The following is a 115343-nucleotide window of genomic DNA, read 5'->3' on the forward strand; positions in this document are numbered from 1 at the left end:
GAAGGAATCATACTGCCTGTATTAGTGGGGCTCCAGGCATCCAGCATACGGGTGCTAACGGCACCATCAAAAGCGCTAAAGTCTGTATAATAGCGGGTAGCATCAAAAATCTCATTGCCATAGGAACCATTAAAGAACATCAGTAAATCAAATCTTTTATAAGAAGCATTAAAGCTTAAGGAATACAGGAATTTCGGATGCGGGTTGCCAATAATGGTTCTGTCAAAAGCATCAACAATTCCATCGGGCTTTCCATCGGCGCCTGAAACATCAGCATATTTTAAACCACCAACACGGGCTCCCTCATAATGAGGTGTATTATCTATATCCTGCTGGCTTTGATAAATACCTGTTACTTTATATCCATAAAAGGCACCTAAAGGCTGACCCGGCATCAGAATAGAAGTGCTGATACTTCTAAAGCCGCCATATACCTGGTTTGTTACCGTAGGGGCTAATTCAAGCACTTTATTAATATTTCTTGAAAAATTGACGCCTGCGTCAAATTTAAAGCCATCCTCAACCGAATTAATATAATGATAATTCAAGGCAAACTCAAACCCCTTGTTACTCATTGACCCAACATTTACCCAGGGAGATAATCCTCCACCTGCTGCCTGCGCCGGAAGTGGAACCCGATACAGCATATCTGTGGTTTTCCGGTTATACACATCAAAGGTTCCATCCAGTTTATTATTTAAAACGGTGAAATCAAAACCAGCGTTCCAGGATTTCAGGGCTTCCCATTTAATATCCGGATTATCATAACTATTGGTCCAGATCCCACTTGATAAAGCTGTTCCATTAATCGGATACGAAGAATTATTGATCACCGATTGGAACTGGCGCAAATACTGAAAATCAGGGATAGACTGATTACCAGTTTCCCCGTAGCCGGCCCTTAATTTTAAATCATTGATCCATGAAACACTTTTCATGAATTCTTCGTTAGAAACCCTCCAGGCAGCACTTCCAGCCGGGAAATTACCATACTGATGGCTGGGACCGAATTTAGAAGACCCATCTCTTCTAAAAGTAGCTGAAAGCAGGTATTTATCTTTAAACGCATAATCTGCCCTACCAAACGTTGAAAATAAGGTACTAAAACCCCCACTACTTGTTGCAGAAACGTTGGTACTGGCAGCGCCCACATAATAATAATTCAAATCACCAAATACAAAAAAACCATTTCCCGATCCACTAAGAACCCTGGATTGTTCCTTCACAGCTTCCGTACCCACCATTAATGTCAGGTCGTGTTTGTCGTTAAAGCGGTGTTTATAGGTTAGTGTATTGGTCCAGGTCCAGTTCGATTGATACCCTTGCCCTTCACTCATAGGATTGTTACTATAACTGCCTTCAGAGAATTCAGGATTAGGATAGCTTATATTTTTACCCTGGTAGTTATTATATAATATCCCGTATGTAGTTTTTAAATTAAGCCCTTCAATAATTTTCAGATCGGCAAATGCAGTACCAAAAAACTGATTGTCTGTCCATATATTATCCTTGGCTCTATACAATGAGGCCAGTGGATTTTCCGCATTTCCTAACAGGCTGCCCTTAGAACCTGCAAAATTCCCCATAATATCATACACTGGTATAATAGTTTGCATCCGGTAGGTCCAGCCGATTGGAGAGCCTTCTCCCATATATTGCCCTGCCGTATTTACATTAGTTGCAAAACCCTGCCCCTCATCACGGGAATACTGCATACTTTCTCCGATATTCAGCCGGCCTCCCAAAGTAGTAAAATTGGTATTAGCCCGAATGGTATAGCGTTTAAACCCGGTGTACTTAATAGTACCATCCTGGTTCAGGTAGCCGCCACTAACAGCATAGGAAGAGTTTTCTCCACCACCAAGTACGGTCAACTGATAGTTTTGCATAGGAGCATTATGTGTAATTTCTTTCATCCAGTTAGTACCAGCCTGGTTGGCTTTGGTAATCTGGTAAAAAGTGGAAGCGTCCTGCGTATAACGATATTTGGAGGGATCCGCATCCGCGGCAGTAATATTTTGTCCGGTAGCTGATCCTGCCAATAAATATTCAGGCAGTGTGGGCTTATCCGGATCATTCCCATAGTTGGAACCCGTTGTAGTTGTGGTTCCCGGTGTTAATCCTGCATTTTTAAAAGCGGTATACAAATACTCAGCAAACTGCATAGGATTCAGGTATTTCGGAAAAGTTTCCCTATTGGGACTTTGAACACCATAATAGGCATCCAGTGAAACTTTAGGAGGGCCTTTGCGCCCTTTCTTTGTAGTAATAATTACCACACCATTATTGGCCCTGGCTCCGTAGATTGATGAAGCAGATGCATCTTTTAATACCTGCATGCTTTCAATATCATTGGGGCTTAACCAGGCCAGCTTGCCCTCATAGGGCATTCCATCAATAATAAAGAGCGGGTCATTGTTGTTAATAGTACTAAACCCGCGTATTCTTATTTGCGGAGTTGAGCCGGGCGATCCATCATTGATGATCTGAACACCGGCAGCTTTCCCCTGCAATGCTTCAACAGGGCTGGCCGCTGGCTGCGATTTCAATTCCTTCATATCCACCACGGCTACTGAACCGGTCAGGTCCTTTTTCCGGGCTGTTCCATAACCAATGACCACCACATCAGTTAAATTGGATACGTCTGATACCAAGGTAATAGAAACATCCTGTTCAGCCCCTACTTTAAAAGTAGTGGCTTTAAAACCTACGCTGGTCAATTCCAGCACATCGCCCTGTTTGGCAGCAATCGTAAATTTGCCTTCTTCATTGGTAGAAGTACCGCTGGTACTCCCTTTTACAATAACAGAAACATTTGCAACCGGGTTTCCCTTATCATCAATAACGGTTCCGGTAATCATTTTGCCCTGGCTGAAGCCGTTCATAGCAAAGCCAAAACAGAAAAGCAATAAAAGCAATACTGAAGCCCTCGTTCTTTTCATACAGCAATTTTAAAATTAGAAATTGAGTTAAAAACATTCGTTACAGGATGTAAGATAACATTTCATTAACAAAAAACAAATTTTATTATGTTCAAAGAACACAATAAAATAAATAACCGGTGTTTAATGATTTGCATCATCTTTTTTGCGGCTTTTATGGCCTTTCCGTTAAAAGCAACCCTGTCTATACCATTCTAATTAATTAAACTTGCATAAATTTAAAATATATAAACCAGTTACTATATTCTTTTATATATGAAAACATTGATCATCATCCGCCATGCAAAGGCCGAACAGGGATCGGGTAAAGACATTGAACGCAAGCTTACAGAAAGAGGCCACCGGAATGCAATTCAGATGGCCGAAAAATTAAAAGCCGGCGGATATAAAATTGATAAAATTTTTTCCAGTCCCTCAGAAAGAACCCTGCAAACAACCCGGCATTTTGCAGAAGTTTTCGGGGTAATGGCCAATCATATACGTTATTTTGAAAGCCTCTACCTGGGCGATGTACTGGCCATTTCAGAAACCATTTGCTGGCTGTACCAGCATGAAAACGTTCATACGCTGGCAATTGTAGGGCATAACCCCGGCGTTACCAATTTTGTGAATGATCTCACCCATTCAACTATCAACAGCATTCCTACATCAGGCATCGCTGTGCTGCGGATTGATACAGATCACTGGGATCATTTTGCAACTGCGCCAAAATCCCTGGAGGCAGTTCTCTCCCCAAAAGATGAAAATTAGTTTTTCCCGCAGTCTTCCAGGAACGCAGCAACAGCACCGGTCAGCAGTTGGTTGTTTTCGGGGCTGTTGATCTGATAATTGCCTGTTTTTACCCTGGAAAGCGCCGCTGCAAGATCAAAGTGCTCCTGTGTGCTTATCACCGCTTTTTTTGACCGCTCCAGCAATGCGGCAAGATATTCCTGTTCTGTTTGCCCTGGTGTAGGTATTAGTATGGCTCTTGCACCTACTGCACTGATGTCCATTATGGAACTGTAGCCGCTCCTGCATATAACAACAGCAGCGCTGCACAGGTACCGGTTTAGTTGATCTGTGGGAAGATGATCAAAAACGATCACATGATCAAGTACCGGTAATAAAGGCCCGCCTGCATTGGGCAGGCCCCGTACCACTACAAAATTATGGCCGGCCAGAGGCATCTGGTTAAAAATTATTTTTTCAAACAGGGATCGCTGAGGCTCAGGACCTGATAACAGCACTAATATATGATCCCCCTTTTCGTATTTAGCAGCAGGCTGCATTCTTGACAGCGGGCCAATATAGGAACAGGGAACCGATGGCATTTTTAAAGGATGCGAAAGCGCACCGGCCAGTCCGGGAGCTGCTTCATCATCTGGGATCCAGCAGCGGGAAAACTGATTGATCCATTTATAGTTTATGTTCTGTGCAAGCCCTTCCGCCATTTTCCCCAGAGGATTTTTTATCCGTAACTGATGCGTAATAAAAACAGCAGGAATCCCCGGGCAACTCAGCCCAAAACGGTTATCGCTTATAATGCCATCAATAGGTTGCTTATGAATAAGTTTTTGCAACCATTCCCGCTCATGCTTTATCGCCTTTAAAATAGCCGGGGTCTGTTTTGCCATGGTTCGCAAAAAAGATCCCTTTTTTGCTGAATAATGCACGTTATATCCATCGAGATGAAGATATTCAATATCCGGAAGCTCCTGCTGCAGCAGCCTCAATTGCACCTCATTACCAGCGGCCCAAACACGTGCGCCCTGTTTCAGTAATTCGCAGATCACTGGGATGCAACGGGTTGTATGTCCCAGTCCCCAATCAAGGGGCGCCACCAGTATATTCTTCTTTTTATGCTCCAACATTCAGCCCTCTTTAACTGTTATAATATGGCAAAAGTTAAAAAGATTAATTGCGTTTTTTTATAAAAAATAGTATTTTTAGAATTGTGAAATTCACATTTTTCAGGCAGAACTCAAAATGAACGATTATAGCCGTGATATTATTTTTCTTTTGAAGGAAGAAAGTTTCACCAAAGAATACTTAAAGCAAGAGATGCAGCTTGTTCATAAGATTGTTGCATCTATAGATAATGATGCCAGTTTTTGCAGGGCTCACGAGCTGGTAAAACGAAACCGTATTACCAGCAAAAGAAGGACTATTGTTAACGCGATCAACAGATCCCGCCTGAAGCCTTTTTACTTTCTTATTAATAAAAACTGAGACCTGGTTTTTGAAAGCCGTTACTTACAGTTAAGTTGTTTTATACACCTTCATTTTTCAGAACATTGGAGGAAACCTACATTTTTATTTCCTCGTCTTCTTTATTGAAAAAATGATACTCAATTAACTGGTAGGCGCTATTGGATTCCAGCTTTATTTTTTGCCCGAATTTTTTGTTCCATTTTGCCAGCTTGCTGTTAAACCACCAGCCTCTGGTAAGGTATGCATACATAATGGGGTTTACAACCAATTTTAGTCCCGTATGCTTGTGAGTGATCAGATAATTGAGGTTCTTTTCAATTTCATCTTCAAGGATCAATGAAGAGCTTATTTTTCCGGTACCGTTGCAGGTGGGGCAAATTTCCTGTGTATTGATGTTTACCTCCGGGCGCATACGCTGGCGCGTGATCTGCATCAATCCAAATTTGGAAATGGGTAGCACAGAATGCCGGGCGCGGTCTGTTTTCATGAACTCTTCCATCTTTTCATAAAGAGCTCTTTTGTTTTCAGCCAGTTTCATATCAATGAAATCAACCACTATAATTCCGCCGATATCTCTTAAGCGTAATTGTCTTGAAATTTCTTCAGCCGCTTCCAGGTTGGTGGCTAAAGCGTTCTGTTCCTGGTTATTCCCAACATTTTTATATCCACTGTTCACATCAATTACGTGTAAGGCTTCCGTATGTTCAATGATCAGGTAGGCACCGCTGTTCAGGTTCACCGTTTTACCAAAAGACGATTTTACCTGCTTGGTAACACCAAAGGAATCAAAAATACTGCCCGGACCCTGGTATAAAGAAACAATCGCTTCTTTTTCCGGGGCAATTTTCTGGAGATACTGTCTTGTCTCCGTATAAATATTCTTTGAGTTGGCAATAATCCGGTTAAAATCGGCATTGAGCAGATCCCTTAAAATGCTGTTGGTCTTATTTTGCTCACTCAGGATCTTAGCCGGGGCCACAGCACCTTTCAGGTTCTGTTCTATTGTTTTCCATGAGTTCAGCAAATTGGTAAGATCTTCATAAAGCTCTGCTGTATTTTTTCCTTCAGCAGCAGTACGAACAATAACGCCAAAGTTTTTAGGCTTTACCGCCTCTACAATTTTTTGCAGCCTTTTCCGTTCTTCAGCCGAGTGGATTTTTTTGGATACAGCTACAATATTATTAAACGGAGTAATTACAATATACCTTCCCGGCAGGGAAAGTTCACAGCTCAGGCGCGGTCCTTTAGCCGCAATCGGCTCTTTCAGTATCTGAACCAGCACATGGGGCTTGCCATTGAGCACTTCGGTAATTTTTCCGGTTTTTACGATTTCCGGTTCAATTTCAAATTTTGAAAAATCCATTATCTGGTCACCCTGGGCTTTCATAGCCTGCTGGGTAAACTTTAATAATGATTTTACATAGGGACTGAGATCCGTGTAATGCAGAAATGCATCCTTCTCATATCCCAGGTCAATAAACGCGGCATTCAAAGCCGGCATCAGTTTTTTTACCTTTCCAAGGTATAAATCTCCAACAGCAAACTGAGAATCCGTTTTTTCACTGTGTAATTCTACAAGTTTGTTATTTTCAAGTAATGCTATATCCACACCCACCGGTGTGGCATTGATAATAAGGTCCTTATTCATGAGAAACCACCATGAGTACGCATCCTGATTGTATTAAAAGTAACCGGTTAGCAGAATAATGAGGGGGGCAACAAGAAATAATTTAATGGCAGCAGGAAGAATAGTATGCTCTCATCATTATTAAAAACCGATAAACAGCAAATGAATAACAGGTAATAAAAAGTATACCTGTTATTCGAATGCCTTAAAAGAAAAACGTAAGCTTATTTTCTTTTCTTATGACGATTTTTTCTTAATCTTTTTTTACGTTTATGCGTAGCAATTTTATGACGCTTTCTTTTTTTACCACAAGGCATACTCAATAAATTTTTTAAATGATTTGTAAATTAAATGTGTTTTACTTTTTTAGTTCTTCAATCCGCTTCTCCAGTTCTCCCCTGAGATCCTTTCGTTGAACCAGTTTTGCCGCTTTAGAGTAAAGCTCAATTGCCTGGCTCTTATCTCCATCCTTCTCATATAAGTCTCCAAGCATTAAAATGGCCTGAAGATTTTGTGGTTGAATGCTTAAAACAGTTGCCAGTCTTTCTTTTGCCTTTTCCTTTTGACCACTCATAAGGGAAGCAGTGGCCAGGGTCATTTGCGCATAAACATTGGTACTATCTTTTTCAACAACCTCTCTGATCTTTCCAATACCTTCCATAGGGGAACCAAGTCCGCCATACAGGTAAGTAGCGCCCAAACCGACTTTTGCAGAATCATTTGCCGGGTTTAAAGCCAACACCTTTTCAAAAAGATCTTTAGCCTGTTCAGCCATCCAATGACGCTGCGGTTCATTATCCTGCTGAGGCAGCTGGTTCAGGAATAATTGGCCTGCAAAGTTGAGATTTTTTTCGGAATTTTCCAATCGGGCGGATTGTGCAGTATACCAGGCAAAGGGTATAAAAGCCTTTGCCGTATCTCTCCAGAAGTGCGCCAATTGATGATATACATCTATTTGCTGCTTCTTAACATCGCCTCTTGTAATGCTTTTTTCAAGCAGATCCAGGCGTAATACCTGGTCCGGGTTTAATTCTTTTTTTGACAATGCAAGCACCGTATCAATAGAAAAACCGGCAATCATATCCTGTTGATCGCCAGCAGGTTCTCCCTGGCTCTGACCATTCATTGCCATAGCAGGCCGGGTACCCGGCTTCTGAGCCGTACGCCCAAATGCCAGGAGCACCACCACAGCAATTGCTGCTACAATTATAGTTATAACCTGAGGTTTCTTCACCTGTCCTTAAATTGGATGGCAAAGGTAACTGCAATTGGCTACAAAATGAAGTTTTTTTGTGGAATTCTAATCATCAGCATCCTCTCCGGGACCTGTATCCGGCTTCGGCTCTACCAGTTTTTTCACTTCTGCCGTAAATTCTTTTGCAGGTTTAAATGCAGGAATGTAATGCTCCGGGATATGGACTGCCACATTTTTCTTAATGTTTCTGCCAATTTTAGCAGCTCTTTTTTTGGTAATAAAACTACCAAAACCCCGGATATAGATATTTTCCCCGGAAGCCAGTGTGTCCTTAACTTCTTTAAACATAGTTTCCAGTGTTACCAGAACATCCACCTTGGGAATGCCCGTTTTATCTGAAATCTTATTTACTAAATCCGCTTTTCGCATAGTTCTTGATATTAAGAGTAGTTCAATACCTAATAGTTTTTGTAAAGTTACAGCAATAAGTGTGCAAAACTTTAATAATTAATTTACAATCAATTATTAATCCAAACTTTACAAAATTTGAAAAAATTTAAAGTAATTTACTAAAAATAACTGAGAACACATTGAATTACAGGAATTTTGATCGCATCTTACTACATTGGAACCAAACGCAGAATAACAGGCAAATGCCCTGGAAAGGCGAAAAAAACCCTTATAAGATCTGGCTGAGCGAAGTGATCCTCCAGCAAACCCGGGTAGAACAGGGGCTTAGGTACTATCATAATTTTATCGAAAATTACCCAACCGTTACCGATCTGGCCAATGCTGAAGAGAAAAAGGTCTTTAAACTATGGGAAGGGCTGGGCTATTACTCGCGCTGCAAAAATCTGATCCAGACAGCAAAAACCGTTAGTACGGAGTTTAACGGGAAATTTCCGGATACCTATGAAGTTATTTTAAAACTAAAAGGCATTGGCCCGTATACAGCCGCTGCCATCGCATCCTTTGCCTTTGACCTGCCCCATGCTGTTATTGACGGTAATGTTTTCAGGGTGCTGTCCAGGATTTTTGGTATCCGGGAGCCCATTGATACCACTGCCGGAAAAAAATTATTTACTGCTCTGGCCGAAAAACTGTTAGATAAAGAACAGCCGGGACTTTACAACCAGGCTATTATGGACTTTGGCGCCACGGTTTGCAAGCCATCAAATCCGCTTTGCAATAAGTGCCCTTTCCGGAATAAATGCGTAGCCTTTCAAAAAGGACTTATTGAAACACTTCCCGTTAAAAGCAAGAAAATAGCTGTACGTACCCGTTATTTTTATTATTTTCTGCCCGCTTACAGGAACCAACTGCCTGTAAGGGAGCGGCTGGGCAGGGATATATGGCAGCACCTTTACGAATTTCCAATAATAGAAACAGATGCAGAAACGGATACAGGAAAGATCATTAAAAAAGCGGTTCAAAATGGCTGGATGGATAAGGCAGCCACGCCTTGCATCAGCCCCGTTTTTTCACAAAAGCTCAGCCATCAGTTGATAAAAGCGGTCTTCATCTCTTATAAAACAAAAACCAGGGATACTGCTTTTAAAAACTATCAATGGGTAACACCTGCCGTCTTACAAACCCTGCCCTTTCCCAAAACCATTACGCAATATCTGAACCGGTTTTTAGCAAGTAGGGAATAGTAAGTGCGAACCTCCGGATGTAGTTTATGGTCGATAGTCAATAGAGCCTGGGACTGAAAACTGATCCGGATAACTATCAGAACTTATTTTCTCATATTTCAAATTTTGCATCTTCAGCAAATAGTAATGGTTAATGGAAGTGCCAATGGCAGATATAAAAGCCCGGACACCTGATATCGGGCATCTCAATCCCCGTTTCCGAATACCCGATTCCCTGATAACTGGCGGCTGGCAACTAAAAAGTTTTGTTTATCCACCCAAAAAAATTAATTTTAGTTGGATTTTGTGTGAACCTTCGTAATTAAAAACAGGAATTATATACTATGAGAGGCGTTAACAGAGTTATGCTGATTGGAAATTTAGGAAAGGATCCGGATGTACAGACATTAGAAGGAAACATTGCGGTAGCAAAATTTCCGCTGGCTACAACAGAAACCTTTAAAGACCGAACCGGCAAACTGATCTCCCAAACTGAATGGCACACCGTTGTATTATGGCGAGGGCTGGCAGAACTGGCCCAGAAATTTTTACATAAGTCAAGTTTGGTTTATATTGAAGGAAGATTGAGAACCCGCAGCTGGGAAGATAAGGATGGTGTAAAAAAATATGTTACGGAGGTGGTTGGTGAAAACCTGATCATGCTTGACAAAAAAGCAGAAGGAACTCCCTCGCCGGACGAACAGGCGGGCACAGGCCTGGAAGGTTTTGACCTGCACCCGTTTTAAAGGATATTTGCGGCCCGCATCAACTATATAAAACCCGTTTACGAAAACTCAAATTTTGGAGAACCTGTCTAACGTATTTCTTTTAGCGGATATGGCGCAAGGGCAATTGCCTGTAGGCATACAGAATGCTACCTTTTTAGGAGTGGCATTAGGGCTGCTTGTTATTATTTCATTTTCCATTGCAGGTTCCCAGGCAGCCATTTTTTCACTGGATGAAAAGGATATTGATGTCCTAAAAACCAAGCAACAGACTTCAGCAAAAAGAATTTTGAATTTGCTCGAAGAGCCAAAAGAGGTTTTTACATCCATGCTGATTGCAAAAACACTGGTAAACATCTGCATCATTGTTCTGGCCAATTACCTGATCAACTATTATGTTCCGGCGCAGTACCTGGACACGATATGGGGCATCTTTTTAAAATTTGTGCTCATAGCATTTTCTATCCTCTTTCTTGTGGAAATATTTCCCCGTGTTTGGGCCACACAAAACAATCTGCGCTTTGCATTTGAGTGGCCGGTGCTGATCATGATCGTTGAATTCATTTACCTGTTGCTGAGACGCATCAGCCGGTGGACAGTAGCGCTGGCGGATAGCTTTGGACGTACCGTTGGCGCCAATAAAGCAGAAGAGACCAATATTCAGGAACTGGATGAAGCTATTGATATCCAAACAGACGAAGTAACTCCTGAAGAAAAGAACATTATGAAGGGCATCGTAAAGTTTGGAAAAATATCAGTGAAGAAAGTAATGCGTAGCAGGCTGTATGTAAGCGGCGTGGAATATAATACCCCTTTTGAAGAACTGATCCGGCAGGTTGAGGAACTGCATTATTCAAGGCTGCCCGTTTACAGGGGTGATATGGATCAGATCGCCGGTGTTTTAAATACCAAAGACCTGATTCCTTATTTACTGGATGGTACTCCTATAAAGGACTGGCATGAAAAGATACGGCCACCTTATTTTGTGCCGGAAACCAAGCTGATTGAAGATCTGCTGCTTGATTTTCAAAAAAAGCGGATTCATTTTGCGGTTGTGGTAGATGAGTTTGGTGGTACCAGCGGTATCGTAACCATGGAGGATATTATTGAGGAGGTTATCGGGGAAATAAAAGATGAGTTTGATGATGAAGAGCTGCTGATCAATAAAATTGACGACAATAATTACATTTTCGAAGGCCGCACCATGCTGCACGATATGTGCAAGGCCATGAAGCTGCCTATTGAAACCTTTGATGAAGTGCGGGGCGACAGTGAATCCCTGGGTGGGTTGATCAATGAACTTTCCGGTGAGCTTCCTCACGCGGGAGACGTGGTAAAAACCGGCGACTTTGAATTCACGGTTATGGAAACCGAACGCAACAGGGTAAAAACGGCAAAAATTACGATTACCCACAGCAAGGAAGATTAAGAGCGCACATTCCATATAAAAAATCAAGAGCACCCGGAGGCGGGTGCTTATTTTTGTAAAAAAACAGCCATGATCATTATTGAAAATAAACTGATAAGTGACGATGTTATTGAGAGCGCGTTTGTTTGTGACCTGTCTCACTGCAAAGGCGGCTGCTGTGAAGATGGTGATGCCGGAGCTCCTCTTAATAATGAAGAGCTGAAGATTGTGGAGCAATATTATGAAACAGTTAAGCCTTATCTTACCCGCCCGGCCGTTAAGGAAATTGAAAAGAAGGGAAAATACGTATTTGATGATGAATTCGGCTGGGTAACGCCTACCCTGCCCAGCGATAACGAAATTTGTGTTTATGCCTTCCGGGAAAAAGACGGGCTGATCAAATGCGCTTTTGAACAGGCCTATAATGAAGGGCTTATTCCCTGGAAAAAACCCATCAGTTGCCATCTTTACCCGATCATTGCCTATAAAGGAAAGCATGGCGATTATGAACGCCTGAATTATGAGCCCAGGAAGAAATTATGCAGCCCGGCCTGCACACTGGGCGCCACCTTACAGGTTCCTGTTTATAAATTCCTGAAAGAGCCTATTATCCGTAAATATGGTGAGGAATTTTATGATGTGCTGGACCAGATGGCAAACAGGCATGAAGCAGCAACAAACGAACAGGTATAAATATGAGCAGGCAGCAGGCATTGGTAATAGAAAAACTCAGCTACAGCTATAAAAAGACTTCCAGGCCAATTATACAGGAGCTCAGCCTGAAGGTAAAAAAAGGCAGCCGCTTTGGTTTGTTTGGGCCCAACGGGGCTGGTAAAACCACTTTAATGAGCCTGATGACGGGCTTGCTCCCTTATTATTCCGGGTCTGTAAAATTGCTGGACGCAGAAGTAAAGAACAATAAGGAATTCATAAAGCATACTATTGGTTTTGTACCACAGGACTTTTCTTTTTATGAAGAACTGACCCCTGCGGAAAATATGGAGTTCTTTGGTGCCTGGTACGGTCTCAAAAAAACAGCTATAAAAAGCACTACACAACACCTGTTAAAGGTAATGGGGTTGAGCGCCATGGCTAACAGGCCGCTGAAAGAATTTTCCGGCGGCATGAAACGCCGTGTAAACCTTGCCATCGGCGTAATGAACCAGCCGGCCATCCTGTTTCTGGATGAGCCTACTGTAGGCGTTGATGTACAGTCCCGCAACGCCATCATTTCTTTTCTGAAAGAGATCAATGCGGCAGGTACCACACTTGTCTACACATCGCACCAGCTGAATGAAGCAGAAGATCTTTGTACAGAAATTGCCCTGATCGATGGAGGCGGCATCATTACCCAGGGAACACTAAACAACCTGCTGGAGCAGCACCAGCAGGACGGATTGGAAGGACTTTTTTTACAGCTGACAGGAAGGGCATACAGAGACTGATTTACCAACGGAAGGATGCCAGACAGCTACAGATCCTGTTTGCATAAAAGAATCTGTTCATTTTCGTTAAACTTTGACCATCCCGGTCATTTAATACGGTAATTCCTTTTTTTGGCATAGTTATTTGTGTATCTTTATTCTAACAACTATAATTGTAAACCTTAAAGATACAATATTATGAATAAGCTAATTACAGGCTTCGCCCTTGGTCTTTTAGTAGGCATTCTGTATGCCCCGGAAAAGGGAACCACTACCCGCCAGCGCATAGCGGATAAAGGAAATGACCTTAAAGATCAGTTTGCTGACTTTATTGATAACCTGGCTGGCCGCTTTGAGGACCGGGCTGATGAGCTTGAAGATTATGTACATGAAGAAGCAGAAAACATAAAGGCAGAAAGCGTTTAATTTTGCTTAAACGAATGGTGAAAACCCTGCGCAATGAAGCCGCAGGGTTTTTGTTTTTCCTTGTTGCAACCAGCCGGTATCCATTTATTTGTGCTGCAAAAAACAGATCCCGGAACAAGTCCTGGATGACATCTTCAGGGTGACCATAAGCGGGTTTGTCATCACCTCATTGATTAGCTCTCCTATCAAAAACTCGCCATGACATTCATTTTTGATAACGTCCAGCTTACTTGTCATTTCATAAATCATAAAAGCGTTGCTTTTATGATTGCCTCAGCCTGGCATATCTTCACCTTCTCCAGGCGAAATTTAAAAGTATCTAAATGGCATGGGCAGCTCTTTATTAAATAAAATCCATGGTATCGTAATGCGCTTTTAAGATCTTACCGGAATCTGCTGCCAGCCATTTTTCCAGCACAGTAGCGTATACATTCTTAAAATCCACATTGTATTTCAGATCGCCCTGGTTCAGATCTTCCAGGTCCGGCATCGGGTTTAAGAGCCCTTTTTTCTTTAAGCCACCGCTTATTAAAAACATGTTATTGGCGGTACCATGGTCTGTTCCGTTACTGGCGTTTTGCGCCACACGCCTGCCGAATTCTGAAAAGGTGAATAACAGCACATCCTCCATACGGCCATTCTTTTTCAGGTCGTCCGTAAAAGATTTCACGGCATCGCTTAGCTGTGTAAACAGCCTTGCCTGTTGTGCCTCCTGGCCTACATGCGTATCAAAGCTTCCTAATGAAATATAATACACTTTCGTGTTGATGTCGGAAAAGATCAACGAGGCAATTGTCTTTAATCCGTTTCCGAGCTCTGTATTAGGATAGCTGCCCGTTGACGGATGCAGCCTGCTTTGCTTAAAAATATAATCAGCGGAGGATAATGTTTCCGCTAATGTTTTATATAAATAGTCTACCGGTTTTTCATCATGATGATCACCAGTGTGAAAACTCTTGTTCATTTCTCTGAAGTATTTTTCATTCGATGTTCCAAAAAGGCGCCTGGGGTCTTTAACGGCTAACGCGTTGTTCTGCTCCCCTTTCAGGGCAAGGCTTAATACATCATCAATTTCGAGGGCCTGAGTGGGTTTATCGCATCCATGACATTGTGCATCCAGGTATCTTCCGATCCAGCCGTTGTTCCAGTATTCATTGGACTGACTTGCAGAATGCCAGATATCCATGCTCCTGAAATGGGAACGGTCGGGGTTGGGATAGCCTACATTATTTAAAATTGCCATATTGCCTTCATCATAAAGCGTTTTGAGGGAAATCAGCGCCGGGTGCAGACTTACCTCATCCGTCAGCGCCAGGGATTTATCTTTTTGCACCCCTATGCCTGGTCTTGACCTGTAGTAAATATCATTGCGAACGGGGATCACCGTGTTCAATCCGTCATTGCCGCCGCTGAGTTGCAGCACCACTACTACTTTATTCCCTGGTGGAACTGCCGCCTGTGTTTCCAGTGCCTTTAAGAATTTTGGCATCATCAATGAAGCCGTTGCAAAAGAGCTTGCATATAAAAAATCCCTGCGCTTAATGAGCAGGCCGGAACCAGTATGACTTTTATTTAAGAAAGAGGCGCTTTTTTTGTTCATGGTATTGAGTTTAACACATTTGATATTCCGGGGTGCTCATCAACTGGACGGTGGCGGACCGGATGTATGCCCCACGATCTGAAGAATCAACATATTTTGCAGCCACCTGATCTGCATTTGCCGCATTCACCTGGAACAGACACCCGGAAATGGCAGAAAAAAGATCCTCCCGTTTTACTTTATCAAATCCGGACACATACTGTGCCCAATCAATTTTTGCATTGATCAGACCGGCACCAGGTTTAGCCGGTTGCTTTTTAATTTCCTGCTTTGCAGCAGGAATATTAGCAAGCCCATCTGCTTTACGCCCCATCATCACATCATCATCCTGCTTGGGTTTTACATTCAGCAGATCTTTGTCATTAAACAGCTGTGGAATCCGCAGCCGCATCATTAAAGTGCTGCTGTCGATCCATGATCTTCCGCCCGGCCATCCCGCCACATTAGGCGGATATAACAGTTGCTGGCCAAGGATCCGCTGAAGGTTCATCAATGCATTATCATTATCCAGCCGCATAGGCACCATACGCTGAATACCCACCAGCAGCTCTATGGGCGATTTGATTCGGATGCCGATGTTTTTTTCATCATAGAACCAGTCTGCAGTAAATATCCTGCCCATCAGCTTACCAATATCATAGTCTTTATAAAAGGAATCAGACAGATCCTGCACAATTGCTTTATCTACATTTTCATTTACAAAAAACTTATAGATCTTTTCCGTTATAAACCGGGCTGTTTGCGGATTGTCTGCAATAATGTCCAGCACCTGATCCCCGTCAAAATTGCCTTTTTTGTCAAGAAATGTTTTTATACCCTCATCGTGCTGCTTCTTTATAAAATTAAATTCGCCCCTTGCGTTGGCCGTCCACCCCGTAAAAGCCCGTGCGCCTTCTTTAATATCCGTTTCCGTATAATGCCCGCGGCCTAAAGTAAACAGCTCCATTACCTCACGGGCAAAATTTTCATTGGGATGCCCTTTCTTATTTTGCTGGTTATTGAGAAAATACAGCATGGCAGCTGATTTGGAAACTTCTTTCAGCAGGGCTCTGAAATTGCCCAGCGCATTTTCACGCAATGTGTGCAGGAAAAGCTGGTTGTAAAAAAGATTGCCGTTCCGACAGGCAAAATGCCCGTGCCAGAAAAAGGCCATCTTTTCACGCAGCTGCGCGGCGCTGCCCACCATTTCCTTCAGCCAGTACAGATTGAGGTCCTTTACGCCCTGTTGTTGCTTGCGGTTCAGTATTTTTTTATCGTCCGTCGTCAGTTTGGACCGTTGTGCAGGATCCAGGTAGTTTTCATACAATGCCAGCAGCTCATCGCTTGCTATATTGATGTATTCCGGCTTTTTGGCTGATGCTTTTACCAGTGCCTGATAATACTCCTGCGGCGTATATTTTGCCAGCTCCTGTAACTGTTCTACCGCAGGCCCAAAACCTGCGCGCCACAGGAGATGCTGATTTTTTAGCTGATTATTCACCACCATAAAGCTGCTTTTTAATGGTAGACACCTTAAAAAGGGAAAAGTTTAAACGGGCTTTAAAGCTTAACAAATACTGTTTGACGTGTTTTTTGGCTTTTAAAGCATACCATAACAGTTCCTCAGCCTTATTGCACCGTGTTCAGGCAAACTATGATGTAAAATATTTTTTGCAGCTAAAATCATGCGGGCTTTTATAACCTGCGAATACCGTGCATTTTTATGCATGGGCAAATGTTGTCCAAACAGCCCGGCAACCAACTAATTATGAGCAAGAGCTGCTATTGGTAATGAAGCGCATTAACAATAAAACCACTTATGTATACGGGTTCTCAACGGAAGTGCAACAACTGCAGCCGTTAATTAAAATTGGCGAAGTGGGTAATTTGTTGTACCTTTTATAGATTAAAATGTGTTGCTATGAAAAGTTATCACATCGTTTCACGCCTTGCCATTTACCTTCTTGCCGCCGTTCTGTTTGCTTTTGGTATTTTTCATTTCTTGCATCCCCGTGAACTGCTGGTAGCCGTGCCCACTTTTTTACCTGGCGGGATCATATGGGTAAAACTGGTTGGTGCAGCCTTTATATTAGTGTCTATTTCCTTTGTTACCAACCGGATGGTGAAACTGGCGGCCTATTTACTGGCGTTGTTGCTGCTCATTTTTATCCTTACAGTACATCTGCCTAACTGGATCAACTCCGGCAATGAAGAGTCTACCATGATGGCCATGACGAACCTGTTAAAGGATACGGCCATATTTGGCTTTGCCCTGCACATTGCCGCATCGGCGCATCACCAGCGGCTGGATCTGACGGATGATGATTAACCGGCTGGCCGGCAATAACGATCCCGTTCAAGAGTAACCAAACATACCGGCTGCCTGTAATTTATGCACTGCAGCTTTATAAAAAGGAGTCTTTTGCCTGAGCCTGCTTTTTATACAATATCCGTATTTTTCATTTTTTAAGCAGCCTGTTTATCCCGCGTTCCATTTAAAAAAAATAGATTTGCACAAAACCCATATTTCATGAATTATGAAACATTGTTGACCAGTGTTGAGGATGCAATCCTGACTATAAAAATCAACCGGCCGGATAAATTAAACGCGCTGAATAAGATAATGCTGAGAGAACTGGAAACAGCATTGAGCGAGCTCAACCGCAACACAGAAATAAAGGCTGCAATGATTACAGGCAGCGGAGATAAAGCATTTATTGCAGGTGCCGATATCTCTGAATTTTCTTCTTTAGATGCAGCCGGGGGAGAGCTGCTCTCAAAAAATGGCCAGCGCCTGTTCTCAAAAATTGAAACTTCTGTAAAACCAATTATAGCTGCCGTAAACGGCTTTGCTTTGGGAGGTGGTTGTGAGCTGGCTATGGCCTGCCATTTCAGAATAGCCAGTGAAAATGCAAAATTCGGGCAGCCGGAGGTGAACCTGGGGTTATTGCCCGGTTATGGCGGCACACAACGGCTGACGCAATTAATCGGCAAAGGCCGCGCATTAGAGCTGTTACTGACCGGCAATATGATTGATGCGGTTACGGCTTTTAATTACGGCCTGGTGAACCATGTGGTGCCACAGCCGGAGTTGCTGATCAAAGCAAAGTCCATCTTATCGCTTATTAATACAAAAGCGCCTTTAGCCGTTGCAGGCTGTATTGAAGCAGCCAATCTTGCTTATGCGCCGGATGGGGAAGGATATAAAAGCGAGGCTGCATTATTTGGCAACCTGATTGCCACTGAAGACGCTAAAGAAGGCATCAGCGCGTTCCTGGAAAAACGCAAAGCCTCTTTTAAAGGAATATAAATTTACAGCCCCTTTAAATATTCGCTAACATTAAACCGGTTCGGCGCATTCCTGTTCTGGCGGAAAAATCGGTCGCAGTTCTGAAGCGAGGCTTTCAACCACCTGTTAAAAGGGATGAGCTTTCCTTCCGGACCCGGATGAAACAGCTGGCCGGCTTCATCTCTCAAAAACAGAAACTGGTCCACTCCCTGCATGTCTCCGTAAGTAAATCCCTGTATCTGGTAATAGGGAGAAGTTTCTGATGGCCTTTCCAGGATCTGAAAATGCAACTGCCCCGATTTTCCGGTAACCGGCTCTTCCAAAAAAGCCGTATAAATTTTTGAGAGAACGTCCATGGCATTCATACTATCAACAATTGCCTGCTCCTGCCGGTTATAATGAAAAGGATAAGGAAGAAAGCCCCCGTCAACAGGCAGGTCTTTATCAGACTGCCGTTTGCTCATTAACGGAACCGTATCTCCCTGCCTGTTGATATATACTTTTTCCCCATTGCTGCTCAAGGCTATGGAGGGATGCTCCGGATCGCTTTCCCTGTCCAGGTAGCAGCCATTGCAGGCAGATGCGTACCCATAATTAAATGGCGAAGCCCAATCCCATTGCGGTTGTATAATGATCTGTCCCTGCAGGTTTACAAAACCCACTTTGCCTTTATCCACACAACGGGACAAGCCTTCTACAAAGTAATCGGGACCATTATCAAAAGCCATCGGGTGAAACAGGAAATTCCCCCTGCGGTCATAGGTACTGCCAAACGCATATGCTGCGGCACTATCCCGGCGATGCCGCACATCCAGCAGGTTGATCAGCGAGTCAGTAATGGGTGCTCTCAAATTAACATCATAATAAACATGCCCTCTTGCGGGAATAATAATTTTACCCGATTGATCTTTTACGCCCAGCAGCATACTCCTGGGATCCTGGAAATAATAAAGCTGGTGCTGCGCAAATAATACTGCCGGTGAAAGCAGTGCCAGGAGAACAATATAAAATTTTATTCGTTTCATAACTTCCGTTTAAAACATTTTACCACACAAACAAAATGAAGATTGAAGGTAATTAAAGTTTATTAATGATACCTTTGTAAACTGATCATCTATTTAAAAAACAAGAATATGGATTACAGAATTGAAAAAGACACGATGGGTGAGGTAAAAGTACCTGCTGATGCATTGTATGGCGCCCAAACCGAACGGTCTGTTGAGAATTTCCGGATTGCTACCGATATTAATAAAATGCCCAAAGAAATCATCAGGGCCTTTGCGTACCTGAAAAAAGCAGCAGCAAATACCAATTATAAGGCCAAGGTGCTGGATAAGAAAAAGGCGGTACTTATCGGCAAGGTCTGTGATGAGATCCTGGAAGGAAAACTGGACGACAGTTTTCCACTGGTGGTATGGCAAACGGGCAGTGGTACGCAAAGCAATATGAATGTAAACGAAGTGATCGCTTACCGCGGGCATGTGCTCAATGGTGGTAAGCTTACTGATAAGGAAAAATTCCTGCATCCCAATGACGATGTCAATAAATCGCAAAGCAGCAACGATACCTTTCCTACGGCCATGCATATTGCGGCTTATAAGATACTGGTGGAAGTAACAATTCCCGGTATTGAAAAACTAAGGGATACACTGCAAAAGAAAAGCAGGCAGTTTCTAAAAGTGGTAAAGATCGGCCGTACCCATTTTATGGATGCCACCCCGCTTACGCTGGGGCAGGAAATAAGCGGCTATGTATCCCAGTTAAACCACGGACTGAAAGCCGTTAAAAATACATTACCCCATTTGGCTGAACTGGCACTGGGCGGCACTGCCGTTGGCACAGGCATCAATACTCCGCCGGATTATGCCAAAAATGTGGCAGAAGAAATTGCAAGGCTTACAAAGCTGCCCTTTAAAACTGCAGAAAATAAGTTTGAAGCGCTGGCAGCACATGATGCCATTGTAGAGGCGCACGGTGCCTTAAAAACAGTTGCCGTAAGCCTGATGAAGATCGCCAATGATATACGCATGCTGTCCTCCGGCCCGCGCAGCGGCATCGGTGAAATTCATATTCCGGATAACGAACCCGGCTCTTCCATTATGCCGGGCAAGGTGAACCCGACACAGTGCGAAGCATTAACAATGATCGCGGCACAGGTGCTGGGCAATGATGTGGCCATTAACGTAGGTGGCGCTACCGGCCATTTTGAACTGAACGTGTTTAAGCCCATGATGATCTATAATTTCCTGCACAGCGCCCGCCTGATCGGGGAAGGATGTGTATCTTTTAATGATAAATGCGCCACGGGTATTGAGCCGATCAAAGAAAATATTAAAAAGCACCTGGACAATTCCCTGATGCTGGTAACTGCGCTGAATACAAAGATCGGTTATTATAAAGCAGCAGAGATTGCGCAGAAAGCCCATAAAGAAAACACCACCTTAAAACAGATGGCCGTAAAGCTGGGCTATCTTACAGAAAAGGAATTTGATGAGTGGGTGGTTCCCTCAAAGATGGTAGGGAAAATATAGCATTTGATTCTGGGCCTGAATTAAGAATTTGCGCTGCAAAAACAATGGAAAAAGAGTATCGTCATCTAGCGCAGCCCAGTCGAAAGGTCTTCTTAATTGGAGAAGCTGCCCCATCCACCGGCCGGCGGGGGCTGGCTGTGCTGTCAACGACAGATTACATGATACGGTGAAAACCAATTATACTTTAGTCATGCTGAATTCCCGCCCGGATGAGCCCGGACGGGTATTTCAGCATCTATGTATAGTATCACTCAACAGACCTGAAGCAAAACAGATCCCAGAACAAACCCGGGATGACATCTTCAGAGTGACCAATCCTATCTTCTTCAAAAGTATCCTATTTTCCTGTGCCGGAATCTTTTTTCAGAATTCCCGATTGTTGCATGAAAAGAAAATAAAGCAGCCCCTATTTTTTCCTTTTTCAGACTGTGTATGCTTCTGCTTTGTATTTAATATTGCTTATGACTCCAATATGCCGCCCCTACAGGGCTTAAAAGCCATAAAAGTTTTTTTTACAAAAATATTTGCCCAATGGGGCTATAGTTCGTAAGAGTTATGACCTTGTCAGGACTCAGGTTCAGTTACAGCCGCATTATCAGGTACAATAGTGGTGTCCTTCACTTTACGATAAAACTTTTTCTGGAACACCAGCAACGCAATCACGCCTGTTGAAATAGCCATATCAGCAATATTAAAGATGGGTGCAAAAAATTCAAACGGTTCACCACCCACCCATGGGAACCAGGAGGGGTAGTGGGTTTTTATCATAGGAAAATACAGCATATCCACCACGCTTCCATGTAAAAAAGAGGCATACCCATGACCGCCGAACTTAGCAATACCTTCATAACCAATATAATCGCCAAAAGCAGGGTCAAAATGCAGGCCTTTGTCAAAGATCATGCCGTAAAACATACTGTCAATAAGATTACCCAGTGCCCCGGCATAGATCAGCGCTACGCAGATCATAAATCCACGGGTGTATTTTTCCCTTGCAAACCGTACCAGCAGGAAAGAGCCAAAGATAACCGCAGCCAGGCGAAACAGTGTCAGGGCTACTTTACCCCCTTCATTCCCGAACTTCCAGCCCCAGGCCATACCGGAGTTTTCAATAAAATGGATACGTGCCCAGTTCATTCCAAAAATGCGGGTCACTTCCCCTATGGGATAATGTGTTTTTATATAGATCTTCACCACCTGGTCTACAACCAGGATCAGTAGAATAACGATAATTGATGTACTTAATTTCCCTGCTTTCATCCGTAGTTTTTTATAGCATTGATGCCAGGCAGCGCTTTATAGTATACCTAATGATATACGCCTTCTGTTATGCCCTGTTTCATGCGGGGGCAAAGATACGGTTAAAAGAAAAAGTAATGATTGGTTTGTACAAACAACAACTGCCTGAAAATTGAGGGTAAGCGCATAAATTGACTTTTAACTATGATTGTCTAACAATGCCACAAATGCACGAATAAACAAGAAAGAACATTTTATTTATTCATGCAATTGCGGCAGCATACAGAAATACCGACCGAATTTTCTTAATTTGGAGTCGTTTTATTATCAACCAGCGTCATATGAAAATAAAAACGTTACCATTTCTATTATTATGTACATTACTCATAATATCCGTTATTGTTTCCGGACAAGCCAATCTGCAATTGTCTTCCTGGGCCATGGGTCCTTTTATACGGCCCAATCCTGCCCGGCCGGTTATTACCCCGGATCATCAAAGAACATTTACAGATCCTATGTCCGGCAAAAAGGTAACCTGGATGTCGAATGCGGCTTTTAATCCGGCCGCAGTTGTTAAAGACGGAAAAATCATTGTGCTCTTTAGGGCCGAAGATATTACCGGGAAAAATAAAATTGGCGGACATACATCGCGCATTGGGTTAGCGGAAAGCACAGACGGCGTTACACTGAAAATCAGCCCGGTGCCTGTTTTATTTCCGGCCAAGGATGACCAGAAGGAATACGACTGGCCGGGAGGCTCTGAAGACCCCAGGGTGGCCCAAACGGAAGACGGCACTTATATAATGTTTTATACTTCCTGGAATATGAAAACACCCCGGCTTTCAGTTGCCACCTCCAAAGACCTGTTACACTGGACCAAGCACGGCCCGGCCTTTAAAGCTGCCTGGAACGGGCGCTTTGTCAATATGGCCAGTAAATCGGCTTCTATTGTAACTGAGTTGAAAAACGGTAAACAGGTGATCGCAAAAGTGAATGGAAAATATTTAATGTACTGGGGAGAGCATTTTGTAAACCCGGCCACTTCTGACGATTTAATTAACTGGACGCCCCTGCTGGATGATAAAAATGAGTTACAGCGATTGATAGCGCCCAGAAGCGGTTATTTTGACAGTGATCTTACCGAATGCGGCCCACCGGCATTGATTACTGATAAAGGCATCCTGTTATTATATAATGGGAAAAACAGTGAAGGCAACAGAAGGGATACCAGCTATGCTGCACACAGCTATTGCGCAGGACAGGTTCTGTTTGATAAAAACGATCCCACAAAAGTGCTGGCCCGGCTGGATAAGCCTTTCTTATATCCAACAGAACCATTTGAACAATCCGGCCAATATGCCGCGGGTACTGTTTTTATTGAAGGTATGGCCTATTATAACAACAAATGGTTCTTATACTACGGCTGTGCCGATTCAAGAGTGGGCGTAGCCATTTTTGATCCTAATGGGATAAAATAATATATTCAGTTTTGGGGAGCAAAGTAGACCTGGAGACCTGTAGGCGCTTATATACCCCTCTACAGAGATGCACTGGTGGAGAAATTTGTGCGGTTTTGAAAATAAAAGCAATTCCCTGCAAGAACCAGGAGCAAGGCAACCAGTGCGGGTAGTCTCTGTGTAAAAAATATTTTTTATCTGCTGTTACAGTGCCGTAAACGCCGGCAATAACCACATAGCTTAAAAAGAAAACAGCAATGTTGCAGTGCCATCCCGGGTTTTGGATAAAGAAGGTCCATATTAGACCTGCTGCAAGAAAACCATTATAAAGCTCCTGGTTGGCTGCAAGGCCTTTTGTTGGTGGAAATAATTCTTTGGGCGGTTTTTTTAATACGCGGCACCAATTGTTGTCCACGCAACATTTCAAACCAAAGTATATAGCAATGAAAAGCAGCAACCAGCCCTATTAATAGTTTTGTTAATAGTTCCCATAGTTTCATTTTTATTCCTGCTACAGCGCGTGGAAGTACACGCCCCGAAAAATGTTATGCTTCAAATTATGCTGTTTACAAACAATACCGGCCTGGCTATCCCCCTGTTGTTTATTTGTTTGCAACCACTTATTTTAAAGCTACTTTTGCATCCTGTTTTAAAACGCCTCTATAAAACTATTAAAAATGACCTTAAAAGAGCAAAATAAAATAAGGCTGGAGCGTATTGCAAACATTGCCACCCAATGGATAGGGTCTACCTCTTCTTTGGTGTTTCATACCTTATTGTTCATTGTAGCATTCCTGCTGCCCGTACTCCACATTATGGAGTTTGATAAAATGCTGCTGGTACTTACCACCATTGTTTCCCTGGAAGCTATTTACCTGGCTATTTTTATACAAATGTCCGTAAATAAAAACAGCCAGGACATTGAAGAAATTCAGGAAGATATTGAAGAGATACAGGAGGATGTGGAGGAAATTCAGGAAAACGTAGAAGAATTGCAGGAAAATGTGGATACAGAAGCAACCCTTCTCACAAAAGAAACACCCCCGGTAATTGCAGCAATGTCTCCAACGGATGAAAAACTGCAACATATACAGTTGCTGTTACAGCAATTGCAGCAGGAAGTAGCCGCGTTAAAAGAAGCACATTAATGCAGGCGATTTCATCCTTTACCAGGTAAGCTACACGGTAGCGGTGCAGTTCAAAGGCCCGGTAATTAAAGGATCAGCCTATCCGTTGTTAAGCGCACGGGCTTTGAGGAGTTTTTTAGGGAAATTAAGAGGCAGGCTTTCGTCAAAGGGTATTAATATTTTTCAATAGATGTTTGATATTCTTACCTATTTTTACAATAGTGTTTTTTGTTTCAGGTGACAGGGAGGCGCGGGGGAGACGGAGGTAAGCTGTAATCTTGCGTGCACCATTCGTTCGCACAAGTCACCTTCTTTAAGAAATGCCTTTTCTAATGATATTATTTGCTGTCCCAGCAAATAAGTGTTACCCTTAAATAGACTTTGCAATACGTTACCGCTAATTTCCGCATCTTCATGCTCTATATCTTTTTAAAAAGTATCATAAATAGCGTGTTGGGAGTTTTGTTAAGCTCATCAAATCGCAGGGGAAAGCGATGATTACGATCCCACTGCGGTAGTTTGTTCGTACGCAAAAAAACCTCATAATCTATCAATAATTCTTCTAACGAAGCCCAGGCAACATTGGCTAACTTTAGCGGAAGCCATACTTGCCTTAGCAATATTTTATTTTCCTGAGCGGGCCGCCTGTATCATCTGCTCTTTGGTGCGGTCATATTTGCTAAAGTAGACGCCGTTGTAAAAATAATGGGTTGACTTACGTTTTTTGGGAACAAAGGCGACCTTGGAAGACGAGCAGGCACCTATTCTATAGCCCCGCAGCCTTGCCTGCCCGAAAGGGTTAGAAACAGGTCGCCCGGCAAATACAAGCTACCTATATATAGCCCCTATCGGGGGTTAATATGAATAGATATGGAAACAGCACATTATAACAAGTCGCATAGCGGCGGCCTGTTAGCACCTGAAAAATGCGTTTAACCTGTGATTGACATGGTATAAATACCCTGCAATTTTGTGGGACAAGGGCGACTTGGGGAACAGGCAAGATTGCTACCACCCCCATAGCCATCTGGATTATTATTGGTACAATAAAAAATCATTTTTACTTTGTGGCAGTTTTTGTTTTAAACCCAATGGGATTGCGTGGCCCGGGATGCAGCTTTTCATCCATAATTTCCTTTATCAATTCAAAAATAGTTTCAATTTCACCATCGTGCATTTTTGCGCTATGACCCATATTAATAAGTTTTTTGTCCAGTTGTTCCAACTTTAACAGTATATCCTGATTAGCAAGCAGCGCTTCCCGCGAATGTTGACTTCAATAGCAGTATCGCTATTTAATACATCAGACAACGTTGGGCAACTTGCGCAACCCCATTTATTCTTTATTGGATGTCACATTCTGTGATTTCCATTGATAAAAGCTGCGCGTGGTCGGTTTTGGGGTACCAGGTGGGGTGTGGTAGCTTTTTGTAGAACAGGGCAACCTGGAAAACAGAAGCAGGCAAGACCCATAAGTTATACACGGAGTAAAGATCTTATAGCTCTTTTATTTTGGCAACCCCGGCTTATGCGCTTAGCCAGGATAAAAAATCGGTGATCTTTGTTTTGTTAAGAACCAGGTCTGGCGCATCGTTCACTTTTAAACGGATGATCAGCTTGCGTGCATACCCCTGTATTACCTCATCTATAGCTTCCCTGTTCACCAATATCTGCCGGTTGACCCTGTAAAACCGGGTGCCGCATATTTTTTCTATGTCTTCAAGCGTTTTGCTTACACTATATTTATCGTTGTTTAACGTAGTCAAACGGAGCGTTTTGTTTTCTGTAACAAAAAAAGCCACATCTGAAATCTTCACGGGTTTTATTTTATCGCGATATTTTACCAGTAGTGAAGTGGGCTCTGCTACCCTGTTTCTGATCACCTGTGTAGCCAGGTACTCATAATCCAGCACATTCTTTACCGCGCTCCTGTGCAGCCCGCGGAATTTATTGATGGCCTCGGCAATATCGTTATCCTTAAAAGGTTTTAAAATATAGTCAATACCGTTTGCTTTAAATGCCTGTAAGGCATACTGGTCATAGGCAGTAATAAATATTACCGGCGCGTTCATTCCTGCATTTTTAAAGATCTCAAAACTTTGCCCGTCTGCCAGGTGTATATCGCAAAATATAAGATCCGGCTGCTCCGTTCTTTTAAAAAAATGAACGGATTCAGATACACTGGAAAGTATTTGCATTACCTGCGCATCCGGTGCAATTTTAGCCAGGGACTCTTTCAGAAACTCCGCAGTGAGCGGTTCGTCTTCAATGATCACTACTTGCATTATCCAAAACTTTTAGTGTAACACGAAACAAGTCTGTTGTTTTTTCAATAACAATTGCCTCTCCCTGAAGCAGTTGATACCGCTCCGAAAGATTCTGAAGTCCTACACCCTCTGTACCTCCCGCGTCCCGCTTTGGCTGAAGATTGTTTTCAATAGTGATGGTTTTGGTTTTTATATCGCCTGTTACTTTTATGAACAAAGGTTGTGCCGCCGTAAAAATATTATGCTTCAACGCATTTTCTACCAGTAATTGTATAGAATAAACGGGCAGGCTGCTATGCAGCAGCTGGGAAGGCATGTCTGTTGAAAATTTAAGCGCATCGCCAAAGCGCAGGTTTTGCATTTCAATATAATTATTTACATGCCCCAACTCTTCAGCTACCGGAACAGTAAACTGGTTAATGGAATAAACAGAATAGCGCAGCAGTTCAGAAAGCCGGTTGATGTAAGCATCTGCCTTTAAAGGATCCTTTTTTATAAGCGCTTTAACTATCGTAAGCGAATTGAACAGGAAATGCGGCTGCAACTGCTGTTTTAAAAGATTGTGCTTGGCCTCCAGGTTTGCCATCCGCAATGAATCATTTTCCTTTTCAGTCCTTGCTTTTTTGCTCCTGAGCACAATGATGTCCAGCAAAATAAGGATAATGACATTTACAGCCTGCGCCTGTAATAAAGGGAAAAAGAAAAAACCTATCCGGTCATGCATAATACCGGGTGCCGGCGGAAAGCCGAGATGCCGTTCTCCATAAACGCCATAAACGGGCCGGAACATGGGCGGAAAATTGTGTTTGGGCAACCTGTGCATCCGGAAGTTGTGCAACAGGAGGAAGCCGATCAGCCCAAAGAACAGCACGCTCAGAACAATACGCAGCCAGCCAAAACGGGGCACTACATATCTTGTAAAAAGATATAGCAGCAGGGTATTGAGGCCCCACAAAACAAGGATTGTTGCAGCAATGGTCAAAAAGCTATGCCATACTTCTCCCCGGGTAAACCTGACGAAAAACGATGCGTGACCGGAAAACAGGGCCGGCATGGGAACCGCCCCGAAAATACCAAATAAAGGCACCGTGATTAACGCAATAACGATGATGGTTTTATACGGGATCTCCTGTTGTTGAATAGTCATCATTTTCTACCATTGCAGTATTGCCGGCAAAATTAGGGGGCCGGTAAAAGCCATAACCAGAATTAGCCATCTTTTAACAGAATGCATATGCCGTTACCGGATATCAGTTTCCGCCAAGCCTTGACCGGAACCAGATGTCCTTAATAGTAAACCCTAATGTAAACCGGGTATAGCGCTCCTGCACCTGGCCCGCGCTGCTGAACCCGCGCAGCCCAAATTCCAGCCCCGTATGCAGGTAAAGATTCCCTGACAGATTATACCCGCCACCCATGGTTACTGCATACTCCCATATTTTAGCCCCATTCAGATAAAAATAGCTGTTCTGCGCGTTTAACCCCATGCCCAGGTAATACTTTTCATACGATGTGTTTGTTAATGTATATTGAGCCTGCTTGGCATATTCCCAACCTGCGGCAAAGCGTACAGAAGGTGCTGTATAAGAGTTTGTATAATTAATTACCTGGTATGGCCAGTGATAATAATCTGCTTCCAGCGAAATACTTAACCCCTGCCGGTTGGTTGCCGTGTACCCAAGCCCTGCGCTTACCGGCATTTTAAACAGCGCTTTTCCATCGCTCTGCGTTAAAAAAATACTGTCCGCCTGTACATAATCGGTCTTTGCATATCCTTTCAGGCTGGTTCCTGCTGACACTGTAAGCCCCACCGTGTGTTGCCATCTTTTGCCGGGGCGGGTGTAATACTGTAGGCCGCCCAATACAGATGCTCCGCTATAAAAACTGTATTCTTCCTTTGTTATATCCAGGTTGAGCAGCGCATCTGTATACGTTGTATTTTTTTGGGTGCTGCCAAATAAATAGGAAGCGGTAATACCGGCAGACCAGTTTTCCCCCAGTACATACCCAAAGGAGCCATACACCTGGTTAATGCCGCCTGAACCTTCTATTGTTTTGGAATAGCCGGCAGTTCCATCGCTGTAAACCGCATTGGGCAGCTCATATTTGTAGTTTACGGAGCTATAAGGCCTGAGGCCAAAGGCAAACGCTGTCTTGGCAGAATTCCGGAACGCCATAGTGATACGCCTAATAACAAAGTCTTTGCTCACAGCCGATAAAGTGTCCTGACCAACAGATTTAAAGGCACTTATCCGCCCGCTGCCCATCAGTTCAAAATTCATTACTTTGGGCGCCAGCGATGTAAGGGATGCCGGGTTGGAAAAATTATAGCTGATTGCGTTGCGGCGGGAGATACCAGTACTGCCGCTTACAGAATACCGGCCCACATCTTTTGTATCTATATCCCCAATACCCAGTATGGAATAAGGCGAAGTAACGTTTTGCGCCTTTGCCTTTTGCATACCCAGCAGTTGCGTAAGCAACAGGATACCCACAATTAAAACCCCCGCTTTATGTGAACTATAGCCCAAGTACATATAATTTCAGTCGTATATCCGGATCATCCGCTTTATTGAAGACCGCCAGTCTTGATGTTTCACTTTTATAATTATTGTTAACCGCACTTAACAGGAGCGCTTTGGTGGAAAAACGCCCTTCATCTATTAGGGTATTAATATAACTGGTAATATCAAACGTGTATTTGGTGCCGTTTTCTACCAGGCTATTGACCACCAGGTTGCCGGTCTGGGGAGTCTGCGCATCTAAAGGATCAGTTACCACAGCGCTCACCTGGTTATTAAGATTACTGATGTAAAGCCACAATTGCCCCGGCAACTGATAAGGGTAGGCGTTACCGGTGCTATTGACCCTTATTTCCAGAACGGCCTTTACTACTTTTACATAAAGATAGGTTTGCTTTACGTTCAGAATGTCCGGAAACGTTATTTTAATATAGGAAGGCAAATAGTTGCTGAGCAATGCGGTATTTTGCATTTCCGTGCTTTCCGTTATAGTTGATTTCAGCGGGGAAAAAGAAGCCATTGGGGTTCCTGTATAATTATAGCTTAAATGATTGAACTGCTTGGAAGCATTATAAGTAAGGTCAAAATATTTGTGCTCATTGTACAGCCCTTTTAATGTATAATAAATTCTTATAAGCCCCGCACCGGAAGCCCCGCGGAACTGGAACAGGGCCTTATTATAGCTGCTGTCCGTTGCAATGCAGATTCCTTTTAAATAAGTTCTGAAACTGTTCTGATTGCTGCTAATGTTTACATTGTTCCTGATCTGGTCAAAAAGATCCTGAGCAAAATCATCTGCCAGTTTTAAGAACAGGGAGTCTTTTCTTAATGGCGCTACCCGTGTATTGATGGTAGCTATTGCATTGCTGTTATCATAAGCAATAGTTGCCGGGTTATAATAGGTGGCACTGGAAGCGGTATCGTCCCCTATCAACCTGGTGAGCTTATATACATTCAGCCGGAAGGGCGCGGTAGTATCTCCATAATAGTTTCCATTGGGCACCAAAACAACAGCGGCAGAGTCCAGTATCACATTCTGGTCTTTAAGCGGATTTTGAGACGGGTGATTGATCTCGGCAAATGCCATTCCACTGGTTTTTCCAAAAAGAGGATCAGCGTGTGTGCCCAGCACAAACAGGCTATCGCCGGTGGTTGCAAAGGTATCCAGCTTGTAGGTACTGAGGGCTACGGCATAGTTATCCCAATACGTAACGTTCGGGTCTTCCGTTATGGAGCTATCCGTAAAAAGGACATCTGCTTTGTTGCATGCCCAAAACATGCCCAGTACCATTAATATACAAATACCCGTTATCCTCATATACCTTTTATAGATATACCACGAAATAGTAGTAACGTGGTTAACGTTTTTTTAATAAAAAGGGCAATTAATAGGAATATTAACTGCCCATTCCCTGAATTATGCTTCTATGCTATTAGTGAAGCACAAAAATTTATATTCCTGCTGAATGTTAATAGTTGTTGTTGGAGTTCTGGTCCGCATCGGGATAAAACTGCCACAGATCATCATACCAGGAACTGCCACTGGTTCCGGTAGTGATGTACCCCGCCCCGTCTACTGAAAAACCGATGGCTCCCTGCCGGGCTGCACCTTCAAAGGACGTTTTCTGGGTCCACAGATCGCTATCGATATTATATTCCCACACGGTACCGATTACCCCGCTTCTTTCCCCGCAGCACAAATAGGCTTTATTGCTCAAAACAAACACGGCAGCATTGCTCCGCATAATATTGGATCCATAATCATCATCATAAGAATTGTCGTCATCAGAAGAATTAATATTTCTTAACCGCGTCCAGGCATCTGCAGACGGATCATAAGAATAAAAATCGGTCAGATAGCTGCCATTATTCACCCCCGTTACCAGGTAGGCTTTATTGTTATAAACAAAGGCTACCGCATCGGTCCTTTTAGAGCCTGCCAGGCTGGCCTTTTGCTGCCATTTGTTGGTTGCAGGGTCATACTCCCATAAATCCTTTAAATAGTTTCCATCGTATCCTGTTGCTATATATCCTTTATTACCGATTGAAAAACCAACGGCCCCATAACGTGCTGTTCCGCCGAAAGCAGCCAGGTCCGCCACTTTTGCCCAGGAATCTGAGGAAGGATTGTAAGACCAGAAATCGCTTAGTTTATCAGTGCCATTAAAACCCGTGCCCACATAGCCTATTCCATTTATTGTAAAGGCAACGGCTGAATTTCTTGCATCGCCCGGAAATGTGGCTACCCGCTTCCAGGTACCGGTGGATTTTTGAAATGCCCAAAAATCATTCAGCCGGTCTGTGCCGTTATAGCCCAATCCTACATAAACCAGATCCCCAATTGTAAAACTTACGGCATCTGTACGGCCTACCCCTTCATACTCAAAAGACACAGCCCAATCGCCGGTAAGCGTTGTGGAAGATGTATCTTTAGAGCAACCGCTTATTAACACTATTGCAACTACCGCAGCTATAAGTAACCTTGTTTTGGGAGATCGTAGTCTTTTAAGAATCATCATATCTGTAGTCCTATTTACCAGCAAAATGGCAGCATTTTTTCGTAAATAAAAAGTTAATAAGACCGGGCAGGACAAAAACATTACCCAGTGGGACAAAAGCAGATCTTAGCAGGACAGGAGTGCCGGCAACACTTCCCGCATCAATAGGTGTTTCCTGCATACAAAAGCCGGGGCACTGTTGGTACCCCGGCTTTTTCCGATCTATTAAAGGGTAGTTATCTTACGCCTATTTTTACAGAAGTCATTGTTAACGATCCTGCCACAGCCTTATCATTAAAAAGCTTTATTTCATCCCTGTTATCTTTTAACGCTAATGCATACAGCAATGGCATATAATGCTCCGGAGAAGGAATGGAAAGCAGGAAGGCCGCGCCCTGCTTATCATAACGGATCAATGATTGGTGATCACCATTAAGAATAAATTGATTCATTTTTTCTTTTGCTTCCCGTGCCCAGTCATATGCATAATCATCCGCATTCAATTTATCCCATGCCACCTGCCGCAGGTTATGCACCATATTCCCGCTGCCAATGATCAGCACCCCTTTTTCCCGTAATTTTTTTAATTCCCCAGCCAGCTTATAGTGCGCTTGTGGTGTTTTATAATAATCCAGGCTCATTTCAATTACAGGTATGTTTGCTTTTGGGTACAGGTGTTTGATCACGCTCCAGGCGCCATGATCCAGCCCCCATTGAGTGGTTAGTTCCAGTTCTGCTCCTTTAACCAGCGCTTTTGTTGCTGCCGCCAGTCCGGGATCCCGGGAGCCGGATACTGTACCTCAAACAGCTCTTTGGGAAAACCGCCAAAATCATGAATGGTAGGTGGCTTTTCCATCGCCGTTAAAAAAGTACTTTTTGTTTCCCAGTGTGCGCTTATGCAAAGAATGGCACCGGGCTTTGGAATTTCTTTTTCAATAGTACGGAAGCCCTGTACAAATTCATTTTCTTCAATAGCATTCATGGGGCTTCCATGTCCTAAGAACAGCCCTGGCATTTTGGGTGTATTGCCTAATGAAACGGCTATTTTATTCAGACCTTTAGTTCCATTATTGTTTCCTTAACATGAATTGTATTTCATAAAAAAGCTCCTGGAGTATTCGCTACATGTATACCTTGCACTCGCTTACAGCTTTTCTTCCAGAGTACTTCCGGAGTATTAAAATTTATCCGCTTTCAGTGTGTTACTTACCCTTCCCCATAATACACCCGTTTTACCCGCTGGGAAATGCCCGTCATAATTTCATAAGGAATAGTACCGATCCATTCTGCCAGTTGCTGTACCGGAACGGCTTCTCCAAATACAATTACATCATCGCCCTCCTTCACCTCAGGGATATGGGTAATATCAATCATAGTCATATCCATACATACAGTACCTATTACCGGTGCCAGCTGCCCGTTTACCCAAACCTTTCCTACCCCGTTTCCCAGGCGGCGGCTATAGCCATCTGCATAGCCAATACGGATCGTAGCAATAACGGAGTCTTCTTTTGCAATGCCCCGCCGGTTGTAGCTTACCGTTTCCCCATTCCTTATTCTTTTGATCTGGGAAATGGTTGTTTTTAATGTGGCAACGGTTTGCAGCGGTATTTTATCATTGCCGGCTATTCCATATAAACCAATCCCCAGCCGCACCATATCCAGCTGTAATTCAGGAAAGCGCATAATAGCCGAAGTATTGGCAATATGTCTGATAAAAGTATAGCTCAGGCCCGCTTCAAGTATATCCGTTGCTTTTTTCAGCAACTCAAACTGGTGCAGCGTAAAGGCATCTTCCACCTTGTCTTCGCTGGCGGCTAAATGCGAAAAGCAGGACTGTACTTTTATAAATTCATTACCGGTTAACCGGTCCGCCAGCACGGAAATATCCGCAACAGCAAAGCCGGAACGGTTCATCCCGGTTTCTACTTCAATATGAACCGGATAGTTCTTTAATCCGGCGCTTTTTATATGTTGCTCAAAAGCGTTCAGCAACTCAAAGCTGAAAATATCCGGCTCCAGGTTATAATCCGTGATCGCATCAAAAGCGCTTTCCTCCACATTCAGCACCATAATGGGAATGGTAATACCTGCTTTCCGCAGCTCCACACCTTCATCCGCATAAGCAACACCCAGGTAATCTGCCTTGTGGAACTGGACCACGCTGGCTATTTCAGCTGCACCACTTCCATAAGCAAATGCTTTTACCATTGCCATCAGCTTTACACCAGGTTTTAATAACTGTTGAAAAGCTTTCAGGTTATGAGCAACCGCATCCAGGTTTATTTCCAGCACTGTTTCATGTACTTTCTGCTCCAGCAGCGTAACAATGCGTTCAAAACCGAACCTGCGTGCGCCTTTTACCAGAATGTATTCGTCCCGGTATTGCGTGCTGTGATACTGCTGCAGGTATTTTTTTGTGCTTAAAAAAAAGGAGGCTTCCATGGTTTCTTCTTCTGTAAGCAATAACGGAAATAACAGCTGCATTTTTTCCCCGATGCCGATCAGCCGGTTAATATCATACCGTTTCAGCAATTGATATATAGATTGGTATAACTGCCGGTCATTGGCATCATTTTCAAAAAAATCAGAAAGAATGACCGTTTTCTTTTTTCCTTTTGACTGCTGCTGCAGAAACTGCAATGCCACTTCCAGCGAGGTCAGATCAGCACTGTAGCTGTCATTAATGATCACGCAGTTATTGATCCCCTGTTTAAACTCCATCCGCATGTTTACCGGCTGCAGGGCCTTCATTCCCGAAGCAATAACAGAAGGCGCAAATTTCAGGTACAATAATACCGTGGCGCAGATAATGGCGTTTTCAACAGAAGCATTGTCTGAGAAAGGAATTTCTATATTAAAATCGCTGCCTTCTTTTTCTTTTAACCGGATCACAGCATACGCGCCTGTGGTGTGTACCGCAAGAACCTGTACATTATTGTGCGCTGCCTTTCCCCAGGAAAAAAGGGGCCTGTTCAGCTGCCGGGCACCCCAGGTAATCAATTCACTGTCGCCATTGGCAATGACCACCTTTGCTGTTTTAAACAGTTGTAGTTTTTCAGAAAGCTTTTGCGCATCGTTTACAAAGCCTTCACTGTGCGCCAGCCCTATATTGGTAAGCACGCCAATGGTAGGGTCAATGATTTCCTGTAATTGTTCCATTTCCCCGGGTTTGCTGATGCCGGCCTCAAAAACGGCCAGATCATTTTCCGGGCTCATTTGCCATATGCTTAAGGGAACTCCTAATTGTGAATTATAGCTTTTAGGACTGCGCACAATATTTTTATACGGCTGTAACAATTGATACAGCCATTCTTTTACCACTGTTTTCCCGTTACTGCCGGTAATACCAATAACATCAACAGCAAACCGGTGCCGGTGGGCAGCGGCTATTTTCTGCAGGGATTGTAACGGATCTGCTACCTTAAAAAAGACGGAACCGGGGTAAAGCGTTTCGTCAATATCCCGGGAAATAACAAAAAAGCGCACTCCTTTTTTATACAACTCGGGTACAAAAACATGCCCGTTACGCTGCGGACCCTGCAAGGCAAAAAACAAAGAAGTGGAAGGGCTGGTTAGTTTACGGCTGTCTGTAAGAAGAGTATTTACAAAACCTTTATTGACATCAGGAATGTTCTGAAGACCTAAAATGGCTGCTATTTGCTGAATAGAATATCCGGGATTAACCACAACACAAATTTAAACCAAATTGATTATTGTATGGAGTACTGGTGGTCACATAAATCAGCCACGAATCCACAAATCAATTGAATCAGTAAAAATCATATCAAAATAATATACGAACAGGTGCCTGAGGCGTATGGTCTGAATAAACTTGTTGAAACTTTCAGAATGAATAACAAACAGGCCGCTCCTATGGAGCCCTGTTTCAAGGGCTGCTGTTTTTTTACCAGTATTTTGGTAAAAGCACTTTTACAATGACCTTAATCTGCTTCCGGCGGAGCGATTTAAAAAAGTTTCAGCAACTCTAATTATCAGAACCGGGACCTTCGTTTTATTTTTATACGAAAGAGATTTTTATTTTCAGGCCTGAATAGCTTATATGCCTGCCAGGCCAATTCCGGCTTACCGGAGGATCTATAATATCGGTTTACAGAGGTGCAATGAGTATTATTCGTGCATTTTTGGCCAATTACTGTTTTACCGCCACCCGGCAGCGGGCTTCAGCCTTCTTAACCATTATCCGGAATTTCTTTCTTTTTCTTATAGATAGAAAAAAGGATACTTCCGGTAATGCATAAAACGATCACTCCCAATGATAAAACTACCTGCTGTTCTTTGGGCAGCCATTGGTTCAACCAATGCTCCCCCAGCATTTTTGCGCCTATAAATACCAGCACAATTGCGATGCCCTGCTGCAGGTAATCGAATTTATTTACGGCGCCCCTTAACAGGAAGAACAGGGAGCGCAGCCCTAAAACGGCAAAAATATTAGAGGTGTAAATGATCATCGGGTGCCTGGAAATACCCATTACTGCCGGTATGGAATCCAATGCAAATACCAGGTCAATGCCCGCCAGCATCAGCACCACCACAAACAGCAGAGTATATCTTTTCTTTCCGTTTTCATGAACGGCAAATTTACCGTTGCCATCATGCGGCACCAGGGGAATCACTTTTTTGATCCATTTATAAATAGCATAATCATGGGGATCTTTTTCTTTTCCATCCTCTTTGGAAGCAAACATCTTAATGCCCGTATAAAGCAGGAAGGCGCCAAAAATATAGAGTACCCAGTTAAAACGCTGTACCAGCGCAACGCCCAGCGTAATAAAAATAATGCGCAAAACAATAGCCATTAAAATACCAATGAGCAAAACACGGCCGTAGTGTTTTTGTTTTACGTCAAAGGCTGAAAATATAAGGATAAAAACAAATATATTATCAATGCTGAGGCTCCATTCCATAAGGTAGGCACTGATATATTCAAAAGCGAAGGTTTTGCCATCTTCCCACCATACAAATACAAAAAAACACAGCGACAGGATGACCCAGAAAACGGTTTGCAGCAGCGCCTGCCGGATCGTTACCACCTTATTTCGTTTGCTCAGTAATCCCAGATCAAAGATCAGCGCAAATACGATCACTACCCCAAAAACAAGGTACGTGATTTGTTCATGTGTCATTTATTGAGTTTTTGTGCGTGGATTTTTGTTTAAACGGCAAAGCTTTCCCCGCAGGCACAGGTTCTGGATGCATTGGGGTTATTAAAATAAAAACCTTTACCGCTTAACCCTTCAGAAAACTCAAGGGTAGTGTCCAGCAGGTAAAGCAGGCTTTTCATATCGGTAACTACTTTAACGCCATTATCTTCAAACACCTGGTCCATAGGTTTTTGCTCTTTGTCAAAATCCAGCCGGTAGCTAAGGCCGGAGCAACCTCCGCTTACAACGCTTACCCGCAAAAAATAACCGGCCTCATCCGCTGCCTCTTTTTCAGCAAGAATCTCTTTAATACGTTTTTTTGCACTTTCACTTACGTAAATATTACCGGGGATTGTATTTTTTGCAATTTCAGTCATTTTTTTCTTTTATCAGAACTAATAAAAACAGCATAGCCACCGGAAAGGTTCAGTTTTTACTGTTTTCTGTCAAGGCAAAGATAGCTCAGAACCGGCAACGATGCAAGAACGGTAATCGTCTTACGCTGTCATACGCCCGGACAAAGCCTCGGAAAAAACTGATACCTATAAAGTTATGTAAACAGGGATCAGCAGGTGCTGCTGCCGGCCAAGGCAAAATAGCTGTTTATTAAAACTTCTATTCCGCAGATGTGTTGTATTTTTACACTTATTTTAAAAATCATGGATTTACAGGATCTTTATAAAAAAGCAGCGGCGTTTGAGTTTTTAAGTGCGGAAGAGGGCGTCTTTTTGTATCATAACGCGCCCCTTGCAGAGCTGATGTTCATTGCAGATGAACTGCGTAAAAAGCAGGTTCCCCATGGTAAAGTAACCTGGCAGATCGACCGTAATGTAAACACGACCAATGTTTGCATTGCCAATTGCAAGTTTTGTAATTTTTTCCGCATACCCGGCCATCCGGAGGCATATATAACAGATATGCCTACCTACCGCCGGAAAATTGAGGAAACCATTAAATATGGCGGAGACCAGTTGCTGTTGCAGGGGGGGCACCATCCAGATCTGGGCCTTCAGTTTTATGTAGATACTTTCCGGCAGATCAAGGCCGAATTTCCTGATATCCGTTTACACGCTTTAGGGCCTCCTGAAGTAGCCCATATTACCAAGCTGGAAAAAAGTACTCACAAGGAGGTGTTGCAGGCATTAAAAGCTGCCGGTATGGACTCTTTGCCGGGCGCAGGCGCGGAAATACTGGTAGACCGTGTGCGCCGCCTTATCAGTAAAGGAAAATGCGGGGCACAGGAATGGCTGGATATTATGCATGAGGCCCATAAGCTGGATATTACCACTTCCGCAACCATGATGTTCGGCCACGTGGAAACCATTGAAGAGCGCTTTGAGCACCTGATTAAAATAAGGGAAGTACAAAGCCGCAAGCCTGAAGGAACAAACGGGTTCCTGGCATTTATTGCCTGGACCTTCCAGGATGTAGACACGCTGCTGACAAGAATACGCGGGGTACATAACCTGACAACAACCGAAGAATATATTAAAATGGTGGCCCTAAGCAGGATTATGCTGCCCAATATTAAAAACATCCAGGCATCATGGCTTACCGTAGGGAAGGCTACGGCGCAGGTATGCTTACAGGCAGGCGCTAATGATTTCGGAAGCATAATGATTGAGGAAAACGTGGTAAGCGCCGCAGGAGCCCCGCACCGGTTCACCTACAAATCCATACAGGAAGCCATTCGTGAAGCCGGCTTTGAGCCACAGCTTCGCACACAGAAATACGAATGGCGAAAGATACCTGAGACCATTGTTGAGCAGGTAGTGGATTATTAAGCAGCGGCTCATAGCAGATAGGTCATCGTTCATGGCAGCCAGACCATAATGTATGGCTCCTGGCATAACTACAAAATGTACGTGAAACCATGATGTATTTTTAAAGATGATTCCTATATTCCGTTCTCCGCTATGAACTATAAGCCATGAACTATGAGCCTCAATTTATCTCATTCATGGAACACAAAACCTGATCTACTATGAACAAAAGCTCAAAAAAGTTAATTATCATCGGCGGCGGATTTGCCGGACTAAACCTGGTAATGGCCTTAAAGAATAAACCCGGCATTGAAGTAACGCTGGTTGATAAAAATAATTATAATTTCTTTCCCCCGCTGTTATACCAGGTGGCCACCGGCTTCCTGGAGCCCTCCAGCATCAGCTATCCGTTCCGCCGTTTCCTCAGGGGAAAGCACAATGTGCATTTCAGGATGGCAGAGCTTTTGAAAATTGTGCCCCAGGAAAACAAGGTCATTCTTTCCAACGGAGAATTGTTTTACGATTACCTGGTGCTGGCAACCGGGGCAGAAAGTAATTTTTTTGGAATGGAGAATGTAGAGCGGGAGGCGCTCCCCATGAAAACCTTAAGCGATGCGCTCTATATGCGCAATACCCTGCTGAACCGCCTGGAAGAAGCTACCCGTATCAGTGATATTGACCGGATAAAAAAACTGGCCACTATAGTGGTTGCGGGAGGCGGCCCTACCGGCGTGGAGCTTTCCGGTATGTTTGCAGAAATGCGCACCAAGATCGTTCAAAAAGACTACCCGGAGCTGGCCGGCCGCCAGGTAGGCAAAATTTACCTGGTAGATGGTGGAAATGCGGTTCTGGGGCCGATGTCGGAAAAATCGCAAAAGTATTCAAAAGAATCCCTTGAAAAACTGGGCGTGATCATAAAACTGGGTGTAACCGTAAAAGACTTTAAAGACGATACTGTTTTTCTTTCTGACGGTACCGTTATACCTACTACTACGCTCATCTGGGCTGCCGGTGTAACCGCCAGAGCTTTTGAGGGTATCCCGGCGGAAGCCTACGGGCGCGGAAAACGAATAACAGTGGATGCATTCAATAAGATCAACGGCTACTCCAATATTTATGCACTGGGAGACACCTGTTTTCAAACAACCGACCCGCCATTTCCCAACGGGCATCCCCAACTGGCGCAGGTAGCCATCCAACAGGCAAAGAATCTGGGCAGGAACCTGGTGCGCCCCGTTGAATCCTGGACGCCCTTCCGGTATAATGATAAAGGAACCATGGCCATTATCGGGCGCAATAAGGCCGTTGCGGATCTTCAGAAACCCAAGCTGCATTTTAACGGGTTTATTGCCTGGATGATCTGGTTATTTATACATGTAATGTCCCTGTTAAATTTCCGCAATCGTTTAAGAACATTATACAACTGGGTAGGTGCTTATTTTACAATGGACCAGTATTTCCGCATGATCATAAAAGCAGAAGACCGCAAGCCGTCAAAAAACGGGTAAGCCATCATCATACCCCATAGATTTGGTATCTTTGGAAAAATCCATTTCCTTGGTTGCTGCTACTATTACAGACGTTGTGTCCCTGCTGGACCAGATCATTGCCAACTGCATCCTAAAAGCTTCCCGCACCGGTTATTTTGCGGCGCTTTACCGTAAAATGACGATAGGCGTGCAGGAAGGCATCGGCAACGGGGTCTTTGATGACGGTTCCCGCATGGAAACACTGGATGTGGTTTTTGCCAATCGTTACCTGGCGGCTTATAACCAATTTACAAACGGGGAAATGCCCTGCAAATGCTGGAAAACCGCATTTGAAGCGGCCGTTTCCGATGATCTCATCGTTTTACAGCACCTGCTGCTGGGAATGAACGCGCATATTAACTTAGACCTGGCTATTGCCGCGGCGCAGATCAGCACGCCTGAAACCATCGGATCGCTTTATAATGATTACCTGAAAATCAATACCATTATTGCCGGTTTTTTTAAATCGGTTCAATCCGATCTTTCAAAGATCGCATTCCCCATGCGTTTTATTGAGCTGGTAGATCCCGAACAGACCAATGCCGTACTAAATTTCAGCATTTCGAAAGCCCGGGAGGCTGCCTGGGCCAATGCTTTGCTGTTTTGCGAAGCTGGAAACGCAAATGAAACACCCCTCATCAACACCTGTGACAACGTGGTAGACAGCGTGGCGCAAAAAATTCTGCAACCAGGCGCAGCAGCGTCTGTACTGACCAACCTGGTGCTTCGCACGGAACAAAAGGACGTGGCCCAAAACATTGCTTTTCTTAACCAGGATTAACATCAGGAGCGGCAATAAGGGATGAGTTCAGTAAAAATAACAGGCATTGTTGCTGCCGGCAACAAGAACTTTCGTATTTTAAACCATGATCGAAAACAGCCTTTTGCTTATCCTGGCAATGTTATTTGTAATTACAATGCTCACAATGCTGAGCAGCAAATTACGCATACCTTATCCCATTTTTCTGGTCATTGCCGGGCTGGCCATCAGCCTTTTGCCGGGAATGCCCCGTATAAGAATCAACCCGGAGCTGATCTTCCTGATCTTTTTGCCCCCGATCCTCTTTTCCGCCGCATGGCAAATACCCTGGGCTGATTTCTGGGGAATGCGATCATCCGTTGCCACATTAGGATTTGGCCTGGTATTTTTTACAGCATTACTCATTGCTTATTTATCCCATGTCCTCATTCCGGGGTTTGATCTTGCCCTTGGATTTGTGTTGGGGGGCATCATTTCCCCGCCGGATGCGGTAGCTGCCACATCTGTACTTAACAAACTAAAAGTGCCTAAAAGCGTTGTACACCTGCTGGAGGGGGAAAGCCTTGTAAATGACGCATCCAGCCTTATTGTTTTCCATTTTGCACTGGCTGCGGTGCTTACACATACTTTCAGTTTCTGGGATGCAACCCGGTCTTTTTTCCTGGTATCCTGCATGGGCATTGTCATCGGGCTGGCTATTGCTTTTATCGTTTCCATTATTCATAAATATTTTCCGACCACGCCGGTCATAGATGCGGCGCTTACGCTGGTAGCCCCTTATGTAATGTACCTGGCAGCGGAAAATCTGCATTTTTCAGGGGTGCTTGCAGTGGTTGTCGGCGGGCTCTTTCTGAGCTACCATGCGCATGACACGTTAACCTATGCATCCCGGCTGAATCTTGCCGGTATCTGGAACACCATCGGATTTCTCCTGAACGGGTTCATTTTCGTTCTTATAGGGTTACAGATGCCCTATATTATCAGCAATTTTACACATAATACGGTAAAAGAAGCCCTGTATTATGGGCTGATCATCAGCGCCGCTGTAATAGTGATCCGTATTGTATGGGTTTATACTATTACTTATTTAAGAGAAAAGCTTACCCCAAAAAATACATCGCACTATTATATACCCACTGCCAAAGAAAAATTTTTGATCGCCTGGTGTGGCATGAGAGGCGTGGTATCATTAGCAGCTGCCTTATCCATCCCTTTTTATTTAACGGGCAAAACAGAATTTCCTTACCGGAACCTGATCCTGTTTATAACATTTGTGGTCATCCTTATTACGCTGGTGGTTCAGGGATTAACCATTACACCTATTATCCGGTTGCTGAAAATTGAGGACAGCAACAGTGCCATAAGAAGAAAGGAAGAGGAGCAGCTAAAGCTGCAGTTGGCACAGGCCTGCTTACAATACATTGATTCCAATTACGCCCATGAGCTCAAAGAGAATGAACCGTTCAGGATCCTGCGCAATCGCTACAGCCGCATGATTGAGGTGGCTCAAAGCAAACTGCACGGTCAAACAGACGGCGCAGGTGCTACAGCTGAGGATAAAAAGCAGGAGCGCTTCCAGTACCTCCTGCTGGAGCTGGTAGATATACGGCGCGGGGAGCTGGTATCCTACAGGATCAATGGCGACTTTGATGAAGAGCTGATCAAGGAAAAGGAGTATGAGCTGGACCTGGAAGAAGCAAGGCTCAGAAGCAATACGCTTTAGCTTTCAAAGGAATTCATCATAATTTTTGTAAAGCCATTCTGATGAAATAGAATAGCTTTGCACCATGGCGATAAGAATTTTTATTACAGGAGGTACATTTGACAAAGAGTATAATATGCTGAACGGTGAACTGTATTTTAAGGATACGCACCTGCATGAACTGCTTGAAAAAGGGCGCAACACCGTACCTGTTGAGATCCGGACACTGATGATGGTTGATAGTCTTGAAATGACAGAGGAAGACAGGGAACTGATCGCTTACCAGTGTGAGCAAAGTGAGGAAGACCAGATCGTGATCACACATGGTACAGATACCATGTCTGTAACTGCACAACTGATTGCACAACGCGTAAAAAATAAAACCATAGTGCTTACAGGTGCCATGATCCCCATTAAATTTGGCAGCTCTGACGGGCTGTTTAACCTGGGCAGCGCCATTGCTTTTGTACAATCCCTGCCCCACGGCGTTTACGTAGCCATGAACGGGCGCTACTTTCCCGCCAATCATGTTCGCAAGAACCGGGAAACCGGGATATTTGAAGCGGTATAAAATCAAAAAAAATGATCAGAGTTTTTTCAACCCTGGCAGGGTTGCTGTTAATGGCCGTAGTATACGCTCAGCCATCCCGGGTAGAATATGTGGTACTGATCGGATGTGGCGGGTTTGGGGCTTATGCTTTACCAAATGCCGGCATGCCCCGTTTAAAAACTCTGATGCAGGAAGGAGCCTGGTCCTTAAAAGCACGTTCAGTGCTGCCTTCTTCCAGTGCTGTTAACTGGGCTTCCCTGTTAATGGGTGCCGGGCCTACAGTACACGGATATACTGGAACAGTGCCATTCCCGAAATACCTTCCGCAGATACCAGCCGGTATGGGTTATTCCCCTCTGTTTTCAGCATTTTAAAAGAGCAAAAGCCGGATGCTTTATCCGCGCTTGTTTATAGCTGGCCGGGTATTGGCCCGCTTGTGGAAAAAGCGGTTACCACTATCCGGGTGGCAGGCAATGATAATGACGATTTTTGTGCGGATACTGCTGCCACTGTTATCCGGTCCAAAAAACCGGTGCTTACCTTCATTCATCTTGATCAGCCCGATGGCGTAGGGCATGCCATTGGTCATCGCACACCGGAATATTATGCAGAGCTGAAACGGGTAGATACGCGCATCGGCAAAATTGCAGACGCTGTAAAAGACGCCGGTATAGCAGCGGAAACAATCATTATTGTAACAGCAGATCATGGGGGCAAAGGCAAGGGGCATGGAGGCAAATCGCTTGATGAAGTGCAGATACCCTGAATCATTTACGGGCCCGGGGTCAAAAAGGGATATCAGTTAACGAATACCATTATCACTTATGATACGGCGGCAACAATAGCGTGGCTGTTAAAACTGAAAGCACCTCAAAGCTGGAGGGGCCGGCCCGTTAAAGAAGCATTCCGCTAATTATGATGCCATGGTACTTTGCTCTTGGGCACGTTCTGGTCCCGGTCCGTACAAGACCAGCAATGAATACATACCAGCATAAAAACGGCCGTCTTTTTAAACGGCCGTTGTCTTTTTAGTAAATAGGATTTTTATTTCTGTTGCGCCCACCATAAAGGAGTTAAAACAGCATCAGCACCACCCAAAGCAGTAACAGCCTGGTTATAACCATTAATGTTACTGTTTTGCAGGCTTGAAGGATATTTCATTCTCTGCGGGAAAAATTTTATACTGCTTGTTGTGTAATTAGATGCAGTTAAATCCGGCAAAGTGGTTATAGGACTTTCAAGCACTACATTTTCAAAAAACGGCAGCCCCAATCTTCTGTGATCACTCCAGGTTTCAAGCGGTAACCAGGGGGTCTGTGCTATAAATTTTTGTGTAATAATTTTTGTAAGCTGGTCGTTTCTGACAGCACCTCCTTTATATAAGCTATTAACGGGATAGTTTATATTAACTGTTCCTGCTGTACCGCTAATACCATCCACATAGTTCATGGTGCGGGATCCGCCGGGCTCGGCAGTATGACTCCAGCTCACCGATGTGCCTGCTCTGTTATAATCTGTTGAGGTAAGGTATGCTGAAAGGTAGCTGGAAACGCCCCAGTATTCGAAACTGCTCGAGATTCCCTTTTCATAAGCGGTTTTCCCATCCACGGGAGTAGACCAGCCACGAACAGCACCTTCAGCCAGCAGAAAATAGGTTTCCCAGGGAGCAAAGAAAACGCGTTTGGCATTTTGGGTCCTGAACTGATTTTTCAGACTGGGAACTTTACCATTAGAGTTGCCTATACTTACAAAAGGATTAATTGCATTTACAACACCTCCCTTTGCGCCCCAGTTTCCATCAGGAATAGGATTCCAGGTAAATTTTGCGTCCATTCCCTTTACTTTTTTCCCACTCAAATCTTTAAGAGTATCAACGGTGCCGGCATCAACGGCACCGCAGGTGCCGCTTGGAAAAGAGGCATCAGAACTGTTCCCGGGCATATAAAAGATCTGGTAGGCACGCGGATCTATTGTATAGGGTAAGCCATCGAGCCAATAGGCTGATGTAGGGTTGTTTGTTTTTGTAGTAAGCTGTACAGGATAATATTGCCCTACATAATTGGCTGGTTTAATATTAGCAATAGCCTGAGCGCGTTTCGTAGCATCAGTTACAATATTCGGAAGCTGATCTTCTGACTTAATACCTCCCAGATTTTTAACCAGGTTGTCAAAGGTTACTCCCTCAGGTAAAAGGTACCAACAGCGGGTATATACACCGGAAAGATCATCCCATCCTGATTTCTCCTGCACCTGAAAGATCTGGGTATTATCTGTAAGCAGGGCACCTTTAGCAGCATCCTCAAATTCTGCCTTTGCTTTTGCAGGATCTACTTCTGATAACCGCATGGATAACCGCAGGCGCAGAGAGTTGGCATAAGCCTGCCATTTTGAAAAATCAAACGCATAAACAGGGTCATTCGCCTTAACATCGCTGGGCACCTCTACTGTAATATCCAGCTTGGAACTTGCATCTTTTAGCTCGTCCAGCATATAATAGTAAACTGATTTCACATCTTTAAAGTCCGGATTCACTCCTTGGAAACCCTCTATAGGCATCGGACCAAAGGAGTCGCTCATTTCACTCAGCAAATAGGCACGCCATATACGGGCAATCTGTAAAAGGTTACTGGTATAAAGTTTTCCTGTATTGTTATCAAGCTGTTGATTGGCTACATCAATAGCACTATTTGCATAATTTAAAGCACTGGACTGGTTATTATAGTAATTGGTCAGCCACCCGTCGTTATATCCTGCCTGCGAAAAAGTAGCACCATCCGCATCACCGATCTGGTGGCCAGCCGCCTGCCAGTATAAGATAAACCCTCTTTCCGAAACATCCGGATTTTGCTGCGCGTGCACAATAGAGTAGTCAATAAAATACTCCACCTGAACCTGGTCAGTATTTGCGGCAACGGGATTTGTATTAATTTCTTCAAACTTTTTACAGGATGCAGCCAGCAGCGTCACTGTTGTAAGTATTGCCGTTTTTTTTATTATTTGCTTCATTTCTTTCAGATTAAATAGTTAAATATTAGAACCCTAAAGTAAAATTGATAAAGAAGGTTCTTGATGTAGGAGCGCTCCCGTTTTCAAACCCTACAGCGGGTGTTCCTGTAGCGTATACTGATTCAGGGTCAATACCATGCATATGACTGGAAATTAACCACACATTATTACAGGACACCGAAACCGCCGCTCTTTGAATAAAGCTACCGGAAAGCATTTTTTTAGGAAAGTTATAGCTCAGCTGAATGTTTCTGATGCGGATGTTGGATGCATCGTACAGATTCGCCTCTGTTATTCCGATATTTCCTTCTCCTGCCATCGCACCCCAATACTGCTGGGCAGAAACTTTTTTCGTATTAGGTTCGTACTCATTAGTCGTTTTGTTCAGAATAACACCATTTACGATCACAGAATCCCTGGAACCATTTACAACCGTCATTCCAGCAGTTCCGCTTCTTTCCATAGCAGCAAGAGTCCCTGAGAATATTTTCCCGCCAAAGCGCGCATCCACCTGGAAGGATAATCCGAAATTTTTATACGCAAAAGAGTTGGTAACGCCCAGTAATCCTGATGCCTGCTGGTTACCCAACCGAACCCTGTCGCCATCATTCGCTACTTGTGGTAAACCTTCCGAGCTTAACAATAACTGTCCATAACTGGAACTGGTGTTATCAGTTACCCTTGCAAACTGGGTTCCGTAAATTTCACCGTACTTTTGCCCTTCTACTGCCAGTATCTGGATATCATCAAAGGAACCTCCCGGAAGCTGGTACTTGGGAACACCCGGATAAATTGATTTCACCACGTTGTTATTGTGGGAATAGTTTACAGATATGTTCCAGTTCAGCGAATTTTGATGTGTGAGAATTTTTGCATCCGCGATCAATTCAACGCCTGCATTCTGAACATTCCCTGCATTTATTTTTCTATAGTTATACCCGCTCAACGGATCCATTGGCAGATCAATCAGCTGGTTGGTCGTATTTGTTTTATAGAAGGACAGATCTATGCCAAAACGGCTCTGAAAAAAACGCATTTCCAGACCAGCTTCAAGCGATTTCATCAACTGCGCCTTAACGCTGTCATTGAACAAGGTAGTATTTCTCCAGGCTATCGTATTGCTGTTTGGATCATTTCCTATAAAATAGGTATTATACAGCTGGTATGGATCCAGGTCGCTACCTGCCTGCGCATAAGTACCTCTCAGCTTGGCAAAGCTCAACCATCCGGGAAGAGCCCCCCCGTTCCTGGTGATCATATCTGTGATAACATAAGACAGGCCTACAGATGGATAGAAGAAAGATCTGTTGAGTTTACTTAAGGTGGAGGACCAATCGTTTCTGAACGTTCCGTTCAAAAACAAGTATCCGTCGTAGTTCAGCTCAACCGATCCATAGGCTGAATTGATCTTTTTTTGTGAATAATCCTGCGTAATGGATGGGTTTCCTTTTGAATTGGTTACTGAAAATAGGTTCGGCACTTTAAGGGAAGCCGCACTGGCACTAAGTGAAGAATTTTCCCAGGCCATCAGGTTTCCTCCCACCATAATGGAGCCGCCTAGTTTACCAAATAAATTGTCTTTTTTGGCAGTAAACATAGTGCTGAAATTGGTTTGGCGATAAGTTTGCTTTCCCAATCCATAGCTTCCTGTAACATTACCCGGGCTGCCCGCGTATAACTTGCTTTCTGTATTAGTGGTATACATATCAGCACCACCGCTTACTTCAGCGCTTAACCAGTCTGTGAACTGGTGCTTTAATGTGCCATTCAACAAAAACCGGTTCCGGGTGTCGCTATTCAGGTTGTATTGTCTGCTCCAGTAAGGATTCATATTATTGCCGGGTTGATACCAGATCATATTGCCTGCAGAATCCACAGAATGCTTAAAGCTGGTAATATCCAAAGACCGGGGCAGATTATAGGCAATTGCAAAAGCATTGTTTACATTTTGCCCCACCAGCGGCCGGTTATCAGCGGTGGCATTAATAAACTGTACTTTAGTATCCAGCGTCCATTTTTCCTGTCTTCCAAATTTGGTAATGGCCCGTGTTGTGATGTTATTTCTCACCAGTTTGGATCCGGGTACAATGTCTTTATTATCCATCCGGTTATAAGAAGTATAAACGGATGTTCCTCCAAGTTGCTGTTGAAATGAAACATTCTGATTAGAAGCAATGCCTGTTTGAAAATAATTCTTAACGTTATTATAGGCCTGCATGGATCTGTTTACCCCTGCCCAATCCGTATATGACTGGCCCTCAATTTTCGGGCCCCAGCTTAAATCAGAGGTTGCATTAAACAATCCGTTGCTTCCCTGGCCATAAGCGCTTTGTATTTCCGGGTTGGTAAAGATACTGGAGAAACCAACAGATGAGGAAACCGTAATGCCCAGGCCCTGCTGTTTTTTACCGCTCTTCGTTGTAATCAGAATAACACCATTACCGCCTAATGATCCGTAAAGACCGGCAGCGGCTGGCCCTTTCAGTACAGAAATACTTTCAATATCATCTGCGTTTATATCACTCAACCCGTTACCCATATCCAGTGTAGGGTTCCAGAAATCATTGTTGCCGTTAACACGGCCTATAGCATTGCTCATCGGAATACCGTCAATAACGATCAAAGGCTGGGATAATCCTGTTAATGAATTATTTCCCCTTAATACGATTTGTGAGGATCCTCCAATCCCGTTTCCGGAGCGTACAACCTGTAAACCGGCTACCTTACCCGTCAGATCATTTACCAGGTTGGGCTCCCGCGCTTCCACCAATGCCTGTCCCTTCACTTCCTGCACGGCATACCCCAAAGATTTCCGTTCTCTTTTAATACCTAACGCCGTAACCACTACCTCTCCTTCTGTTTTTCCACCGGTTGTAGTAAGGGTAATATCTACAGTAGTATTTGTGCCCACTTTCATATCCTGGTTAGCATATCCGATAGAGGATACTTCCAGCACGGCATTATCAGTTGCCTGAATGCTGTAATGGCCGTTTTCATCAGTAGACACGGCCGTTACCGTTCCCTTAATGGTAATCGTAGCTCCGGGAACCGGCTTTCCGTCTGCGTCGGTAACAGTACCGGTGATCGTACGTTTTACCTGGGCAAACAGGCTCCCGCAACAGATCAGCATCGCAAGGAATACGAACAGAATTTGTTTCTTCATCATTTCTCTCTTTTTAAAAAGTTTAAACTATTGATACACTATCTGGTAGAGGTCTTGGTATGCGTGATTTTTCTTTGCCTTTCACAAGGCTCTCCAACACCAACGCCGCAGCTCCTATTAATTCTGCCCTGTACCCGATGTTGGAAACTTTTATAATGCTGCTGTTGGCCAAACGGGGAATACAATGTTCATTCACTGCCTGCAGCACCGGGGCCAGCCAAAGACGTCCCACCTGTGAACCGCGGCCGCTTAAAATAACCATATCAGGGTTAAAAAGGTGAATTAAAATGGAAACACCCCGCCCGATATCATACCCAGCAGCAGTCAGCAGTTTGATCACATATTCATCGCCGGACTGGGCGGCTTTTACAATGGCATGCCAGTCGTTCTCTATAAGCCCCGTTCTGAAATCTTTTTTTAAAAAACTGGATGTGTCCTTTTTTTCAGCCCCTGCTCAGCCTTTTCTATAATTACTTTCAGGGAAGTTTCTGTTTCCAGGCACCCTCTTTTTCCACAGGAACAAAGCTTGTTGTTATCATACATGGGAATATGGCTGAACTCCCCGGCAAACCCGTTTTCCCCCCTGTACAACTGGTCATTTAAAATAAGCCCCAGGCCAATTCCCCAGCCGATGTTGACCACCATGGCATTCCTTACATTCACAGCAGCTCCAAAATGATGCTCGGCCAGCGCAATAATGCTGGAATCATTATCAATATAAACGGGCACCCCCAGCTCCTTATTCAGATAAGCCGAAACACTGCTGTTGCTGTCTGTGGAAAGAAAAGAATAGTTGATCCCTTTCCGGGCATCAATAAAACCCGGCATGCCAATGCCTACTCCCAGTATTTTTTTCCGGGGGACCTTGGACTTTTTAAGAGCTGTTTCAATGGCGCCCTTCAGTTGGACCAGTGCATCAGGATTATCTGCCAGCTCCAGGTCAAAATGCTGGGGCGTTCCTACAGGCTTATTATCAAAACCAATAACCGCTATTCTTGTCACCATCTGATCCATAGCCACGGCTACCACATACATAGCATCCTTTTTTATAGAATACATCAGCGGGCGCCTGCCGCCGTTTGAAGGTGCCAGACCTTCCTCCTCCACAAGGCCTTCTTCCATCAGATCGTTCAGCATTTGGGTGGTCAGCGGAATACTTTTACCAATCCGTGCGCTTAATTCCGCACAGGAAAGTGAATTAGAGTAATAAAACTCCCTGAGGATCAAATATTTATATTGCAAGCGTTTCTGCATTAGCCAATTGTTAACACAAACTTAATAAACTTATTAAAATAATTAAAAACTTTTTTAAAAATATTTTTAATTGTCTTCTCTACTATTCTTTCCCTGATAAGAAAAAATAAACCATCTTTACGCGCTTTTTATGGAATGAAACCCCGGCAAACAGGGGCTTTCAGCATACAAACTAAAACCCTTTTGCATGAAACAAGGATCGCGTGATGCCGCTATAGGCTTTATTTTTATTACGATGACCATTGACATTATCGGCTGGGGACTGATCATTCCGGTAATGCCGCCGCTGATCGCCGACCTGAAGCACATCAGCATTCAGGCCACCAGCAAATGGGGCGGTTATCTTATAGTAGCGTTCTCAAGCATGCAGTTTCTCTTTGCACCGTTATTGGGCAATCTCAGCGACCGGTACGGAAGAAGACCGGTTATTCTGTTGTCTTTGCTGGGTTTTTGTGTGGATTACCTGATACTGGCTTTTGCACATAACTATTCCCTTTTAATGGTGGGCCGTATCCTTTCTGGCATAACGGGTGCCAGCTTTACTGCCGCAACCGCTTATATTGCCGATATCAGCACCCAGGAAACCCGTACCAAAAACTTCGGGCTGATCGGGGCGGCCTTCGGACTTGGGTTTATCATCGGACCTGCCCTGGGCGGGCTGCTGGCCGGCTGGGGGCTAAGAGCTCCTTTCTTTGCCGCCGCCATCCTGTGCTTTATCAATTTCCTTTATGGCTATTTTGTACTGCCGGAATCTTTGAAACCCGAAAACCGCAGAACTTTTGACTGGAAAAAAGCCAACCCGGCAGGTGCGCTGCTGCATATCAGAAATTATCCCTCTATAGCCGGCCTGGTACTTTGCTTTACGCTTATTTACCTTGCCGGACATGCAGTGCAAAGCAACTGGAACTATTTTACTATGTATCGTTTCAGGTGGACAGAACGCCAGGTGGGCATTTCCCTGGCTATAGTGGGCATTCTGGTAGGAATAGTGCAGGGCGCCCTGGTACGGTTTACCACTCCCCGGCTTGGAAATAACCGTTCTGTATACCTGGGACTGCTTTTATATACAGTCGGGCTCCTGCTGTTTGCTTTTGCTTCCCAGGGCTGGATGATGTATGCCTTTCTGGTTCCATATTGCCTTGGAGGTATTGCAAGCCCGGCTTTACAATCCATCATTACCCAGCACGTGCCGCCCAATGAGCAGGGCCAGCTACAGGGCGGCCTGACCAGCTTAATGAGCCTTACCTCCATATTTGGCCCGTTAATAATGACCAACCTTTTCTTTTACAGTACCCAAAAAGGAACCCCGTTTTATTTTCCGGGGGCACCTTTCCTGTTAGGGGCGCTATTAATGCTTGCAAGTACGGTTGTCGCCTATTCCTTTCTCAAAAAGGAAAAACTGGTTTCCGGCAAATAATAAATAACGTATGGCCTGCCGGTTCTGTATTCAGTAACCGGCAGGATCATTCCCCAATCATAGCAGCATCTCCTTTACATAAGGGCACACAGCAGTTATGTGAGCCTCGATGCTTTCTGTATGCCCTATGCGGCGGAAAAAACCTGCAACTTTCTGTTCTTTAAAACCAATAGGCTTAACAATTCTTTTACGGGGCAATATGTAACAAATGATAAAACGCCGCGACTTACAGATACAAACGCATTTCATGATACCGGCCGGAACAAATAATGAAAAGGAACAGGTGATACAGGACTTGCCGTTTTTTTACCCGGGGAAAACCGCCATTCACCCCATTTCTCAGGCAACCCGCCACAAACCCTTTGGCACCAGCTGTAAACCCATACTATTTTTGGATCAACAAAGCAATTAAATAACTAAAATAAAAACTTTAAAAAATGAAACTCTTTATTCTTACCACCGCTCTTTTGTTTGGATTAAACGCTATGGCCGCTACTGCCGATCCATCAGTAAATGAAAAAGTATTGAAAACCTTTAATGAGGTTTTTACCAATGCCCGGAATGTGCAATGGAGCACTACAGCTGAATACAGCGAGGCCAGCTTCAGCACCGGGTCTGTTACTTCCCGTGCTATGTTTGACAACAACGGGAAACTGATCCGTACGATCCGTTATTACAAAGAAAACAACCTTCCATCCAATGTGCGTTACGAAATAAAAAACGAATACAGGGGAAAAGAGATCTATGGTGTAACGGAAGTGGCAACTGCAACTGCAACTATTTATCATCTCATTATCCGCGACAGCAAGAACATCTATAAAGTAGTGGCTGATAATAATGGCAATATTGCCCAGACAGCAAGGTTTAAAAGAGGCGATATTTAAGTTTTGCTTCTCTCAGTCTAAAACATTTCTCATGTATAATACGGAGCGGGACATTCTTGTCTGCTCCTTTTTTATTTTATGACGAACGGAATTTTTGCCAGTTGGTCATCCCAGGCTACTAAAAGATCAGCACCCTGATCGGTTCGCTTAAACACCATTGTAAAATATTCTATCCTTGGGTTTCCCGTGGTTACAGGCACAGCTATTCTTTGCAGGTCTTTTGTGCTGTCCTGCTTCAGCCCCCAATCGTCCAGGCTGCTGTTCAGAACAAAGATCCAGTTTTTTTCATGTGGGATGGCATACAGGGTGTAGCGCCCGGGATTGATCTTTTTATCGTCAAGGAGCACAGGGCGGAACACATCCAGTTCTGTAGCCTCATTAGCGCCCAGCCGCCATGGCTCTCCATATTTTAAAACCCCGTTAAACAAAGCGCGACCCTGTAAATGCGGACGACTGTAAATAACACGCATGACCGGCGGCCCGGTCATTTTACCTGCCAGTTTTCTTAACGGGTAATGAGCAGGAAAATAGCTCATATCCATTGGAGAAATATCTACCGGTTCATAGGGATTCCCGCTATTTGCCGGCAGTTGTGGCTGAATGATGTCGTTTTGCGGCGGCGCTTCTTTGCGGTCCGGTTTCCGGTTACAGGCCATAAGTTGCCATATAGCAAGCAACAGGATTACACCTCCTTTTAAATAGTTCATTAATAAAGATTAAAAATTAACAGGCAAAGATGCTTTCTTTTGATCCCATTCTGCAACCAAGTTAACGTTGGTTCCGCTTTTTTCAAAATTAATTGTCAGCGATTCAACCGGCTCCTTTACATCTTCAGCAGGAACGGTAATACGCACCACATCTTTGGAGGCATCATAATTAAACGCGCCCCATGCATCGGTATCCCTGTTTATAATAAAGGTCCAGTTCTTTTCCGTAGGTATACAATACAGGGTATACCGTCCTTCAGCAATTCTTTTACCATTGATGTTGGCCGGCATAAAGAAATCGATCTCTGTAGCTTCATTAGCCCCCAGCCGCCATACTTTTCCGTATGGAACAATGTCTGACCCAAAGATCTTGCGGTTGTTTTTTGCAGGACGGCTGTAAATGACCCTCATGCGCAGCGGCTCATTCAGCCCTCTTATTTTTTTAGACGGATAATCAATCGGGTAATAGATCTGGTCCATAGGCGATTTGTCAACCGGTATCCAGGACTGGCTTTTTGCAGAAAAATTAAATGCTGTAGCAATAAGGATTACAAACAGGTATTTCCTCATCTTATTCTGTTTTTTTCAAAAGTTCAATAAATTGTTGTTCCGCATATGGTTTCAGTTCTTTCCAGAACAGACGGTATTGTTCCTGTAAAAGTTCCATATGAGCGGTAAATAATTGTTCTGCAGGGCCACTGTCCGTTAAATATTTTGCCCGGCGTACCAACCCGGCAAAACTGTTGAAAAGCCCCCTCTGCTCCCGGTAATTGTACAACCAGTTCTGCTGCTTCATATAGTAAAACATCCGCTGAAAGGACGGAGGCAGCAGATCAGCATACCGGTCCAGTGCCCTGTAAGTGTTCCGGGAAAAGTCAGACAGGCTTTCCCGGGAAAATTCACCGGCATCATTGGCCAGGAAATAATCATACACCACATCCATAAATGCACCGCTGTACAAACGGTATTCCCGGCGAAATATCTGTTTGGCCGCTATTGTGGCCGGGTGTTCATCAGTAAAGGTATCAATTCTGCGATGCAGTTGAATACCAGCCTGGATTTGCGGGGGAAATTCAAACTGTTTGGATCCCTTCACAAAATCACTGACCATATTACCCACCAGAACGGCTTCATTATTAAATGAAAGCCGCGCGTGCGCCAGAAAATTCATGCTGTAAAAGTAAGTAATCAGCAGCAATGTTGCTTTAGCAGGTTAGCTACCTCCTGTTGGGTGCCTGCTCCTTTGTCTGTATTATACGCCTGCTGCAAAAGAGTCTTCATTTCTTCAAAACCCGCCTTTTTTTCTTTTAATGCTTCGTAAACCTTTCTAGTTGCCTCCGGGCGCGGGCCCCAGTGAAACAGATCCTTTCCCTCTTCATTCCGTACAATCAGCATAGGAATGGATCTTGTACCATTGGTCAGATACTGTTCTATTTCCGAACCCGCATCTCTTAATTGCAGCTTAAAATCTATATGATCATTCAGCCGGCTCATTAAATACAGAATGGGCACAATATGTGCCGCATCTCCGCACCAGGGCTCCGTAATCACTATCCATTGCAGCTTTTGCTGTATGCCTGAAACGATCTTTTTTGTTTCATCGCTCAGCGGCGCCTGTTTTAGCCATCGGTTGGACCGGGACCGGTTCATTTTTGTATACTGAAAATAGTCGGCGTTATCATAAGGTGGCTCAGCCTGTGCTGCGCTTAGTATCCCATCAAAATAATCCATATATTCTTGAAACGTCATCATATCAAATACATTTAATTCCTGGCAGCATCCGTGCACATATTTAACACACAACTTAGCAAAAATGTTTCATCTGATAACCATACCGCCTGCTATTACTATCTGTTATGGAAATAACCGTAATAACTACAGGGGGCGTTAGCTTAATAATTATTGTTTCCGTATCGTTCTCCAAACAGTTTACGATCGATTAACACGAATATTAGATACAACTTAAAATATAATGTACCTTTATCAGCTACTTTTTAAAATTTATAATATGGACACACTACAGCAACTGAGCGCTGAGCTGGAACAGGAATACAACATTACCAAAAAGTTCTTTGAGCTTTATCCGGATGGCAAAGGGAGTTACAAGCCGCATCCCAAAAGTTATTCATTAAGCCACCTTGTTACACATATTGTGGAAATTTTCGGCTGGCCGGGGTTTATGTTGCAAACAGAAGAGCTGGATCTTGGCAAAACGGATTATAGGCCCACTCCCCTGGATACCAAAACAGATCTGTTAGCTGCTCTTGAAAAAAACAAGGCATCCAGCCAGGAGGCGCTTCAAAAAGCTACCGGGGCCGATCTTGAAAAGAACTGGCGGTTAGCTCATAACGGGCAAACCCTGGCTGAATGGACAAAATACAGTGCCATGCGCCATGCTTTAAACCAGATCACCCACCACAGGGCACAACTGGGAGTTTATTATCGCTTAAATGACATTCCGCTGCCGGGCAGCTACGGCCCTTCGGCAGATGATCAGCAATTTTAATAGCTGCAACGAAAGAATGGTAAAAAACGTCAGACAAAGAGGGCATTTTGAGGTTATTTAACAGCATCGTCCGAATTATGGCACAGTTTTTTAGGTACATCTTCATTAACTAACTATTTTAAATGTATTCTGACATGAACAAAAACACAAGAAACGGTCTTTTTGCCCTGGGCTTAGCTGCTGTGGCAGCCTGGTATAAAATGAGTCCGGACCAGAAAGCAAACCTTAAAAATAAAGTAGCCGGCCTTGGCAATAAACTTAAAGACAATCTGAACAACCTGAAAGGACAGGTAAAACAGGGAAATTCGACACAGTCCGCTTCTTAGGCTCAACTAAAACAAAAGCCTTTTAATACTGTTGTGGGGTTCTGTTAAACAGAGCCTCTTTTTTTACAGGTTCAGCAGCAAATGCTGGCTTGCCGTAAAAATATCCCTGAAAATACGGTTAATAGTAGTGTCGTTCTGTGTTGCCGCTACACCGCAATAAGGATACAATTGCACCACCTGCGCCCTTGATGCCCGGGCTAGCCCGCGGCTGAACCGGCTTACCTGCTCCAGTTGATGTTCCGGAACAGGCCGTCCGGCAAGTGTATGTTCCCATGCTTCAGCAACAGCAGCAAAAAATGATTGCCGCAGCCGGCTCAGATCATCACAGGCTGTTATCCGGAGCTGCTCTATCCGGCTCATCTGTTCTGTGCTCAGGGTTCCTGAGGCCGTTTTATATTGCAGCAGTTTTTCCAGCTCATCCAAAAAGTGCTGTGCCATGCCCAATGTGTTCACAGCAAGGGTGGCTTCAGCAAACTGTAAGAATGGGAATTGATAAACAGCACCGGGCAGGGTGGTTTGCAGGGGGTCGATCATAAAACTGCGTTCTTTTGCAACAAACAGGTCAGATACACTGAAACTATCACTGGCAGTGGCTTTCAGCCCCATGGTATTCCAGTCTTTATGAAGCGTAACTTCCTCACGCAGGAACAGAAAAGAGCGATACAGGGGCGCTCCTTTATCATTCAGTACAGGCTTTCCATTCCTTTCAATCCTGCAATTGGCTGTAAAATGGGTACAGTAAGGAGCTCCGGTTGCATATTTCCAGTTGCCGCAAACCAGGTACCCTTCTCCTGTTTCCCGGGCAGTGCCGGACAATGCACCGCTTCCTCCAAAGCAAACTTCCGGATCCCTAAAAACAGGCCCGGTTACAGCCGGTGAAAGATAGCCCGTAAACAGGGAAGCCCCTGCACATAAGGTTACTGTCCACCCAAGACTTCCGTCGATACGTGCCAGAGCCTCTTCCATTTCCAGCCCCTCGATCAGTGTCAGTTCCAACCCGTTCTGAGACCGGGGCACAAACAGCTTCAGCCATTTTTCCTTATAAATAATATCAAGCTGTCCGGGTAAAAACACACCCTGTTCATCAGACAGCTTTGCTAAAGTCTCCAACGGCTTTTTTATTTCCTGACGAATCATTTTTTTCAGTTTCAATGCTGCGTTTCCATTCAAAGAAACCCAATATAGCAACAACAAATAAGAATATAGTTAATACTGCGTACAAGGGAAGCTGTTTATAAAACAGCAAGGGGATCGCAACGGCATTGCTGATGTTCAGCAGGATCCAGTTCTCCAGCTTACGCCGGGCAAGCAGCCACATGCCCGCCCAGGCGGTAGCGCTTACAAAAGCATCCATTACAGGCACAACAGAGTTGGTAAAAAATTTCAACACCAGGAACAGGATCAGAAACCCGCCAATAACAATTGCCAGCACCGTTTTCCATTCCTGCCGGGTTGTTCTTGTAACAGGCAGTGGAACCACATCTCGTTTGTATACCCAGAACCACCAGCCATAAATGCTCATAACCAGATAGTAGCCGTTTAAAATACTTTCAGCGTACAACCCGTTTGTTATAAATATATAAATGCTGATGACCACCGAAACGATCCCCGTTGGGTATAGCCACACTTTGTTGATCTTTGCAAACAGTACCTGTGCAATGCCAAAGCCCGCACCCAGCCATTCCAAAAGGGTAGTGTTCTTTATTTCCTGAATAAAAAAATGTATCCACTGTTCCATAATAGATCAAACACAGGATGGTATAAAGCTGGTACATTTCCTTTCCTACGCCGGCATTACCCGGATCAGGTTCCTGAAACCTGGCTGGTTTCAAAGGGTATATTCTCAGCCCTTATTTCATCCCGCCAATGGCGGAAAAGGCACCCCTGTTTGGTGTGAAGATAAGCAAAAGAATCAAGAGCCGGCATACTATATTGCGGATTCCTGAAACACAGATGTTCTAAAGGCCCTTTCAGGAAATCTGGACAGGCACAATATTCAGCCAGGGCCTTTAGTATAAAAGACATAAACCAGCTCCGGCACTTTCAATAACGGAGTTGTCCGGCAAAACCGAAAAAAAATAATTCAACCCCCTTATTCATTGAGTTGGGTTTTGTAATATATTCGCTGCCATTAATTCTATTCCATGCCGTCGTCAAAACGCTTATTCGTAAAGACTTCTACGCTGCCCAATGCCGGTAAAGGGTTGTTTACAAAAGTAAATATTGCCAAAAATGAAATTATTACTGAATACATTGGCAACCTTGTAACCTGGAAAGAGGTAGAGCAGGATGTAGATAACGGCTATATTTTCCATATAAATGACGATGCCGTTATTGACGCCAGCAAAAACAAAAACTCTTTCGGGCGTTATGCCAATGATGCCGCCGGCCTGCAGCGGGTCAAAGGCATTACCAATAATGCGGAATACATGGAAGAAGGAACCCGTGTATTCATAAAAGCAAAAAGAGCGATTCCCGCAGGAAGCGAAATTTTTGTTGCCTATGGACCCCAGTACTGGAAACAGGTCAGGGAGAATATAAAGCTGGATGCAAGGGAACAAAAAAAGAAATCAAAAAAAGCACTATAGTCATCCGCAGTGCGCATTCTTTATTTCTGGAGGAATGCCGTTATCTTTGTTTCAAGATAATGGAGAAAAGCAATTTTGTAGACCAGATACGTATTTTCTGCCGCAGCGGCCATGGCGGCGCGGGCATTAAGCATTTTTTGCGTGATAAGTTCACTTCCAAAGGAGGCCCCGACGGGGGCGACGGCGGCAGAGGCGCCCATATTATCCTGAAAGGAAACCGCAACCTGTGGACACTGCTGCATTTACGTTATTATAAAAATATCCTGGCTGAAAATGGTGAGAACGGCGGCCACAACAACCAAACCGGGCGCAGCGGAAAAGACGTGATCATTGAAGTGCCCTTAGGCACCATTGCACTGGATGAGGAAACTGGCGAAAAGGAAGCGGAAATTTTGGAGGACGGACAGGAGATCATCTGGATGCCCGGCGGCAAGGGGGGCCTGGGCAATGCCAATTTTGCAACTGCCACCAACCAGGCGCCCGAATATGCGCAACCGGGTATGCCCGGTAAGGAAGGCTGGAAGGTGCTGGAGCTGAAAGTGCTGGCAGACGTAGGTCTGGTAGGTTTTCCCAATGCTGGGAAATCAACATTGCTCTCCGTGCTTACCGCCGCCAAACCTAAAATAGGCAACTATGCATTTACCACCATCACCCCCAATTTAGGCATTGTTGAATACCGCGACGGACGGAGTTTCTGCATGGCAGATATGCCGGGCATTATTGAGGGCGCAGCAGAAGGCCGGGGCCTCGGACACCGCTTTTTACGCCATATTGAGCGCAACCCCGTCCTCTTATTTTTAATTCCGGCAGACAGCCCTGATCATCGCAAAGAATTTGACATCCTGATGAACGAACTGAAGCAGTACAACCCGGAACTGCTGCACAAACAATTTCTGATCGCGATCAGTAAAAGCGATATGCTCGACGATGAACTAAAAGCCGCCATCAGCAGGGAAATGCCGGAGCACATCCCGCATCTTTTTATATCTTCTGTTACCCAGCAGGGATTGACCCAACTGAAAGACAGGCTTTGGGAAATATTAAATACATCGCTGGACATGCCCGGAAAATAAGAGCTCTCAGGATTGTACAGGATAGTTGCCCGGATGATCCGCTGTATATTCGGACAACGGTTTATTTGGTAAAAGATACAAACTTGCTTTATGAACAAAATTCTTTTTGTGTTTATAGCCGTGCTATGTTCACTGAGCACAGGCGCACAATCCACTGTAAAGAACCTGCGTACAGAAAACCTTACTGATCCCGTGGGGCTTGATGTGCTTCAGCCACGTTTTAGCTGGCAGCTGGAAAATAATAAAAGAAATACCTTACAGACCGCCTATGAAATAAAAGTGACCGCCAATGGCCGGCCGGTGTGGAACAGTGGAAAAACAAATTCGGATTCTTCCGTGCACGTTGCTTATAAAGGCCCCGCTTTGCAAAGCGGTCAGCCATACAGCTGGCAGGTGCGCGTATGGGATAACAGTGGCAAGCCATCCGCCTGGAGTCCTGCTGCCAGTTTTCAGATGGCATTGCTGCACCCGGCAGACTGGAAGGCAGAATGGATTGAGCCGGGCTATACAGAAGATGACACAATGCGCCCCTGCCCTTTATTCCGTAAAATATTCAGTTCCGTCAAAAAAGTTGCCAGGGCTACCATATATATTACCTCTCACGGAATGTATGAAGCTTTTTTAAACGGCAACAGGATCGGTAATGCCTATCTTACCCCTGGCTGGACCTCTTATAAAAAAAGATTGCAATATCAGGTGTATGATGTTACGGATCAGTTAAGACAGGGCACCAATGCGCTGGGCGTTATACTGGGAAACGGCTGGTACCGTGGTTTTATTGGCTTTGAGAAACAGAATAATTTTTACGGGAAGGATATCGCCTTATTGCTGCAATTAACTATTACCTACAGCGATGGCACTACAGCAACCATTGTCTCCGACGGTTCCTGGAAAACGGCTACCGGCCCCATTACCTATTCTGAAATTTATAACGGAGAAACTATAGACGCGCGTAAAGACAAAACCGGATGGATGCAGCCCGGGTATAAGGATGACGACTGGGCTGCTGCCAAAACAGCCGCCTTTACAAAAGAGAACCTGCTGGCCACCTATAATGAACCCGTAAAAGCGCACGAGGTATTGAAACCCGTTAAACTGATAAAAACACCCAAAGGGGAAACCGTGCTGGATTTTGGTCAGAACCTGGTTGGCTGGGTACGCATGAAAGTGACCGGTAATGCCGGAGACTCTGTAAAACTTTTTCATGCAGAAGTGCTGGATAAAGCGGGCAATTTTTATACAGAGAACCTTCGTTCTGCAAAGCAGAAAAACACCTATGTGCTAAAGGGGGGCGCAACAGAAACCTTCTTTCCCCATTTTACCTGGCAGGGATTCCGTTATGTAAAAATAGAAGGATACCCCGGTACGCCTGATCCAGATAATTTTGAAGCAGTGGTACTGCATTCAGATATGGAACCCACCGGAACTTTCACAACATCCAATCCGCTTATTAACCAGTTGCAGCATAATATTCAATGGGGACAAAAAGGCAATTTTTTAGACGTACCAACGGATTGCCCGCAACGGGATGAACGCCTTGGATGGACGGGCGATGCACAGGCCTTCTTCCGCACCGCTTCTTTTAACAGAGGTGTCAACAATTTTTTTGCCAAATGGCTGAAGGATGTAGCTGCCGACCAGATAGACGGCCGTGTTCCCTTTGTAATTCCCAATATTCTTGGCAACAGCGCCAATAGTGCAGGATGGGCAGACGTAGCCACCATTGTTCCATGGCAGCTATACCTGGCTTATGGTGATAAACGCACACTGGCCGCCCAATATAACAGTATGAAAAATTATGTGGAAAGCATTCGTAAAACCACCAGTAATGATCTGTGGAATACCGGCTTTCATTTTGGTGACTGGCTGTTTTACCGCCCCGGCGATGATAACGATGGCCGGGCAGCAGTTACAGATAAATACCTTATTGCACAATGCTTTTATGCACACTCTGTTCAATTGCTGATCAACGCGGCAAAAGTGCTGGACAAAAAAGAAGATGCTGCAGCCTATTCGGATCTGTTAAATGCCGTTAAAGCCGCCTTCCTAAAAGAGTACATGACGCCTTCCGGCAGACTGGTTTCCGGCACCCAAACAGCCTATGTATTAGCCCTGTATTTTGATATGCTGCCTGAAAACCTGAGGGAACAGGCCGCCCGGCGGCTGGTATACAATATAAAAAGCTATGGTAACCATTTAACCACCGGCTTTTTGGGAACGCCCTACCTGTGCCATGTTTTAACCCGCTTTGGTTACAGCAATGTTGCTTATGACCTGTTATTACAGGAAACCTATCCCTCATGGCTGTACCCCGTAAAAATGGGCGCTACTACCATTTGGGAACGCTGGGATGGCATAAAGCCTGATGGCAGTTTTCAGACACCAGGGATGAACTCTTTTAATCATTATGCTTACGGAGCCATCGGGGATTGGATGTATCGTAAAATGGTGGGACTGGACACTTATGAAGACGGGCCCGGTTATAAACATATAAAAGTGATGCCGCATATCGGCGGGGGATTTAAACAGGCGTCTGCTGCTTTAAAAACCTATTACGGAACGGCATCGGCAGGCTGGACGGTAAATGGCAGTACAATTACAATAGATGTGGAAGTGCCGGCAAATACCACGGCTACCATTTTTCTTCCGGCTACTGATGCTTCCGCAATTACAGAATCGGGCAAACCACTGACGTCTGTAAAAGAAATAAAAAGCCTGGGGAACGAAGAAGGTTATATCAGGGTGCAGACCGGCTCCGGCAAATACCGGTTTTCCATGCAGAGCAGGCCGGCCAAATAGCCGTTGTTGCTGTACCCGGAAAATGTTTTACTTTCTTAAGATATTGATCACATTCATTGTAGCAGTCTGCAGCTCCCCGTTGCGCCTGTAAATGATCTTTACTTTTCCATAGGTAGCCAGTAAAGCCTGTTTCAGATCGTCCAGCGTCATCCCGAACTTATTATTAATGGCAATAATTTCATCTCCCTCCTTAAGGCCCGCCTTGGCGGCCGGGGAGTCTTCGGGTATCTTGCCCGTAACAGCTACCCCATTGATCAGGTAAAGCTCAATACCGGAATAAGCATAATCAAAAGGAGCGTTAAAAAACTGGTTGGGCATTAAATAAAACTGCTGTTTATCATAATTCAGGATCACATTAAACCGCCTGAAGATCTCATTTCCTATAAGGCCTCCCAGGGAAGGATAAGACGTTACATTATAATCATCGCTGAAAATATTTACGGGCACATTTTTGAACCTGTAAGGGCCCAGCCGCAATGACTTCATTACCGTTAAATACATATCTACCCTGCCTCCCAATCCTTCACCCTGCTTTAAATAGCGTTTGCGTCTGGATTTTAAAAAAGTGCTGTCGTTTATAAAATCTTCTGAAAATAAAACGGTAAGCCCTGCCCCGATGTCAAACAGATAATTAAAATTCCGTTTGCGGGCATCATTAATGCCGGTTCTTAAATAAGGAAGCATTCTTATATAAGGCCTTAAAAGATATCCTCCTTTCGGATACTTAAATACTCCGCGTGTATAAAGGCTTAATTCCTGTTTATCATAATCGAGTTTTACAATAAAACGGCTCAATACAGAATAGCCTACAATGCCATCTATTTTTCTTCCGTATAAGGAGGTGAGCACATCATAGTCAATAATATGAAAATTCAGGCTGTCAATTTCATAACCTCCAATGGTCAAACGGCGTTCTTTAAGAAAGCCCACCTTCCTGATACCGCCAATGCCCCGGATCATTTTTTCAGGAGCGCCCGGCTTTAAATTCAGGCTTGCAACAGTAGTAGAATCTAATGAAATGCCGCCGCTGCCGGTATCCAGAATAAAGGAAAGCGAGTCCTTAAAATCATCAAGCAATGCTCTAAAGACAATGACGCCGCCAATAAATTGTTCAAAATGAACCGTAGTTAAAAGCGTGCTTGGCGGATCAACAAATTCTTCCTGGGCCTTTGCAGAAAATACACAGGCAAGCTGCAACGTTAAACCTATCAATAGCAACCGGATCATTCAATATTATTAATAGCAGCTATAACATGCTCTGTTCTGCTGCTGCAGGCATTTACCTAAAAAACGGCAGCAACGTAATCTGGCCTTCTCTTAACGGCCATCAGGGAATAAAAATGTTATCTCTTACTAAAGTTACATAAAAATTTATTCTCTCAGTTGCCAGGCCGGGCTGTCTGATCTTAACCGGGTAATGGTATCTTTTACAAACTGAAGCGTATAACTCACTTCCTCTTCCGTTGTAAAACGGCTTAAACAAAAGCGTATAGCAGCTTTTGCCAGGTGGTCCGGCTGATGCATTGCTTTTAAAACATAGGAGGGGTCCAGCGACCCTGAAGTACACGCAGAGCCGGAAGACACCGCAATGTCCTTGCCAAGTGCCGTTATAATCTGGCTGCTGCTGAGGTAATCAAAGGAAAGATTGCTTACATGGGGCAGCCGGGCGGCGGCATCCCCGTTTAAATAAGTATCAGGAAGAGACAAAAGGCCTTTTTCTAACCGGTTACGCAGTTTTAAAAGGCGGGAATACTCATTCTGCATTTCACCGGCACAAAGCGCACAGGCTTTGCCAAAGCCAACAATACCCGGCACATTCAGTGTACCACTGCGGATATTCTTTTGCTGCCCGCCCCCGGTTATCTGGGGAGTTATTGTAACCCGTGGGTTCCTGCGGCTGATGTATAAGGCGCCCACCCCCTTAGGTCCATATAATTTATGGCTGCTACAGGCCATTAAGGCCAGTTTGGATTCTTTTACATTAACAGGTATTTTTCCCGCGGCCTGGGTGGCATCAGAAAAAAACAAAACATTATGCTCACAGGCAATCTTGCCGATCTCCTTTACCGGCATTACAACACCGGTTTCATTATTTGCCCATTGCAGTGCAATTAAAATAGTAGCCGGACGTATGGCAGCTCTTACAGCATCCGGATCTATTTGCCCGTTATCCGGTACATCCAGATAGGTGATTTCTATTCCTTTCTTTTCAAGCTCCCTGCAGGTATCCAGTACTGCCTTATGTTCTGTTTTTGTTGTAATAATATGATTGCCTTTACCGGCATAGGCTGTGCTTACCCCTCTTAATGCCAGATTACAGCTTTCAGTAGCCCCCGAAGTAAAGTAGAGCTCATCAGCACCGGCCCCGATCAGATCCGCGACCTGTTGCTGCGCCTCTTCCACTGCCGCGGCCGCTTTCCATCCAAACGGGTGGCTCCTGCTGGATGCATTTCCAAAATGATCTGTAAAGTAGGGCAGCATTGCGGTTACCACCCTTTCATCGCAGGGTGTGGTGGCACAGTTATCAAGATAGATCGGAAAACGGATCATTTTAATAAAACACTGCGGTATATTGGGTGCAGCGCCTTTAAAATTAGTCAAAAGCAGCTTTACTCAGCAGGAATGGCCGGTTCTATTTTAATATGATTTTTTGCAGCAAAAGCATTACGCTGCTTAATAAAATCATTATCAGCGGCGGTTTCCTCCTGCTGAAGCCGGCTGATGATCGTATCAACCCGGCTGTTTGCCTGGGCTGTATCTTTCTCTTCTTTATATATGCTCGCTATTTCAGTATAAGGCCCGTTAATGGATCTTTTATAAAATTCGCCAAGCCGTACGGCAGCGTCCCGGTAACCGGTATCCCCGTTAAAATCAGGAAGCTCTCTGAGGGTCTTTGTTACCGAATCAATCCGGGTTATATAACTGCCTATATCAGCCTGTGCACCGGAGCTATCGCTTCCGGTAACTCTTTGTACCGCAAATAAGGCTTGCTGCATCTGCTCCATGCGATCAATAATGAATTGATCATATGATACAGCATCGGTAAATTGTTTCTTGCCGGGAGTTGAGCAGGCTATAACCAGAAAACCCAGCAAAACTGTTGTAACAATCAGTGCTTTTTTCATGTGCGCAAATTTTATTGTGCCGGAACGCCTTCCTCATTATTGCTGATCCCCAAGGAATGAACAGCCAGGCTTGCCGCAATCTGAGAAGCGTCTTTTTTATTAAACGCTTTTCCCTGGGCAATTATTTCACCATCAACAACTGCGCCAATGGTAAACAGCCGGCGGCCATTTTCCAGTTTTTCCTCAATAGTGGTAAATTCTAATGATTTGCCCAGCTTATTTGCCCATCCATAGAGCTTGTTCTTATGATTGATTTCCCTCGTTTCCAGTTCATCCATAAACATGTGCGGGGAAATAATATAATCATATACCCATTTGCTGGTTTTTTTGTACCCTAAATCCAGGTAAATAGCACCCACCAGCGCTTCCAGTGTATTACCAAAAATATGGCTTCCCCTTAATGTATGATCCAGCTTATTGAAATTAGCGATCTTTTTCAGGTTCATTTTAACCGCCACCTCGTTCAATTGCTGCCGGTTCACCATTTTGCTGCGCATTTCTGTAAGGAAGCCTTCTCCCTGGTAAGGATATCTTTTAAACAGATAATCGGCTACAAGTGCGCTCAGAACAGCGTCGCCCAGGTATTCCAGCCGTTCATTGTTCTCATCTACATTTTCTTTTAATGAACGATGAGTAAGCGCTGTTTTGTACAGGGATATATTATCAGGTGTAAAACCCAATATATTCCGTAACTGTTTTTTTAAAACGGTATCTGATTTTCCCTTAAAAAGCTCTTTTATAAAATTCACAGAACACTATGAATATTTTTTTACTATTACACAGGCATTATGCCCACCGAAGCCAAAGGTATTGCTCAATGCAATATTCACCTCCCGCTCCTGTGCCTTGTTAAAGGTAAAGTTCAATTTGGGATCCAGTTCCGGGTCGTCAGTAAAATGATTAATGGTTGGGGGCACAATATTATGTACAACACTTTTGATACAGGCGATCGCTTCAATAACACCGGCAGCACCTAAGCAATGGCCGGTCATGCTTTTGGTAGAGCTGATATTCATATCATAAGAATGCGCACCAAATACTTCCAGGATCGCTTTGGTTTCGGCAATATCTCCAAGGGGTGTGGATGTGCCGTGCGTATTAATATAATCTACATCGGCAGGGGTAATGCCCGCATCATTTAACGCAGCAATCATTACATTCTTTGCTCCCAGCCCTTCCGGGTGCGGGGCCGTAATATGATAGGCGTCAGCAGTAGCGCCGCCGCCAATTACTTCACAGTAAATAGTAGCTCCCCGTTTCAGGGCATGCTCCAGCTCTTCAAAGACCAATACGCCTGCGCCTTCCCCCATTACAAAACCATCCCTGTCTTTATCATACGGGCGGCTGGCTGTTGCCGGATCATCATTCCGTTCACTCATGGCCTTCATGGCATTAAAACCTCCAACACCTGCTTCACTTACAACCGCTTCACTTCCTCCGGTAACAATGATATCCGCTTTGCCCAGGCGCAATAAATTAATAGCGTCTATCATAGCGTTGGTGCTGCTGGCACAGGCGCTTACCACTGCATAGTTGGGGCCGCGGAAATTATGCCGCATGCTGATCTGCCCGGCAGCAATGTCCAGGATCATTTTAGGAATAAAGAAGGGGTTGAACCGGGGGGTGCCATCCCCCTTGGCAAAATCAATCACTTCATTCTGAAAGGTGATCAGCCCACCAATACCGCTTCCTAAAACAACGCCTACACGATCCGGGTTTATATTTTCTTTGGTAAGGCCTGCATTCTTTACTGCCTGGTCACTTGCTATCAATGCAAACTGGGTAAACCGGTCAACTTTCCGGGCTTCTTTTTTATCAAGAAAATTCGTGGGGTCAAAATTCTTTACTTCACAGGCAAATTTCGTTCTGAATTTACTGGCATCAAATAAGGTGATGGGTGCAGCACCTGAAACGCCATTAATCAACCCGTTCCAATAATCATCAACTGTATTGCCCAACGGTGTTAATGCACCCATTCCGGTTACAACTACCCTTTTCAACTCCATAAACTGGTTATCCTTATTATTTTATGATAAAACCGCCTTTAATTATGGAAGACCACAGTCAAAGGCGGTGTATTTGTTTCTTTACCAAAGCCAAGCTTGGCTAAACTCCAATCAATTACTTGGCGTGTTCTTCCAAATAAGATACAGCCTGACCAACAGTAGTAATTGTTTCGGCTTGCTCATCTGGAATAGAAATATTGAATTCTTTTTCAAATTCCATGATCAGTTCTACGGTGTCCAGTGAGTCGGCACCCAGATCATTTGTAAAAGAAGCTTCATTAGTTACTTCTGCTTCGTCAACGCCCAGTTTGTCAACGATAATTTTTTTAACTCTTGATGCAATGTCTGACATATCTTATTAATTTAGTTATTGCTGCAAAAATAGAGTTTTTGGGTAAAAATGCACAAAAAGAAAAAAAAAACTAAAAATGTATTGAAACGCTTAAAAATCCTTAATTTACAAAATAAATAAGTACCTGCAACGACCTATGATTTTTACTAAAATGAGACGGTTTTATGGCATTAAAGATTATAGATCATGGTTCCAAAGAATACCAGCAAATGGTAGATCTCCGCAATGAAATTCTGCGGAAACCTTTGGGGCTGGTATTAACGGAGGAAGATATTAATGCCGACAAAAACAATGTGCTGATCGGTGCCTTTGAAGATGAAAAAATGCTGGGATGCTGTATGCTTGTAAAACAATCAGACCGGATTGTTTTACTGCGCCAGATGGCGGTGCTGAATGATCTGCAGGGGAAGGGAATCGGTAAAGCCCTGATGCAGTTTGCGGAAAACATTGCAAGGGATATGGGCTACCGCGAAATATCGATGCAGGCGCGCAAGAATGCATCCGGCTTCTATGAAAAAATGGGGTACCGGGAAGCGAGCAATGAGTTTACAAATCTGACGATCCCCCACGTCATTATGAAAAAATACATCTGACGGCGTTATTTGCCTTTTACCTTGTTCATTAACAGATGCCGGAGCCGGGAAACCTCCTCACTGTTTCCACAGGCCGATTTGGGCACCAGCAAAAAAGACCGTTCGTCAAAATACAAATGAAAAAAATGAGGGCTTTCCTTATAACCGGCCAATACAGTATAAGGCCAGCTTCTTTTACCTTTTGAATGCTCCAGCGTAAAGTCATTGTCATCAAAATACATGGTAAAATGATGCTTAAAGGTTGCTGCCTTTCTGTAAACCAGGCCGGGAAGCACAAACCACAGACTGATCATTAACAACAACCAGAGAAATGAATTGATCAGAAAGGCTGTGGGCGTTATTTTATGCAGTGCATACAATACCAGCGCCAGGGCTGCAAATACATTTACCAGGATAATCATGATCCTGATCTCTCTCTTGGAAATGAAATGATAGCGCAATGCCTGTATTACCTGCTTTTTATCATAACCAAAATTGATCGTCATATTTTTATTGTTTAAAGCGGAAGGGGCTGCAGGGCTAAAGATAAATGTTAAACGGAGAAATCACAGCCGGTCTGAAAAAAATACTTATCCCCGGTCAGTACAAATAAAAAGCGAACCCCGGTTAAAGGTCCGCTTTTTATACTGTTCTATTACATTTCTGTTAACGATTCATCATTGATTTGGCCTCAATGCTAAGAGTGGCATGGGGCACTGCACGCAAACGCGCCTTATCTATTAAATGACCGGTTACGCGGCAAATGCCATAGGTTTTGTTCTCTACACGCATTAACGCTTTTTCAAGGTGATCAATAAAAGTGATCTGGCGGCTGGCCAGCTGGCTCAGCTGTTCCCGCTCCATGCTTACACTGCCATCCTCCATGGTCATATAACGGCCTTCATCCATATCGCCGCCCTCATCCCTGCGGGTAATCAATCCCTGTAAATAAGCCAGCTCTTTTTTAGCTGCATCCAGCTTTTTTAAAATGATCTCTTTAAACTCGGCCAGGTCGCTATCGGAATAACGGACTACTGATGGAGCTTTTTCTACCGCAGGGGTATCCAAGACACTCTTTGTAAAATCCGGCTGATATTTTACCGAACTCTTAGTAGACAGTTTGGGAACCACTACCTTTTTAGGAGCTTTTGCTTCTTTTTTATCTTCTTTTTTTGCCACTATTTTTTCTGTTATGGGAGTTTCTTTTACTGTCGACTTTTTTTCAACTGTTTTTTTTGCGGGAGGTGCTACCGCTTTTTTAACCGGGGCCTTAGCTTTTACCACAGGCTTTGCCGCAGCCTTTTTAACCACAGCTTTTTTTGCCGCAGCTTTTGCTTTCGCCGCAGGCTTTGCCGCTTTTTTGGAAGCCACAGCTTTTGCTGCCGGGCGGGCCGGCTTTGCTGCTGCTTTTACGGCGGGCTTACCCGCTTTTTTTGTTACAGCGGCCACTTTTCCGCCTACGGAACGGACAGGTTTTGCCGGCGCCGCTTTTTTACTTGCTGAACGGGTTGGTTTAGTGGTTGTTTTTTTCTTTGTAGCCATCTTTTGTTACCCTTTTTTTGTTACAATCGTATATAACTTATGTTCGTTCACCTCAATTTCAGCGCCACCTGATGTAATCGGACTAAAATCCAGATCATCTGCCAAAATTTCTGCGCAAATATAGTCTTTATACGTGTTTAACGAATTTTTTAATGTAGGATTTGTGTCAATTTGTACTGAAATACGATCAGTTACATCAAAATTGCTATCCTTCCTTATTTTTTGAATACGGTTTATAAATTCCCGCGCGTCGCCTTCCTGTTTCAGGGCTTCTGTAATGGTAATGTCTAACGCCACGGTGAGGGCGCCTTTGTTGGCTACCGTCCATCCGGGGATGTCTTCACTGCTGATGTCCACCTCGTTGCTCTGAATGGTTATCTTTTCGCCGTCAATATCCAGTTCTGTCTGTCCGTTCTTTTCCAGATTGCTGATATCCTCCTGACCGAAATCAGCCAGTGCATTCGAAACCGCTTTCATTTTAGGGCCCAGCTTTTTACCCAACGCTACAAAGTTGGGCTTGATTTTTTTCTTTATAAATCCTTCGGTATCAACCAGGTATTCTGTCTCCTTAATATTAACTTCCGATTTGATCAGCTCCTCCACCTTTTCCAGTTGTTCTTTCATAGAAGGGTTCAGCACAGGAATTAATACCTTTTGTAACGGTTGACGCACCTTAATGTTCACTTTTTTGCGTAAAGACAGGATCAATGAAGAAATATCCTGAGCCAGCTGCATCCTTTCTTCCAGCGCTTTATCAATGGCTGCTTCATCTGCTTTGGGAAAAAGAGCATGATGTACTGATTCCACGTCAAAGTGCCGGGCAACGGCATTCAGGTTACGGAAAACCGCATCACTGAAGAAGGGAGCTACCGGGGCCATTAAGCGCACAACGGTTTCCAGGCATTCAAATAAGGTCTGGTAAGCCGAAATTTTATCTGCTTCATATTCTCCTTTCCAAAACCTTCGACGGCAAAGTCTTACATACCAGTTACTTAAGTGCTCATCCACAAAATCTTCGATCAGCCGGCCGGCCTGGGTAGGCTCATAATCATCCATAGCCGCCGTAACATCTTTTACCAGGGTGTTAAGAGAAGAAATGATCCAGCGGTCAATTTCCGGCCGTTCATTCAGCGGAATCCGGGCTTCGCTGAAGGTAAACCCGTCCACGTTTGCATAAAGCGCAAAGAACTGGTAAGTATTGTATAGGGTACCAAAGAATTTTCGCTGCACTTCCTTTATACCGTCGATATCAAATTTCAGGTTATCCCATGGAGAGGCGTTTGTAATTAAATACCAACGCGTTGCATCTGCGCCAAAGGTTTCGATGGTAGTAAAGGGATCTACCACGTTGCCCAGCCGCTTGCTCATTTTATTGCCATTTTTATCCAGCACCAGGCCATTGCTTACTACTGTTTTGTAAGCTACGCTATCAAACAACAGTGCTGCAAGGGCATGCAGGGTATAAAACCATCCGCGGGTCTGGTCTACACCTTCACAGATAAAGTCAGCGGGGAAGTTGGTGTCAAACGGCTGGTTGAACGGCTGCGGATCACCGGCTTTTAACTTATCATAGTCCAGCCCCCATTGTGCATAGGGCATGGCACCACTGTCGAACCATACATCGATCAGATCCGGTTCCCGGCGCATGGGTTTGCCGGAATCGCTCACCAGTACCACTTCATCTACATAGGGTTTATGTAGATCCAGGATGCCTTCATGCAGATAATTCTTATTGATTTCACCGCCCAAAACCTCGCTGGCCTTCCTTATTTCACTGTTCAGTTCCCCGATAGAGCCGATACATTTCATTTCGCTGCCATCTTCGGTAGACCAGATGGGTAATGGGGTGCCCCAGAAACGGCTGCGGCTCAGATTCCAGTCTACCATATTCTCCAGCCAGTTGCCAAAGCGGCCTTCACCGGTTGATTTTGGTTTCCAGTGAATGGTTTTGTTCAGCTCCACCATCCGGTTGCGCAATGCTGTGGTTTTGATGAACCAGGCATCCAGCGGGTAATATAATATCGGCTTATCGGTACGCCAGCAGTGGGGGTAATTGTGCTCATATTTTTCTACCTTAAAAGCACGGTTCTCTTTTTTCAGCTTTACTGAAATATCCACGTTTACATCCACATAACCGGGCTCATCCTTATAATCCTTCACATAACGGCCGCTGAACTCACCGGTACCGTCAATAAATTTCCCCGTACGGTCTACCAGCGTGAGAATGCCGATATTGTTTTTCTTACCTACTTTATAGTCATCCGCGCCAAAGGCCGGTGCAGTATGCACAATACCTGTTCCGTCTTCAGTTGTTACAAAGTCGCCCACCATTACTTTAAAAGGAGTGGCTCCGGGAGTAATTTCCTGTATTTTCTCCAGGGAGTTGGATTCAAAGGGTAATAACTGCTCATATTCAATGCCTGCCAGCTCATCGCCTTTAAAGGTGGCGAGGATCTTCCAGGGCAGCACCTCACCCCCGGCCCCTCTCCCTCCAGAGAGGGGGGTATAATTTTCAAAATCACCATTTTCCCCTTCTGCCTTAAAATATTTGCTGACGAGGGGTTTGGCAATGATCACATTTACCGGAATGTGGGTATAAGGATTAAAGGTTGTTATAAGGACATAATCAATATTGCCTCCAACGGTCAGCCCCAGGTTGGAGGGCAGCGTCCAGGGAGTGGTGGTCCAGGCCATGAAGAAGACTTCGGCAGGCTCGGCCTCAACCCCCTCTGTATCTCTCCCAAAGGGGGAGACCTTTGTGGTTTCTTTAAACAGGAACTCACTTTTATTATTACGCACGGCCTTAAACAGCACGGTGGCGCTGGTATCTTTTACATCTTTATAGGTACCCGGCTGGTTCAGCTCGTGGGAGCTTAACCCGGTACCGGCAGCAGGGGAATAGGGCTGAATGCTTACACTTTTATACAATAACCCCTTATTATATAACTGCTTCAGTAAATACCAGAGCGTTTCTATGTATTCATTTTTAAAGGTAATATAGGGATCATTCAGGTCTACCCAATAGCCCATTTTACGGGTAAGATCATCCCACTTATCCTTAAACCGCAGCACCGCTTCCCGGCATTTCTGGTTGTATTCCTCTACAGATATTTTTTTGCCGATGTCTTCCTTGGTAATGCCCAGCTCCTTTTCCACTCCCAGCTCTACCGGCAGCCCGTGGGTATCCCAGCCGCCTTTGCGTTTTACCTGGAAGCCCTGCATCGTTTTATAACGGCAAACCAGGTCTTTGAGCGTGCGTGAAATAACATGGTGAATACCCGGCATACCATTGGCGCTGGGAGGGCCTTCATAAAAAACAAAGGACGGCGCCCCGTTGCGCAGGGAAACGCTTTTTTCAAAAGCCTGTTCTGCATTCCAGTTTGCCAGCACTTCCTGCTCTATGGAGGGCAGGTTCAAACCCGTAAATTCTCTGTATTTCACACTCATATTAACCAAAAAATGAGTGCAAAGGTACGAAATATAATTATGGTACGGAACAACCAAAAACCAGGGTAAAAACGATTTAACAGCTTTACTAAGCACGCCATCTTACACAGCGGCCAAGGAAATACGGCGACATAAAGGGGACTTGTGGGACAGGCAGTTATTTGATTTTACAGTAAAATTCAGCTTAAAAGGAAACACTTAATTATTCTATTAAAAAAGCCGCCCGTATGAACATACGGAGCGGCACTTATACAATACATGAAGAAAAAACTATTGAATATGCTTTGCCAGCACGGCGCCCACTTTTGCATTGACATCTGAGGCGGTAAGCTTCTTTTCCTTCCATTCATCGGCCATAGAAAACAGCTGGGTCATCAGGTCTTCATTGCCTACTTTTTCCGTCAGCTTAATTTGATCCTTGGCATTCAGCACTTTTTCCCATTCCTGCTCCAGGGCCAGCCAAAAGCCTTTGTATTCTTCCCAGTATTTTTCGCCGGCGGCGCAATCTTCCTTATCCACTCTTTCATAGCCATTCAGCCCCCGTTCTTCCACCAGCAGCTTATCTGTTCCATTTGCGCGGATGATCTTTTTGTTTTCCTGGTTGTGGTCATATCCCTTATCCGTAATTACCAGGCGGTTGGTACGGTTCAGGATGTTATAGTCGGAGCGTTGGGTATATTCTCTCCGGGGCAGCGGGGCATCCGCTGTATTTTCCCAGATCATGTGGCCGTTTACCAGTTGCCAGGGAGCGCTGCCCTGGTAGCGGGGGGCATCGGTTACTTCCCATACGGACTGCGACCATTTGCCTTTTACATCAGCAGCAGGCAGGGTTACTTTTTCCCAAACCTTATCGCCTTTATACACCCATTGCACGGGGTTTTCATAGGTCCAGTCTTCCCTCCAGTGTTTTACAATGGTACCGTTGCCCATTACCAGCAGGTGCTGGATCACCACTTTTTTATCCGTATTTACCAGCGGCAGGGCCAGCTCGGTAACGCCCATGATCTGCTCTCGGTCGTGGAATTTATAATCCTTTTCCGGGGCAAAGGTTTCTGCATATTTAAAGCTTACTTCAAAGCAACCGCAGATCTTGTCGATGTTTTCTTTGCCGTTTTGGGCCATGGCAGGAGCTGAGAGCATCGCAGCCATAGCTATACCTAATAATTTATTCATTGAATCGTTTTTGATAGTTCGGGATTAAATTTAAAATTACTTAATAAGTTCGTATTGTATCTCGGGCTTGCCGCGGGTGCCGCCGTCATCAACAACAGTGGGATAACCAACAGGCCCCATTGCAATAAATTTCAACTTGTAATAATTTCCGGATGCATCTTTAATAATATAAAATCTATCGTGCTTTATACCAGCAGGAGTACCAGCCGTTGCACGCCAATTAGAGCCAATTGTCCATCTGTCACTAGAAAATGTATATTTCGCTACGCTGTCTTTATTAAACTTTGTAAATGCGTCGCTGGCAACTGCATCTCCACTATATACCCGCTCAAAAGCCTGCACACCATTTAATTGATTCAGCGCTACTAAATCGGAAAAAGGATACATTACATCTACACCAAAATTAGTTTTGTATGCCGAATAGGTCCATTCTATATCCCATTCAATTTTAGCAGGAAAACCACTTACAGTATTTCCGTTATCAAGAGATATGTAAACAAAATCTCCATCACCGGTTTTAGAAATCGAAAGAGTATTATATGTATTTGCGGTCAATGGGGCATATTGCAAGGTGTAGCCGTTACTGTTTCTCAAAACTCTAAGTTTCATATATTGATTTTGTGACCTGACAATACCGCCACCAGTACCACGGTTTAAAATAAATACCTTATTATCCGTTTCTGTGGCAGACGCACTGATTAATGTTTGAGAAATATTTCCGTTGAGATTATCCATCATAGTAAAATCTGCAGCAGTAGGAACGTTTTGGTCAAATTCCAATTTTAGACCAACAGTGTCCGCGCTACCAACCGCGTTCAAATCTGTTTTTGTAGTTGCCTTTGCATAAGCAACAGCAGTATTATTAATAATAGCCCTGAAATCAGATCCTGTATAAAATCCCAGATCCCAGTTTTTTCTTGCAACTGTATATTGCTTGTCTGCGCTAAAATCAACAAATACAGAATTTGCCGCTTTAGAGCCATCACCACCTTCTGATCCGTCAAGCCCATTTAACGTCATTTGAGAACCAGACGACGGCGGCACAATAATCAGCGGGTCCTTATCCTTACTGCAAGAGGCCAATGCAGCTACTGCTACCGAAATCATTAAAATTTTCTTCATATTGTTTGTTGTTTATTTTTTAAAAAACTGATAGGCTATTCCCAAAAAGTAAGACCTGCCATAGCTGATGGGCAGCGGTCCGCCGGTGCTGTGCACACCGCCACTGGTGGCAGTGCTGTTGATATTGTTGATGTTAAAAATATTTTTTACCCCTGCCTGTACGGTAAATGTTTTAAGAAAGGTTTTTGTGGCGGTAAAATCCATCCAATGGTAGGCATTCACTTTGGTAAGCATTACATCATCGGGGTTACTGTCTGATAGCTGGTAGCCATTGCGCACACCGGTAAACTTATATAGCAGCGCCAGGCCCGTATTTATTTTACGGAGGGTATAAAAAACATTGGCAGTTACTTCCGGCGACCAGTTGAACCGGGGCACCTCCCGGTTCAGGCCTTCTTCATTGCTTAAATCATTGTACCGGCCTACATATAATATACCTGCATTTACCTGCCACTGGTTGTACAGGAGACTTTGTTCAAAAGAAATACCGGTTGTTTTAAATTTAGATACATTAAACAGGCGCGTGGTTTTATTATCAGAGGGGTCTACCGCATAATCGATCAGATCATCAAACACATTATAAAACCCGCACAGCACACTGGTGGCTTTTATCCGGTCATTTTTATACTGCCAGTTTAAGGAACCGTTGAAGCTGTTGGAAGTTTCCGCTTTCAGATCTTTATTACCAAAAATGGAATGGTTGGCATCCACAAAATCAAAGTATAGTTCCCGCAGGGCAGGTGCCCGGTAGCCTTTTGCATAAGACAGCCTTAGATCCAGAGCATCTGTTAAACTGATCTTTGTATTTAATGCCGGTACAACAGGTGGTGCATCATATACCGAGTTTTTTATAGCTCTTAGTCCCGGGCGCAGTATCAGCCAGCTTACCGGTTTCCATTCCGCCGAAGCAAAAAGTGCAAGGTCATTAATGGTAGGCGAACCGTCTATTCTTTGTCCGGAAGCTGCGTTGTGATTTATTTCAATGCCGGGCTGAAAAGACAACCGGTCATTAGCCCTGTAATAAACCTGTGTTCTGAAGAACAAGGTGGTGAATTTTGCCGTGTCCTGCTCACCGGCGCCGGTTGTCAGTTCTTCTGTACCCGTTGTAAAGTCGTGCCTTGTAGTTCTGGTGCGGCGGCTGTAATCCGTATAAGACAAAGCGGTATTCAGGCGCCATTTATTACTGATGCTCCAGTCGTCCTGCAACTGGTGCATCCAGCGGCGTGTAATATAACACTGATCGGTAGCTTTATAATTACCCATATTGATCTCCCCTTTTGAAGTAATGGTTTCATCTAAACCATCCAGCCGGTAATACACTGTATTCTTTTCGGTACGGATGCCGGCTATCATGTTTCCTAAATACTGTTCTTTTGGCTTCCAGCTTTTAGCTCTTCCGTAGGCATCACCTCCAAACCCTTCATGATCCATATGCGTAAATCCGCCATTAATGAAAAACGCATTTTTACCAAAAGCCGCATTTAAAGATTGCAGATGTGCGCCTTTATTACCCAGAAAACTGTATTCATCGCCGGCAGTTTCCTCCTGCACACGGGCCCCTGCGCTGAAATGATTGCCCGTAACTCTCTTGGTAATGATATTAATAACGCCCGCCAACGCATCAGAACCGTAAATAACACTCATAGGGCCTTCTACAATTTCAATGCGCTCAATGTTCTGCACATCGATCTGGCCCAGGCTTTCGCGCGCATCATTACGGTCGGTAAGGGGTACACCATCCAGTAAAATCTTTACCCCACGCCCGCTCATGCCCATCAGCTCTATATCTGCTACGCCTAATGTATTATCATTACTGATGCGAATGCCCGCCTGTGTATTTAATACCTGGAGCAGGTTTACAGGCGCTTTTGCTTTTATTTCATCCGCGGAAATGACCTTTATATTAAAAACAGAGTTTTTTAAAGACTGCGGCCGGTATTGGCCGGTAGTGACTACCACACTGTCCATTTCTACCATTTTACCTTCAGGTTGTGCGAAGGAATTGCCTGCTATGAATACCAGCAGCAACAAGCAGCTATATTTCAGAATATCACCCGGACCCATTAAAATCAAATATGCGCGAAGGTGGCTTTATATGCCTGTATTGATTTCCGGAATCGGGAAAAGAAGTTTCGAGATCCGGAAAAATTCCAGGCCACCATAAAACGATCGGAATTTTGTAGGTTCGTGCCATGTTATCAACGCCTGAGCTATTGACCGGATTCTGCAACAGTGTTGACCAATGGATCGGCTACCTGGATGCTTATACCCTGCAGCAATTACAACAGCGGCCGGCACCTGACAGCTGGTCGCTGGGCCAGGTTTATCAGCATCTTATCAGCGATACCCGCTTTTATACAGAACAAATGGAAGCAGCCATGGCAACCGATGAGCATGCTGACTGTGCCATGACGCCCGAAGCCGCCGCCCTGTTTGCCGTGAACAGCTTCCCCAACAAGCCACTGGCAAACCCTTTTAATGACATTCACCTTCAGCAACCGGAAAGCAAAGAACAGCTTCGCAGGCAGCTCACCGGCATCCGGGAGAAAGTATGCCAGTTATTCAAAAACGCCTCTATAAGAAAGGGCAAAACACTGCATCCCGGCTTTCAGTATTTTAATGCCGCGGAATGGCTGCAATTTGCAGATATGCATTTACGGCACCACCTGTGGCAAAAAGAAAAGATCGATAAAGCAATTTTGCAGGCGTAATCCACGATCAGTTTTTTAATTCTTTATCCCGTTTTTCAAATAAAATGAATCAGGGTTCGTGCATGCGCGCCCTGACAAGAAAAATCATGCCGTCACCTGAGTTTTCCATTTGCAAAAACAAAATCATCCGAAAGTTCGGATGAGGCGATGACAATCCTTCTTAGGGGTTACCCTGAAGATGTCATCCTGTACCTGTTCCGGAATCTGTTTTTGTTTCAGGGCCTGTTGAGCGATACTATAACATAGATACTGAAATACCCGTCCGACCGGGGTCATCTGGTCAGGAGCACAGCATGACAAAAACAGGATTGGTTTTCAACGTATCATGTAATCTGTCATTGGCAGGCAATTATAAAGACGTTGCATTTAAGCTTATTGGGTGACAATTTTTTCAATCGTCATCCCCGCTACCGGCCGGCAGGTGCTCCGCTATGCTGCGGTCGAATCCGATGACTATCAGATAACGGAGCTATATATTGTTGATCTCAAAACAATACAGCATTTGTCAATAACAGGCAATCATAAAGCGTTGCTTTTAAATTCTTTAAAATGACAGGAGCCTGTCGAACTGTTAACGAAGCCTTGAGCGATGGCTATTATGTCCCTTCGTCAGGGTGACATTTTACCAGGCCTGTTACCAATCCGGATGCTGTTTGAACCGCTTGTAACAGTTTCACCCCTGTGGGGAAAATGACAATAGCCCGGAAAACAACCCCCTTATTACCAAAATCAATGGTTTAAAATATTCAGACAGCTTGTTTTCAGGCTGTTTACGCCCTTTTTTCCACAGTTTGTTGATATCTTTAAAAACGCTATTTTTGCCAACCTTTTTAATACTATATATTAATTAACAATGTCAGTAATACAGAACATTCAGGACAAGTATGGCAAGGTGATGGCGATTATCATCGGGATAGCCCTGGTTATATTTGTTGTGATGCTTGCTTTTGAGAACAGAGGAAGCCTTTTTAGCGGAGATGTAAGAACAATCGGAAAAGTTAACGGCGAAAAAATCGACTTCCAGGATTTTAACAATATGGTTGATCAGACCACCCAGATGATGCAGGCCCGCGGAATGAGTGGTGGTGAAGGCGCTGCCCAGCAGGCCAATGAGCAGGCCTGGAACCAGGAGGTTTCACGCATTTTGCTGGATCAGGAAACAAAGAAGCTGGGGTTGGATGTAGGCCGTAAAGAACTGAATGACCTGCTGTTTGGTGCAAATCCGCCACAGGAAATAGCACAGGGTTTTACCAATCCTCAAACCGGGCAGTTTGATGCTGCCGCGGCCCAGGCGCAGATTAACCAGATCAAATCCAAAGGAACTGCGGAGCAAAAAGCACAGCTGGGCGCTTTCCTGAACCAGCTGGCCTTTCAGCGTACTGCGGAAAAATTTGATGCATTACTGACCACCAGCATCAATTTTCCAAAATGGATGCTTCAGAAACAGCAGGCAGACGATGCCTTACTGTCAAAAGTGTCTTATGTAAGGGCCCCGTATACCAGCATTTCTGACTCTGCGGTTAAAGTAACCGATGCCGATATACAGGCATATATCGATAAGCATAAAAAAGATTTTAAGCAAACAGAAAGCCGCAGCATTTCCTATGTTGCCTTTAACGCAGACCCAAGCCCTGCAGACAGTATGGAAGCAAAAAAGCGGATCCTTGAATTAAAACCGGCATTCGACAGCACGCACAATGTAAAAGATTTCCTGGTAAGCCAGGGCATCAATAATTATTATGACGGCTTTATCAACAGTAACCGTATACAGGTGCCGATGAAGGATTCTATATTAAAAGTGGGCACCGGGAATATTTATGGCCCTTATGTTGACGGCAATTCTTATGCACTGGCAAAAATTGTTGCCACAGCAACGATACCGGATACCGTTAAGGTACGCCATATTTTAGTGGGCACAATACAACAGGATCCGCAAACCGGCCAGCAGATCCCCATAAGGGATACTGCAACCGCACATCACCTGGCAGACAGCCTGTACCAGGTTTTACAAAAGGGTGGAAACTTTGATACACTGGTAGCTAAATTTTCAGACGACCCGGGTAAAACACAAAACAGAGGTACTTATGACAATGTACCTTCCGGTCAAATGATGCCTGCTTTTAATGACTATATATTTACCCATCCCGTAGGAAGCAGGGGCATTGTAAAAACCGACTATGGTTACCATATTATTGAGGTGCTGGCAGCTAAAGGAAGCGGAACCGGCTACAAAATAGCCTATGTAACCAAGCCTATTGAAGCCAGCCAGGAAACAGATAATGCAGCAAATGCGGCGGCTACCAAATTTGCATCCCGGGCTACTGACCAGAAATCATTTAACGCTGCTGCAGCCAAACTGCAATCAGAAAAGGGAATTTATAAATCCGTTGCATCTGATATTCCGCCTACCGGCGCTACATTACAGGGGCTGGGCACATCCAGGAACTTTGTAAAGAGCATTTATAACGCAAAAGTAGGCGAGGTCATACAGCCCACCCGTGTAGGCTCTTTTTACGTGGTTGGCCTGGTTACAGAAATTAACGAGGAGGGAACCATGAGCCCTGCCAAGGCACGGATGATGGTAGAACCTTTGCTGGTGAACCAGAAAAAAGCAAAAATACTTACTGACAGGATCGGGAAAGTAACCACACTGGAAGCCGTTGCCGCTACCCTGAAAACGCAGGTTGAAACAGCAGACAGTCTCCGGTTTAATGCCCAAACACCCACAGCCCTGGGATTTGAGCCAAAAGTGATCGGAGCTTCTTTTAACAAGGAAAATCTGAACAAGGTGGTTCCGGAGCCCATTGCCGGCACACAGGGTGTTTATGTAATTAAAGTGGATAATTTAATAAGCACACCAACAGAAACGCAAGATGTTGAGGCATTACGTAAAATGCGTTATATGCAGGCGAAACAACAGGCGCAGTTCCAGTCGCTACAGGCGCTGCGGGAAGCTGCTGATATTAAAGACTACAGGAGCAAATTTTATTAATAGAATTACAACAGTATATAAAAAAACAGTCCATCTTCTTGACGGGCTGTTTTTTTATATGCTGGTTTCAGAGTAGAAGTAAGGGCTTCTTTTCAGAATCAGGCAGCTCAAAGTATGCTTGCCCCAGCCTTGCTTTAAGCTCGTTTTCAATAGGCACCGGCAATGCGGTATGGCAGCGTAAAGCCGCCTTCCTTCGCAACCTTTAGTTCCCCTGTATCCTATTGCAGCCTGAGGTTAAGAATACTACTTCGGGACTTGCAGCCCTGAGAATCGGCCGGATAAATATTTCATAGTTTTTATCCTAAAAATTTACCGTACAACAATCGCATTGCCGGCCGAATTAAGTACAGCATTCCCTAAATTAACCGGCACACCGTTTTTCCAGTATTTGGCTACCTTGCAGGTGCCGTTGTTTTCCCATCCTGATACATAAACATCATTACCAAAAACAGCAATGCCCGTAGCAGCGGAAGATGCTGTTGATAATTTTACAGGCACACCGTTCTTCCAGTATTTAGCAAAAGTCAGCCCGCTATGATAATAGTCTTCCTGTTCATATCCTGCCACATATACATCGTTTCCCACCACAAAAACAGCGGTGGCAACGCCTACTGAAGCAGTACCTGCGGTTAATGTTGTAGCCGTCCCGTCTTTCCAGATGGTGGCCATGGCCAACCCGGTTGTTGCATTATTTTGGCTGCCTGCCACATACTCATCGCTCCCGCTAACGAAAACAGCGTTGGCAAAGCAATGCTTATCGTTATTGGGTATGGTATTGGCCGGTATTATCCCGTTTATAAATTCCCAGGGCGAAAACCTTCCCTGTGAGTTGCGATAATATCCAACAGCATATATATTGTTGGCACTTACACAAATACCATAGCAGGAGCCATTGCCAAGCACTGTTTGTGATATAATGGGGTCATTTACATTTACCGATATTCCTGTTCCGTTCTTCCAATACCTCGGAATGTCAAACCCGTTTACTACTTCCCAACCACCTACGTGTACATTGTTTCCGTTTACAGCGATGGCATTGGCTACTGATGCCCCTGTGCCAAGCGTGGTTTTAACGCCGTTTTTCCAGTAGTTGGCCAATTGTAAGTTATTTATTCTTTCACTTCCGGCTGCATACACATCATTGCCGGTTATACAAATGGAAGTCAGAGCCGATTCCTCCGTGCTTAGCGTATCAGCAGCGCCGTTTTTCCAATAGATGGCTAAAGCATGGGCAGCATTGTTTTGAGAACCTGCTACATATACATCGGGCACATAGGTAATGTTGCCGCCACTTGCGGTTTGATTGCCTGTTTTTATTTTCACTTCACCGCCGGTAGCTCCTACGGCCGGGACGATTACTTTCAACTCCGCTGCCGTAGCCGATTGTACGGTAGCTGCCACATCATTGATGGTAACGGTATTGTTGGCGGCTGTGACAGAAAAATTGCTGCCCTCAATGGTAAGCGTATCCCCATAATGCAAAGTGGTTGTCGAAAGAGCGCTTATCCTGAGCGTGGTGTCCGGTGGTGTAATGGGCGTTACCGTAATGCCATTGTCTTTTTTGCAGGAAACCAATACAGACAGGTACAGCGCAAATGCTGCATAAGCTGCGGTGGTAAGGATGCTGCGGTTCATTGTTTTCATAAATGTGATTTTTTTTTACTTATTGTTCTTTTATGGCCTGTATTATTTTACTGTATGCTTTTGTTCCGTCTTTATCTACCTGCGCTATCCGTATGTAAATGTTACCGGGCATACCACGCTGTATTTCGCCGGAAGTTTTAGTACAGGAAATAAACGTGCTCACAAAAAATACCACGGCAGGCAGATGACGGTTTCTTTTACATACCGGCAATAACAGCATGGCCAGCAGGCCAAAACCGGCAACGCTCAAACTGGTCATATTAAGGCTGAAGCTGTATTGTACGGGCGTATCTGAATTGCCGGTCCCGGATTTTAGCGTTCCTATTTCTTTAAACAGTTTGCCATCTGATGAAGCCTCAATGACAAACCGGTCGTTATTTTTTTCTGTAAGGCAGGTAAAATTTACCTGCAAAGCATTTCCTTTTATAACTGCTGCAACATTTCCAAAAGTTACAGGTAGCCCGCTGTCGCCGGTAATAAGGGACAATGCCTGTAATTCAGTATCCTTCAATGCACGATTGTAAATGCGCACTTCGTCTATCATGCCATCGCTGTATTCGTCGGGGCCACTTAGGCTGCGCCCGATAGCATAGGTATTTACAGTATCCGAGCTAAAGACTTCGTGGTATTCTTTAGAACCAATCAGGTTGCCGTCCACATAAAATTTTGCAGTGTCCGTGAGCTTGCTATATGTTGCCGCAAGATGATGCCATTCGTTGAAGTTCCATGGATAATCACAACCGATGTAATTGGTATTGTAGCCCGACTCGAACAAAATCCCTCCGGAGGCCCAGTTGGCCTCCAGCAGCACCGAACCCCAGTCGTTATTTGGATCGTATTGTTCAAAAACAGCAAACACATTCCAGTTGTTGTACCAGTTGCGGATATTGATCCAGGCGGCAATCGTTACTTCTCCGGACGTATAAATTTTGGAGAGCGAAGGGCTTGCCGGTATCTCTATATAAGCACCCGTACCGTTAAAATCATACGCTGCATTTGCGGTGTTATTTCTATCAGCGGTAAGTGCAGCATTATGTACGATGCCGTTGTTGTCATTGCCGCTTGCATCATTGGCATTACCGTTGAAGGGCAGATAAAGCAACAGGCTGTCGTTAATAGCCTGTGCCCGTAACGATTGCACTGATAGCACCAAAAAAAGCAGCGCAAAAATGCGTTTCATTACTTTATAATGACTTTGAGATTTGACAGTTAAAGGTTTGACGAAAGAATTAAAGACATATTTCATTCGTAAATATTTTAAGTTTTTAATGGTTGAATGAACCCTTTGATTCAAAAAATTTTCATACCCCTATGTGAAAAAATGAAAATTTTTCTCATGCTGGTTTCATTTGCTTTTGATGGTTTTGGTAATTCAGGTGTAAAAGTAGCTTTGCACAGAGGGACGGTCAATCATTAAAAAAGATGATTTTTTAAATTACTAACCCCGTTTTTTACAAAAATCCCGTACATCATAGCCCGCGGTTTAAACCATGGGCTATGATGCGTCAAAAAAAATCATTAAAAAAGATGATAGACTGCATAGCTATTGCTGCTTTTATTTGCAATAACTTTAGAAGATGAAAAAAATTTTGCTGATAGTATTCCTTGGTCTCAGTACTATGACCTGTGTTGCACAGGGATTATTAAAAAAAGACAGCTTGCTGAAACTATTGGCCGCCGCAAAAGATGATACAGCAAAAGTGTTATTATATATAAACATTGGCAACCAATATGAAATGGATGATCCGCAAGTCGCCGGGAAATATTACCAAATGGCTGGCAATCTGAGCAAACACCTTCACCACAAATTAGGTATTATAAAATACATCTCAAACTATACGGCCATTCTTAATATGGCCGGTAAATTCGATAGCGCATTATTATTAAACAAACAATCTTTTCAGATTGCAAGGGAATTAAATAACAAATTATATATTGCTAAAACAGCAGCCAATATTGGTAATAGTTTTAATTATTTAAGCGAATACGATAGTGCCATTTATTATTACGAAACTGCAGGAAAATATTTTGAAGATATGGGTAACAACTACCTTTTGGCCAGGATGTATGAAATGGAGCAACTTGTTTACCAAAATATGAACCAGCACAAAAAAGCGCTGCAATATGGAGAAAAAGCGGTAAAAGAGTTAAGAATTTCAGGAGACAGTATTGATTTAGGTAGATGCCTGCTTAACCTTGCTAATAGTTATCAAGGCAATAATTTTCCCGACTCTGCACTGAGCTGTTATAAAGAAGCGTTGATCATTTCACAAAAAACAAATTATGCACAGGGGGAAGCAGCCAGCCTTTTGGGTATCGGTAATATTTATTTTCACCGCTATGATGCAGACCAAATGAAGCCTTGCTTTGAAAAAGCGCTTGCAATATCACAGCAATTAGGCGATCCGCAAGGTCAGTTAATAGCATCAAGAGGCATGGCGCTTTATTATCTTTTAAAAAAGGAGCTGAATAAGGCAAAAATATATTGTGCCGCTTCCGTAAAATTAGCCGATAGTTTAGGTACAAAATATGATAAATATGAGTCGATGCATGTCTTGTCTTCTATATTTTATGCACAGCATGATATTATAGAAGCTGAAAAAACAAGGGACAAAATGCAGGTGTTAGAAAACGAAATTAGAGGAGACGAGTTGCAACAGAAAACCATTTCAATAGAAAAGAAGTTTGAAACCGAGAAAAAGGAAGCACAGATAAAATTGCAGCAAACACAACTCAGGCAAAAAACTATGCTCAATTATTTGCTTTTTGTCGGGGCCGGGGCCCTACTGCTTATATCGCTGCTGGGCTACCGCAATCATCGCAACAGGCAAAAACTGCAACAGGCAAAGATTGATGAGCTTGAAACCGAAAAAAGGCTTACTGCTACCGAAGCTGTACTATTAGGGGAAGAACAGGAGCGCACGCGCCTCGCAAGAGACCTGCACGACGGGCTGGGCGGCATGTTGAGCGGTATAAAATTTTCATTAAGCAATATGAAAGAGAATTTAATTATGACGCCTGACAATGCGCAGGCTTTTGAGCGCAGCATGGATATGCTGGACAGCTCCATAAGGGAGATGCGCCGTGTGGCGCATAATATGATGCCCGAAATGCTGGTAAAATACGGATTGGATACAGCGCTGAAAGAGTTTTGCGATGAAATAACCCGCAGCGGCGTTACAACGGTGAACTATCAATCCGTTGCCATGCAGGACGCGGTCCTGGGGCAAACGCAATCCGTTACCATATATCGCATTGTGCAGGAGCTGGTAAACAATGCCATTAAACACGCCAATGCTCATAATGTGCTGGTGCAACTGCACCTGCACAGGCAGGAGCGATTGCTGGCCGTAACCGTAGAGAACAACGGCAGCGGGTTTGATACCAGGGCAATGACAGATACGGGCGGCATAGGCTGGAAAAATATCCAGAGCCGTGTAAATTTTTTACAGGGTAAGTTAGATATACAATCTGCTCCCGACAGCGGCACCTCCGTAATGATAGAAATTAATATCTGATGGCGGTAAGTATTTTTATAGTAGATGACCATTATATGGTAATTGAAGGCATCCGTTCTTTATTGCAGCATGAAAAGGAAATGGACTGGCTGGGGCATGCCACCAATGCCATGTCCTGCCTCAGCTTTCTAAGACAACAGCAGCCGGATATTATACTCATGGATGTGAGCCTGCCCGATAAAAACGGCACGGAACTGTGCAAAGAAGTAAAGCTGCTGTATCCTTCAGTATTTGTATTGGGCCTCAGCACATTTAACCAGCAGGCAGTTATCCGCAATATGATAGAAAACGGCGCATCGGGGTATGTGCTCAAAAACGCATCTAAAGAAGAATTGCTCGAAGCCATTGCGGCGGTAATAAAAGGCAAAACTTATTTAAGCCATGAAGCTGCGCTTTCCATGAAGGAAACGGTCAAAGATATTCCCCTTATTACCCGAAGGGAAAAGGAAATTCTGGCCCTCATTGCCGAAGGGCTTACCAACGCGGAAATATCCGAAAAGTTATTCATCAGTATTCCCACCGTAAACACGCATCGCAGAAGCCTTCTGGAAAAATTTGATGTAAAAAACACCGCTACGCTTATTGGCAGGGCAATAAAGACGGGATTGATATAAATATGTTTTACCCCTGCCTGTATTGCAGTTTTTCAACACGCTCAAAAAAAAGGAACCTAATACTTCCGATTTTTCGTATTGTTGTGTAGTTTACTTTAATATGACTTATTTATTGCTGTCCGGTAAAAACCATAAAATATGGCAGAGCTCCTTTACGGTATCGTGTGCCATCGGTTTTTGAAGCAGGAATATCTCTCTGATTTTGAACAGCATACCACATTGAGCTATATATAGTCATTTTAATTTTAGCAGGCAACAGAATAGTGAAAAAGAATAAAATTATTTTATGGGGCGCATGTCGCAATACGGACCTACAGCAATTTGCAAAATTAAAAACAAAGCCTTCCTAACTTTGTTTTATCTTTTATCATTATGGAAACAACATTCAGAAACAAAGTTGCGGAAAGCGGTATCATTACCCTGAACCTGGAAGATTATTACCCGCAGGAGCCCGTATTGCTTTTTGACATAAAGGATTACCTGTTTATGGGCATGATCCTGAAGGAGAAAGACTTCCGTGCGGCGTTAAAAGAGCAGGACTGGACCGTTTATAAAAATAAGGGGGTGGGCATTGTTTGTACGGCCGACGCTATTATTCCCCTTTGGGCTTATATGCTGATTGTGAGCTACCTGCAGCCTGTTGCCGCCTTTGTGCACCTGGGCGATGAAGCTACCGTAAAGAACAAACAACTCCTGAAAGCAATTGAGGCGCTTGATGTCAATGCTTTCCTGGACGCACGTATAGTGATAAAAGGTTGTGGTGATATTCCCGTTTCCGAAGAAGCCTATGCCCAGGTAGCGCTGAAGCTGTTGCCGGTAGTAAAAAGCCTGATGTACGGTGAGCCTTGCAGCACCGTGCCGGTATATAAGCGAAAATAAGATTTAAAACCAGCCCTTTCTTTTAAAGACCCACAGCATCCACAGGGGGATTAATATCATTGCGCCAACCGCTATCCAGAAACCAAAATGGTGACTGGTGAGCGGGATCACGTTAAAATTCATCCCGAATATGCCTCCGATAACCGTAGCAGGAGCCAGCAGGCAGGTAACAATGGCCATTACTTTCATGACCTCGTTCATTTTTAAATTCACATTGCTGAGATAAAGATCCTGCATTCCCATCAGTACATCGCGATAGTTATCTACCAGGTCAATGGCCTGTACAATATGATCGTATACATCTTTATAATACCGTTCATTGCTTTCGGTCAGCAGGTCGTTTTCGCTTTTTATGATCCCGCTGATCACTTCCCGCACCGGGTAAATGGTTCTTTTCAAGATAATGAGCTCTTTTCTTAAAGAGTTAATATAGGCAAGCGTGCGTTTACCGGAGCTCTTTATAATCTCCTCCTCCAGGTCTTCAATTTCATCGCCCAGCTTGTCCATTACAATAAAATAGTGGTCAACAATGGTATCCAGCAGTGTATAATACAGGTAATCTGCCTCTTTGGTACGGGTTTTACTGGTGGGCAGCTTCAGCCGTTCCCGCAAAGCGCTGAAAACATCCCGCGTAATATCCTCCTGGAAAGTGATCACAAAGTTTTTACCCAATACCAGCGCTATCTGTTCATAATCTACCGATTTTTTCTGCTCATTATAATACAACATATCCATGAGACAGAAAAGAATGTCGTCAATCTCATCCATTTTGGGGCGCTGGCCTACGCTTAAAATATCTTCCTGCAACAGCGGGTGAACGCCAAACCGGTTACCAATGGCCTCCACATCACTTTTGCGCAACCCGTCTATATTGATCCATACGATCTTATTGCTTTTTTTCAGGTTCAGGGCCTCATCAAGCGAAAGATCCTTTAGCTCTTCTATGGATGCTTTGTTATAGCAATAAGCCGTTATTACCACCCTCTGAGCTTCTTCCCGCCTGGGAATAATTGTTGGATTGACCGATAAGATCTCTTTTGTTCTTTCAGTTCCGAAAAGGTCCATCAGGTTGGGTAAAAAAAGCTTCAGGTATTTATCCGGGCGAACCTTCATGTATGGATGGTGATTTTATATTATTGCACAAATGTATCGGATTTGTATCACTTTATTTTACAGCACAGGAACCGGTCCCGTTATTGCGGAAATAATGTACAGCACACCAATAATGATTGCCGCAATACCCAAACGGCCCTGCCTGGGGCGCAGCCGGTCCAGTAATTGTGCCCCTTTTTCTGCTGCTTTTTTATTTTCTGAAAGCACATATTGCTGAATAAAACCATATCCCAGCAAAAAGCCCAGCGCTGCGGCTACCAACCCTGTAGCCAGCCATAAGCACCAATAAACAGGGAAAAAGCCCAACAGGTCAAGGCTTAAGATACAGCGGATGACCCGTATTATTCCAATTATACAAAACATGATCCCTATCCAGCCCTGATAGGGGGTTATTTTATCCAGCAACTCTTTTGCTTCCGGCTTACGGGAAAGCAACAGGGATGGTACGGCTAAAATACCCAGGCAGATCAATAAAATTCCATTTAAAATCATAATAGCTTTTTATTGGTTCAGGATAGCAGCGGCTTTTTCGAGGTCTTCCGGAGTATCGATCGCCACTGTCTGATAAGTGGTTGTTGCCATATAGATATCCACCCCGTTTTCCAAAAACCGCAGCTGTTCCAGCTTTTCAGTCTGCTCCAGTATGCTTTGCGGCCAGGTTGTAAACTTTAACAAGGCTTCTTTTCTAAATGCATAAACACCAATATGCAGGTAATAGGCCACCCCGGCTTTCTGATCCCGGTTATAAGGAATTATGCTTCGGCTGAAATACAGGGCTTTCCCGTTCTTACCTGTTACCACTTTTACCGCATTCGGGTTCTGTGCCTCCTCTTCACTGCCAAATTTCCGCATCAATGAACCCACCTGAACAGCGTCTGACCGGAAAAGCGCTACAATTTTTTGCAGCGGTTCGGTTTGCATAAAAGGCTCATCGCCCTGCACATTCACAATCACATCCACGTCCATATCCCGTACCGCTTCCGCAATACGGTCCGTTCCGCTTTCATGCGCGGCCATACTCATGATAGCCTTGCCGCCCCGTTGAATAATTTCTTTATAAATAATATCGCTGTCCGTTACCACAAACACCTCCGAAAACAGGTTGCTTTTTACAACGGCATTGTAGGTGTGCACAATCACAGGGTACTGCCCTAATTGCTGCATCAGTTTGGCCGGGAACCGCGTAGCAGCATATCTTGCGGGAATGACTGCGATCACTTTTTGTTCTTTCATTTTTCAAAAGTAGGAAAGTCCTTTGGTTTAAGCTATTCCTTTGCGGGCATTGCCGGGCACCTCTGTTTCTGCAGTTTCTTTTTTAATAAAAGGATCTTTTAACAACGCTAAAAAGTCTTCGTCCCGGGTGTTATCATAATACCGGTCCAGCCCGTATTTTATTTTTGAGGGATCCAGCTCTTTATAGGTGCCCAGCAGCCGGTCCCATATAGAAAACACGGCACCATAGTTACTGTCTGTATAAGGTTGTTTCCAGTGATGATGCACTTTATGCATATTGGGTGAAACCAGTACATAGCTCAATGCTTTGTCCAGCTTTGAATGAAGCCGGATGTTGGCATGTGTAAAGGCGGTGGTAACCACTACCAGTGTCTGATAGATCATGACGCTGTACATAGGGGCGCCGCTAACAAAAATCAATAAAAGAAAAAAGATGCCCCGTAACAGGCTATCGCCGGGATGATGCCTCAGGCCTGTGGTAACATCCACTTTATTATCACTATGATGTATTAAATGATACCGCCACAGCCAGGGTTGTTTGTGCATTATCCAGTGTACCAGCCAACTGCTGAAATCCAACGCCAGCACACCAATAAGCACAGCGCCCGCTACACTGGCATGCAGCCAGTATACCAACCCGAATTGTGCATGAAGGCACCAATCAGACAGCACTACTATCACCACTGCCAATGCAGTATGGATGACCAGATGCAGGACGGTAAAACCGAAATTTACCAGCGCATGAGCAAATTTTGTTTTCCGGTATTTCAGATGATACAGTGGAATGACCCCTTCCAGTATCCAAAAGATCAGCATTCCGCCAACCAGTAGTCCCATCCGCTCCAGTGGACGTTGTTCCAGTGTTGAAAAATAGGCAATTACTTTATCCATGGCAACGATATATAAAATGAACCTGTTTAATGAAAATATATTTCTGAAACGCACCCTTCTGCCCCTTTCTTGCAAGCGAAACTATTGTGCTTCATATTCATACCCGCAATCAAAACAATGGTGTACCTTATCTACCGGCAAAGGTGCTCCTATGCCTAACAGGAGATTTATAAGGGTGCCCAGCCAGTTGGACGCTTTTTTGGGCGTGCTCACATACTCCACGTTGGTGGAACCGCAATGGGGGCAGGGATGTTGCTGCTGGTATTCTTTTTTTGTATTCTTTAAAATATCCAACGCTCTTCCGATCTGTGGCTGTGCCACCATTAATTTTATTCCTCCTACAGCATTGGTCAGTATGGGATCGATGGTTACCGTATTTTCATCCTTCAGCCAGCAGTTAATGCTTTCACTCTGCAAATTGCCCATTGCAAGATGCGCTTCTATATAATTATTGTAGGTGCTGGCAATCACATAGTCCATATTTTAAAGTTATTACAGTATACCGGATAAAAAAAGTCCTCTTGTCTTTAAAATTTTACCGGGAACTACCTTGTTTTGATTAAATTTGCCAACTTAATAAGTTCTTTCATTTTTCATCAACCAGGAAAGGTCCCTGATGAAGATCAGGGATAATAGGGAATCGTGTTCAAATCACGAGCTGTCGCGCAACTGTAAGCAGCCAGCAAGGCTTTACCCAATGTATGTCCACTGTTTCGCCCCGGGCGGAGCGGGAAGGGCGGTAAAGCTGCTGTAAGCCAGGAGACCTGCCTTTTCTGTATGAGCAATGCTTTCGCGGTCTGAAGCAACGGTCTGTATGATGCCTTTTAAAAATTCCTACTTTATATCCGGAGTCCCATTCCGGTAACGGGCATCTGCTTGTCTTTTTCTTCTTATCCTTATCGCATTGTGAAATTTGCAAAGGGCTTTTAGCTTATTATTCATTAAAAAAGTTAAAAGAAATGCAAACACACAATCTGGGCTACCCGCGTATTGGTAGTAACCGGGAACTGAAAAAAGCCTGCGAACAATATTGGGCCGGCAAAATTGAAGCAGCACAACTGGAGCAGGTGGCCCGTGAAATAAGGTCAAATCACTGGCAATTACAGAAGGATGCCGGTATTGACTGGATCCCTGTAAATGATTTTTCCTTTTATGACCAGGTACTGGACACCTGCCTGATGACTGGTGCCATCCCGGAACGGTATCACCCGTTAATTGAAAAGGAACATCTGAAAACGATCGACCTGCTTTTTGCAATGGCAAGAGGATATCAAAAGAACGGGTATGACCTTACTGCCATGGAAATGACCAAGTGGTTCGATACCAACTACCATTATATTGTTCCTGAGTTTAAAAAAGACCAGAAATTCTCTTTTTTTAACAGCAAGGTTACTGATCAGTTCATCGAAGCTAAAAAGGCCGGCTACAATTCCAAACCCGTTTTAACAGGGCCTGTTACTTTTTTATTGCTGGGTAAAGAAAAAGAAGAAGGCTTTCACCGGATCGACCTGCTGAAAAATCTTTTACCCGTATATTTTGAAGTGCTGGAAAAACTGGACGCCAGCGGCGCTTATTATGTGCAACTGGATGAGCCCTGCCTGACGCTGGATCTTACCCAAAAGGAACAGCAGGCGCTGGTAACGGCTTACACCGCTATGCAGCAACGGTTCCCTAACCTGAAGATCATCCTGGCCAATTATTTTGATTGTTTCGGGGCCAATCTCTCAACCGCTTTATCGCTTCCCGTGCAGGTGCTGCACCTGGACCTAGTGCGCTGTCCTTCCCAGCTGGAAGATATCCTGGCGGTACCGGATTTTATCAGAGCAAGAACCCATTTGTCCCTGGGCATTGTGGATGGAAGAAATATCTGGAAGAATAATTTTAAACAATCCCTGTCACTGATCCAAAAAGCCCAGCAAAAAATAGGGGCAGACCGCATCTGGCTGGCGCCATCCTGTTCCCTGCTGCATACTCCCTGCGACCTGGATCTGGAAACTGATGAAAGGCATCTTACCGCTGAAATAAAACAGTGGATGGCCTTTGCCCAACAAAAGCTGGCGGAGGTAGCGTCCCTGAAGCAGATTGCTGCGGACCCTGAAACCCCCGCCTCAAAAACGCTGCTGGAAGCCAACATCCGGTGCATTGAAAGCCGCCGCAGCTCCGCGTTGATCCATAACCAGCAGGTAAAGCAACGCGTAGCAGCAATAACAGAAGCCGATGCGAGACGAAACAGTTCTTTTACTGCAAGAAAAGAAAAGCAGCAGCAGGAGTTCCGGCTGCCGCTCTTTCCTACTACTACCATTGGGTCCTTTCCGCAAACAAAAGAAATCCGGGCCTGGAGGGCGCAATGGAAAAAGCAGCAGCTTTCAGATACTGAATATGACCGGCTGCTGAAAGAGGCTGCTCAGGAAGCCATTCGATGGCAGGAAGAAGCAGGCTTAGATGTATTAGTGCACGGCGAATTTGAGCGCAACGATATGGTGGAATATTTTGGAGAGCAACTGGCAGGCTTTGCTTTTACCCAAAACGGATGGGTACAAAGCTATGGCAGCCGCTGTGTAAAGCCACCCGTCATTTATGGCGATATATACCGGCCGGCACCAATGACCGTTGAATGGAGCCGTTATGCCCAGTCCCTTACCCGTAAATGGGTAAAAGGCATGCTGACCGGCCCTGTGACCATTTTGCAGTGGAGCTTTGTGCGGGACGACCAGCCCAGGAGCGTAACGGGCGATCAGATAGCGCTGGCCATCCGGGACGAAGTAATTGATCTGGAAAAAGCGGGGATAAAGATCATCCAGATTGATGAGCCGGCAATAAGGGAAGGACTACCTTTAAGAAAGGAAAACCGCCGGGAGTACCTGGACTGGGCCGTAAGGGCATTCCGCATTGCAGCAAGCGGTGTACAGGATGCAACCCAAATCCATACCCATATGTGCTACTCTGAATTCAATGATATCATTAACAATATTGCAGATATGGATGCCGATGTAATTACTATAGAAACCTCCCGCTCCCAAATGGAATTGCTGGATGCTTTTGCCACTTTTGCATATCCGAATGATATAGGTCCTGGTGTGTACGACATTCATTCGCCCCGTGTTCCCTCAAAACAGGAAATGGTAGCATTGATTGAAAAAGCGCTGCACTATATTCCGGCAGAACGCCTTTGGGTGAACCCGGATTGCGGTTTAAAAACACGCGGATGGAAAGAAACAAAACGGGCGCTTACGGAAATGGTAAACGCAGCCAAAACACTGCGGGAAAAAATACAGCACCCCGTATTGCAATAAATGTGTAAACATGAACAGAAATACTGCCCCCGGTGCGAGCAACCTTTTGAATGCAAGGTGGGCAGTATTTTACTTTGCCAATGCAGTTCTGTAATATTAACAGATGCCGAGCGCGATTTCATCACCGGGCTGTATGAAGATTGCCTGTGCGCCCGATGTCTTGCTGATATGAAAATACTGTATCATAAACAAACCTTTCAAAGTAAACTCAAAAAAATACTGGGCGTTTTATACAGGGAGCCGCATTTACCACGGTGATGCCCGTTAGTAACAGTTGCATAAGATTTAGTAGACAATCTGTTAGGATTTGCCCCCGGTTCGCCACAGATCCCCCCGCTTCTCCCGCTATCGCGGACTGCGACCGGGATGACGATTAAAAAAATTGTCATCCCAATAAGCTTAAAGGCAACGCTTTTATGATTGCCAATGACAGATGTGTTATTGTTTTGAAAATCAATTTTCTTTTTTGTCATGCCGTTCCTACAGTTCGGAATTGTTTCGGCATCTATTTATCGCTAATTTGGACCCTAAAACAAAAACAGATCCCGGAATAAGTCCGGGATGATATCTTCAGGGTGACCTGTAAGAATAATTGTCATAGCCTCATTAATTTTGTTTTTACAAATGGAAAACTCCGGGTGACAGTGTTCTTTTAATCTAAATGGTATTATAAAGCAAGACGGTAAACCCATTTGCTGCCGGCTTTATTAAAAACCGGATCCTTATTCTATTTCTGAACCGGCTGCGGGTTAAAACTGATGTTCTTGCGAATGGCATCCATCAGTGCATTGGCGCCATTCCAGGTACCCTGGTAATACAGCCCGTTCTGGAAGGAAGGAACAAAAACAGATGCAATAATATTGTCTATCTGATCCCTGGGCAATAACCGGGTTACAAAATTTCCACAATCAATCGCTACCTTGTTTAAGGATTTGCTTACAGAAATCACCATTGATTTTTCAGCCTTCCCGTGCAGGGCATCCCACTCTTTTAATAGGGATTTATTATTCTTTTCAAAATTATCAGGCAGCACTTTATCCGTTCCCAGTGTTACTATTTTGATCGGGATCAGATTGCTCTGTTCAAATAAATGCATTAAACTATCCAGTTTCTGAACTTCGGCCGGAGAAAAAACCTGTTCATAGTCGTATACCATGTTCACATTGGCCGGGGTTGCCACAAATTGCTGCGGATACTGCAGCTTTACGTCCCTGCCATTTGCGTTGCGTTGTGTAACAGCCTGGTCTAATTTTTTTGTCGGGCTACAGGCAACAAAGAAAACGCCTGCTGCAATTGCAAAAAGAAAGGGATAGAAACACAGGTACTTCATAAAATGAATTTAAAATGATTTGTATGCTACAAACTTACTTTTTAAATGAATATCAAAAATTCATTTATTGAACAAAAGTTGCAGATAAAAAGAAGGCTTTGTTAATTTTTTACGCAGATCCACTTCATAAAACATACAGGAAAGCAGTTCCTGTACTTTTTTGTTTTTTGCGCCTATGTTGATGAAGAAATTAAACAGCCGGGGATAATTTACCAGTTTTTGGATACGGGTGCTCAGCCGCAGCTCCGGCCCAAAAACACGTTCTATTTCCATATCATATTTCGCCAGTCCGGCGGCTGAAAAATCATTTGCCTGTATAGCCCTTGCAGCCTGCAGCGCGGCCAGCCTGCCGGATCCCATGGCATTGCCAATCCCTTCCCCGGTAAACGGGTCTATAAGATAACCGGCATCCCCTACCAGCATAAACCGGGTGCCGCTGAGCCTTCTCTTTTTACTTCCCAATGGTAATCCATATCCCTCTATAGTTCCCTGCAGCGTTGCATTTTTAAACCGTTCCTTAAAAACAGGATCGTTCTCCACAATATGGACAAGCTCTTTTTTAAGGTTTACTTTTCCCCGGTGCACTGCCTCGCTCAGCATTCCGATTCCTACATTTGCCTCTCCGTTGGGCAATGGAAATATCCAGAAATAGCCTGGCAGCAGATTTTTAAGGAAATGCAGCTCAATAAAATGCCGGGGATGCATACCGGCAACTCCTTTGTAATAGGCACGTATACCGGCCATATAATGTTTGGGCTCCATAGCAATGCCCGCTACCTGTTTGGTAAAAGCAGCATGGGCGCCACCGGCAATAATCAGCAGGGACGCTTTTACCTCAAACCCTTTACCATCGCTGACCAGGTACCCATCCGGCTGCAGCTCATATTTTATAATGTGTTTGCCCTCAAATAATTTCACATGCGGACACCTCTTAAGCTCTTGCACAAGAAAATGATCAAAGTTCCATCTCTTACATACATAACCGATAGGCGTTTGCCGGTGCGCTGCATTATCCGCATCAAAATCTGGCCGGTAACCGATTCCCAGTAGCTGTCTGTTTGGAGCAGCAAAGCTGACACCCCAGCTGTTTACTTTAAATCCTGCGCCTTTCAGCCGTTCCGCAATGGCTGGATCAATCTTTTGCAGGCAGGTTAATACTTTACCGCTCAGGCCATCGCCGCAAACCTTATCCCTTGGGAATACCGCCTTATCTACTACCACACAATCAACTTCCTCCCTGTTTAACTGCAGGGCAGCTGTTGCGCCTCCCGGTCCGGCCCCGATGATACAAACCCTGGTAGCAATCATACAATAAAAAAGGCCCACTTTTGTGAGCCTTATTCTAATTATTTATCAGTTATTGATTCAGCATTAACGGCATTACCAGCATCAGCAGTTCTTCGCTCTCCTCCTGGTCTACGGGTTTGATCAGGCCTGCTTTTGTAGGTGTGCTCAACTCCATATATACTTCTTCGCTATCTGTAGCGTTCAGCATTTCAATCAGGAATTTGGCATTAAAGGCAATTACCAGGTCCTCACCATTGTACTGGCATTTCATACGCTCATTGCCCTCAAAGCTAAAGTCCACATCCTGCGCGGCCAGTTGCAGTTCACTGCCGCTGATGTTCAGGGCAACCTGGTACGTGCTTTTATTACTGAAAACGCTTACCCGGCGCAAGGCTCCTAAAAATTCAATGCGGTTCACTGTTAATTTATACGGGTTTTCCGTGGGGATCACCACTTTGTAATCCGGAAAACGCGCATCAATCAACCTACAGCTCATTTGCGTGGTTCCATGCACTACAAAGAAGTGGTTGCTGTTATAATTGATGGTAATTTCATCCTCATTATCCGGCAAAGCCGATTTTAAAAGGTTCAGCGGTTTACGCGGCACAATAAACGTATCTGCGTTCGGCGAGCTTACATCGGTTCTTTTATAACGCACCAGCCTGTGCGCATCCGTTGCCACAAATTGTATCCCCTTTTTATCCAGTTCAAAGAATACACCTGTCATAGCGGGCCTTAAATCGTCGGTACTGGTGGCAAACAGCGTTTTATTAATGGCAGTAACCAGCGCAGTAGACGTCATGGTAAAGCCGGAAGCATCATCTGCGGTTGGTTCTTTGGGGAAATTATCGGGATTTTCGCCCATTACCTTATACTTACCATTGTCGCTCGTAATTTCAACACCATAATTCTTATCAATATTGAAGGTAAGCGGTTGTTCCGGTATGTTCTTTAAAGAATCGATCAGGATCTTTGCGGGAATGCAAACACGGCCGCTGTCTTTTGCCTCTACCGGCATTTCCGTTTTCATAACCGTTTCCAGATCTGTTGCAACAATAGTCAGCCGGTTCTTATCAATGTCAAACAAAAAGTCTTCCAGAATAGGCAATACGTTGTTGGCGTTAATTACACCGGAAATGTTCTGAAGCTGTTTCAGTAATGCTGACGATGATACAATAAATTTCATCCGTATATTATTTTATGTTTTTGTTCCATTTTGGTAAATGGTAGCAGCGAAACTACTATTTTATTGCTGAATGTCTGAAAAATTCTGTCCCCATTTTTGGGAAAAACAGGGGGAAAAACGGCAATTTCCCAGGTAAGTAAATATCCCGCAAGATTTTTTAGGTAGTTAAATAAGGTTTAGTAACTTCCCCAACTTAAACAGGTCCTATGCTGAATAAGTTTTTAAACTGGGTTAGAGGTAAGGAGGAGCCCGCCGGTAAGGGAATCCTCTTAATGGACTTTGGCCGTTATTCCGATAATAATAAGGTTTCGGGCAAAGTACGCCGCTGGAAAGACGCCGATAATCTTTTTAAAGAAAAAAAATATGCAGAATCCGTTGATGCCTTTTTTGATTATTTAAGGGACGACGATGCAGAGAATGTTCGCTATACACGTGAAGGCAACCATGTACGCTTTGAGTTTTACCAGGGTTCAAAGATCATCCGTGGGGAAATAAAGGAAAACCATTTGTCGGCCGATGTAAAACTGGCACGTATGGCCGAACCTTCTGTTCCAGTAATGCGCCGCCTGCTCGAAATGAATTTTGCATTGTATTACAGTCGCTTTGCGCTGAATAAGGATGAGCTTTGTATGCGCTTTGATACGGATCTTGCCACCGCTAATCCCAATAAGCTCTATTACGGCTTAAAGGAGCTGGCTACAAAATCCGACAAACAGGACGACCTGCTGATCGATGATTTTTCCTCACTTCAGGCTATAGACCAGGACCATATTATTCCCCTGCCGGACGATGAAAAGGAAGTTAAATATACCTTTATGCAGCGCTGGATTACGGAGACCCTTGAAAAAGTAGGAGAAGTGGATGCCGATAAGTTCTCCGGGGGCATCTCCTATTTGCTGCTGAGCCTCGTTTACCGTATCGACTTCCTGATCATACCGGAAGGGCAGCTGTTGAACCAACTGGAAAAAATAGGGGGCATCTATTTCAAAAAGGATGAACGCTCTGTTGTTGATAAGAACAGGGACATGATCGAAGCTTTCAGGGAATTAAAAGCAAAACCCAGAGATGAGGTGTTTAAAAACCTTTTCCGCTCCAAGTACACTTTTTCCATTGTAACACCACAGGTGCATAAAGTGCTTGCAGACGCCATTCACGAGGCCAATGAAAATATGCTCTGGTACAGAGACAACCGGTATGACTATTTTGCCAATAAGCTGATGGAATATGGGTTATCCTATTGCCAGTACTCCTACAGCCTGCCCAGGCCTATTACCCTGCTCATCCAGCTTTTTATGCGGGTGAACTATCCCGACTACTTTAAGGCATTAGGTTATGGAGAAACTTTTTATGATCCGGCAACCAACCGTTTCAGGGAGGAGGCCATTATCCGTTATATGCGCACGATAGAAAGCCAGTGGAAGGAACGTTACCCCTATATGAGCTTCAGAACAGAAACATTGAGTTTTGTAAACCTTTTATCATTTAACTATAGTTTTACCACTTTAATTGAAAAGTTAAATATGGACATTCCGGCCTGACCGCGGGCCGTCATTAGCAGTTATGAACGCACAGGAAATTATCAATACATACCAGCGCGCCGTTATCCAGATAGCCACCCAAACAGGCACCGGCACCGGTTTTTACCTCATGGACTATGACCTCATCATTACCAATAACCACGTGGTCAATAACACACCGGAGGTAACCATACAGGGCAAAACGTTCGACAAACAGCTTTCAAGGGCTTTGTATACAGACCCCAAGCATGACCTGGCATTTTTACAACCTCCAACAGGGGCCGACCTTGCAGCTATACATATTGGAGATTACGCTGCCATGAAGGATGGCGATAATGTTATTGCCATCGGCCATCCCTATAACCTGAGCTATTCCGCCACACAGGGCGTTATATCAAAAGTGGACCGCATCCGCGATGGATTAAAATATATCCAGATCGACGCAGCCATTAATCCCGGCAACAGCGGGGGCCCGCTGGTAGATTATGCCGGCAATGTGATCGGCGTAAACTCTTTTATTATAAAGGGGGGCGATAACCTGGGCTTTGCATTGCCCGCAAGCTATTTAAAAGAAGCCATTGACCTGTACATGCCCTATAAGGGCCAGGAAGCAGTGCGCTGCTCCAGTTGCGATTCACTGGTTACAGCAGCCAATATTGATAATAATAAATACTGCCCTAATTGCGGTTCGGAAGTAAAGCTGCTGCAGGTTCCTGAAAAAGAGGCGGAGCTGATGGGCGTGGCCCGGCTCATTGAAGACATTTTAAAAGAGCTGGGGAAAGATGTGCGCCTGGCGCGGGATGGCGCCAACCAGTGGAGTGTAAAAGAAGGCTCGGCAAAGATCAACATCAGCTATAACCCCGATAACTTCTTCATAGCCGGCGATGCCTATCTGTGCCAGATGCCGCCGGAGCCTTCCAAAATAAAGCCATTATACCAGTTCCTGCTGCAGGAAAACAATAAACCAACGGGGCTGGTGCTGAGCTGTCAGAAAAACAATATTGTATTAAGCCGGTTGCTATATGACCTGGACATGACAAAAGAATCGGGAGTGCTGGAATTTAAAAACCTCTTTGAGCAGGCAGACCATTATGATGATTATCTGAAAAACGAGTTTGGCTGTACCGCCCGTTTAGAGGAATAGCGATAATAATATTCATTATATCACCTTTTTGATTTTTTCAGAGTAGCAAACTACAAAATAGCTTTGTAAAAGCAACAAAATACAGTCTAAAAAACTTAGTACATTTGTATAAGTGGTGTTGGGGTTATAGAAGCTGGAAAAGCTTATTTACAAAAAATGAAATAGAAGTGATACGTACCATAGTCAGGGCTCAGGAAAGGCAAATCAGGCTGGAAATTTCAAAAGAATATGTAGGGAAGGAGATTGAAATTACTTATATACCTCTTGAAGAAGTGAACCAGGAGGTACAATATGTTTCCGGCAAAAAAATGAAAGATTTCAGGAGCATCCTGTCTGATGAAACTGCTGCAAAGTTTCATACACATATTGAAAAGAGCAGAAATGAATGGGAAAGAAATATTTAATTGATTCCAATTGCGTCATTGACTTCTGCAATGGCAAATTGCCTGCTCCTGCACAAGCGTTGCTTTTTGCCCTGGAACAACCAGTTATTTCTGTCATTACACAGATTGGAGTTTTGAGATTTGATATAACCAATGAAAAGAAAGAAAAGCTGCTGAATTTGCAAGTTGCTTTAAAAACAATTGAAATTAAAAAAAAGGCCAGGATTAAGTTGCCGGATGCTGTAATAGCAGCCACAGCGATTCAGTTTAATGCTGTATTACTTACCGGCAATGTTACTGATTTTAAAAATGTTTCGGAATTGAACCTGCAAAATCCCCGGGATTTATAAAATTGGTTCATATAATATCAGGTATATGGCATACACTCATACATTCACCGAAGCACAGGCTCTAAAAAAACTGCAACAATACTGTGCGTACAGCGAACGATGCCATAGCGATGTGGTAAATAAATTATATGAGTTGGGTGTATGGAAAAAGGAGCATGATGCCATTATTGCCGCATTGATTGAAGCAAACTATCTGAACGAGGAGCGTTTTGCAAAAGCCTTTGCCGGCGGCCACTTCCGGCAAAAAAAATGGGGACGTAACAAAATAAAAAAAGCATTGCAGCAAAAACAGGTCAGCTCTTACTGTATAAAAACCGCAATGAAGGAAATTCCTGAAGCGGCTTATCTTCAGGTGTTGCAGGAGCTTTTTCTTCAAAAATGGGAAAGCTTAAACCACGAAAAGAACCGGTTTATAAAGATGCGCAAGGTTAGTGATTTTCTGCTTCAGAAAGGCTTTGAGCCGGAGCTTATTCAACCGTTATTCAGCAAAGCAAAAGAATAAATCCAGTGTATAGTTACCACGAACAGGTATTACTGCTTTTTTCGACCCCTTTTTATATCATCATCATCGGGGCGGAGGTCTTATTGTCCAGCCTTCACTTTCATAAAAAGACGTATACGCTTAAAGATACGCTTACCAATATCTATCTTACTATAGCCAACGGCCTGATTGATATGGCCTTTAAGCTAAGCTATCTGTGGGTGCTGGTACAGGTCTTTAATCACAGCCCTTTCCGGAACTGGCATACCGGCGCACTTTACTGGGTACTACTGTTAATAGCAGAAGATTTTACTTATTACTGGCTGCACCGCTTTGATCATGAATTCCGCTTTTTATGGGCAGTGCATGTTACGCACCACAGCTCCCGGCAATTCAATTTCAGCGTAGGATTCCGCTCCTCCGTTTTTGAGCCCCTTTACCGTTTTATTTTCTTTATTCCGCTGGCTTTTGCCGGTTTTAAGCCGCTGGATATTTTATTTATGTATTCAGCCACCCAGATATGGGGTACGCTGGTGCATACAGAACTGGTGGGAAAGCTGGGCTGGCTGGAAAAAGTATTTGTTACGCCATCACACCACCGTGTGCATCATGGCTCTAATCCCAGATACCTTGATAAAAACATGGGTATGTTCTTAATCATCTGGGATAAATGGTTCGGCACCTTCCAGGAAGAGCTGCCGGAACAGGAATATGCTCCCATTCAATACGGACTTACCAAAAACCTGGAAAATCCCAATGCGTTTACCATTATATTTCATGAATGGATACAGATCTATAAAGACGTTACTCAAAAGGGACTAACTTTTAAACAGCGCTTTAAGTATATTTTTGGCCCCCCGGGCTACAGCCATGACGGCAGCCGCAAAACCAGTAAACAGATGGAGCGGGAAGAAGCCGGGCAGCCGCCTCTTTCTTCAAAATAACCGAACTTCGCCGTTGCAATATGTCCTTACAGATTTCTATAATACAGACCCCACTTTATTGGGAAGACAAAACAGCCAACCTGGAAATGCTGCAGCAAAAAATTGAAAGCATCTCCCAGACCCAGGTTGTGATATTGCCCGAAATGTTTTCCACGGGATTTTCCATGAAACCGGAATTATTAGCCGAAACAATGGACGGGCCAACCGTTCAGTGGATGAAAGATATTGCTGCAAAAAAGAAGATCATCCTTACCGGCAGCATAATCATAGAAGAAGACGGGCATTATTACAACCGGCTCATCTGGATGCTTCCTACCAGGCAATATGGCAGTTATGACAAGCGTCATCTTTTTGCTTTTGCAAAGGAAGATGAACATTATACTGCGGGCAATAAACGGTTCATTGCATCTGTAAACGGCTGGAAGATCAACCTGCAGGTATGCTATGACCTCCGTTTCCCGGTTTGGGCAAGGCAGAACGCCCTGTTTCCCCAGGAGCAAAGTTCCGGGCCAGCTGCCCCGGAATATGATGTGCTGATCAATGTAGCCAACTGGCCCCGGCGCCGCAGTTTAGCCTGGAAAACATTGCTGCAGGCCCGCGCCATCGAAAATCAATGTTATGTAGCAGGTGTAAACCGTGTGGGTGAAGACGGCAATCATATTGATTACAGCGGAGATAGTATGGTCATTGACCCTTTGGGCAGGATCCTTTATCACCAAGCAGATGCGGAAGACCTTTTTACCATTACGCTTTCCAGGGAAAAGCTGCAGGAAGTAAGGGAACAGTTTCCTTTTTGGAAAGACGGGGACGCATTTACGCTTTATTGAGAGCTGTAAAAAAAACATACATAAATTACTTATGTATCCATTTCTTATGTATCTTCGTACTGAAATTTACAGAGATGAACAAAACCGCCCTGTATAAAGGTTGCCTGGAGCCCATTCTGCTGAAGCTTTTGAAAGAGCAGGGCCGTATGTATGGTTATGAAATCACCCAAAAGGTGAAAGAGCTTACAGCCGGAGAGCTAAAGATCACTGAAGGTGCCTTATACCCCCTGCTGCACCGTCTGGAAGCAGAAGGCGTGCTGAATGTGGAAACCGAGTACATCGGCAGCAGAGTGCGCAAATACTATTCGCTTACTCCTGCCGGTAAAAAAGAACAGGCCCGGTCAATGACGGAGCTGGAGGCTTTTAAAAATACTTTACAATTGATCTTTAACCCTAAACTGGCATAAAATGCTTACCAATGAACAAATAGCAGCCATTGACCAGTTCTGCCAAAAGAAAGGGATCTATTATTATGATCTGAGACAGGAGCTGGTAGATCATTTGGCTGAAAGCATTGAAACTAAAATGCAGAGCCATCCGGAGGTGTCTTTTGAAACAGCGCTTGCCGGGGTATATCAGTCTTTTGGCATCTTTGGCTTTTCAAAAGTAATTGAAGAAAGGGAGGCAGCTATTCGGAAAGCCACCCGCCGGCAGGAGTTTGAGCTTTTCAGATCCTATTTTACATTCCCAAAAATTGCTGTTTCCCTGCTTTGCTTCCTGTTGTTAAATGTTCCTGTGTATCTTTTTAAAATAAAAAATACGGAGCAGGTATATGGCGCCTATTGTATTTTTTTATTTGTATTCAGTCTTTTAGCGATCCTTTTTGTCAGCGTAAAATTTAAACGGCCCATGCAAAAGTTGGTTTCATTAAAGCATACAGGCAGCTTTGCCGCTTTTATAGGACTCTTCCAGCTGCCCAATCTCTATTATAATTTTGCGGTAAAAGGTTTAGAAATTGACATCAACCATGCACAATGGTTTAACCCCGTAATGACCCTGTTTTGCACCCTTGCCATCCTGCTCACCTGTGCAAGGTATCATGCTTATAAATCCATCTATAATAACGCCCGTCTTCATTATCCGCTGGCATTTGAACGATAAAGTGCCTGCGGTTATCTAAAAAGCGGTTCCTCTTATTGTTTCCGTTTTTTAAGGATCAGGTCTTCTGCACAATCCATCTTATAATCGCGTCCCCGGCGGATGGCATCAATGCTCGCTCCAACATATACATCCGGCCATACGCCTTTACCATCCATAGGCAGGTTCCTGTTCATTACGAACCGGTAGATAGGCAACCTGCAGCGGATCTTTGTATGCGGCAGCAGGATATTCGGTATTAAAAAGGCTGAATTGCCATAAGCAGCCCCCCCTGTAGGCTCTCCGACAATTGTAACATTCTCCTGGCCTTTAAGCGCATTAACCACCATAGTTGTTGCGGAGAAAGACATGCCACCGGTCAGTAAATAAATAGCTCCGTTATAATGGAACCTTCTTTTGGGGCCAAACTTATGTCTTTCATAATAGCTGAAATGGTAATAGCCATCCTTCTTTTTATGTATAAAGAATTGCAGTACCCATAATGCCATTTTATCTTTCCGGAGGTACCTGCTATAGGCTCCCGTTTTATTGAACAGCAACAGTGAGTCCCCTATTTTATAGGGTTGTTTTGCCAGATAACGGGTAAAAACCATTGCATTATTTACGGAGCCGCCCCCGTTGGTTCTCAGATCCACGATCAGTTCTTTTATTTTCCTTTTCTGCAATTCCTTAAAGGACTGGCGGAAAAAGGATTTCAGTTCCAGGTGCTGTGAAAAACTGCCCAGGTTCATTATTGCGAAATTTCTTACGGTATCTATCTTCAGGGACCGGATATCGCCCAGCTTTTCATCCCTTGTTTTTTTCGGTGCGTTTTGCGCACTTCCTGTGGCTTTTGCAGCGGTGTCGGCTGCGGGCGTATATAACCGGAGAAAGGTATACAGCAGATGCCCCCCGGAGCCTCTGTAACCGACCTTCAATGAATCTTTCCGCCCGTAAATAAACGCATAGAAATCTCCAAATGCACTGCCAATGCTTAATCGCTGGTCTTTTGCAATACGGTTATTGCCATCCGCCGGCAGGTATTGATAAAAGGTGTCCAGCAGGTGGCGAACCGGAATGTCATCAAATGATACCACGAGCGTGCCTCTTGTTAACGCGGTATCTTTTTTGTTCATATTGTATGCTACCACAGCCGTATCATTCCATACTTTCAGATAAACGGGAAACAATGGCCTGCCTTTCAGCGAATCCATATATTTCTGATAAGCTTTTGAGCTGTGCACTGATGTATGGCCGCATTCGATCCTGGTACTCACGCGCGACAGGATTTTACGGAACTCTGTTTCTGTAAGGCTGTCTTTCAGTTGTTTCCGTTCTTCATTAAATACCGAATCCATAACAGGCCGGGATGTATACCAGTAAAGACCGGGATGGCGTTTTTCCAGTATTGTCCGGTACAGGTCAAAGTCGGACCGCAATTGCCGGGGACTGAATTTTTTATTGGGGCTATACGCTTTCCGGTAGCTGCAGGAAAAACAGCAGATGATCATAAAAAAGAGCAAACCCCGCATAGCAACTATTAAAATCTTTTAACCTGTAATGTATAAAATAGCTCCAGAAGTGCTTTTAACATACTTTATTTACCAATAGGATTCCAGCCCTGTGCAGTAATTTCATGCCGGCTGCCGCCCTTTGTAATGATATGTGCGCCTTCCCCGGCTTCGGTCATATACCCTATGATACTTATTGCAGGATTATTGTTGATCTTTTCATAATCCGATTGCGGCATCGTAAACAGCAGTTCATAATCTTCGCCCCCGCTTAACGCACAGGCAGTAGGGTCTATTTCAAATTTAAAAGCTGCGGACCGGGTCTCTTCTGCAATGGGTATCTTGTCTTCATAAAGGACGCAACCCACCTCACTGTCTTTACAGATATGCAGTATTTCCGAGCTCAGCCCGTCGCTGATGTCCATCATCGATGACGGCAGCAACGACTGTTCTGCAAAGAACTCAATAATATCCTTTCTTGCTTCGGGCTTCAGCAGCCGGCCGATCACATACGCTTCTCCTTCCAGATCCGGCTGAACCTTCGGGCTTTCCAGAAATATTTTCTTTTCCCTTTCAAGGAACAGCAGTCCCACATATGCCGCGCCAAGATCTCCGCTCACGCAAAGCAGGTCGCCTTTTTTTGCCGTGCTCCTCTTTACAAATTTATCCGGTGTTACTTCTCCGATGGCCGTTATGGCAATCACAAATCCTTTTTGTGATGTGGTGGTATCCCCCCCTACCAGGTCTACCCCGTAATGATTACAGGCCGCATAAACGCCTTCATAAAATTCATCCAGCGCTTCCAGGCTAAAGCGGTTGCTGATGCCAATGCCTATGGTTATTTGTGTGGGAGTGGCATTCATGGCATAAACATCGCTCAGGTTCACCACAACAGATTTATAGCCCAGGTGCTTCAGCGGCGTATACATCAGGTCAAAATGCACTCCTTCCAGCAGCAGGTCGGTAGTAACCACTGTTTGTTTTCCAAAATGGTCAATTACAGCGGCATCATCGCCCACGCCCACCAGCGAGGATACGTTTTGCAGTTCAATATTTTTTGTAAGATGGCCAATAAGACCAAACTCACCCAAATCGGATATTTCTGTTCTTTCGTTGTTCATTTTCATTATATATAAAGCTAACCACCCGGTATCAACGCTATTCAGTGTTTAGCAGTAAGCATTATTTATTGTTAATAACCTTCAGCATTTCTTCATGTATCAGCCCGTTTGTTGCCAGGATGCGGTGCTGGTAGGGTGAAAAAGTATCGCCGTTAAAATCCGTCACTTTTCCACCGGCTTCTTCCACGATCAGGTAACCCGCCGCGCTGTCCCAGGCCTCCAGTTTGTGCTCATAGAACCCGTCGAACCTTCCGGCAGCCACCCAGCAAAGGTCAAGTGCAGCAGCGCCCAGCCTGCGTACAGGTACCCCTTCCTTTATAAACCGCTCAAATACCTGTAAGGGCCCGTTTTCCGTATTGATATAAACATAAGGGAAACCCGTTACCAGGCAGGATTTTAGGGCGTTGGTCTCGGAGCTTACTTTTAGCGGCTGCCCGTTCAATGTGGCCCCCTTTCCTTTTTCCGCAAAGAACAATTCTTTCATGTGGGGGTTATATACTACGCCCATTATGATCTCTGATTGATATTCAATAGCAATAGAGATACAGTTAATGGGTATGCCATGCGCGAAATTGATGGTGCCGTCAATCGGGTCAATGATCCACTTATAGTCCGAATTCTGCGGCAGATCACCGCTTTCTTCAGTAAGGATGTGATGATCGGGATACGCCTTCCGTATTACTTCAATAATAGCTTTTTCTGAAGCTTCATCTGCTGCAGTAACAAGATTATTCCTGCCTTCTTTATATTTTATTTCAAAAGCCTGGTTGAAATAGTTCACCACCTGCTCTGCCCCTGCCATAACGGCTTCCTGTAAAACGTTTTTTAACATGGGGCAAAGATAGCAAAGTCGGGTGGTCTTTGTTGTTACAGCACAACAGCAGCCAGGGCAAACGCGAATGATCAGCATTCAGAATCCGGTTCTTCTCAATTCATTTATTTTTGCAGCGGCTTCTGACAAAATTGAAATGACGCTATCCATTATCATAGTAAACTATAATGTAAAGTATTTTTTAGAGCATTGCCTGCATTCGGTGCGGCGCGCTATAAAGAACATTCCTGCTGAAATTATTATTATTGACAATTGTTCATCCGACGAAAGCTTTGATTATCTTTCACCCCTTTTTCCGGAAGCTATATGGATCTCCAATAAAAAAAACCGGGGTTTCGGGAGCGCCTGCAATCAGGGCCTGGCTATTGCCAAAGGAACATATATTTTATTCCTGAACCCGGACACGCTGGTACCGGAGCATTGCTTTGACGGCTGCATCAACCTATTTAAGGAGCACAAAGAGATAGGCGCTCTTGGAATAAGAATGTATGATGGCTGTGGTCGTTTTTTAAAAGAATCAAAAAGAGGCATCCCCTCAGTAAAGGCCGCTTTTTTTAAGCTCTCAGGTATCAGCCGCTTTTTTGCAGGTTCCCGCTTTTTTGACAGCTATTATATGGGGCATCTTGATGAAAACAGGGATCATTACGCAGAGATCCTTGCCGGGGCGTTCATGATGATACCGAAATCCGTGCTGGAAGAAACAGGAAGCTTTGATGAAGCGTTCTTTATGTACGGGGAAGACGTGGATCTTAGTTACAGGATCCATCTTACCGGTTTAAAAAATTATTACCTTGCCAACCCTCCCATCATCCATTTTAAGGGAGAAAGCACTGCTAAAAACAGCCTGGGCTATGTAAAAAACTTTTACCGGGCCATGAGCATTTTTGTAAACAAGCACTATTCCGGATTATCAAAAAAAATAGCTGCAGGGCTGATCCATGCAGGCATCTGGAGTCATGCGGGGCTAAAAGCCCTATCAGCAAAACTAAGGTCATCACCTGATACGACCCCTGCAACAACTCCTGCCACAATCATTATTATCGGAAAGAAAAGCGCCGCCCAATCCCTGCTTGCCCTTCTTTCAGAGCAGGTGCAGGGCCCTATTAAAGACCCTGTGGTTGTAGCCCCAGAAACTCCCGGCCTGGTATCATTGTTAGAACAAAACCCCACCGCTGCTGTTTACCTTTGTGAACAGGACCTTTCTTTTTCTGAAATGATCTCCATTGTTACAGAAAGCAGGCACCGGTTTATACACTTTTACAGCGGGCTGAGTATTATAAAAGGTGGGTAAGATCAATATTTTCTGTTTAAAATCACCAATTGTACCATTTTTGCGGGTTTTATAGTAACTTGTATACCCTGCAAAGGCGGAAACAGGCTTTTTAAGCCCTGAATTTTCAGAAAAACGCATTTAACCGATTTTTACCATGGCACAGCTTCTGATTATTATTAACTCCGGCGTCAAGTAAAAAACAATATATTTGCCGGCCTGTGTAGTATGAAGATATGGCATCAATAATAGATATTAAAATACCCCGATCGATTGCCAGCGCCTTGCGTCTTCCTAAGCGCAATGCAAAATCACAGCAGCGAAGAGTATTGAAAAAGCTGTTAAATAAGGCCAGGTTTACAGAATTTGGCCAACATTATCATTTCGATAAGATCTTACTCTCCAGGAACATAGAAAAAAGCTTTCAGAAAGATGTGCCCATTTTTGATTATAATAAAATTTATAATGAATGGTGGGTGAAAACCCTGGAAGGAAAGCCGGACATTACCTGGCCTGGTAAAATAAAATATTATGCATTAAGCTCCGGTACCTCAGAGGCATCCAGTAAATACATTCCCGTAACAGAAGACCTCTTAAAAAGCAATACGATCAATTATATAAAGCAGCTTATCAGCGTATTTGGTTATAAACAGGCTAATAAAAAGTCGCTAACAAAGGATTTCCTGATCATTGGCGGGGCCACCAACCTGCAAAAAGGTGAGGCCGGCTGGTTTGCCGGGGATCTTAGCGGCATCCTGGCAAAAAAACGCCCCTTCTGGTTCCAGACCTTTTATAAGCCCGGGGGCAGAATTGCAGCAATAGCAGACTGGAACCAAAAGCTGAATGAAATTGTGGACAATGCCCATAAATGGGACATCGGGTACATTGTTGGCGTGCCGGCATGGTGCCAGATGTGTATGGAAATGGTAATAGAACGCTATAAATTGGCAAATATTCATGAAATATGGCCAAATTTTGGCGTTTTTGTGCATGGCGGCGTTGCCTTTGAACCTTACAAAAAGTCTTTTGACAAATTATTGGGCAAGCCCATTGTATATGTAGAGAACTATCTGTCCAGCGAAGGATTCATCGGTTATAAAATGAAGGAAGACCGCGGGATGCAGTTGGTTACCAATAATAATATCTTTTTTGAATTTGTGCCTTTTGACAATTGCAATTTTGATTCAGACGGTTCCATTGTTGCCAACCCCGAAGCAAAGCTGATCGATGAGGTTGAGGAAGGAAAAGAATATGCCTTGCTGATGAGCACTAATGCCGGCAGCTGGCGTTATCTAATTGGAGATACAATAAAATTTCTGGACAAGGAAAAGGCTGAAGTGATCATCACCGGCCGCACCCGGCATTTTCTAAGCCTTGTTGGTGAGCATCTGAGCGTGGAGAATATGAATCGTGCCATACAGGATGCCAATGATCATTTTAACATAAGCATACAGGAATATACGGTAGTGGGCTTTCCCTATGAAGGGTATTTTGCACACAGATGGTATGTAGCCACCGCTGACCCGGTAAACAAAGATGCGCTGATAACGTTTATTGATAACAAGCTAAAGGAAATAAACGACGACTATGCAACGGAAAGAACCAGTGCTTTAAAGGATGTCTTCATTGAAGTGCTGGCTCCGGAAACTTTTATGAAGTTCATGGAGCTGAAAGGCAAATTAGGCAGTCAGCATAAATTTCCACGTGTAATGAAGGGCAAAATGCTCCGGGACTGGGAAAATTTTTTAAAAACCGGTCAACTTTAATTTTCCGTTTTGAAAACTTCCTTTATATTGTTTTTCAATTATGATTGAAGCCTTTATTAAAGGATTGACCATGGGAGTGCTGCTCAGCCTTTCGGTAGGGCCGGTGCTTTTTTCAGTCATTAAACACAGCATCAATGTGGGTCATAGGGGCGGACTGGCTTTTGTGCTGGGAGTTTCCGCCAGCGATGCTTCTCTTGCGTTTATCAGCAATTTTTTTTCACAGTTTTTTACGCTCCTCAGCTCGCACAAAGTGGTCATCAGTATTGCCGGCAGCACTTTTCTGATTATACTGGGCGTTTACTATGCCTTCTTTAAGAAGATAAGAATTAAGGACCGTATCAAAAAATCGCCGCCTCTTTTTCGCAAGCGCGATTATCTGCAGCTTTTTTTATCCGGCTTTTTTTTAAATACCTTAAACCCCGGCGTTTTTATTTTCTGGCTAACTGCTTCCACAACATTTATTACTCACACAGTTAATGAACGCATTGTAATTTTTGTAACCTGCTTATTATTTGTTTTGGGCACTGATATTACCAAGGTGATGCTGGCCAATAACATTCGTAACCGCCTTACTCCCAGAAACATTCATTTACTGAACCGTATAAATGGTTTTGTGCTGATGTGCTTTGGACTGGCGCTTATTATAAGGCTCCTCGTTTAAAAAACGGGAAATAATGGGACAGCTTTCTTATTTTTATCACAGTACTCGGTATATGATTTAAGAAGATGCGCGTTTTAAAGGGAATATGGAAATGGGGCCTGCGGTTATTCGTAGTACTGTTCATTGGCCAGTTCATATATATTGTACTATTGAAATGGGTAAACCCTCCGGTCACCTTTACCCAGATCGGCAGTATGCTGGCGGGCAGAGGTTGCCACAGCCGGAACAAGTCTTCAGCAGATGTTTCAGAAAATGCCCGCCTGGCAGTAATTGCGTCAGAAGACCAGCTGTTTCCGGATCATAATGGTTTTGACTGGAAAAGTATCCAGAAAGCAATAGAATACAATCAGAAAAAGCCGGGACGGTTAAGAGGCGCCAGCACCATCAGCCAGCAAACCGCAAAAAATGTATTTTTATGGCAGGGCCGAAGCTGGTTCCGTAAAGGACTGGAAACTTATTTTACCTTTATGATCGAAAGAATATGGGGTAAAAAAAGGATTCTTGAAGTATATTTAAATGTAGCGGAAACGGGCAACGGTATTTTTGGAATTGAGCAGGCTGCCCAAACCTATTTCAATAAACCCGCAAAAAATCTTACCCAGTATGAAGCCGCGGCTATTGCAGCCATCCTGCCCAACCCTTTAAAGCTGAGTGTCAGACCTATGTCGCCCTATGTTGCTTCAAGGGCAAGAAAAATTGTTCAGCAAATGAATTTTTTAAAGCCGGACAGGGATATTCAACGCATTGTTCAGGCCGATTAAGCCGTTGCAGCATTGCTATCCTCATCAGTTGCTAACTGATGCACTCCAGTTTCCATGAAGCCGATCCAGGGATGCCAGTAAGCCTCATCAACGGGCACCGGTGCCTCATTTGCAAAAAGCGCCTCTTCTTTGTCAATAACGGTTTTGTATAAAATATGGCCCGGCCCCAGGGGCGAGAATGTTGATTTAATCCGGTGAAGCAATCGTTTTATTTCATCCACATTTTTTACATGCACGGCCTCTTTAAGTTCACGGCAATCATCTGCCCACTGGCTTTTTATTTCTGCCAGGATATCACTTATTGCATCTTTATCCGCCCCCAACAGGTCTTTCAGGTAGTTGAGATTGTTATAAGAGGACTCTGAATTATTGAGAAAGGATTCTGTCATTATAGCTAGCATTTTAGTTGCTTTATATTAATTAAAGAGGGTTCAATGTACAGGAAGGATGCGTTCCCTCCTCATTTTTTTGGCTTTCCGCTTACAAAAGATGCAGCTTTGCCAGCAGTGCGTCTTTATAACTTTCTGAAACAGGTATTGGTTGATTTTTTATATATACCAGCCGGTCTTCAATATACTCCACTTTATCTATGGCTATTATATAGCTCCGGTGTACCCTTATGAACTGATCTGAAGAAAATTTATCTTCAATTGCTTTCAGGCTGCCGTGTACCATATAGGACCTATCCGGTAATTTAAACTGCACATAATCGCCCTTTGCCTCCATCCATAAAATATCGTCCAGGTTCACTTTCCGGATTACCTTGTTTTCCTTTATAAAGAGCTGCTTTGGAGTGACCGTATTGGTTTGCGGAGATTGCTTGAAACGGATCAGTTCCTGCGCTTTGTCCAGTGCCGTTATTACCCTTGTCAGCGTAAACGGCTTTACCAGGTAGTCTACCACGTTTAATTCAAATGCTTCAACGGCATAATTCTCTTTTGCCGTAGTCAGAATAGTATGCGGCCTGTTGGTGAGTAAACGCAACAGTTCCAGCCCGCTCATTTCCGGCATTTCTACATCTAAAAATAAAACATCCACCGGGTTCTCATCCAGGAACGCTTTTGCTTCCAGTGCATTCCCGCACTCACCAACAACAGTTACGGCATTAATATTCTGAAGGATTTTTCTTAACGTGACGCGTGCCACTTTGTTATCATCAACCAGCAAACATGTAAGAGGGCCCTTCCTGTTCATTTCCAAAATGTTACCTAAAATTAAGGATTTTTTGCAATATGAAAAAACCAAGCTCTGTAAAAACATACATTTATTGCGGCGCAGGCCATTACAGCAGGGGAATGAGGCTGCCCCAAAAGACAGAAGTCATCATATCGCCCTGCAGCTTTGGAAAATTTTAATGGAATTTGCCGGTTCTTCCTGCTATTGCAGGATTCGCCCG

Annotated in this window: 106 protein-coding genes and 1 riboswitch (1 of these 107 cut by a window edge); of the genes, 48 read left to right on the forward strand and 58 right to left on the reverse strand. The window is 44.1% G+C overall.

Going from position 1 to position 115343, the window contains the following annotated elements; all coding sequences use genetic code 11:
• Nucleotides 1-2942 carry the 5' portion of a SusC/RagA family TonB-linked outer membrane protein gene (locus tag A8C56_RS19780; protein ID WP_067759916.1) on the reverse strand. Its footprint begins 304 nt before the window's first position, so only the first 2942 of its 3246 coding nucleotides appear in the window; the start codon lies at nucleotides 2940-2942; the stop codon falls past the left edge of the window.
• A 255-nt stretch (nucleotides 2943-3197) separates the two neighbouring features.
• Here A8C56_RS19780 and sixA point away from each other — a divergent pair, with 255 nt between their 5' ends.
• Nucleotides 3198-3692, forward strand: a complete 495-nt coding sequence (gene sixA / locus A8C56_RS19785; protein ID WP_067759919.1) for a phosphohistidine phosphatase SixA — start codon at nucleotides 3198-3200, stop codon at nucleotides 3690-3692.
• Here the strand turns inward: sixA and A8C56_RS19790 are convergent.
• The 4 genes from A8C56_RS19790 to A8C56_RS19810 all read right to left on the reverse strand — a co-directional run bounded on the left by A8C56_RS19790 (nucleotide 3689) and on the right by A8C56_RS19810 (nucleotide 8383).
• The gene (locus tag A8C56_RS19790; protein ID WP_067759922.1) at nucleotides 3689-4792 is read right to left on the reverse strand and encodes a glycosyltransferase; all 1104 of its coding nucleotides are present in this window, start codon (nucleotides 4790-4792) and stop codon (nucleotides 3689-3691) included. The genes sixA and A8C56_RS19790 overlap by 4 nt on opposite strands.
• Nucleotides 4793-5226: 434 nt before the next feature.
• Entirely contained in the window at nucleotides 5227-6780 is a 1554-nt protein-coding gene (locus tag A8C56_RS19800) for an Rne/Rng family ribonuclease (protein ID WP_067759928.1), read from the reverse strand.
• Nucleotides 6781-7117: 337 nt separating this feature from the next.
• Nucleotides 7118-7993, reverse strand: coding sequence for a tetratricopeptide repeat protein (locus A8C56_RS19805; protein ID WP_067759930.1), 876 nt, complete (start codon nucleotides 7991-7993; stop codon nucleotides 7118-7120).
• Between the two features lie 66 nt (nucleotides 7994-8059).
• Nucleotides 8060-8383, reverse strand: a complete 324-nt coding sequence (locus tag A8C56_RS19810; protein ID WP_067759935.1) for an HU family DNA-binding protein — start codon at nucleotides 8381-8383, stop codon at nucleotides 8060-8062.
• A gap of 161 nt (nucleotides 8384-8544) precedes the next feature.
• On the opposite strand from A8C56_RS19810, the gene mutY reads away from it, so the two are divergent.
• The 6 genes from mutY (at nucleotide 8545) to A8C56_RS19840 (ending at nucleotide 13571) form a co-directional block, all read left to right on the forward strand.
• The gene (gene mutY / locus A8C56_RS19815) at nucleotides 8545-9609 is read left to right on the forward strand and encodes an A/G-specific adenine glycosylase (protein ID WP_067759938.1); all 1065 of its coding nucleotides are present in this window, start codon (nucleotides 8545-8547) and stop codon (nucleotides 9607-9609) included.
• Between the two features lie 323 nt (nucleotides 9610-9932).
• Nucleotides 9933-10334: a single-stranded DNA-binding protein gene (locus A8C56_RS19820; RefSeq protein WP_067759941.1), complete on the forward strand. Its 402-nt coding sequence runs from the start codon at nucleotides 9933-9935 to the stop codon at nucleotides 10332-10334.
• A gap of 55 nt (nucleotides 10335-10389) precedes the next feature.
• The gene (gldE, locus tag A8C56_RS19825) at nucleotides 10390-11742 is read left to right on the forward strand and encodes a gliding motility-associated protein GldE (RefSeq protein ID WP_067759944.1); all 1353 of its coding nucleotides are present in this window, start codon (nucleotides 10390-10392) and stop codon (nucleotides 11740-11742) included.
• A gap of 69 nt (nucleotides 11743-11811) precedes the next feature.
• Nucleotides 11812-12414 (forward strand): DUF3109 family protein, encoded by a 603-nt coding sequence (locus A8C56_RS19830; RefSeq protein WP_067759947.1) that lies wholly within the window; start codon nucleotides 11812-11814, stop codon nucleotides 12412-12414.
• A gap of 2 nt (nucleotides 12415-12416) precedes the next feature.
• On the forward strand, nucleotides 12417-13166 hold the full coding sequence (locus A8C56_RS19835; RefSeq protein WP_067759950.1) for an ABC transporter ATP-binding protein: 750 nt from the start codon (nucleotides 12417-12419) through the stop codon (nucleotides 13164-13166).
• A gap of 177 nt (nucleotides 13167-13343) precedes the next feature.
• On the forward strand, nucleotides 13344-13571 hold the full coding sequence (locus tag A8C56_RS19840) for a YtxH domain-containing protein (protein ID WP_067759952.1): 228 nt from the start codon (nucleotides 13344-13346) through the stop codon (nucleotides 13569-13571).
• 343 nt (nucleotides 13572-13914) lie between these two features.
• Here the strand turns inward: A8C56_RS19840 and A8C56_RS19845 are convergent, their stop codons facing one another.
• The gene (locus A8C56_RS19845; RefSeq protein ID WP_067759955.1) at nucleotides 13915-15171 is read right to left on the reverse strand and encodes a DUF1501 domain-containing protein; all 1257 of its coding nucleotides are present in this window, start codon (nucleotides 15169-15171) and stop codon (nucleotides 13915-13917) included.
• A gap of 10 nt (nucleotides 15172-15181) precedes the next feature.
• The gene (locus A8C56_RS19850) at nucleotides 15182-16657 is read right to left on the reverse strand and encodes a DUF1800 domain-containing protein (protein WP_067759957.1); all 1476 of its coding nucleotides are present in this window, start codon (nucleotides 16655-16657) and stop codon (nucleotides 15182-15184) included.
• 206 nt (nucleotides 16658-16863) lie between these two features.
• Here A8C56_RS19850 and A8C56_RS19860 point away from each other — a divergent pair, with 206 nt between their 5' ends.
• The 3 genes from A8C56_RS19860 (at nucleotide 16864) to A8C56_RS19870 (ending at nucleotide 18460) form a co-directional block, all read left to right on the forward strand.
• Nucleotides 16864-17055 (forward strand): hypothetical protein, encoded by a 192-nt coding sequence (locus A8C56_RS19860; RefSeq protein ID WP_067759963.1) that lies wholly within the window; start codon nucleotides 16864-16866, stop codon nucleotides 17053-17055.
• A gap of 16 nt (nucleotides 17056-17071) precedes the next feature.
• Nucleotides 17072-17479 carry a hypothetical protein gene (locus A8C56_RS19865; RefSeq protein ID WP_084490298.1) on the forward strand — a complete coding sequence of 136 codons (408 nt, stop codon included), beginning with the start codon at nucleotides 17072-17074 and terminating at the stop codon, nucleotides 17477-17479.
• Nucleotides 17480-17680: 201 nt separating this feature from the next.
• On the forward strand, nucleotides 17681-18460 hold the full coding sequence (locus A8C56_RS19870) for an enoyl-CoA hydratase/isomerase family protein (RefSeq protein WP_067759967.1): 780 nt from the start codon (nucleotides 17681-17683) through the stop codon (nucleotides 18458-18460).
• A gap of 2 nt (nucleotides 18461-18462) precedes the next feature.
• Here the strand turns inward: A8C56_RS19870 and A8C56_RS19875 are convergent, their stop codons facing one another.
• Nucleotides 18463-19464 carry a WG repeat-containing protein gene (locus A8C56_RS19875; protein ID WP_067759970.1) on the reverse strand — a complete coding sequence of 334 codons (1002 nt, stop codon included), beginning with the start codon at nucleotides 19462-19464 and terminating at the stop codon, nucleotides 18463-18465.
• 108 nt (nucleotides 19465-19572) lie between these two features.
• Here A8C56_RS19875 and fumC point away from each other — a divergent pair, with 108 nt between their 5' ends.
• On the forward strand, nucleotides 19573-20970 hold the full coding sequence (gene fumC, locus A8C56_RS19880) for a class II fumarate hydratase (RefSeq protein ID WP_067759973.1): 1398 nt from the start codon (nucleotides 19573-19575) through the stop codon (nucleotides 20968-20970).
• Nucleotides 20971-21534: 564 nt separating this feature from the next.
• Here fumC and A8C56_RS19890 read toward each other — a convergent pair.
• Nucleotides 21535-22230 carry a lipoprotein signal peptidase gene (locus tag A8C56_RS19890; protein WP_067759981.1) on the reverse strand — a complete coding sequence of 232 codons (696 nt, stop codon included), beginning with the start codon at nucleotides 22228-22230 and terminating at the stop codon, nucleotides 21535-21537.
• A 320-nt stretch (nucleotides 22231-22550) separates the two neighbouring features.
• Between A8C56_RS19890 and A8C56_RS19900 the strand changes: the two genes are divergently transcribed.
• Nucleotides 22551-23687 (forward strand): glycoside hydrolase family 130 protein, encoded by a 1137-nt coding sequence (locus A8C56_RS19900; RefSeq protein ID WP_067759987.1) that lies wholly within the window; start codon nucleotides 22551-22553, stop codon nucleotides 23685-23687.
• Here the strand turns inward: A8C56_RS19900 and A8C56_RS19905 are convergent.
• Nucleotides 23671-24081 carry a DUF1304 domain-containing protein gene (locus A8C56_RS19905; RefSeq protein ID WP_245645602.1) on the reverse strand — a complete coding sequence of 137 codons (411 nt, stop codon included), beginning with the start codon at nucleotides 24079-24081 and terminating at the stop codon, nucleotides 23671-23673. The two genes, A8C56_RS19900 and A8C56_RS19905, sit on opposite strands and share 17 nt — an antisense overlap.
• Nucleotides 24082-24343: 262 nt before the next feature.
• Between A8C56_RS19905 and A8C56_RS19910 the strand changes: the two genes are divergently transcribed.
• Nucleotides 24344-24814, forward strand: coding sequence for a DUF1003 domain-containing protein (locus tag A8C56_RS19910; protein WP_067759991.1), 471 nt, complete (start codon nucleotides 24344-24346; stop codon nucleotides 24812-24814).
• A gap of 1039 nt (nucleotides 24815-25853) precedes the next feature.
• Here A8C56_RS19910 and A8C56_RS25350 read toward each other — a convergent pair.
• From A8C56_RS25350 to A8C56_RS19960, 11 genes are all read right to left on the reverse strand, one after another.
• Nucleotides 25854-25988 (reverse strand): hypothetical protein, encoded by a 135-nt coding sequence (locus tag A8C56_RS25350; protein ID WP_262492437.1) that lies wholly within the window; start codon nucleotides 25986-25988, stop codon nucleotides 25854-25856.
• Between the two features lie 331 nt (nucleotides 25989-26319).
• Nucleotides 26320-27078 (reverse strand): LytR/AlgR family response regulator transcription factor, encoded by a 759-nt coding sequence (locus tag A8C56_RS19920; protein ID WP_067759997.1) that lies wholly within the window; start codon nucleotides 27076-27078, stop codon nucleotides 26320-26322.
• Nucleotides 27059-28210: a sensor histidine kinase gene (locus tag A8C56_RS19925; protein WP_084490299.1), complete on the reverse strand. Its 1152-nt coding sequence runs from the start codon at nucleotides 28208-28210 to the stop codon at nucleotides 27059-27061. The genes A8C56_RS19920 and A8C56_RS19925 overlap by 20 nt, the downstream gene beginning before the upstream one ends.
• A gap of 100 nt (nucleotides 28211-28310) precedes the next feature.
• Nucleotides 28311-29591, reverse strand: a complete 1281-nt coding sequence (locus A8C56_RS19930; RefSeq protein WP_157098040.1) for a hypothetical protein — start codon at nucleotides 29589-29591, stop codon at nucleotides 28311-28313.
• Nucleotides 29581-30900, reverse strand: a complete 1320-nt coding sequence (locus tag A8C56_RS19935; protein ID WP_084490300.1) for a DUF4270 family protein — start codon at nucleotides 30898-30900, stop codon at nucleotides 29581-29583. Before A8C56_RS19935 ends, A8C56_RS19930 begins: the two co-directional genes overlap by 11 nt.
• Before the next feature lie 151 nt (nucleotides 30901-31051).
• Nucleotides 31052-32101, reverse strand: a complete 1050-nt coding sequence (locus A8C56_RS19940) for a Kelch repeat-containing protein (protein WP_169818804.1) — start codon at nucleotides 32099-32101, stop codon at nucleotides 31052-31054.
• Between the two features lie 215 nt (nucleotides 32102-32316).
• Nucleotides 32317-32850: a dioxygenase family protein gene (locus A8C56_RS25155; RefSeq protein WP_317041117.1), complete on the reverse strand. Its 534-nt coding sequence runs from the start codon at nucleotides 32848-32850 to the stop codon at nucleotides 32317-32319.
• On the reverse strand, nucleotides 32802-33095 hold the full coding sequence (locus tag A8C56_RS25160; RefSeq protein WP_245645604.1) for a dioxygenase family protein: 294 nt from the start codon (nucleotides 33093-33095) through the stop codon (nucleotides 32802-32804). Before A8C56_RS25160 ends, A8C56_RS25155 begins: the two co-directional genes overlap by 49 nt.
• Before the next feature lie 191 nt (nucleotides 33096-33286).
• On the reverse strand, nucleotides 33287-35770 hold the full coding sequence (locus A8C56_RS19950) for a bifunctional UDP-N-acetylmuramoyl-tripeptide:D-alanyl-D-alanine ligase/alanine racemase (RefSeq protein ID WP_067760007.1): 2484 nt from the start codon (nucleotides 35768-35770) through the stop codon (nucleotides 33287-33289).
• 503 nt (nucleotides 35771-36273) lie between these two features.
• Nucleotides 36274-37227, reverse strand: a complete 954-nt coding sequence (locus A8C56_RS19955) for a TerC/Alx family metal homeostasis membrane protein (RefSeq protein WP_067760010.1) — start codon at nucleotides 37225-37227, stop codon at nucleotides 36274-36276.
• Nucleotides 37228-37256: 29 nt separating this feature from the next.
• A complete protein-coding gene (locus A8C56_RS19960; RefSeq protein ID WP_067760013.1) occupies nucleotides 37257-37622 on the reverse strand; it encodes a HesB/IscA family protein in 366 nt (121 codons plus the stop codon).
• 282 nt (nucleotides 37623-37904) lie between these two features.
• Here A8C56_RS19960 and mqnC point away from each other — a divergent pair, with 282 nt between their 5' ends.
• From mqnC to A8C56_RS25170, 7 genes are all read left to right on the forward strand, one after another.
• Entirely contained in the window at nucleotides 37905-39029 is a 1125-nt protein-coding gene (gene mqnC, locus A8C56_RS19965; RefSeq protein WP_067760016.1) for a cyclic dehypoxanthinyl futalosine synthase, read from the forward strand.
• A gap of 200 nt (nucleotides 39030-39229) precedes the next feature.
• Entirely contained in the window at nucleotides 39230-40516 is a 1287-nt protein-coding gene (locus tag A8C56_RS19970; protein WP_067760019.1) for an NAD(P)/FAD-dependent oxidoreductase, read from the forward strand.
• Nucleotides 40517-40547: 31 nt separating this feature from the next.
• Nucleotides 40548-41318 carry a DUF5995 family protein gene (locus A8C56_RS19975; RefSeq protein ID WP_084490302.1) on the forward strand — a complete coding sequence of 257 codons (771 nt, stop codon included), beginning with the start codon at nucleotides 40548-40550 and terminating at the stop codon, nucleotides 41316-41318.
• Between the two features lie 85 nt (nucleotides 41319-41403).
• On the forward strand, nucleotides 41404-43020 hold the full coding sequence (locus tag A8C56_RS19980; RefSeq protein ID WP_067760025.1) for a Na+/H+ antiporter: 1617 nt from the start codon (nucleotides 41404-41406) through the stop codon (nucleotides 43018-43020).
• Nucleotides 43021-43084: 64 nt separating this feature from the next.
• Nucleotides 43085-43570 carry an asparaginase domain-containing protein gene (locus A8C56_RS19985; RefSeq protein WP_067760032.1) on the forward strand — a complete coding sequence of 162 codons (486 nt, stop codon included), beginning with the start codon at nucleotides 43085-43087 and terminating at the stop codon, nucleotides 43568-43570.
• 11 nt (nucleotides 43571-43581) lie between these two features.
• Nucleotides 43582-43923: an alkaline phosphatase family protein gene (locus A8C56_RS25165; RefSeq protein WP_245645606.1), complete on the forward strand. Its 342-nt coding sequence runs from the start codon at nucleotides 43582-43584 to the stop codon at nucleotides 43921-43923.
• Between the two features lie 62 nt (nucleotides 43924-43985).
• On the forward strand, nucleotides 43986-44315 hold the full coding sequence (locus tag A8C56_RS25170) for an alkaline phosphatase (RefSeq protein WP_245645608.1): 330 nt from the start codon (nucleotides 43986-43988) through the stop codon (nucleotides 44313-44315).
• Between the two features lie 278 nt (nucleotides 44316-44593).
• Here A8C56_RS25170 and A8C56_RS19995 read toward each other — a convergent pair whose 3' ends face one another.
• From A8C56_RS19995 to A8C56_RS20005, 4 genes are all read right to left on the reverse strand, one after another.
• Nucleotides 44594-46555 carry a SusD/RagB family nutrient-binding outer membrane lipoprotein gene (locus tag A8C56_RS19995; protein WP_067760033.1) on the reverse strand — a complete coding sequence of 654 codons (1962 nt, stop codon included), beginning with the start codon at nucleotides 46553-46555 and terminating at the stop codon, nucleotides 44594-44596.
• A gap of 25 nt (nucleotides 46556-46580) precedes the next feature.
• The gene (locus tag A8C56_RS20000; protein WP_245645611.1) at nucleotides 46581-49721 is read right to left on the reverse strand and encodes a SusC/RagA family TonB-linked outer membrane protein; all 3141 of its coding nucleotides are present in this window, start codon (nucleotides 49719-49721) and stop codon (nucleotides 46581-46583) included.
• Between the two features lie 19 nt (nucleotides 49722-49740).
• A complete protein-coding gene (locus A8C56_RS25355; RefSeq protein WP_262492438.1) occupies nucleotides 49741-50058 on the reverse strand; it encodes an ROK family protein in 318 nt (105 codons plus the stop codon).
• 77 nt (nucleotides 50059-50135) lie between these two features.
• Nucleotides 50136-50972 carry an ROK family protein gene (locus A8C56_RS20005; protein ID WP_262492439.1) on the reverse strand — a complete coding sequence of 279 codons (837 nt, stop codon included), beginning with the start codon at nucleotides 50970-50972 and terminating at the stop codon, nucleotides 50136-50138.
• A 187-nt stretch (nucleotides 50973-51159) separates the two neighbouring features.
• Here A8C56_RS20005 and A8C56_RS20010 point away from each other — a divergent pair, with 187 nt between their 5' ends.
• Entirely contained in the window at nucleotides 51160-52389 is a 1230-nt protein-coding gene (locus A8C56_RS20010) for a TCR/Tet family MFS transporter (RefSeq protein ID WP_067760038.1), read from the forward strand.
• Nucleotides 52390-52826: 437 nt separating this feature from the next.
• On the forward strand, nucleotides 52827-53273 hold the full coding sequence (locus A8C56_RS20015; protein WP_067760042.1) for a hypothetical protein: 447 nt from the start codon (nucleotides 52827-52829) through the stop codon (nucleotides 53271-53273).
• A 71-nt stretch (nucleotides 53274-53344) separates the two neighbouring features.
• On the opposite strand, the gene A8C56_RS20020 is transcribed toward A8C56_RS20015, so the two are convergent.
• From A8C56_RS20020 to A8C56_RS20035, 4 genes are read right to left on the reverse strand one after another with little or no spacing between them, the layout of a single operon-like run.
• Entirely contained in the window at nucleotides 53345-53980 is a 636-nt protein-coding gene (locus A8C56_RS20020) for a DUF2911 domain-containing protein (RefSeq protein WP_067760045.1), read from the reverse strand.
• Between the two features lie 9 nt (nucleotides 53981-53989).
• The gene (locus tag A8C56_RS20025) at nucleotides 53990-54550 is read right to left on the reverse strand and encodes a DUF2911 domain-containing protein (RefSeq protein WP_067760048.1); all 561 of its coding nucleotides are present in this window, start codon (nucleotides 54548-54550) and stop codon (nucleotides 53990-53992) included.
• 1 nt (nucleotide 54551) lies between these two features.
• Nucleotides 54552-55151, reverse strand: coding sequence for an acyl carrier protein phosphodiesterase (locus tag A8C56_RS20030; protein WP_067762316.1), 600 nt, complete (start codon nucleotides 55149-55151; stop codon nucleotides 54552-54554).
• A 17-nt stretch (nucleotides 55152-55168) separates the two neighbouring features.
• Nucleotides 55169-55732, reverse strand: coding sequence for a thioredoxin family protein (locus A8C56_RS20035; RefSeq protein WP_245645613.1), 564 nt, complete (start codon nucleotides 55730-55732; stop codon nucleotides 55169-55171).
• 256 nt (nucleotides 55733-55988) lie between these two features.
• Between A8C56_RS20035 and A8C56_RS20040 the strand changes: the two genes are divergently transcribed.
• Together A8C56_RS20040 and A8C56_RS20045 are read left to right on the forward strand one after the other, a co-directional pair.
• The gene (locus tag A8C56_RS20040) at nucleotides 55989-56486 is read left to right on the forward strand and encodes a DinB family protein (RefSeq protein WP_067762320.1); all 498 of its coding nucleotides are present in this window, start codon (nucleotides 55989-55991) and stop codon (nucleotides 56484-56486) included.
• A 134-nt stretch (nucleotides 56487-56620) separates the two neighbouring features.
• On the forward strand, nucleotides 56621-56812 hold the full coding sequence (locus A8C56_RS20045; RefSeq protein WP_067762322.1) for a hypothetical protein: 192 nt from the start codon (nucleotides 56621-56623) through the stop codon (nucleotides 56810-56812).
• Between the two features lie 63 nt (nucleotides 56813-56875).
• Here the strand turns inward: A8C56_RS20045 and A8C56_RS20050 are convergent, their stop codons facing one another.
• On the reverse strand, nucleotides 56876-57949 hold the full coding sequence (locus A8C56_RS20050) for an acyl-CoA dehydrogenase family protein (protein ID WP_067760050.1): 1074 nt from the start codon (nucleotides 57947-57949) through the stop codon (nucleotides 56876-56878).
• A complete protein-coding gene (gene pnuC / locus A8C56_RS20055; RefSeq protein ID WP_067760053.1) occupies nucleotides 57897-58550 on the reverse strand; it encodes a nicotinamide riboside transporter PnuC in 654 nt (217 codons plus the stop codon). Before pnuC ends, A8C56_RS20050 begins: the two co-directional genes overlap by 53 nt.
• Nucleotides 58551-58956: 406 nt before the next feature.
• On the opposite strand from pnuC, the gene A8C56_RS20060 reads away from it, so the two are divergent.
• From A8C56_RS20060 to A8C56_RS20070, 3 genes are all read left to right on the forward strand, one after another.
• Nucleotides 58957-59400 (forward strand): SET domain-containing protein-lysine N-methyltransferase, encoded by a 444-nt coding sequence (locus A8C56_RS20060; RefSeq protein ID WP_067760056.1) that lies wholly within the window; start codon nucleotides 58957-58959, stop codon nucleotides 59398-59400.
• 59 nt (nucleotides 59401-59459) lie between these two features.
• Complete coding sequence (obgE, locus tag A8C56_RS20065; protein ID WP_067760062.1) at nucleotides 59460-60473, forward strand: GTPase ObgE; 1014 nt, start codon at nucleotides 59460-59462, stop codon at nucleotides 60471-60473.
• 90 nt (nucleotides 60474-60563) lie between these two features.
• Nucleotides 60564-63272 carry an alpha-L-rhamnosidase gene (locus A8C56_RS20070; RefSeq protein ID WP_067760064.1) on the forward strand — a complete coding sequence of 903 codons (2709 nt, stop codon included), beginning with the start codon at nucleotides 60564-60566 and terminating at the stop codon, nucleotides 63270-63272.
• Between the two features lie 27 nt (nucleotides 63273-63299).
• On the opposite strand, the gene A8C56_RS20075 is transcribed toward A8C56_RS20070, so the two are convergent.
• From A8C56_RS20075 to A8C56_RS20100, 6 genes are all read right to left on the reverse strand, one after another.
• Nucleotides 63300-64499: an aspartyl protease family protein gene (locus A8C56_RS20075; RefSeq protein WP_067760066.1), complete on the reverse strand. Its 1200-nt coding sequence runs from the start codon at nucleotides 64497-64499 to the stop codon at nucleotides 63300-63302.
• A 144-nt stretch (nucleotides 64500-64643) separates the two neighbouring features.
• Nucleotides 64644-65822: a cysteine desulfurase family protein gene (locus A8C56_RS20080; protein ID WP_067762324.1), complete on the reverse strand. Its 1179-nt coding sequence runs from the start codon at nucleotides 65820-65822 to the stop codon at nucleotides 64644-64646.
• A gap of 59 nt (nucleotides 65823-65881) precedes the next feature.
• Nucleotides 65882-66397, reverse strand: a complete 516-nt coding sequence (locus tag A8C56_RS20085; protein ID WP_067760069.1) for an LIC11966 family surface protein — start codon at nucleotides 66395-66397, stop codon at nucleotides 65882-65884.
• Between the two features lie 11 nt (nucleotides 66398-66408).
• Nucleotides 66409-67146, reverse strand: a complete 738-nt coding sequence (gene rnc / locus A8C56_RS20090; protein WP_067760072.1) for a ribonuclease III — start codon at nucleotides 67144-67146, stop codon at nucleotides 66409-66411.
• Nucleotides 67147-67152: 6 nt separating this feature from the next.
• A complete protein-coding gene (gene fabF / locus A8C56_RS20095) occupies nucleotides 67153-68403 on the reverse strand; it encodes a beta-ketoacyl-ACP synthase II (RefSeq protein ID WP_067760074.1) in 1251 nt (416 codons plus the stop codon).
• Between the two features lie 115 nt (nucleotides 68404-68518).
• Complete coding sequence (locus tag A8C56_RS20100; RefSeq protein WP_008587437.1) at nucleotides 68519-68755, reverse strand: acyl carrier protein; 237 nt, start codon at nucleotides 68753-68755, stop codon at nucleotides 68519-68521.
• A gap of 164 nt (nucleotides 68756-68919) precedes the next feature.
• On the opposite strand from A8C56_RS20100, the gene A8C56_RS20105 reads away from it, so the two are divergent.
• On the forward strand, nucleotides 68920-69348 hold the full coding sequence (locus A8C56_RS20105) for a GNAT family N-acetyltransferase (RefSeq protein WP_067760079.1): 429 nt from the start codon (nucleotides 68920-68922) through the stop codon (nucleotides 69346-69348).
• A gap of 5 nt (nucleotides 69349-69353) precedes the next feature.
• Here A8C56_RS20105 and A8C56_RS20110 read toward each other — a convergent pair whose 3' ends face one another.
• The 6 genes from A8C56_RS20110 to A8C56_RS20135 all read right to left on the reverse strand — a co-directional run bounded on the left by A8C56_RS20110 (nucleotide 69354) and on the right by A8C56_RS20135 (nucleotide 78675).
• Nucleotides 69354-69833, reverse strand: coding sequence for a YcxB family protein (locus A8C56_RS20110; protein WP_067760082.1), 480 nt, complete (start codon nucleotides 69831-69833; stop codon nucleotides 69354-69356).
• A 160-nt stretch (nucleotides 69834-69993) separates the two neighbouring features.
• On the reverse strand, nucleotides 69994-70869 hold the full coding sequence (locus tag A8C56_RS24200) for a TraR/DksA family transcriptional regulator (protein WP_084490303.1): 876 nt from the start codon (nucleotides 70867-70869) through the stop codon (nucleotides 69994-69996).
• A 6-nt stretch (nucleotides 70870-70875) separates the two neighbouring features.
• A complete protein-coding gene (ileS, locus tag A8C56_RS20120) occupies nucleotides 70876-74316 on the reverse strand; it encodes an isoleucine--tRNA ligase (protein WP_067760085.1) in 3441 nt (1146 codons plus the stop codon).
• 270 nt (nucleotides 74317-74586) lie between these two features.
• A complete protein-coding gene (locus A8C56_RS20125) occupies nucleotides 74587-75489 on the reverse strand; it encodes a DUF6607 family protein (RefSeq protein ID WP_067760088.1) in 903 nt (300 codons plus the stop codon).
• Nucleotides 75490-75525: 36 nt separating this feature from the next.
• The gene (locus A8C56_RS20130) at nucleotides 75526-76611 is read right to left on the reverse strand and encodes an HmuY family protein (protein WP_067760090.1); all 1086 of its coding nucleotides are present in this window, start codon (nucleotides 76609-76611) and stop codon (nucleotides 75526-75528) included.
• Nucleotides 76612-76623: 12 nt separating this feature from the next.
• A complete protein-coding gene (locus A8C56_RS20135) occupies nucleotides 76624-78675 on the reverse strand; it encodes a TonB-dependent receptor plug domain-containing protein (protein WP_157098042.1) in 2052 nt (683 codons plus the stop codon).
• 149 nt (nucleotides 78676-78824) lie between these two features.
• Between A8C56_RS20135 and A8C56_RS20140 the strand changes: the two genes are divergently transcribed.
• Both A8C56_RS20140 and A8C56_RS20145 read left to right on the forward strand, forming a co-directional pair.
• Nucleotides 78825-79322, forward strand: a complete 498-nt coding sequence (locus A8C56_RS20140) for a DinB family protein (RefSeq protein WP_169818805.1) — start codon at nucleotides 78825-78827, stop codon at nucleotides 79320-79322.
• Between the two features lie 853 nt (nucleotides 79323-80175).
• A complete protein-coding gene (locus tag A8C56_RS20145) occupies nucleotides 80176-82314 on the forward strand; it encodes a peptidylprolyl isomerase (RefSeq protein WP_067760098.1) in 2139 nt (712 codons plus the stop codon).
• A 309-nt stretch (nucleotides 82315-82623) separates the two neighbouring features.
• Here the strand turns inward: A8C56_RS20145 and A8C56_RS20150 are convergent, their stop codons facing one another.
• A complete protein-coding gene (locus tag A8C56_RS20150; protein ID WP_067760101.1) occupies nucleotides 82624-83958 on the reverse strand; it encodes an IPT/TIG domain-containing protein in 1335 nt (444 codons plus the stop codon).
• A gap of 19 nt (nucleotides 83959-83977) precedes the next feature.
• Nucleotides 83978-85138: a LamG domain-containing protein gene (locus tag A8C56_RS20155; protein WP_067760104.1), complete on the reverse strand. Its 1161-nt coding sequence runs from the start codon at nucleotides 85136-85138 to the stop codon at nucleotides 83978-83980.
• Nucleotides 85139-85535: 397 nt separating this feature from the next.
• Between A8C56_RS20155 and A8C56_RS20160 the strand changes: the two genes are divergently transcribed.
• The 3 genes from A8C56_RS20160 to A8C56_RS20170 all read left to right on the forward strand — a co-directional run bounded on the left by A8C56_RS20160 (nucleotide 85536) and on the right by A8C56_RS20170 (nucleotide 88969).
• Nucleotides 85536-87476, forward strand: coding sequence for a tetratricopeptide repeat-containing sensor histidine kinase (locus A8C56_RS20160; protein ID WP_067760107.1), 1941 nt, complete (start codon nucleotides 85536-85538; stop codon nucleotides 87474-87476).
• Nucleotides 87476-88090 carry a response regulator gene (locus A8C56_RS20165; RefSeq protein WP_067760109.1) on the forward strand — a complete coding sequence of 205 codons (615 nt, stop codon included), beginning with the start codon at nucleotides 87476-87478 and terminating at the stop codon, nucleotides 88088-88090. The genes A8C56_RS20160 and A8C56_RS20165 overlap by 1 nt, the downstream gene beginning before the upstream one ends.
• Nucleotides 88091-88462: 372 nt before the next feature.
• Nucleotides 88463-88969: a DUF2480 family protein gene (locus tag A8C56_RS20170; protein WP_084490306.1), complete on the forward strand. Its 507-nt coding sequence runs from the start codon at nucleotides 88463-88465 to the stop codon at nucleotides 88967-88969.
• 3 nt (nucleotides 88970-88972) lie between these two features.
• On the opposite strand, the gene corA is transcribed toward A8C56_RS20170, so the two are convergent.
• The 5 genes from corA to A8C56_RS20195 all read right to left on the reverse strand — a co-directional run bounded on the left by corA (nucleotide 88973) and on the right by A8C56_RS20195 (nucleotide 92686).
• Nucleotides 88973-90082, reverse strand: coding sequence for a magnesium/cobalt transporter CorA (gene corA, locus A8C56_RS20175; protein ID WP_067760115.1), 1110 nt, complete (start codon nucleotides 90080-90082; stop codon nucleotides 88973-88975).
• A 57-nt stretch (nucleotides 90083-90139) separates the two neighbouring features.
• Nucleotides 90140-90574, reverse strand: a complete 435-nt coding sequence (locus A8C56_RS20180) for a hypothetical protein (protein ID WP_245645614.1) — start codon at nucleotides 90572-90574, stop codon at nucleotides 90140-90142.
• 9 nt (nucleotides 90575-90583) lie between these two features.
• On the reverse strand, nucleotides 90584-91315 hold the full coding sequence (gene kdsB / locus A8C56_RS20185; RefSeq protein WP_067760119.1) for a 3-deoxy-manno-octulosonate cytidylyltransferase: 732 nt from the start codon (nucleotides 91313-91315) through the stop codon (nucleotides 90584-90586).
• Nucleotides 91316-91342: 27 nt separating this feature from the next.
• Entirely contained in the window at nucleotides 91343-92206 is an 864-nt protein-coding gene (locus A8C56_RS20190) for a sterol desaturase family protein (protein WP_067762332.1), read from the reverse strand.
• An 81-nt stretch (nucleotides 92207-92287) separates the two neighbouring features.
• Nucleotides 92288-92686: a putative signal transducing protein gene (locus A8C56_RS20195; protein ID WP_067760122.1), complete on the reverse strand. Its 399-nt coding sequence runs from the start codon at nucleotides 92684-92686 to the stop codon at nucleotides 92288-92290.
• 110 nt (nucleotides 92687-92796) lie between these two features.
• A riboswitch (cobalamin riboswitch) is annotated at nucleotides 92797-92992 on the forward strand.
• Nucleotides 92993-93165: 173 nt separating this feature from the next.
• Between A8C56_RS20195 and metE the strand changes: the two genes are divergently transcribed.
• Nucleotides 93166-95499 (forward strand): 5-methyltetrahydropteroyltriglutamate--homocysteine S-methyltransferase, encoded by a 2334-nt coding sequence (gene metE / locus A8C56_RS20200; protein WP_067760126.1) that lies wholly within the window; start codon nucleotides 93166-93168, stop codon nucleotides 95497-95499.
• Nucleotides 95500-95757: a cysteine-rich CWC family protein gene (locus A8C56_RS23985; protein WP_084490307.1), complete on the forward strand. Its 258-nt coding sequence runs from the start codon at nucleotides 95500-95502 to the stop codon at nucleotides 95755-95757. It begins immediately after the preceding gene.
• 469 nt (nucleotides 95758-96226) lie between these two features.
• Here A8C56_RS23985 and A8C56_RS20210 read toward each other — a convergent pair whose 3' ends face one another.
• From A8C56_RS20210 to dnaN, 3 genes are read right to left on the reverse strand one after another with little or no spacing between them, the layout of a single operon-like run.
• On the reverse strand, nucleotides 96227-96829 hold the full coding sequence (locus tag A8C56_RS20210; protein ID WP_067760132.1) for a TPM domain-containing protein: 603 nt from the start codon (nucleotides 96827-96829) through the stop codon (nucleotides 96227-96229).
• 60 nt (nucleotides 96830-96889) lie between these two features.
• Nucleotides 96890-98137, reverse strand: coding sequence for an NAD(P)/FAD-dependent oxidoreductase (locus A8C56_RS20215; RefSeq protein WP_067760137.1), 1248 nt, complete (start codon nucleotides 98135-98137; stop codon nucleotides 96890-96892).
• A 49-nt stretch (nucleotides 98138-98186) separates the two neighbouring features.
• Complete coding sequence (gene dnaN / locus A8C56_RS20220; RefSeq protein WP_067760140.1) at nucleotides 98187-99302, reverse strand: DNA polymerase III subunit beta; 1116 nt, start codon at nucleotides 99300-99302, stop codon at nucleotides 98187-98189.
• 206 nt (nucleotides 99303-99508) lie between these two features.
• Between dnaN and A8C56_RS20225 the strand changes: the two genes are divergently transcribed.
• From A8C56_RS20225 to A8C56_RS20265, 9 genes are all read left to right on the forward strand, one after another.
• Nucleotides 99509-100840 carry a type III secretion system chaperone family protein gene (locus A8C56_RS20225; protein WP_067760145.1) on the forward strand — a complete coding sequence of 444 codons (1332 nt, stop codon included), beginning with the start codon at nucleotides 99509-99511 and terminating at the stop codon, nucleotides 100838-100840.
• 22 nt (nucleotides 100841-100862) lie between these two features.
• Nucleotides 100863-101963 (forward strand): trypsin-like peptidase domain-containing protein, encoded by a 1101-nt coding sequence (locus A8C56_RS20230; RefSeq protein WP_067760147.1) that lies wholly within the window; start codon nucleotides 100863-100865, stop codon nucleotides 101961-101963.
• A gap of 104 nt (nucleotides 101964-102067) precedes the next feature.
• Nucleotides 102068-102367, forward strand: coding sequence for a hypothetical protein (locus tag A8C56_RS20235; protein ID WP_084490308.1), 300 nt, complete (start codon nucleotides 102068-102070; stop codon nucleotides 102365-102367).
• Nucleotides 102349-102696 carry a type II toxin-antitoxin system VapC family toxin gene (locus A8C56_RS20240; protein WP_067760153.1) on the forward strand — a complete coding sequence of 116 codons (348 nt, stop codon included), beginning with the start codon at nucleotides 102349-102351 and terminating at the stop codon, nucleotides 102694-102696. The genes A8C56_RS20235 and A8C56_RS20240 overlap by 19 nt, the downstream gene beginning before the upstream one ends.
• A gap of 25 nt (nucleotides 102697-102721) precedes the next feature.
• The gene (locus tag A8C56_RS20245) at nucleotides 102722-103198 is read left to right on the forward strand and encodes a regulatory protein RecX (protein WP_067760160.1); all 477 of its coding nucleotides are present in this window, start codon (nucleotides 102722-102724) and stop codon (nucleotides 103196-103198) included.
• 5 nt (nucleotides 103199-103203) lie between these two features.
• Nucleotides 103204-104121, forward strand: a complete 918-nt coding sequence (locus tag A8C56_RS20250; protein WP_067760162.1) for a sterol desaturase family protein — start codon at nucleotides 103204-103206, stop codon at nucleotides 104119-104121.
• Between the two features lie 20 nt (nucleotides 104122-104141).
• A complete protein-coding gene (locus A8C56_RS20255) occupies nucleotides 104142-104948 on the forward strand; it encodes an amidohydrolase (RefSeq protein WP_067760163.1) in 807 nt (268 codons plus the stop codon).
• Nucleotides 104949-105022: 74 nt separating this feature from the next.
• Complete coding sequence (locus A8C56_RS20260) at nucleotides 105023-105355, forward strand: PadR family transcriptional regulator (protein ID WP_067762336.1); 333 nt, start codon at nucleotides 105023-105025, stop codon at nucleotides 105353-105355.
• A gap of 1 nt (nucleotide 105356) precedes the next feature.
• On the forward strand, nucleotides 105357-106049 hold the full coding sequence (locus A8C56_RS20265; RefSeq protein WP_067760164.1) for a hypothetical protein: 693 nt from the start codon (nucleotides 105357-105359) through the stop codon (nucleotides 106047-106049).
• Nucleotides 106050-106081: 32 nt separating this feature from the next.
• On the opposite strand, the gene A8C56_RS20270 is transcribed toward A8C56_RS20265, so the two are convergent.
• From A8C56_RS20270 to A8C56_RS20280, 3 genes are all read right to left on the reverse strand, one after another.
• Nucleotides 106082-107557: a S41 family peptidase gene (locus A8C56_RS20270; protein ID WP_067760165.1), complete on the reverse strand. Its 1476-nt coding sequence runs from the start codon at nucleotides 107555-107557 to the stop codon at nucleotides 106082-106084.
• Nucleotides 107558-107622: 65 nt separating this feature from the next.
• Nucleotides 107623-108657: a thiamine-phosphate kinase gene (thiL, locus tag A8C56_RS20275; protein WP_179946950.1), complete on the reverse strand. Its 1035-nt coding sequence runs from the start codon at nucleotides 108655-108657 to the stop codon at nucleotides 107623-107625.
• Between the two features lie 61 nt (nucleotides 108658-108718).
• Nucleotides 108719-109489: an inositol monophosphatase family protein gene (locus A8C56_RS20280; protein WP_067760175.1), complete on the reverse strand. Its 771-nt coding sequence runs from the start codon at nucleotides 109487-109489 to the stop codon at nucleotides 108719-108721.
• A gap of 136 nt (nucleotides 109490-109625) precedes the next feature.
• Here A8C56_RS20280 and A8C56_RS20285 point away from each other — a divergent pair, with 136 nt between their 5' ends.
• The 4 genes from A8C56_RS20285 to mtgA all read left to right on the forward strand — a co-directional run bounded on the left by A8C56_RS20285 (nucleotide 109626) and on the right by mtgA (nucleotide 113947).
• Nucleotides 109626-110780 (forward strand): glycosyltransferase family 2 protein, encoded by a 1155-nt coding sequence (locus A8C56_RS20285; protein ID WP_169818806.1) that lies wholly within the window; start codon nucleotides 109626-109628, stop codon nucleotides 110778-110780.
• Between the two features lie 215 nt (nucleotides 110781-110995).
• A complete protein-coding gene (locus tag A8C56_RS20290) occupies nucleotides 110996-112525 on the forward strand; it encodes a GH3 family domain-containing protein (RefSeq protein ID WP_067760180.1) in 1530 nt (509 codons plus the stop codon).
• Nucleotides 112526-112565: 40 nt separating this feature from the next.
• On the forward strand, nucleotides 112566-113186 hold the full coding sequence (locus A8C56_RS20295) for a LysE family translocator (RefSeq protein ID WP_067760181.1): 621 nt from the start codon (nucleotides 112566-112568) through the stop codon (nucleotides 113184-113186).
• A 65-nt stretch (nucleotides 113187-113251) separates the two neighbouring features.
• On the forward strand, nucleotides 113252-113947 hold the full coding sequence (mtgA, locus tag A8C56_RS20300; protein WP_067760182.1) for a monofunctional biosynthetic peptidoglycan transglycosylase: 696 nt from the start codon (nucleotides 113252-113254) through the stop codon (nucleotides 113945-113947).
• Here the strand turns inward: mtgA and A8C56_RS20305 are convergent.
• Nucleotides 113944-114336: a hypothetical protein gene (locus tag A8C56_RS20305; RefSeq protein WP_067760183.1), complete on the reverse strand. Its 393-nt coding sequence runs from the start codon at nucleotides 114334-114336 to the stop codon at nucleotides 113944-113946. The two genes, mtgA and A8C56_RS20305, sit on opposite strands and share 4 nt — an antisense overlap.
• A gap of 91 nt (nucleotides 114337-114427) precedes the next feature.
• Complete coding sequence (locus A8C56_RS20310) at nucleotides 114428-115141, reverse strand: LytR/AlgR family response regulator transcription factor (RefSeq protein ID WP_067762338.1); 714 nt, start codon at nucleotides 115139-115141, stop codon at nucleotides 114428-114430.
• Nucleotides 115142-115343 lie beyond the last annotated feature (202 nt).

It is taken from the genome of Niabella ginsenosidivorans, from assembly GCF_001654455.1.
Taxonomy (GTDB): Bacteria; Bacteroidota; Bacteroidia; order Chitinophagales; family Chitinophagaceae; genus Niabella; species Niabella ginsenosidivorans.

Excerpts from the sequence above, each read along its gene's own strand:
- A8C56_RS19940 (WP_169818804.1), bottom strand. The coding sequence starts at position 32,101 with ATGATGATTCTTAAAAGACTACGATCTCCCAAAACAAGGTTACTTATA.
- A8C56_RS20210 (WP_067760132.1), bottom strand. The coding sequence starts at position 96,829 with ATGAAGTACCTGTGTTTCTATCCCTTTCTTTTTGCAATTGCAGCAGGC.
- A8C56_RS20270 (WP_067760165.1), bottom strand. The coding sequence starts at position 107,557 with ATGCGGGGTTTGCTCTTTTTTATGATCATCTGCTGTTTTTCCTGCAGC.
- A8C56_RS23985 (WP_084490307.1), top strand. The coding sequence starts at position 95,500 with ATGTGTAAACATGAACAGAAATACTGCCCCCGGTGCGAGCAACCTTTT.
- A8C56_RS20265 (WP_067760164.1), top strand. The coding sequence starts at position 105,357 with ATGCTTACCAATGAACAAATAGCAGCCATTGACCAGTTCTGCCAAAAG.
- A8C56_RS19810 (WP_067759935.1), bottom strand. The coding sequence starts at position 8,383 with ATGCGAAAAGCGGATTTAGTAAATAAGATTTCAGATAAAACGGGCATT.
- fabF (WP_067760074.1), bottom strand. The coding sequence starts at position 68,403 with ATGGAGTTGAAAAGGGTAGTTGTAACCGGAATGGGTGCATTAACACCG.
- A8C56_RS20180 (WP_245645614.1), bottom strand. The coding sequence starts at position 90,574 with ATGATTTTAAATGGAATTTTATTGATCTGCCTGGGTATTTTAGCCGTA.
- A8C56_RS20010 (WP_067760038.1), top strand. The coding sequence starts at position 51,160 with ATGAAACAAGGATCGCGTGATGCCGCTATAGGCTTTATTTTTATTACG.
- A8C56_RS20105 (WP_067760079.1), top strand. The coding sequence starts at position 68,920 with ATGGCATTAAAGATTATAGATCATGGTTCCAAAGAATACCAGCAAATG.
- A8C56_RS20165 (WP_067760109.1), top strand. The coding sequence starts at position 87,476 with ATGGCGGTAAGTATTTTTATAGTAGATGACCATTATATGGTAATTGAA.
- dnaN (WP_067760140.1), bottom strand. The coding sequence starts at position 99,302 with ATGAAATTTATTGTATCATCGTCAGCATTACTGAAACAGCTTCAGAAC.
- A8C56_RS19840 (WP_067759952.1), top strand. The coding sequence starts at position 13,344 with ATGAATAAGCTAATTACAGGCTTCGCCCTTGGTCTTTTAGTAGGCATT.
- A8C56_RS19875 (WP_067759970.1), bottom strand. The coding sequence starts at position 19,464 with ATGAAACGAATAAAATTTTATATTGTTCTCCTGGCACTGCTTTCACCG.
- A8C56_RS20130 (WP_067760090.1), bottom strand. The coding sequence starts at position 76,611 with ATGAAGAAAATTTTAATGATTTCGGTAGCAGTAGCTGCATTGGCCTCT.
- A8C56_RS20005 (WP_262492439.1), bottom strand. The coding sequence starts at position 50,972 with ATGCAGAAACGCTTGCAATATAAATATTTGATCCTCAGGGAGTTTTAT.
- A8C56_RS20025 (WP_067760048.1), bottom strand. The coding sequence starts at position 54,550 with ATGAGGAAATACCTGTTTGTAATCCTTATTGCTACAGCATTTAATTTT.
- A8C56_RS19980 (WP_067760025.1), top strand. The coding sequence starts at position 41,404 with ATGATCGAAAACAGCCTTTTGCTTATCCTGGCAATGTTATTTGTAATT.
- A8C56_RS20000 (WP_245645611.1), bottom strand. The coding sequence starts at position 49,721 with ATGATGAAGAAACAAATTCTGTTCGTATTCCTTGCGATGCTGATCTGT.
- A8C56_RS20125 (WP_067760088.1), bottom strand. The coding sequence starts at position 75,489 with ATGAATAAATTATTAGGTATAGCTATGGCTGCGATGCTCTCAGCTCCT.
- pnuC (WP_067760053.1), bottom strand. The coding sequence starts at position 58,550 with ATGGAACAGTGGATACATTTTTTTATTCAGGAAATAAAGAACACTACC.
- A8C56_RS20230 (WP_067760147.1), top strand. The coding sequence starts at position 100,863 with ATGAACGCACAGGAAATTATCAATACATACCAGCGCGCCGTTATCCAG.
- A8C56_RS20060 (WP_067760056.1), top strand. The coding sequence starts at position 58,957 with ATGCCGTCGTCAAAACGCTTATTCGTAAAGACTTCTACGCTGCCCAAT.
- A8C56_RS20035 (WP_245645613.1), bottom strand. The coding sequence starts at position 55,732 with ATGATGACGTTTCAAGAATATATGGATTATTTTGATGGGATACTAAGC.
- metE (WP_067760126.1), top strand. The coding sequence starts at position 93,166 with ATGCAAACACACAATCTGGGCTACCCGCGTATTGGTAGTAACCGGGAA.
- A8C56_RS19970 (WP_067760019.1), top strand. The coding sequence starts at position 39,230 with ATGAACAAAAGCTCAAAAAAGTTAATTATCATCGGCGGCGGATTTGCC.
- A8C56_RS20135 (WP_157098042.1), bottom strand. The coding sequence starts at position 78,675 with ATGGGTCCGGGTGATATTCTGAAATATAGCTGCTTGTTGCTGCTGGTA.
- A8C56_RS20100 (WP_008587437.1), bottom strand. The coding sequence starts at position 68,755 with ATGTCAGACATTGCATCAAGAGTTAAAAAAATTATCGTTGACAAACTG.
- thiL (WP_179946950.1), bottom strand. The coding sequence starts at position 108,657 with ATGAACAACGAAAGAACAGAAATATCCGATTTGGGTGAGTTTGGTCTT.
- A8C56_RS19820 (WP_067759941.1), top strand. The coding sequence starts at position 9,933 with ATGAGAGGCGTTAACAGAGTTATGCTGATTGGAAATTTAGGAAAGGAT.
- A8C56_RS20260 (WP_067762336.1), top strand. The coding sequence starts at position 105,023 with ATGAACAAAACCGCCCTGTATAAAGGTTGCCTGGAGCCCATTCTGCTG.
- A8C56_RS19790 (WP_067759922.1), bottom strand. The coding sequence starts at position 4,792 with ATGTTGGAGCATAAAAAGAAGAATATACTGGTGGCGCCCCTTGATTGG.
- A8C56_RS20290 (WP_067760180.1), top strand. The coding sequence starts at position 110,996 with ATGGCATCAATAATAGATATTAAAATACCCCGATCGATTGCCAGCGCC.
- A8C56_RS20240 (WP_067760153.1), top strand. The coding sequence starts at position 102,349 with ATGGGAAAGAAATATTTAATTGATTCCAATTGCGTCATTGACTTCTGC.
- A8C56_RS19925 (WP_084490299.1), bottom strand. The coding sequence starts at position 28,210 with ATGATGACTATTCAACAACAGGAGATCCCGTATAAAACCATCATCGTT.
- A8C56_RS19800 (WP_067759928.1), bottom strand. The coding sequence starts at position 6,780 with ATGAATAAGGACCTTATTATCAATGCCACACCGGTGGGTGTGGATATA.
- A8C56_RS19835 (WP_067759950.1), top strand. The coding sequence starts at position 12,417 with ATGAGCAGGCAGCAGGCATTGGTAATAGAAAAACTCAGCTACAGCTAT.
- A8C56_RS20150 (WP_067760101.1), bottom strand. The coding sequence starts at position 83,958 with ATGAAAACAATGAACCGCAGCATCCTTACCACCGCAGCTTATGCAGCA.
- A8C56_RS20195 (WP_067760122.1), bottom strand. The coding sequence starts at position 92,686 with ATGGACTATGTGATTGCCAGCACCTACAATAATTATATAGAAGCGCAT.
- A8C56_RS20080 (WP_067762324.1), bottom strand. The coding sequence starts at position 65,822 with ATGATCCGTTTTCCGATCTATCTTGATAACTGTGCCACCACACCCTGC.
- A8C56_RS20215 (WP_067760137.1), bottom strand. The coding sequence starts at position 98,137 with ATGATTGCTACCAGGGTTTGTATCATCGGGGCCGGACCGGGAGGCGCA.
- A8C56_RS19910 (WP_067759991.1), top strand. The coding sequence starts at position 24,344 with ATGACCTTAAAAGAGCAAAATAAAATAAGGCTGGAGCGTATTGCAAAC.
- A8C56_RS20280 (WP_067760175.1), bottom strand. The coding sequence starts at position 109,489 with ATGTTAAAAAACGTTTTACAGGAAGCCGTTATGGCAGGGGCAGAGCAG.
- A8C56_RS19850 (WP_067759957.1), bottom strand. The coding sequence starts at position 16,657 with ATGGTGGTGAATAATCAGCTAAAAAATCAGCATCTCCTGTGGCGCGCA.
- A8C56_RS19900 (WP_067759987.1), top strand. The coding sequence starts at position 22,551 with ATGAAAATAAAAACGTTACCATTTCTATTATTATGTACATTACTCATA.
- A8C56_RS25165 (WP_245645606.1), top strand. The coding sequence starts at position 43,582 with ATGATCAGAGTTTTTTCAACCCTGGCAGGGTTGCTGTTAATGGCCGTA.
- mqnC (WP_067760016.1), top strand. The coding sequence starts at position 37,905 with ATGGATTTACAGGATCTTTATAAAAAAGCAGCGGCGTTTGAGTTTTTA.
- A8C56_RS19830 (WP_067759947.1), top strand. The coding sequence starts at position 11,812 with ATGATCATTATTGAAAATAAACTGATAAGTGACGATGTTATTGAGAGC.
- A8C56_RS20310 (WP_067762338.1), bottom strand. The coding sequence starts at position 115,141 with ATGAACAGGAAGGGCCCTCTTACATGTTTGCTGGTTGATGATAACAAA.
- sixA (WP_067759919.1), top strand. The coding sequence starts at position 3,198 with ATGAAAACATTGATCATCATCCGCCATGCAAAGGCCGAACAGGGATCG.
- kdsB (WP_067760119.1), bottom strand. The coding sequence starts at position 91,315 with ATGAAAGAACAAAAAGTGATCGCAGTCATTCCCGCAAGATATGCTGCT.
- A8C56_RS20075 (WP_067760066.1), bottom strand. The coding sequence starts at position 64,499 with ATGATCCGGTTGCTATTGATAGGTTTAACGTTGCAGCTTGCCTGTGTA.
- ileS (WP_067760085.1), bottom strand. The coding sequence starts at position 74,316 with ATGAGTGTGAAATACAGAGAATTTACGGGTTTGAACCTGCCCTCCATA.
- A8C56_RS19995 (WP_067760033.1), bottom strand. The coding sequence starts at position 46,555 with ATGAAGCAAATAATAAAAAAAACGGCAATACTTACAACAGTGACGCTG.
- A8C56_RS20305 (WP_067760183.1), bottom strand. The coding sequence starts at position 114,336 with ATGACAGAATCCTTTCTCAATAATTCAGAGTCCTCTTATAACAATCTC.
- corA (WP_067760115.1), bottom strand. The coding sequence starts at position 90,082 with ATGAAGGTTCGCCCGGATAAATACCTGAAGCTTTTTTTACCCAACCTG.
- A8C56_RS20145 (WP_067760098.1), top strand. The coding sequence starts at position 80,176 with ATGTCAGTAATACAGAACATTCAGGACAAGTATGGCAAGGTGATGGCG.
- A8C56_RS20020 (WP_067760045.1), bottom strand. The coding sequence starts at position 53,980 with ATGAACTATTTAAAAGGAGGTGTAATCCTGTTGCTTGCTATATGGCAA.
- A8C56_RS20160 (WP_067760107.1), top strand. The coding sequence starts at position 85,536 with ATGAAAAAAATTTTGCTGATAGTATTCCTTGGTCTCAGTACTATGACC.
- A8C56_RS20045 (WP_067762322.1), top strand. The coding sequence starts at position 56,621 with ATGAACAAAAACACAAGAAACGGTCTTTTTGCCCTGGGCTTAGCTGCT.
- A8C56_RS20245 (WP_067760160.1), top strand. The coding sequence starts at position 102,722 with ATGGCATACACTCATACATTCACCGAAGCACAGGCTCTAAAAAAACTG.
- A8C56_RS20155 (WP_067760104.1), bottom strand. The coding sequence starts at position 85,138 with ATGAAACGCATTTTTGCGCTGCTTTTTTTGGTGCTATCAGTGCAATCG.
- A8C56_RS20295 (WP_067760181.1), top strand. The coding sequence starts at position 112,566 with ATGATTGAAGCCTTTATTAAAGGATTGACCATGGGAGTGCTGCTCAGC.
- A8C56_RS20285 (WP_169818806.1), top strand. The coding sequence starts at position 109,626 with ATGACGCTATCCATTATCATAGTAAACTATAATGTAAAGTATTTTTTA.
- A8C56_RS19985 (WP_067760032.1), top strand. The coding sequence starts at position 43,085 with ATGGCGATAAGAATTTTTATTACAGGAGGTACATTTGACAAAGAGTAT.
- A8C56_RS20015 (WP_067760042.1), top strand. The coding sequence starts at position 52,827 with ATGAAACTCTTTATTCTTACCACCGCTCTTTTGTTTGGATTAAACGCT.
- A8C56_RS19890 (WP_067759981.1), bottom strand. The coding sequence starts at position 22,230 with ATGAAAGCAGGGAAATTAAGTACATCAATTATCGTTATTCTACTGATC.
- A8C56_RS20070 (WP_067760064.1), top strand. The coding sequence starts at position 60,564 with ATGAACAAAATTCTTTTTGTGTTTATAGCCGTGCTATGTTCACTGAGC.
- obgE (WP_067760062.1), top strand. The coding sequence starts at position 59,460 with ATGGAGAAAAGCAATTTTGTAGACCAGATACGTATTTTCTGCCGCAGC.
- A8C56_RS20255 (WP_067760163.1), top strand. The coding sequence starts at position 104,142 with ATGTCCTTACAGATTTCTATAATACAGACCCCACTTTATTGGGAAGAC.
- mtgA (WP_067760182.1), top strand. The coding sequence starts at position 113,252 with ATGCGCGTTTTAAAGGGAATATGGAAATGGGGCCTGCGGTTATTCGTA.
- A8C56_RS20190 (WP_067762332.1), bottom strand. The coding sequence starts at position 92,206 with ATGGATAAAGTAATTGCCTATTTTTCAACACTGGAACAACGTCCACTG.
- A8C56_RS25350 (WP_262492437.1), bottom strand. The coding sequence starts at position 25,988 with ATGGGTCATAGCGCAAAAATGCACGATGGTGAAATTGAAACTATTTTT.
- A8C56_RS20085 (WP_067760069.1), bottom strand. The coding sequence starts at position 66,397 with ATGAAAAAAGCACTGATTGTTACAACAGTTTTGCTGGGTTTTCTGGTT.
- A8C56_RS19920 (WP_067759997.1), bottom strand. The coding sequence starts at position 27,078 with ATGCAAGTAGTGATCATTGAAGACGAACCGCTCACTGCGGAGTTTCTG.
- A8C56_RS19845 (WP_067759955.1), bottom strand. The coding sequence starts at position 15,171 with ATGAACAAAAAAAGCGCCTCTTTCTTAAATAAAAGTCATACTGGTTCC.
- A8C56_RS20040 (WP_067762320.1), top strand. The coding sequence starts at position 55,989 with ATGGACACACTACAGCAACTGAGCGCTGAGCTGGAACAGGAATACAAC.
- A8C56_RS19865 (WP_084490298.1), top strand. The coding sequence starts at position 17,072 with ATGAAAAGTTATCACATCGTTTCACGCCTTGCCATTTACCTTCTTGCC.
- A8C56_RS20110 (WP_067760082.1), bottom strand. The coding sequence starts at position 69,833 with ATGACGATCAATTTTGGTTATGATAAAAAGCAGGTAATACAGGCATTG.
- A8C56_RS20030 (WP_067762316.1), bottom strand. The coding sequence starts at position 55,151 with ATGAATTTTCTGGCGCACGCGCGGCTTTCATTTAATAATGAAGCCGTT.
- A8C56_RS24200 (WP_084490303.1), bottom strand. The coding sequence starts at position 70,869 with ATGGCTACAAAGAAAAAAACAACCACTAAACCAACCCGTTCAGCAAGT.
- A8C56_RS25160 (WP_245645604.1), bottom strand. The coding sequence starts at position 33,095 with ATGCCAGGGCTGTTCTTAGGACATGGAAGCCCCATGAATGCTATTGAA.
- A8C56_RS20170 (WP_084490306.1), top strand. The coding sequence starts at position 88,463 with ATGGAAACAACATTCAGAAACAAAGTTGCGGAAAGCGGTATCATTACC.
- A8C56_RS20050 (WP_067760050.1), bottom strand. The coding sequence starts at position 57,949 with ATGATTCGTCAGGAAATAAAAAAGCCGTTGGAGACTTTAGCAAAGCTG.
- A8C56_RS19935 (WP_084490300.1), bottom strand. The coding sequence starts at position 30,900 with ATGAGGATAACGGGTATTTGTATATTAATGGTACTGGGCATGTTTTGG.
- fumC (WP_067759973.1), top strand. The coding sequence starts at position 19,573 with ATGGATTACAGAATTGAAAAAGACACGATGGGTGAGGTAAAAGTACCT.
- A8C56_RS19955 (WP_067760010.1), bottom strand. The coding sequence starts at position 37,227 with ATGACACATGAACAAATCACGTACCTTGTTTTTGGGGTAGTGATCGTA.
- A8C56_RS19960 (WP_067760013.1), bottom strand. The coding sequence starts at position 37,622 with ATGACTGAAATTGCAAAAAATACAATCCCCGGTAATATTTACGTAAGT.
- A8C56_RS20225 (WP_067760145.1), top strand. The coding sequence starts at position 99,509 with ATGCTGAATAAGTTTTTAAACTGGGTTAGAGGTAAGGAGGAGCCCGCC.
- A8C56_RS19870 (WP_067759967.1), top strand. The coding sequence starts at position 17,681 with ATGAATTATGAAACATTGTTGACCAGTGTTGAGGATGCAATCCTGACT.